We start from the raw sequence: 83,569 nt of genomic DNA on the forward strand, positions 1-83,569 counted from the left end.
GAAACGCCGTGAGGGATGGGCATCCTCACGGCGCAGCAACATGCTGAATTAAACAGGGCAGGCACGTCAGGCATGGGGCATCTCCGCGTCATGCGGACCACCGATGCAAGCTCAAGGCAATTCCAGGAAAAGTGCGAAGCGGTTTTCCGACCGGAATTGCGTAAGAACAAATGCGTTGCGGGCGATTACCCGCAGGAATTTCGTCAGGTCGCCGGCTTCGGCGTCGGCAGCGGGATCGCGCCGGTCACCACCGTCTCAGAGGAGGCGTCATCTTCGACCGGCGGACGGTAAGGCATCGGCTGGTTGAGCGCGGCTTTTGCCTCGCGCACCTTTTCCTGGATGGCAGGCGTGGTGAGGGAAGGCATGTTGAGCGCCACCGGCATCTGCGGTTCGGCAAGCTTTGCGGTTGCCGGCGCCTCGTCCTTGAACTGGCTGTCGAGAAGTTCATAGGCAACGCGGGCGCCTTCGCGAGCCCGGTAGCCGAGTGCGGTGAGGGTCTCCGTACCCTTGGCGCAGACTTCGGGCTTCTCCGAGCACATGCCGGTCAAATAGTCATAGGCGCCGCTTGCCGCCGTGAACGCGTCGGACAGCTGCAATTGCGGGCCGTTGGCGAGCTTGTCGGAACTCTCCGTGCTGAAGACGGAAAGAAGCACGAGCACGAGGCCAAACCAGAAGGATCCTTTGATCAGAAACCACATTGTCGTTGCCCATCCTGTTTCCCCGTCCGGTTCTTGTTGCCGAATCAGGCCGGTTGTCCGGTGTGTTTTCACCCTACCGCCAAGTTGCGAATGCCGCTTTTCGAAACTCACGCGCATTTGCGGCAAATTTAGTTCAAATTTTAGCGAACGGCATTTGAGGGACATTTTAGTCGAATGCGAGCGATCGCCGTTAAGCATCAGGGCAGCACCTGCTTGCAATTGCAGGACTTTTGCCGGCTCGCCTTGCCACAGGAGTTAACGCAATGCTGAAATATGAGGAAAATCCGTCGCTTACCCCCTATTAACCACAAAAGGCAAAGAGCCTTCCAGATGCTTCAAAACGAGAATTTCAGCCGTTTCAGGCTGTGAACAGCGCTTTTGCCTTATCCTTTCTTTAAGTCGCCAAGGCCTATTGTCCGGATCGATAGACAGCCTTTCGGGCGGGTATTGCGTGCGTGTATTGAGTAACATTGGCGGCTGGATGACGGCCCTCGTAGACCGGGCAGCGACAAGCTGGCTCTCCCGGACGGGCGGCGGTGAAGCCGTGCGCCAACGCGAGCTCGCGATCCTGCGCCGCCTCGTGCTGCTCTCGTCGGCTGCTCTCGTTGCCGCTCCTATCGGCCTTTCGGCGGTCACCAGTCCGGCCGTGGCGCTGCCGGCAGGTGTCGCCATGGTCTGCGCCGCCTTTCTCTTTTCCGCCGTCGGCAGCATCGCGCTCGCCCGCCAGGGTTCGTCCGCCGGTATCGCCACGCAGTCGGCCGAGGATTTCTTCCTTGCCGCCACCCCGGGCCTCGTCTTCTTCCTCGACCCGCATGGCAGTGTGGCGACCGTCGGTGGTCGCGACCGGCGCGATTTCCTCGCCTGGATGCGCGATCCGAAGGGCAGGGGCTTCCTCGAGCAGGTGCATGTCTCCGACCGCATTCTTTTCCTGCAGGCGCTCGATGGCCTGCGCCGAGGCGAGGATGCTCAGAGCGTCGACCTGCGCCTCGACCGGCCTTCGGTCTCGCGTGATCAGCGCCAGTTCGCCTATCTGAGAATGGACATGACGGCCCGGCGCGACGCCGACGGCGAACTCGCCGCCGTCATTGCCCAGCTGCGCGATGTCTCCGTCGAGCAGCAGCTGCGTGACGAAGCCCAGAACCGCGCGGCCGATGCCGAATCAGCAAATGACGCCAAATCGCGCTTCCTCGCGGCCGTCAGCCATGAGCTGCGCACGCCGCTGAACGCCATTCTCGGTTTTTCCGACATCCTGATCGGCGAATATTTCGGCAAGTTCGAAAACGACCGCCAGCGCGAATATGTCGGCCTGGTCCGCGAATCCGGGGCGCATCTGCTGTCTGTCGTCAACACTATGCTCGACATGAGCAAGATCGAAGCCGGCCGCTACGAGCTGATCCTCGAAGCCTTCGACATATCGAGCTCCGTCAAATCCTGCGAATCGATGCTGGCATTGCAGGCCAAGACCAAGGGCCTCACGCTGACCAGCCGTATCCAGCGCGGCCTCGGCGAGGTCGTCGCCGATCAGCGCGCCATCCAGCAGATCCTCATCAATCTCGTCGGCAATGCCATAAAGTTCACCGAGGCCGGCGGCGTCGTCTCGGTCGATGCGGCAGCGCGCGACGGCATCCTCAAGCTGACGGTCAGCGACACCGGCATCGGCATCCCGGCCGACAAGCTGGCATTGCTCGGCCAGCCCTTCGTCCAGATCCAGAACGATTATACCCGCCGCTTCGAAGGCTCCGGCCTCGGTCTCTCCCTGGTCAAGGGTCTGGTAGCGCTGCATGGCGGGTATTTCGCCATCGCCAGCCAGCCGGGCGAAGGCACGATTATCACCATCGAGATTGCGACGGACGGCTCGGGTGCACAGCACGCCGAAGACGCCGGTCATGGCGCGACTGTCGAGTTTCCGCCGCGGCTGAAGGGCGCGGTCAATAGTGGTGCAGGATTGGAAGAGGGGCGTTTCGATGGCCGCGCGCAAGCGAAAATCGCCTAAGGGAAAACGGCAGCAGCCGGGCCTTCTGATGTCAGGCGCTGCCGCCCTCGGCGGGCTCGGCCTGCAGGGCGCATCCGTGCTCGGCGGGGTCGGCCTGCAGGGCGCCTCGGTGCTCGGCGGCGTCATCGGCCGCAATCCGTCGGTCGCCGGCGGCGCGATCACCTTCGCCGTCATCTTCTCCTTCGTCGCCGCCAATGCGCTCTGGTATCAGCCGGGCCTGCATCCGCATCCGATCTTCCGCACCCGCGATCCGCAGTCTCCGACCGTGATCGGCGCCCGCCGCCCGGCCGAGGAGCAACAGGGCGACGTCACCACCTTCCGGATCGAACGGCCGCAGGATGCCGCCACCACCAACGCGACACCGGCGCCTGCCGCACCCGGCCAGCAGCCGAGCCAGCTCGTCATGGACATCCAGCAGCAGCTGGTGCGTCGCGGCCTCTATAACGGCATACCCGACGGCATTATCGGCCCCCGCACCAGTGCGGCCATTCTGTTCTTCGAGGAAACCGTCGGCATGACCCAGACCGGCGATCCGACACCAGAGGTGCTAGTGGCGCTGAAGACCGATGCTGCCGGCCCCTCGACCGTACCCGCCGAAAGGCCGCCCGAGGATGTGAGCTCGAAGGCGGCGGCGGAAGACCCGGTGGCCGCGGCGATCCGCAGCGCCGAGAAGACCGTCAAAACGGTTCCATCTGCGGCAAAGCAGGTTCCATCCAGCCAAATCACCAATGTCGACCTGGTGTTGAAGATCCAGAAGGGTCTTTCCAACATGGCCTATGCCAATGTCGGCGTCGACGGCGTTGCCGGCGAACAGACGCGCGCGGCCATCCGCCATTTTCAGAAGCACTACAACCTGCCCGAAGACGGCGAGCCGAACCAGGCTGTGCTGAAGAAACTTAAGGACATCGGGGCGATCTAGCTTCCGCGCCTCGCAAAACGGCGCCAGGTCAGTATGGCAAGGCCTTCCTGCACCGCATTGCCGGATGAATCGAAACTGCCGCACGTGACAAGCGTCCCTCGGGCCAATCCCAGCGTCTCGATCCTGAAGCAATGTCAGACGCGAAGGGGCCCTTAGATATTTTTCTGTCGACCTAAGCTTGCAAGCGGTCGAACCGTTAGTTCTACTAGCCTCGGAGCTCCAACCGGACGACTGAAGATGAGTAGGGCCGCCTATCCCGATTGCGGACCCGACAGCTGACGCCGGCCGCTCCAGCGCGCTGAGAGTCGATACACACGGAACTATTGTTGCAACGGCTCGTTGTGCCCGTCAGTATGTGCAAGCTGTGCCAATCTGGCGCGATGTCGTGAAGAATAGAGGGATTTTCCCGTTTTCTTCCTATGGCCAACGAAAAGGCAGACGAGCTTTTTACCCATCCGGTCTGCAACTGACCGACTTCCCGATCATATCAAAAACGCGAGAGGAAATAGCGATGAAACGTCGACCGGCTTCGTCAAGCCAAGTGCAATGTGAACGCAGGGAGGAATTTGACGACGGGCCGCGGCTTGGCCTCGGCAACAGACAAAACAAGGCTATCAGATTTCTCGACCAATATTATCCAGAACCGCAGCCGACTTCGGTGATCCCGGGGGTATCGGATATCACCATGGAAGAGCTGATAGCGCGAGACGTTGTCGCCGAGGTTCGAGCTCCCGATGGGAAAGAACGTGTTTTCATTCTCGCTGCGCGCGGGGAAGATGAAGTTCGCCGACTCAAACTTCAGGAGACATCGCTCCGAAACGGCATCGGCAAACGACGACCAGTCGCCGCATCACAAGCGTAACCAGTGTGGGCCAAATCCTCCTTCCAAAACAACGCCTAGGTGCAACTCTGTACGATTTCGTACAAAAGTTGTTGCGCAATGCAGTTTTTAAGCGCAACCTTATATATGACGTCAGCCACGTAAGGGCGCTGACGTTTGGAAGATCGTCGTGCTTTCGCCCCAGAGAGCACGATGACCAACCAAAATATGAGCACGTTCAAGAACCATTTGTTGTGTGCCCTTGCCCCTGAAGATCGGCGCCTGCTTGCCCCCAGTCTGGAGAGAATGCAGCTCAACCTTCGTCAGTCGCTCGAAAAGGCGCATCAGCCGATCAACTTCGTCTATTTTTTCGAGACGGGTCTTGGTTCGGTGGTGGCAAGCAAAGAGGGCGGTTCAACCGTCGAGGTCGGCCTTTTCGGCAGGGATGGCATGACTGGAACGTCGCTGGTCCAGGGCGATACAGAAAGCCCGTTCGACTGCTTCGTCCAGATGGGCGGCTCGGCGCTTCGTATTTCTGCCGGCAATCTTCAAGACGCGATGTCTCAGAGCGCCGCGTTAACAGAACTCTTGATGCATTATGCCCGTACGCTCGGTATCCAGACCACCTACACCGCTCTTGCAAACGGTCAGATCAAACTGGAAGAGCGGCTGGCGCGATGGATCCTCATGGTTCACGACCGCGTCAGTGGCGACAGCTTCTATGTGACCCATGAATTTCTTGCGATGATGCTTGGCGTGCGTAGGCCGGGTGTAACAGTGGCCCTGCAAATTCTAGAAGCGAAGCACTTCATCAAATCGCAACGTGGGGCAGTTCTCGTGCAGGATCGCACCGGGCTGATGCACCTCTGCCAAGGCACCTATGGCCCGGCTGAGATAGAATACGAACGGCTGACCGGCATTCCTCTTGGTAAATCGAAGCCGGTTCCGAATGACGCCGCGCCGTTGATACGGCCTGCCTGATCGACAACTGAACGCATTTGACGTCGGCAACCCTTAAGGATGATGCGTGACTTCATTTTACAATCAACATGTAGACGAGACCGCTTCGACAGTGCTCCTGATCGCCTTCCAAGAGGCCTGCGCCCGGCATGACATCTCGCCCGATAGCGAAGACGGCTCGGATCTCTTAACCGTTCTTTTGTATGCCTTTCAAAAGGGGACGACGACCAAGGATGCGCTGGTCGGCCTCGCGTTAAATCTCATTGGCAAATGAAAGGGAAAATCCCGTCCGTCTCGTCCCGGTTGGTAGATCACCTTTTGAGACGATGCGCGGCGCGATCGGAGGCATCTCGATCAGATCGGTGCAGATTGAGAATCCGGATCGCGTCCATTCTGGCGATGGCGTGTTTCTGCACAAAATAGTCAAGTTCATAAGCATCGGACACTTTTTTCCGATCCTGTGCGGGTTTGATCACGGTGACAGTCATCATTTTCTCCTTCTATACCAAATCAGTTGATTCAACTTATCAGGGTCGTGACTCGACCGGTGGAATGGTACGGAATGAGACAATGTCATGGAGGGGGAGCTGCAATTCATCTTCCGCGGACAGGCGTCGACCCTGAGCGCATCTTCGCTGGCCAACATTCCAGCCAATGGGCCGCATGTCTTCAAAAATACGTCCGGACAAATGCTACACAGGCGACGGCCATCTTTAATCCACTTCATCACGGAATGCGGGCGACAGCATTGAGAGCATGATGCTGCTGGGCCGATCGGGCCTAAAATCATGCGGATCTCGCGCCGCTACGATGCCGCCTTCAAAAGCCTGTAATGCGTCGTCATCGCCTGCCCCTCGACATCCACCACCTCTTCGATCGGCCCGGCCTTGCGGGCCATCGCCACGCGGTAGCGCCTGGGCGCCATACCCGTCATTCGTTTGAAGGCGTTGCTGAAGGCGCTTTCGGATGTGTAGCCGAGCGAAAGCGCCAGTGCTGAAACCGGCATGCTGCCCTCCCGCAGCTCGCGTTCGGCAAGGCGCATGCGCCAGCCGATCAGATAGGTGAGCGGCGCAACCCCCGCCACGGTCTTGAACCGCAGGGCAAAGCTCGTGCGCGACATGCCGGCCGCCTTTGCCAGTTCGCCAAGCTGCCAGGACCGGCCGGGATCGCCATGCATCAGCCGCAGCGCCGGCGCAATGCGATCGTCGCCGAAGGCTCGGAGCCACCCGACCGTCAATGGCGCCGAGCTCATGATGTGCGCCCTCAGCACCTGCACGAACATCAACTGCGCAAGCTGGGTCGAGGCGAGCAGGGCGCCTGGCCGCTTTGCCGCCATCTCCCGCACCAACTGGTCGAGCAGCCAGCGCAGCACGCCGGCTTCGGCAAGGGCGGCGCGCACATGAATGATCGGCGGCAATACGTCGGACAGCAGCTCCATGCCCTGCGGCCCGAGCGCGATGTGGCCGCCGAGATAGTGAAAATCCTCGCCAACGCCGTGGCGTGCCATGCCATCGACCTTTTCCTTGAAGGCGCCGACCGCGTCAGTGGGCGCAACGGCAAGGTCGCTCGCCAGGATGAAGGAGTGCTGGCCGTTCAGAAGCGCAACGTCGCCTGACTCCAGCAGAATGGGTTCTCTGCCATTGTCGAGGCAGAGCCAGCAGCGCCCCTTGGCGACCGCGCTGATCTTGATCCGGTTCGGCCGGGGGAAGCGCAGCGCCCAGGCGCCGCCGGCGATCAGCCCACCCGACACAAGGCAGCGCGCATCGAGCAGATTGAGCATTTCGGAGAGCGGGTCACTGATCATTTTTGAACGATGCAGCAGGAAATCGGGATTTGCAAGCATTCAGAATCCCGTTTTCCGGGCGTACATAAGGCCATCATGCAACAACGGAGGGCACGTCATGTCCACCCCACAAGCTCCCATCGGTTCCGGCTTCGGTGCGGCCTCAACCGCCGCCGACGTCATTGCCGGGCACGATCTTTCAGGCAAGGTCGCGATCGTCACCGGCGGTTATTCCGGTCTTGGCCTCGAGACGGCTCGTGTGCTCGCCGAAGCCGGCGCCAGGGTTGTCGTCCCCGCCCGCAATCTTGGAAAAGCCAAGGCGGCCGTGCAAAGCGTTCCCGGCCTCGCGGTGGAAAAGCTCGACCTGATGGACCCCGGGTCGATCGACGATTTTGCCGATCGCTTCCTCGCTAGCGGCGAGCCCCTGCATCTGCTCATCAACAATGCTGCCGTCATGGCGAACCCGTTGACGCGTGACGCCCGCGGTTACGAATCGCAGTTCTCCACCAATCATCTCGGCCATTTCCAGCTCACTGCCCGTCTCTGGCCGGCGCTGGTAAAGGCCGAGGGCGCGCGCGTTGTCGCCGTCTCCTCGCGCGGCCACGTCTTCTCCGGCGTCGATTTCGACGATCCGAATTTCGAGAACCGCGAATACGCGCCCTATCTCGCCTATGGCCAGTCGAAGACGGCAAATGCTCTCTTTGCGATCTCACTGGACGCTTTGGGTGCGAAGCACGGTATCCGGGCCTTCTCGCTGCATCCCGGCGGGATCGTCACCACCAATCTGGTCCGCCATCAGTCGAGCGACTTCCTCAAGGCGAGCGGCTATGTCGACGAGGGCGGCAAGCCGGTCATCGATCCGGAAAACAACAAGAAGACGATTGAGCAAGGGGCGTCGACCACCGTCTGGTGCGCCGTCAGCGAGAAGCTCGAGGGTCTCGGCGGCGTCTATTGCGAGAACTGCGATATCGCCACCGCCGTCCCCGGCGATTCGACCGAGATGCTCGGTGTCCGTCCTTGGGCAACCGATCCGGAATTTGCCGAACGCCTCTGGCAGCTGAGCGTGCGGCTGACGGGCTTCATCGCCAGCTGATGGGGCGCCACACGGCCGGCCTACAGTCACGGAGTCCTCTTTCCCTACAACCTAAGTCTAAGGTTCTGCCGCTGTTTGCAACTTATTAACCATGTTGCCTGAAGCTTTTCTGATTGGGCGGGGGGGGGCGTCGGTCATGCATGCGCTGAAGGCGATAGACGATCTGGCCGGAGAACCGGCGGTCGAAGCGGGAGGGCCTGATCGCGAGGCGCTGCGCCACATCCTGCTGCGTCTTGCCGAAGAAGCCTCCACCCTTGGCATCGATCTCGTGGATATCGCCGGCGCCATCCAGGACATGGCGGGAATGTCGGCCCGGCATGCCTCCGCCTTCGATCACGTCACCCGCACCGCGCTTTCGATTGCCGAGACCAACCGCTCGGTCGCCGTGTCGCTGCGCGAGACCGATCGCACGGCGGCCGAGGCCCGTCACATGCTGAAGGAGTCGGCTGATCGCCTGACGGGCTCCGTCGCCGAGATCGGCCACATGGTTCAGTCCTCCAACGAGATCGGCGCTGAGATCGCCGGCTTCTCGAAGTCGCTTGCCGATGTCGACAATATCGCCGAGGAGATCAGCACCATCGCCCGCCAGACCAACCTGCTGGCGCTGAATGCCGCGATCGAGGCGGCGCGCGCCGGCGATGCGGGCAAGGGTTTTGCGGTCGTCGCCGCTGAGGTCCGGGCGCTTTCGCTGCAGACCTCGAAGGCGACCGGCTCCATCCAGCAGACGCTGGACGAACTGCGCGTGAAGATCGACCGGCTGTCGGCCGTCGGCAGCGATGCGCGCGACAGTGCCGCCGGCGTGCGTGACAAGTCGGAGGCGATGCGCGGCGCCTTCGAAAGCATGGAACATGTCATCACCCGCATCCTCGACAGTTCGACTGTCATGGCCAACACCACCGAGGCGGTCGACCAGCAATGCGCCGGCTTCGTCCAGAAGCTCGGCGAGATGTCGGCCGAGGTCGCCGGCTCGAATGTCCGGCTGCAGCAGGCGGCAAAACGCGTCGACAGCGTCGTCGGCCTCTCGGAAACCCTGATCCAGCTGACGGCGAGTGCCGGCGTCAAGACCGCCGACAGCCGTTGGATCGAGGAAGCGCAGTCGGTGGCAAGACAGATTTCCGGCGCCTTCGAACGCGCCGTCGCGGAAGGTCAGATCGGGCTCGATGCTCTTTTCGAGCGACGGTATCGGCCGATACCGGGCTCTGATCCTGCACAGATGATGGCGGCCTTCACCGAACTCACCGACCGCCTGCTGCCGCCGATCCAGGAACCCGTCACAACCTTGGACGAGCGCATCGCCTTCTGCGCGGCGATCGACGAGAATGGCTATCTGCCGACCCACAACCGAAAATTCTCGCAAGCCCAGCGGCCTGGCGACAGCGTCTGGAACACTGCCAATTGCCGCAACCGCCGCATCTTTGCCGATCGCGTTGGCCTTGCAGCCGGTCGCAGCACCGCGCCCTTCCTCGTCCAGACCTACAGGCGCGACATGGGCGGCGGCAATTTCGTGATGATGAAAGATATCTCCGCTCCGATCACGGTGCGCGGACGGCATTGGGGAGGATTACGGCTGGCAGTCAAGGTCTGACCCCTGGGGTCAAACTCTGGCCCCGCATTGCCGCCACCGACGCGCCGGTCTATACCGCACCGATGAGATTACGCGCCGACATCTTCATTTCAGCCCTCCTGCGCCGCGTCTTCGCCAGCGGCGATTTCGCCGCCGTCGAGAAGAAGGGTGCGGAGGAGGCGGGTGCGATCTTCATCCGCCAGCACTTCCGCGACGGCCTGGAAACGCTCTACGCGCCGGCACCGCAGACAGCCTTCGGCGAAGGTCAGGCCGGCGACCGGCTGTTCGAGATCCGCCTGTCGCGCGGCGATCCGGAGGCGGTCCGCGCGATGCTGGAGCGTGAACGCAAATTCGACCCCGATCTCTGGATCGTCGAGCTGGAGGCGGAGGAACTGGGGGACATGATCCCGCTTGCGAAGGGCGGCTGAGCCAAGGCGCTCGTCAGCTCAGCGTCATTTTGAACCGCTGTAGGTGGTAAGGTCATCAACCGCAGTTCAGCGAGACCGCCGCCCCATGACGCGCATGTCGCGCTGCGGCGGCGCCTGGCGGATGAAGCGATAGTCGGGCGTTGCTGCCGGCGCGGGTGCATCGGTCGCTTCCGGCTTATAGGTGTAGCGATCGGCGCGCCGCCAGGCTTCGACGCGTTCGTGGCATTCTTCCGGGTCGAGCGCATCGAGCACCATCCAGCCGCGCGTAACGTTATGCTGCTGTTCGGCAAGGTGCGGATAGAGCCTTTCGAGCACGAAGACGGCATCGAGAAAGCCCATGCCGAGGCTGGTCAGGGTCGTGGCGAGCTGCTGGCCGGAAAGATCGAGCATGATGCGCTCGGCAAGCCAGCGGCTGGCGGAAAGCGCATCGGCAAGCGCGGTTGCGAAATGCGTCGCTTCACGCGAGCGGGCAAAGCGCACCAGCAGCGCCTCTTGAATGTCGGTGAGCGTGCGCAGACCGAGCCTGTCCTCGTCGGCACGGCCGAGATGGCCGGCAAGGCCGAGGATACGCTCGCGCAACGCCTCTTCATTGGCAATCCGCTGTTCCGCCAGCGCATCTGCCTCGTTGGTCTCGGTCGGCGCTGGCGAAAGCGGCACCGCCGGCGATTCCATGACCGGCGCCGATGTGGCCGCCGACCGCGGCTGGCTCTGGCGCAGCGCCACCAAAGCATCGATGACCTTCGGCGAGAGTGAATCGCGGCTGACGATCGCCTTGACATGCGTTGCACCCTGCATGCGCGCGATGGTGATCAGCGTATCGTCGGCGATTGCCTTCGAGGCGGCAAGAAAGGGGGCTGCGATATCGATCGGCTGGTTGCCGATGAACAGCGCCACGGCGGCCGGCATGTTCTCGCATTGGGACAGCGCCGCGACCGCCTGGCGCTTGGCCTCGTCGGAGGAGGCCTGGAACAGCGGCATGAAAAGTTCGGCGAATTGGCGCAGTTCGGACCGTGTCGGATGAGACAGGTTCTCGAAACTGCTGACAGTCGCCATTAGTACCACGTCCTTTTTCCTGACGGCCAAGGGGCCTTCTAGGTCTCGAAACCGGTCACGCACAAAAACACCCCGAAAACGCAGAACAAGGGGACCAAGGCCGATATGCGCTGGCGGAACGCATGTCAGGCCATACGGTTATGAACAAATCCTACACCGGTACGGTTAATGCATGCTGAAGATTTTATTAAAATGCAACAGAAATATACACGCGGAACGTGTTGCGACATGGTTGGCCGGCAATATAAAAATGCATGGTTTGGAAGGCGTGCTGCGACGATTGCAGCATCGCTGCCGCGGTGGTGGAAAAACTCAGGCGGCCCTGTGATCGCGCAGCGCGTGCAGCAGTTTTTCGCGGCTGTCGTAACCGGCCTGATAAAGGTCGAGTGCTGTGGATGCCGCGAATTGCGCGTCGACGCTTTTGATGTCGATCCGCCGTTCTGAGCACCAGGCATCAAGCGCACTGCGCAGCACGTCGAGATCTTCAGGCGAGAAAGATGAATTGACCAGCAAAGACACCGCTTGCCCTCCGCATTCCGGCAAGAACGTGGAAAATCCCGATCGATCGGAGCCCGGAAACGTGTGACCGACATGAGCGAACATACGCGCATCTCAGCGCCTCGCAATTAAATATTTTCATGATGTATTTTTGCAACATCGCCTTTTTCCCGGCCGGCGGATTGCAGCGCCGATGTCAACTATATGAATTGGTTCTAATTTTATCCGTTGATCTCCAGCCGGCCGTTTGTGTAGGCGGCGTGAAACCAAATCAACTCTTCGCGCGTTAAAGGGGAAGTAACGTGAACTGTGTTTGGCCTCGGCTGAACATTAGTAAACTGTTAACTGTCATCTGTCTCAATTCGGATAGGAACGACGCGATTTGAGTATTTGGATCGTTGAAACTCCGCATCACGGTATTTCAATCAGGTGCCGTGGGAAAGGCGCGAATGCCCTCGGGCCGGTCATCCCGGTACTGCAGGACGCGCCGGCCCGCACATTGGCGGGCAGGGTGAAATCCATCGCAACTTCATCCGTCTCGGGCAGTGCATGGAGACGAGAATGGCAATAGTAGTCGCATTGGCGGATCGGCGGCCGCGGGCGCCGCGTCGCCCGGACAAAGAGCCCCGCGAAGCCAAGATCCTTTGGTTCACCGGCGTCCGCTACGAGCGGTTGACCGAGAGCCCGAAACATCGTCCGGCGCCCGCGCCGCGCGTCAACAAGAAGTAACCGCTCTTCAACCTCAGCGAGCGGCGAATTGCTCGCAGCCGGCTTCCGTCAGGAAGTTGCGCGCAGCCTCATCGAAGCTCGCCTGCGGCGCCAGCGTCCGCAGCACGGCATAGCCGTCCGGCCGTGCCATTTCCACCAGGATCGCCTGCTGCAGCTCCTGCGGCAAGTTCTTGCGCAGGTCGGTCAGCTGGATCGGACTGCCGGCCAGCACATCGAGCGCGCCGCCGACCGATGTCCTGTCATTCATGCTGAAGACCTCGTTGGAGGCGCTGTCATAGATCGCGATCGACCAGAAGGGCACATTGCCCTTGGCGGTGAAATGTACCGGCGCATCCTCGACGTCGAAGGAGCAGACGGCGGTGCGCAGGAAGGGGTCGCCATTGGCAAGGCCGGCCTCGTCATATTGGTCGCCGAGCAGGTAGAAATTATTGAGGTCGCCCTCTGCCTCCACGCGGGTCGCCGCATCCCTGCCGGTGAAATGCGGCAGCGACAGGATGATGACGAGATGCAGCAGGGCTGCGCCGAAAAGACCGGTCAGGACCGCGAAGAATATCCTAAGCATTGCCGCATCCGGTCTTGGTGAGCTTCGGCATGGCGAGGTCGATCACGCCGGAACTGCCGGCTGTCGGTGTGTCGAACAGCGTCAGCACCAGCCGGAAGGTGCCGGCCTCTGGCAAGGCCAGCCAGTTGCCCGGCTGCGCGACGGCGGAGATCTCAACCGAGAAACTGCTGTCTTGATTGCGCAGCACGGTCCAGGAATTGAGCGCTGAGGGATGCCCGGTCTTCACCGCTGCCGGATTGCCGCCATTGTCGGCGGTAAAGAGGGTCCAGAGCCGGGCAGGCGGCGTCTGCCCGCTGATGCGGTAGCGGCAGCCGGCATTCAGCCGCGCGCCTTCGTCGTCGACACTCGCCGTGAAGGTCAGACCCTCGGCGCTGCCATAGAGCAGCTTGCCGGCGCGCGCCCGGTGCGACTTGGCATAAGGATCGGCCTCGACCGTCTGCAACGCTGGAAAGGCCTCCCAGGCGCCGAGCTTGATCGCCCCGAAACCCTGTGTCGCATCCAGCGCATAAAGCGAAATCATGATCCCGCCGCCGAAGGCGACGATCAGCGTGATCGCGATAAAGAGGGGGAATCGAAACACGTCATGACCTTGAAAACCATATCGGATGAAAGGGTTACCACTGATTCTGGCAGGGTGGAATGCCGGGCAGTGACATGGGCGATTGATCCCCGGTTATGTCCAAGCGGCAAAGCAGTCTGCCAACTGCGGCAATACGGACTTTCACCCAGAGATGCCGGCAGGCGGATGGGGGGCAGCTACCGGCAATCTCCTGGGCCGGCTACTCCGCGCTCGCCACCTTCGCCGGCGCGAGTGGGGCGGCATCCTTCAGCTTTTCGCCGAGCTTCTTGAGGATGCCAGTCGATTGAACCGAGAGCATGCGCGGCCGGATGAGCTGCGGCAATCCGTCCTGCGGCTTGGCGGCGGCGGTCTTGGCGAGGTCCTTTTCCGAGGGCAGGGGATTTTCGACGCCGGGGATGGCGCGCAGCGTCACACCCTGATGGGCGTAATCCATGGCGCGCTTGAAAGTCATCGCCGGCAGCGAACCGCCGGTCATCTCGTTGGTCGAGGTGTAGTCGTCATTGCCGAACCAGACGGCGCAGGTGTAATTGCCGGTGAACCCAACGAACCAGGCGTCGCGATAGGCCTGGGTCGTGCCGGTCTTGCCGGCCGTCAGGATGCCGTTGTCGAGAGCCGCCTTGCGCGCCGTGCCGACATAGGGGACGCGCGACAGCATCTGGTTCATATAGGCGTCGGCCTGTTCGGAGAGCACACGTTTCGGCGCCGGTTCGTCACGGTCGAAATCGTAGAGCACGTCACCGTCGTAATCGAGGATCTGGGTGATGCCGTGGCGGCGCGACTGGTAGCCGCCGGCCGGGAAGGTGGCATAGGCCGTCGCCTGGTCGAGGACCGTCACCTCGGAGGTGCCGATCGGGATGGTGACGTCGTCGCGGATCGGCGTTTCGACGCCGAGGTTCTTCGCCATCGCCCGGATCGGCTGAATGCCGAGTTTTTCCTTGGCGAGCCGCACCGGCACGGTGTTGATCGACTGGGCGATCGCGGTCTCAAGCGTGATGCGGCCGGCATAGCGGTTTGCGTAATTGTGAGGGCTCCAGTTGCCCCAGTAGATCGGCGCATCGACGATCGTCGTCTGCGGCGTCATGCCGCTCTCCATCGCCACCGCATAAGTGTAGACCTTGAAGGACGAGCCTGGCTGGCGCAGCGCCCTGCTGGCGCGGTTGAACTGGCTCTCGCCGTAATCCCGGCCGCCGACCATGGCGCGCACGGCCCCGCCGTTTTCGATCATCACCATCGCGCCCTGCTTGGCGTGATAGGCCTCGCCATATTCGCGCAGCGACGTCTCGACCGAATCCTCGGCCGCCTTCTGGATGCCCATGTCGATCGTCGTGCGCACGATCAGCGAATGCTGGTGGAAGCGCGACGAAAGCCGCTGGACCTCGTCGAAAGCCCAATCGAGGAAGAAATCGGGCGATTCCACCTCGTTGCGGTCGACGACGGTAGCTGGATTGCGCCTGGCGGCGATCACCTGGCCCTCGGTCATCAGCCCGCTCTGCACCAGATTGGTCAGCACTTCGTTGGCGCGGGCACGCGCCGCCGGCAGGTTGACATGCGGCGCGTATTTCGCCGGCGCCTTGAACAGGCCGGCAAGCATGGCGGATTCGGCAAGGTTCACATCGGTGATGTTCTTGCCGAAATAGAACTGCGCCGCCGCCGCTGCGCCAAAAGTGCCGCCGCCCATATAGGCGCGGTCGAGATAGGTGGAGAGGATTTCCTTCTTGGAAAGGTTCGCCTCGAGCCAAAGCGCCAGGAACGCCTCGGTGACCTTGCGGTCGATCGAGCGTTCGTTCGACAGGAACAGGTTCTTGGCGAGCTGCTGCGTCAGTGTCGAGCCGCCTTGGACGACTTCGCCGGCGCGCGCATTCTCGCTCATGGCGCGGAAGAGGCCGATGAAATCGATGCCGAAATGGTCGAAGAAGCGCCGGTCCTCGGTGGCGATCACCGATTTGATCAGCGAATCCGGCAGCTCGTCGATCGGTACGGAATTCTGGTGGATGACGCCGCGATGGCCGATGACATTGCCGTAGCGGTCGGTGAAGGTGACGGCGAAATCGCCGCGGTTGCGCCAGTCTTCCTTGGTCGCCTCGAAGGCAGGCTGGGCAAGCAGCAGCATCAGCACCGAGCCGGCCGCTCCGAGCGTCAGTCCCTCGCCGGCAAGTTCGAAGACCATGCGCTTCCAGCCGCGCACGCGGAAACGGCGGAAAAAGATGGTAATGTCTTCCCAGATCTCGGCGGCGCGGAAGCCGGCGTTCCAGACGGTCGAATCGATCCAGGAATCGATACGCAGCAGAATGTGACGGCTCTTCGCCGGCCGCTTTTCCGCCGCCTCGTTCGCCGCTTTTCCGGGCCTTTTTTCTGGCCCATTTCCTGGGTTGTCCGGATCCTGCACGTCCTGTATTCCCGCCTGATTGCGCTTCGATCATATCCGACAAAAGCGCGAGGCCCGCATATGGCCGCAAAGCTCTCCGATACGAGGAGAGAATTCTCCGAGTACCAGGAGTATACTGAAGGATTGATTGATTTTGCGGCTGATAACAAGAGAGATGCATCAGGGTCACGCGAATTTGCGGGTCGCTGTTGCAAGAAACGAACGATGAACGATCTGCCCTTCTGGAAGAGCAAGACGCTTGCCGAAATGAGCGTCGCCGAGTGGGAAAGCCTCTGCGACGGCTGCGGCCTCTGTTGTCTCAACAAGATCGAGGAATGGGATAGTGGCGATATCTATTTCACCTCGGTCAGCTGCAAGCTGCTCGACGGCGAAAGCTGTCGCTGCTCCAGCTATGAGAACCGCTGGGATTTCGTGCCGGACTGCGTGCAGCTGACCAAGGAAAATGTGCCTGATATCGCCTGGTTGCCGCCCACCTGCGGCTACCGGCTGGTCAATGAAGGCCGCGACCTCTACTGGTGGCACCCGCTCGTCTCCGGCGACCCGGAGACCGTCCATGCCGCCGGCATTTCCGCGCGAGGCCGCGCGATCAACGAAAATGAGATCGATCTCGACGATCTCGAGGATTACGTCGTCGACTGGCCGCTGACCGTGGGCGAGGAGAAGGACGATGAGGACGCCTAACATTACAGTTGCCCACCTTGCACGACGGCGAATTGAACCTTCATCCGTCATCGCATGGTCGCTTTGGCGACGGGCGCATCAAGCCGCAGCAAGGCAAGTCCACCGCAAATCAAAAATGCAACTGTAATGTTAGACGACAGGCATTCGGAGACCGATTTCGATTCACCGGTGGGGAATTCGTCGAAGCAGTTCCTTGCGACGTTATCCGCGAATACGACGACCGTTGCCAGGTCTTCGGACGTAAGCCGGGTTTCTTGTAGATGATCGTAGGCATGTTCAATCCTCCTTGATTGGGTTCGGATTTCGGATTTGCCGTACGGATGTCTTCTTTTGATGACCGCCAAGGCCGCATCGAGATCTGCATTAGAGGCCATGATGCATTAGAAGCGGTTAGTGGCCGATAATCGCTCCCGCGAATCTCAGATTAAATGCCATAGGTAGCGTGAAACGGCGCATTCTCACGGTTAACTGCCAAACGACACGAGCCCATTCTGCGAACGAGCATGAAGTGGCGCGAACGTTTCAGTGTGCGACGCCTGGTCCCTCGTGTGCCCTCACGATGGCGTCCGCTTCCTTGCCGTATAACTCCTCGAAGTGATCGAAGGTCTTGGAAAAGTAACCAATGCCCTGCGTCGCCGAGCGCAGCGCCCGCGCCAGATCGTCAAGTGCGCCGCCCGGAATGAGTGCCCGGAAGATGTCCCATCCCTTAGCGGTTTCATCCCGGTCGAAGCCGAGAACCTGACCCTTGAGAGCGGAGACGATCTGGACGAGGCTGCCGGAATAGATCGACGGAATGTGAATTTCGCTGCGGAAGACCGGTTGCATTAAAACGGCCGACCCTTCGGAAAGCGCCTGTCGCACTCCCATTTTCGACGCAGTCCGGAAGGCGTGTTCCGAACTGTCGACGGCATGGTGCTGACCATCGTACAGCGTTACGCCGACATCGATGACCTGGAAGCCTAGCGGCCCTTTCTCCATCGCTTCGCGCGCGCCTGCTTCGACAGCAGGGATGTAGTTGCGCGGAACGACGCCACCCTTGACGGTTTCGCTAAAGGTGAAGCCCCGGCCGCGCTCATTGGGGCGAATGCTCAGCTTCACATCCGCGAACTGTCCGGCACCGCCGGTCTGTTTGCGGTGACGGTAATGAACCTCAGATGGTTTCGCAATTGTCTCGCGGTAGATCGGGCTGGGCGTTCGATCGGTTACGGCGATGTGAAACACGTCGGACAGGGTTCGGCAGAGATCGCGCAGATGCACCGGCCCCTGGGCGCAGACGAGCTGGGCGCCGGTGCTTTCCTCCTGCAAGACCGTTAGGCCGCGATCCGTCGCGGAAAGTTTTGCCAGCGTTTCGGAGAGCTTGTTTTCATCGCGCTCGCTGCCTGGGATTAGGATCCTTTCAAGCATCGGCGTGGGTGGCTCCGTCCATTCAGGCGGGGCGACCACCGCGTCTGATGTCAACAGCGAAGGGACGGGCAAGTGGTCGGACTTGACCGTCGCAAACACATCCCCCGACGCAGGCACAACCGCCGAATTGGACCGCCCGTTTGCGAGATGCTGTACGGCGCCGAGGCTGGAGCCGCCCAGTGATGCGCCCTGCCGCAGTCCCACGCCAAGCGCGCGCACGAGCACTGTCTTACCGACATTCTGGCGATGATAGGCATGGAAGCTCACGGCGGTCAGCTTGTTTTCATCGACATTGCCCGCACGAGCCAGGCGCTGTCGAAGAACCCCCACCGGCGGCGCCTCGTGGCGCAGCGCCTTCATCAGCCTCATCATGCCGTTGCCGTGACTTGCGGCACCGATCAGGACTGGAATAATCCTGTTTTCCCTGAGAACCCGCGATGAAATGGCATAGAGCGCGTCGCTGGGCGGCTCGCGATCTTCGATCAGTTCCTCGAGAAGCCAGTCATCGAATTCGGACAGGTGTTCCAGGAGCTCGCTGCGCGCTTCGTGCTCGCGCTCGGCGGCGCTTTCGGGGATTGCGATCAGCGCCGAAGTCTGGCCTTCCCGGTAGCGCCACGCCCGTTCGGAAATCAGATCGCAACTGCCTATGATCCTGTCCCCCTCGCGGATCGGGATCTGGCGAAGCAAAAGCGTGTGGTTGGCGTAGTCTTGAAGCGCGGCGATCACGTCCCTCAGCCGCCCTCTCGGTTCGTCCATCCGGTTGACGAAGAGGATGCACGGCGTCTCCGAGGCCTCGATTACGCGCAGATAGGGCGCGGCGAGCACAGCCTCCTCGGGTGCCGATGAAACGCACAGGATGCAGGCGTCGCTGGCGAGAAGCGCGTGCTGTGCATGCGCCAACGCTTCATTGGGTCCTGGCGCATCCAGCGCACACCACGACTCATTTCCAAAGGTGAATTCTGTGAGGTTCAATCCATAAGGGGAGCTGGATTTTCTCGCCGCCCCTTCCAGGGAGCCGAGCTTTTCCACGACTGTTGATTTTCCGGTCTGCGAAGGTCCAAGCACGGTAAAGCAGCGCATCGGCATTCCTCCAACTGCCATAAACACAACTTTCAGCCATCATAGGATGCCCTGAACCGCTGCAAGGCGCCAGAGGTGCATTCGCGCTTTCACATCACGCAACGAAGACGCCCAAAGCTCCAGCGTCGCCTCAATCGATACGCCTGTCATCCATGACCTACGGATCACGGAAACCCATGGATTCAGATATTCCAACTATATGCAGCTGTAATGCTAGTCTAAGCGGGGATCAGGGCTTCACTGCTGTCAGGAAGCGCTTCAATTCCGTCTCCACATAGGCAGCCACCGGGCCGTCTGCGCCAAATCCCCACCAGGTGAGCGAACCCTGCCATTGCGCCAGCATCAGCCGGGCGATCGTCTCCGGATCGCTCGCCGAGCTGAAGCAGCGTGCGATCGCTTTCGTCAGCGCCGTTCCCCAGGCTGCACCCCGGGCCTGCAGCACCGGATCGCGGAAGTCCTCGCGAAGCACCAGCAGTCCCTCGCCATAGGCGGCGGCATTGTCGCCGTAATCCTGCGACAGGCCGACGAGCAGCGCGACGGCGCCTTCCGGGGTTTTCGCCACGCTCCCGGCAAGCCGCGCCGTTTCCGCATCCAGCCGGTCCCAGGCGTGAAGCAGCGCAGCGCGCAGCATCGCCGCTTTCGTCGCGAAACGCTGCACCAGCGTCGAGCCGGAAAGACCGCTGGCTTTCGCCACCGCCGCAAAGGTCGCCGCATCCGGCCCCTCGGCGTGGATCAGCGCCAGCACCATGGCGAGAAGCTGTTCATCGGAAACTGTGCGGCGACGCGGCATGAAATTCCTCTTGCATTCGCTTCGAATGTAAACGATCATTCGTTTATATACAAGCAGTGCCAGCTGGAGCAATTCCGGGAAAAGTGTGAAGCGGTTTTCCGTCCGGAATTGCGTAAAAACAAGAGCTAAACCCGGGTGCTTACGGCATGAAGGCCGTTCTAGCGTGGAGGATGGAGAAGTGACAGCGAACTTGCGGGAGAAAGTGGCCTTGGTGGCGGGTGCTACGCGCGGCGCCGGCCGAGGCATCGCGGTGGAACTTGGTGCCGCCGGCGCCACCGTCTACGTGACCGGGCGCACGACGCGCGCCCAGCAATCCGAGTATGCCAGGCCGGAGACGATCGAGGAGACGGCCGAGCTGGTGACATCAGCCGGCGGCAAGGGCATTGCCGTGCAGGTGGACCATCTCGTCCAGCAACAGGTCGAGGCGTTGGTCGCCCGCATCCGCGGCGAAGCTGGCCGGCTCGATATTCTGGTCAACGACATCTGGGGCTGTGAGAAGCTGTTCGAATGGGACAAGGCCGTCTGGGAGCATTCGCTGGACAAGGGCCTGCGCATGCTGCAGCTCGGCATCGAGACGCATCTGATCACCGCCCATTACGCCCTGCCGCTGATGATCGAGCGGCCCGGCGGGCTGCTGGTGGAGATGACCGACGGCACGGCCGAATACAATGCCACCCATTACCGGCTCTCGCCCTTTTACGACCTGGTCAAGACAGGCGTCACCCGCATGGCCTGGGCACATGCGCAAGATTTGGAAAAACACGGCGCCACCGCCGTTTCGATCACGCCCGGCTGGCTGCGTTCTGAAATGATGCTGGATGCTTATGGTGTTCGCGAGGAGAACTGGCGCGAGGCGACGAAGGTGCAGCCGCATTTCGCCATTTCCGAAACCCCGCGCTTCGTCGGCCGGGCCGTTGCGGCCATAGCCGCCGACCCCGACCGCGCCCGCTGGAACGGCCAGTCGCTGTCGAGCGGCGGAGTGGCCAAGACCTATGGCTTCGACGATATCGACGGTTCGCGGCCGGATTGCTGGCGCTACATGGTGGAAGTGCAGGATCCGGGCAGGCCGGCGGATGTGACAGGCTACCGCTAAACAATTCCAGGGAAGGAGGCGGCTTTCCCTGGAATTGGATGCAGGCAAAAGGTCAGAGCGGCTCTGCGCTTCCGTGAAAGCTAAACCGCTCTAACGCCCCGTCATCATGCTGCGGCAAGCCGCGCCGCCTCACGAAACGAGACCAGTCGTTTCGTCTGTTCGTCCCACAGCACCAGCTTGACGCAACGCAGGCTTTCCATGAGCGTGATGCGGCCCAGATCGGCAAGCTCAGGATGATCTCGCAGCACCTCCGGCAGCCGGTAATACGGCACCCGGCTCGACAGATGATGTACGTGGTGGATGCCGATATTGCCGGTGATCCAGCGCAGCACCGGCGGCAGGTCGTAATGCGAGGCGCCGTGCAGGGCCGCATGCTGGAACTGCCAGTCCGGCTCCTTCGACCAATGTGTTTCCTCGAATTGATGCTGGACGTAGAACAACCAGACGCCGGCAGCACCTGCCAGAAGCACGGTCGGAAGATGCACCAGTAAAAAGGGGACGATCCCGACCGCCCAGATCAGCAGCGCGGCGACCACTGCGATGGCAAGATTGGTCGCCATGGTCGAGATCCAGGGCAGGGCGCCGGAGCGCATCATGCCGAAAGGCAGGCGCTGCTTGAAGAGGAACAGCCATGCCGGTCCGATCCCGAACATCACGATCGGGTGCCGGTAGAGCCGATAGCCGAGCCGGCCCCAGCGCGACAGCGCGTTATATTCGGCGATCGTCAGCGTTTCGATGTCGCCAACGCCGCGCTCGTCCAGGTTCCCGGCCGAGGCGTGGTGTTCCGCATGCGCGCGGCGCCAATAGTCGTAAGGTGTCAGCGTCAGGATGCCGATCGTGCGTCCAACCCAGTCATCGACGCGGCGACGGGCGAAAAACGAGCCGTGGCCGCAATCATGCTGGATCATGAACAGCCGGAGCAGGAAAGCGGCGGCGGGAAGGACGAGGATCAGGCCTGGCCAGAAGCTGTAATGAACCGCTGCCCATGCGGCAGCCCAGAACAGCGCGAAGGGGACGACGGTGACGGCAAGCTCGAAGGCGCTGCGTCCGGCCCGCGGCTGGCGATATCCGGCAAGGATCTTCAGCCAGCGCTTTTCAGCGAAAAGCGCCGCTTGCTCCGCGGATCGATCCGGGTTTTCGGATCGCTCCGGGTTGTCGTCGGGCTCACCCATAGGGGCCACTTGGATTTCCTCGCACTCGCTGCGGCGCGCAGATTCGATCACAGAGTGACGCCGTGAAAGGCGGCGATCGCCGAAAAGCCGAGTGCAATCACCACGGCCGAACGAATGAGGAAGAGCGGATAGTCGAAGTGGTACATCGTATGAAGAGTGGTCATGGTTACAGCAATTCCTGTTTTTCTGAAAACATGTCAATGGGTGATGGTGTCACGCCGGAGCGCGGCGCGTCCGACAAGACGCGCTATCACTTGCGCTGTTATGCGCACGGGGGCGGAGCGGGGGCTCGATAAGAGGTTCTATTTCTTTGGAGCACTGCCCTGCGGAGCGGTTTTGGTCGCCGTCTTCATCTGATTGGCGAATGTGCTTTCCACCTTCGCTGCCTGCTTGTCCTTCTTCGGCTTCCGGACCTCGCGATTGCTTCTTACCTGTCCTTTTGCCATCGATAAAATCTCCCTTTAGATCGAAATTGAAAGCCGCAGCCTGCGTGGTATTCGCCCCGCTTGTCGGTCGCGATCGGAGATCGCGGGATCGTCATGAGGGGCAACCCGACAACACCGGGCCGCAGGGATGGAATGAAAATGATGCCTGCTGAAACCGCATCGCTGTCTGGAGGCGGATGACCGGAGAGGTCACCGAAAGCCAAACCCGACGTTGAGACGGGACGTCACCATGCTTTCGCGATCGGGAAAATGGCGGGGCCGGAAACCCGGTCACCGCAAATGCCGCATCGGCCAAATCAGCGAGCCCTCCTTATAGAGTAAAATTGAGGTGCCATTAAGGCCACCGCCGCAGGAAAGCCATATTTCCACAGGGGATAAAGTGAGCCGCGCAAAACTGGGCAGCGGTTTAGCGATAACGGCGTGCGAAACAACAGGGCTAAAGCGCGAGGGATGAATCTTGCGACGCGCTTAGTCATTCACGGGAAACAGGCGGATCAGCTTCGTTCTTTCCATCTCCGCGCGGCCTGATGCAGACACGATGCCGCGGGCCAAACAGAGTTCGATGTCCCTTCCGATATCGAGCGGCACCAGCATGCCGCCGGCCTTGAGCAGTCGGTCTGTCATCGACAGAAGCAGATCCACTTTTGCCCGGCAGCCATCGATTTCCAGGAGCGCCACCCGGCGCTCCCTGTCGATGTCGGCAAGATCTCTAGCCTGCTCGCGTTGTTGGTAAGCCCCGAATTGCACCCATCCGAAATAACCGGCCGCTGCGACGCAGATACAAAGCAAGAGGGTTTTTCGCACGATATTCCTTCGGAGCCGGGCGGCTCGTTTGCCGCTAGAACATCAGTGAGAGCATGATGTCGTCCGAAAACCGCTCACACTTTTCGGCATCATGCTCTAGCCGGCGGCGCGTCTTTCGCGGGGCAATCCCTGTATTGCATATCGGTTAAAGACGGGGGTTACCGGTTTCGGCGGCGTCTTCAGCTTGCCGAAATGGTGTTCCAGCGCTTGTGAGAGCATGGCCGGCGAGGTGACGCCCTCTTCGAACAGTCTGATCAATAGTATGGCGGCGACGTTGAAGACACGTTCGTTGCCGATCAGGATTTTGGCGTCGTAGCCGGCATCGTCGAGCACGCCTTGCAGCATGTCGAGATCGGACGAAGTCAGATGCGACTTTTCGAAAGTGGAAGACATCGGTCCTCCTTTCATCGGGGCAAGGGTATAAAAACCCTCAGTCGGCAGCGCCCTTACACTGGCTGCCGAAGTTGCGACCATGCGCCTTTCACCCAGGCAACGCAACGGGATTCTTTGCAGCTGTCGCTCCGGTTCATGAGCAGCCCGCACCTGTCAGGGTGCGGGCCGATAATGGTCATTCCGCCGCCTGATAGCTGGGTCTCCGGGCGGCCGACGTCCGCGGACCGGCGGCTGCAAGCAGGGTAATCGCCACCGCAAGCAGCGCCACGAAAGCGATGCCGGCGACATAGGGGTTCCAGCCGAAATGCGGTGCGGCGCCGAAGACTGCCGAGGCCGCCGCAAGCACGATGCCGCCGCCGATCTGGAAGGAGGCGAAGAGCAGTCCGGAGGCGAGCCCCGACTTGTCGTCCTCCACGTCGGAAAGGGCCGCGACCTGTACCGAGGGGTAGGTCATGGCGTAGCCGAGGCCGAGCGGGATCTGCGAGAACAGCACGAGCAGGATCGGGTCGACATGTCCGAGTGCGGTCACCCAGAAGATATAGCTGAACGCCTGCAGGCCGACACCCGCCGCCATCAGCCCGGTGGCGCCGCGATTTTGCGCGAGCGTCGCAAAACGTGGCGCCAGGAACATCACGAAGACGCCGCCAAGCGCAAAGCAGAAGCCGGTGGTGAAGGCCGACCAGCCGAGGACGTTCTGATAATAGAGCGTCGCCAGGAACTGGAAGCCGACATAGGCGCCCTGGAAGAGGGCGGCAATGGCATTGGCATGCCGGAGCTTGGCCCGGCGGAACATGCCGAGCGGCACCATTGGATCGGCATGGCGCGCTTCGACCACGAGGAAGAGCAGGATCAGCGTCAGCGACGCGACGAGCGAACCCCAGGTCGCAAAAGCCTGCCAGCCGGCGGCCGCGGCATTGGTGATGCCGAAGACGAAGAGCAGCAGCCCGGGGGTGATTGTTAGCGCGCCGGCCCAGTCGAAGGCCGGCCGCGGTCCTGTCCTTTTCGGGTCGGCGGGCAGCACCAGTGGCGCAACAAAAAGCGTCAGGATGGCGACGGGCGCGCCCATGACCAGTGTCGCCCTCCAGCTGATAATCGTCGCAGCACCACCGAGCACCATGCCGAGCACAAAGCCGGCGGCGCCGGTGGAGGAGAAGACCCCGAGCGCCCTTGCCCGTGCCGTTCCCTCGCCGAAGACGGAGAGCAGCAGCGCAAGCGCCGCAGGCGCGGTGAAGGCGGCGGCAATGCCCTTGACCAATCGGGCGGCGATCAGCGTCGGGCCGCTGTTGACGAAGCCGCCGGCGATGCTGGCGGCGGCAAAGATCGCCAGCGACCAGAGGAAGACGCGGCGATGGCCGAAGACATCGGCGACCCGGCCGCCGAGCAGCAGGAAGCCGCCATAACCGAGCACATAGGCGCTGACGGCCCATTGCAGCGATGTCGCCTCCATGCCGAGTTCGGCCTGGATGGCAGGTAAGGCAACGCCGATGGTGGAGACGTCCATGGCGTCGAGGAAATTGGCGGCGCAGAGCAGCAGCAATGCCAGCCCCGCTCCGCTTGGCGATTTGGAAAGAGTCATCGAAATCGTTCCTTTTTTGCTGCCGCCTCATCGGGGGAGGTTGCCGGGCGGCAGGGAACGAGAAAATGTACAGCTTCCATTCCTATTGCAAATTGATAGTAGCCATGCCAGGTATTACTGACGATGATGAATGATGTCACCCTTCGCAAGATCGACCTCAATCTCCTGCTGGCCTTTTCGGTGCTGATGCAGGAGCGCAATGTCAGTCGCGCCGCCGAGCGGCTGCTGCTCGGCCAACCGGGTCTGTCGGCTGCCTTGCGGCGCCTGCGCGAGGCGCTGGACGATGAACTATTCGTACGTGTCGGCCGCGGCCTGCAGCCGACGCCGCGCGCCCTGTCCATCGCCCCGGCGATCGAGGATGCGCTGTCGGGCATCGAGCGCGCCATCCGCCCGCAGGCCGAGTTCGATCCGGCAAGCTGGCAGGGCGAGTTCCGCATCGGCATGTGCGACAATCTGGAATCGGCCTTCTTCGGCCCGCTTGCCGCCCGTCTTCTCCAGCTTTCACCCGGCGCCCGGCTGATCGGTATCGCTTCCGAAAAGCGCGATGCCGCACGCCGGCTGGATGAAGGCGTCTTCGATTTCAGCGTTGCGATGCACGACGAGCCCGCCTCCTGGCACATTCGCGCGCCGCTGTTCGACCAAGTCTCGATCTGCATCTACGATGAAGCTCAGCTCGGGCTGAAGGCGCCGTTGAGCCTCAAGGATTTCGCCAATGTCGCGCATGTCACCGTCTCGTTCGAAGGCAACACCTCGACCGGTATCGATATGGCGCTGAACCGCACCGGCGATGTGAGACAGGTGGTGGCGACCGTCCCGCGCTTTTCCGCTCTGCCGATGGTGCTGAAGGCGATGCCCGCCATTGCCACCGTGCCGGAATCGATCGGTCGCTGCATGGCGCAGTTACATGGGCTGATGCTTTGCGAGCCGCCGCTTTCGCTGCCGGCCGATCCCGTGACGATGCTTTATCGCCGAGTCGACCAGACGGACGGCCGGGCGCGCTGGTTCCGTCGCCTGTTCATCGATGTAGCCAATAGAGCGCTCGAAGCCTCCGGCTGCTGCGTATCCATTCCGAGAGCCGCTGCCTGACGGTCCGTTATAGCTCGCCTTTGTGAAAGTACGCTTCGAGGCGGTAGCCGTCCGGGTCGATGATGAAGGCGGCGTAATAGAAGCGCCCATAATCCGGCCGCACACCCGGTTCACCATTATCCGTGCCGCCGGATGCGACGGCCGCCGCGTGAAAGGCATCGACCGCCGCCTCATCAGGCGCGACGAAGCAGAAATGCAGCCCCGATCGCATGTCGGCAACAACAGGCTGTTCGACCTGCATCACCCAGAGCCCGACCGTGTCCGGGCCGTAGCCGATCGTGGTGTCGGAATTGGACAGGCGCTCATATCCGAGCGGCGCCAGCGCCGCATCGTAGAAACGGCGGGCTCTTTCCAGGTCTTTTACGCCGATGGAAATATGATCGAACATGGACTGCGAAACTCCTTATCTTCCGCTAATGACTGCTCACACCCAAGATGGCACGACGCCGACATCTTTCAACCGCCGTTCTAAAGCACGTCGCGCCAAAGTGTGTGGGAGAGGCAATCCTGCGACAGCTGGCGCCTGCGGCAAAGCCTGAGGCCGGACATTGCCGCATCCGTCCAGGTCTCGTTCTAAACAGCGCCTTCGGCGACGCTTTGCATCTGCTCCAGGTTCGTCACCTCATAGGTCCAGACTCGAAACGCCTTCAGCACATGCGGTCCGAAGGAATTGATGAGCGGTATGTCGGCGGCGTCGCGCCCGCGTGCGACGATGATACGACCGATCCGCGGCGTGTTGTTGCGCGGATCGAATGCATGCCATGCACCGTCGAGGAAGACCTCGATCCAGGCGCTGAAGTCCATCGGATCGACGACGGGAATACCGATGTCGCCGAGATGGCCATTGATATATCGGGCAGGAATGTTGAGGCACCGGCACAACGCCACCGCGAGATGCGCAAAGTCGCGACAAACGCCGACACGTTCGTGAAACGCCTCGAAGGCTGTCCGCGTCGATCGCGCCTGCAGATAGTCGAATTGGATATGGCCGTGAACGAAGTCGCAGATCGCCTGAACGCGGCCCCAGCCGGGTGAGACGGTGCCGAACATATCCCAAGCAATTTGACTGAGACGATCCGTCTCGCAATAGCGACTGCCCATCAGGTAGACGAGGCAATCATCCGGCAACTCCGAAACCGGGAGTTCCCTGGCGCCTGGCAGCGACCTGTCCGGTTCGCCGTCGTCTTCGATCGTCGCATCGCCCCATATGGTCAGGTCGCCCGCCGGGGCAACCAGCCGAAGACACCGGTTACCGAAGAGGTCGCGATAAGTCGAAGTTGGAACATCAGGGGTGGTGAAGACCGTTTCCGGAATTCTGATGTCGGCCGCACGATCATCATGTACCGACAACAGGCATACCAATGCGGTCGGCTGCGGGCAGGTCAGCGTGATTTCATAGCCGTAACGGATCAACATGGAGCGTTCCCGCGCGTCCGGATCCGCTTAGCGGAAATCCGCCGCAGTTAGAGTATAGAAGGCGCGGCGGCGGTAGGAATAGGCTTTGTGTGCCACGTCCTGAATGGAGTTGCGCAGGGCGTCGAACGCCGAAAGCCACCTCGTTTCCGAGGGTTCGGTTCTTTGCAATGTCATGTCGGATTTCGCCAGCGCGCCAACCTCGATGAAGAACAACACCTGGAACATGCCGTCATGGCCGACGAAGCGCACAGCATTTCTCGCCGCATCGAAGCTGCGGCTTTGGTTCAGAAAGGCTAGCGCCATGGTTGAACCGGCGGGGTCTCACTCCGGGCGGCGTCCGACAGCCTCAGCCATTCCTTCCGGTATCCTATGTTGAGAAGATTGAAGGACATCATGTCTTTCCCGGCCTGCGAACGGCTCTTGCCGATCACGGCATGGTCGGCATGCACTGGAACGTTTGCTGAGACACGATAGACGGTCGACGAACGGGCGGATTCGATCCGGCGGTCGTGTTCGATCTCCATGGAGTAGCGGCCGGAAGCGCCACATTTGTTTTCCCATGTGCCGACGGCAAAGGCATTCCGTCTTCGTTCGGCTTCGTCTTCATGGCTGTTCACGATGTCAACCTTTCGTCATTCGGGCCGTGGCCATGGCCAAACGTCCTCTCGATCAGTGTTGCGCCGCTGCCGGCGGGCGATAGGTTTACCAGTTCCAGACTGTCTTCCGTCGCGACGCGCTCATGACGTTCATCGTCGCTGCGGATGCGGTATTGCAGCACATTTCCTCTCGGAGGAAGCGTGGCGGTAATGCGGTATGTGTCGGGGAGCTTCGAGGGAACGACCAGGAACCCGTCCTTCACTCGGACAGTCTGCCCCACTTTGAAGATATGCGTTGCTGCCTCGCGCCGGATCGAGCGTCCATTGCGTTGCGGGATGCGCGTAGCGGTCATGACGGTTTGTGGTCCTTTTCGAGCGCGGTTTCGAGAGCTGACAGGGGGATAGGCATCATCTGCTGCGTCGAACTCTGCGTGGCGATCGCCGGCAGGTGGATGAAGGCGCCGACCCGTCGCCAGGCAAGCCTGGAAACGCTGTCGATCAATTCCTCGTCATAATCGACGCGGTATTCTCCGGCTGGCTGCGCCCCGTCGAAACCGGGCAGCCGGAACGGGGATGAAAAGCGGACGACGGTTTGTGTGGTGCGACTGGTCACGGCTGAGGCCTCTGCAGGAAGACACCGATGCGTTTCCTGTATCGTTGAGATCCGAACCGGACGAACTCGATGCTGCCGGTACATCCGCGGTCAGCGCCAAGCTCATTCCGGATCGGAATAGGCGAAATCAACGCCGGAACGACGTCATAGATTGCTATCGAAAATTCAGTGGTGATGGCGGGTCGTAGGTCTCTGACACCGCGAAGCCAAGTCGGCCAAATCGACGAGACCTATCATTGCGCCTCGATTGAGTTTAAATCAAGATAATTCGGATTTATCTATGAAAAACGCTAAATTAACTCAACGACACGTTAAATAAAATTGAGCGCGATGGCGTGAAAATTCTATTCATTTCCTGATTATTACAAAATATCCGCTCAAATTGATTTCCTGAATTTTTAAAGAAATTCCCCGCGTGAACAATATTTCTTGGCACTCCTATCAATCGAGTGCCACGAGTGCTATTTATGAATTGCAGCCGCCCTACGCGCCGGCAGCAGAAAGACCTCTATGAAATTCCGTTCACTTCACGACCGCGTCGTCATTCGACGTGCGGAAGGCGATGTCAAATCCAAGGGCGGGATCATCATTCCAGACACCGCCAAGGAGAAGCCGCAGCAAGGCGAAGTGGTCGCAGTCGGCCCGGGCCTGCGCGACAAAGGCGGTAATCTCGTCCCGCTCGATGTCGAGGTCGGCGATCTCATTCTGTTTGGAAAATGGTCGGGGAGCGAGGTCACGATCGATGGCGAAACCCTTTTGATCATGAAGGAGACCGACATCATGGGCATCGTCGAAAAGACCGAAGCGGCCGCCGGCAAAGCCGCCTGAGGGTCGAATTTGTGACCCGCAACTCAAGACCGAACTGGGAAGAAATATCATGTCTGCCAAGGAAATCAGGTTCTCCACCGACGCGCGCGACCGCCTGCTGCGCGGCGTCGAATTGCTCAACAATGCCGTCAAGGTGACGCTTGGCCCGAAGGGTCGCAACGTCGTCATCGACAAGGCCTATGGCGCACCGCGCATTACCAAGGACGGCGTCAGCGTCGCCAAGGAGATCGAGCTCGAAGACAAGTTCGAAAACATGGGCGCGCAAATGGTGCGCGAGGTGGCTTCGAAGACCAATGACCTTGCCGGCGACGGCACGACGACGGCAACGGTGCTCGCCGCCTCCATCTTCCGCGAAGGCGCAAAGCTCGTCGCTGCCGGCATGAACCCGATGGATCTGAGGCGCGGCATCGATCTCGCCGTTATCGCCGTCGTCAAGGAAATCAAGGCGAGGGCGATGAAGGTCAAGTCATCAGGCGAGATCGCGCAGGTCGGCACCATTGCCGCCAATGGCGACGCCGCCATCGGCGAGATGATCGCCAGTGCGATGGACAAGGTCGGCAATGAGGGCGTCATAACAGTCGAAGAGGCGCGAACCGCCGAGACCGAACTCGATGTCGTCGAGGGCATGCAGTTCGATCGTGGCTATCTCTCGCCCTATTTCGTCACCAATGCCGAGAAGATGCGCGTGGAACTGGAGGAACCCTATATCCTCGTTCACGAGAAGAAACTCGGCAGCCTGCAGGCGATGCTGCCGATCCTGGAAGCCGTCGTACAGACCGGCAAACCGCTGCTCCTCATCTCGGAGGACGTCGAAGGCGAGGCGCTGGCGACGCTTGTCGTCAACAAGCTGCGCGGCGGCCTGAAGGTCGCCGCCGTCAAGGCACCGGGCTTCGGCGATCGCCGCAAGGCGATGCTCGAAGACATTGCCGTGCTGACCGCCGGCCAGATGATTTCCGAGGATCTCGGCATCAAGCTCGAGAACGTCACGCTCGATATGCTCGGCCACGCCAAGCGCGTGCTGATCGACAAGGAAAGCACCACGATCATCGACGGCTCCGGCGACAAAGCGGCCATCCAGGCGCGCATCCAGCAGATCAAGGCGCAGATCGAGGACACCACCTCCGACTACGACAAGGAAAAACTGCAGGAACGCCTGGCGAAACTCGCCGGCGGCGTCGCGGTCATCCGCGTCGGTGGCGCGACCGAGACGGAGGTCAAGGAAAAGAAGGACCGCATCGACGATGCGCTGAATGCCACCCGTGCGGCGGTCGAAGAGGGCATCGTGCCCGGCGGCGGCGTGGCACTGTTGCGCGCCAAGTCGGCGCTCATGGGCCTGACCGGGGAGAACGCCGACGTGACGGCGGGCATCTCGATCGTGCTGAGGGCGCTCGAAGCCCCGATCCGGCAGATCGCCGACAATGCCGGGTTCGAAGGCTCCATCGTCGTCGGCAAACTCGCCGACAGCAATGATCACAATCAGGGCTTCGACGCACAGACGGAGACCTATGTCGATATGATCGAGGCCGGCATCGTCGATCCTGCCAAGGTCGTGCGCACCGCTCTGCAGGACGCTGGTTCGATCGCGGCGCTGCTGATCACCGCCGAGGTGATGATCGCCGACATTCCCGCGAAAGATTCTGCGCCTGCTGCCGGAAATGGCGGCATGGGCGCTATGGGATACTGAGGCCAGCGTGACCGTTCCGGCGTCGCCGGACGGCACAACCCGAATAACAGACAGGGAGAATTCCAATGTCCGTACAGAGCAGCAGCAAGACATCGATTACCCAGCGTTTCGACAGTTACCAGCCGTCCAAGACGCTTCTCGCCTGGGCCTGCGTCGTCACGGCGATCGCCACGATGATCATCGGCTTCAGCTGGGGAGGTTGGGTCACAGGCGGCACATCAGGCAAAGCGGCAGCCGCCGCCAGCGAAACCGCACGCGGAGAACTGGCGTCGGCCATCTGCGTCGAGCGATTCAAGGCGGCGCCGGATGCGAGCGCTAAACTGATCGAGTTCAAGGCGATTACCGAAGGCTACAAGCAGCGTCAGTTCGTTGAAGCCGGCGGTTGGGCGACCATGCCCGGCCAGACTTCAGCCGATAGCCGAAGTGTCCAAGGCTGCGCCACTGCGCTTGCCGTCTGACACCGTTTTTCCAGAGCGCTCCGATGTATGTGCGGAGCGCGCCCACTGTTGAAGTAGGAAATGACCCATGATCCGTTTCGTGAAAAAGAACGACCCGCAGCCAGCCGCAGAAGACGCCGGCGAAAGCGTCAAGAAAATCCGCGAGGCAGCCGCCGAGGGGCCTAAGAAAGCCGCCAACGACAGCACGCGTCGCCGCGCGCCGCAGGCGGCGGAAGATGACGACCCGCTTATCTGAGCACAGCGCCGCACCGCAGTTCACGACTTAGCGATAGTCCAGCCAGATCCCGCCGGCGTCGGCGGACCGTACGCAGTTTTCGACCCAGCGCACGCCTTCCAGTCCGGCATCGACATCGGGAAAGACGAGCTCTTCGATCCCCGCAGGGGCGAGGCCGCGCTCTCTGTTGATGGCAAAGCCGAAGCGGCGATAGAGGTTCGCCCAGGCTTCGAAGAGACCTTCCGGGTGGCCGCCGCCGATCCGGTCGTCGATCCTGGCCTCGGGATAGAGATAGTCCATGCCACGCTCGAGAATACGGGCCGGTTCGCCCTGGATCTCGTAGGAGAGCTGGTTCGGCCGCTCGTCCCACCATTCGATGCTGGCCTTCGAGCCGACGATGCGGATCTTCTGGCCGTGCATGGAGCCGGCATTGACGGCGCTCGACCAGATGGTGGCGATCGCGCCATTATCATATTCCATCAGGGTCACCGCATTGTCTTCGAGCGGCGCGCGGCTTTTGACGAAGCTCTGGCGGGTGCAGAGCAGACGCCTGATCTTCAGGTGCGGCAGGATGACCTTGGCGATATAAAGCGGGTGGGTCCCGACATCGCCGAGCACATAGCTGGGGCCTGCGAATTTCGGATCGACGCGCCAGCGCGTCGAGGGGTTCTGCTCCTCCACCGCAGCGCTATGGAAGCCATGGGCGAATTGCAGGTTGACGATGCGGATCTCGCCGAGATCGCCATTCCTGACCATGGCGCGCGCCTGCTCGATCATCTGGTGGCCGGCATAGCCATAGGTCACGCCGACGATCCGGCCGCGCGCCTGGGACAGCGTCTTCAGTTCTTCGGCCTCGGCGATCGTGAAGCAGAGCGGCTTTTCGCAGATCACATGCAGATCATGTTCGAGTGCTGCCTTGCAGATCGCGAAATGGGTGTTGTTGGGTGTTGCGATCGACACGGCCTCGATGCCGTCAGCCCGCCTGGCCTCAGTCGCAAACATCGCCGCATAGTCCCGGTAGCTCCTGGCTTCGTCGAGCCCGAGATCGACGCCGAAGGCGCGGCCGCGTTCCGGATCGATATCGAAGGCGCCCGCCGCAAGGGCAAAAACGTCGTCGCGATGCGCCGCCGAGCGATGAATGTAGCCGATCTGGCTGCCTTTGCCGCCGCCGACCATGCCCCAACGGATCGGCTTTCGCCTGTCATTCGTCATCATCTTTTCCCTAAAAACCAACCGACCTGAGGTAATCGCGGCTTTGCTTCACATCTTCGAGGCTGCCGGCGACATTCCTCGGATCACGCTCCTGCTCGACGGTGATGAAGCCGTGATAGCCGATCTCCTCGAGCGTTCGCTTGACGGCGGGATAATCGATGACGCCGCGGCCGATCGGGCACATCACGCCCTGTCCGCAGGCATCGAAGAAGCGGATCTTCTCGCCAAGCACACGGTCGAAGACTGTCTGGTCGATGTCCTTGAAGTGGACGTAGTCGAGCCTGTCAGCATAGCGGCGAAGCATCTCGACGGGATCCATGCCGGCATAATAGCTATGGCCGGTGTCGAGGCAGAAGCCGGCGACCTCCTGCGGAATGTCACCTGCCACCCGCTCGATCTCATCAGCAAATTCGATATAGCCACCCGCATGCGGGTGGATGACGGCGCGCACGCCGTATTTGCGCTGAGCGAGTTCGGCGATCGCCGTGATATTGGCGATCATCCCGGCCCAAGCCTTGTCGTCGAGACGCGGCGCACGATCGGAATGGCCGGCGGCATAGTCGCGCTCGTCGTGCCCCCAGTCCATGACCGTGAGATAGGGCGTCCTGAACCGCTGGCCCGCCAGCTGTTCCGGCTGCGGCAGCCGGGTGATGACGGCGCAGATTTCGTCCGTCTGCCGCAGCAATGTCTCGCGATTTTCAGGAGAGACCAGATCGTCGAAGATCGTGCCGGCGACGATGAAGAGATTGCGCTCGGTGAGCGCTTTTGCGACGAGCCCATCATCGAGCGGCACGTAACCATAGGGCCCGAGTTCGAGACCGCCATAGCCGGCCGCTGCCGCCTCGTCGAAGACGCGCTGCCAGGCGGGAAGGTTTGGATTGTTGACGTCGTCCACGCCCCAGCAGCAGGGGGCTGTCGTAATCGTGATGGTCACGGTTTTATTCCTGATAATGCGGTGCCGGGGCAGATGTTGACGATCAGCCAAGTTTCCCGGGCCAGTATTTGTCGACATATTTCTGGATTTCGGAGCGCATGAAGCGGCCGGAATCGTCGGCGCGCTCCTCCCAGCCGAAGACGCAGGCGGTGATGATGCCGTCGAACCCGACCGCGGCGAGCGAGGAGAAGAAGACATCCCAATTGATCTCGCCCTGGTACATATCCATGTGCTGATGGATGGTGACCTTCGCGCCCGGCGGATTGGTGATGTAGCGCAGCCCCGATGACGCCTTGTGATTATAGGTATCGGCCACATGCACATGGGCGATCAGCGGGCCGGCATCGCGGATCATCCGCGCCATGTCGTCACCGAAATAGAAGGTATGCGGCGCGCAGTAGAGGAACTTGACGTTCTTCGAGCCGATGGTCTTCAGCATGTCGATCGCCGGATGCAGCGTTTCGCACCAGTCTTCCGGATGCGGTTCCATGTTGAGCGTGACGCCCTCGCGCTCGAACACCGGAACGAGCTCTTCTATCGAGCGCCACCAGGCAGCCTCGCTATGCTCATGGGTGTGCATGCCGCCGCAGCAGCTGGCGCGGTGGCTGCGATCCGGCGACGGCCCCCGGCCGAATTCCGAGTTCATCGTATCGCAGCCCATCTCTGCGGCGATCCCGATCGCTTCTTTCCAGTAGCGCACCGCGGCCTGCCGCTCGTCCTCATGCGGGCTTGCCCAGCGATACATCGGCAGGATCGAGGCGAGCTGGACGCCGTGATCCTTCAGGGCCGCCTTGAATTCCGCGATGCGTTCCTTGTGTGCCCGCGGGCGCACCCACCAGGGCAGAAAATCGTCGCGCGGTGAAAGCTCGATATGCTCGTAGCGGAGCTCCGCCGCCTTGCGGCAGAGGTCGCGCAGGTTGAGGTGACGGTGCATATGCGGGTCGAGTGCGATCTTCATCTGGCTCCTCCGTCATCCCCCGGCCGCTTCGCGCCGGCGGATGATCCTTGATCTCGGTTGTTTCGGACGTCCGGTGCTCCTCCCGGATTGCTGGCACGATACTGCCGCGGCGCCCCCATGCTCCAATGCTTCCTTGATCAAATTTGATCATTGACCTCACAGCGTGCCGATGCTCTGCTGTGTCAGCTTTGAGAGTGAGTGAGCCCTGATGAAGGTGACTTTGAAGGATGTCGCAAGCCAAGCCGGCGTTGGCACCGCGACCGTCGAGCGCGTCCTTAACGGCCGCGGCGGCGTGCGGCCGGAGACGGTGGAGAAGGTCCTCCTGGCGGCAAGACGGCTTGAATACCGGAAGAGCCTGCCGGTCGCCCATCGCGGCCTGATCCGGATAGAGGTGATCCTCGTTCGCCCGGAGACCAGCTTCTATTCGCGTCTGAACCGGGCGTTCGAGCGCATCGCTGCTTCGCTCGGCGACAGCATCACCGTTCACCGCACCTTCGTCCGCGAGAACGAGCCAGCGCAATTTGCCCGTTACATCACCAATCCGACGGCACGCCGGTCGGCGCTGATCGTGGTTGCGCCCGACCATGCCGATGTCGTCACCAGCGTGCGGAAAGCGGCCGGTCTCGGCATTCCCGTCGTTCAGATCATGACCCGTCCGGCCCCCGAACTGCCCTATGTCGGCATCGACAACTATGCTGCCGGACGCACCGCGGCTCACTACATGTCGGGCATGCTGGCGCAGCGCCCCGGTTCGTTCGTCGCTCTCTGCCACAGCGGCGCCTATGAGAACCATAAGGAGCGGATCCGCGGCTTCTCCAGCTATCTCTCGGAGAAGGGTTCAAACGACCATCGTTTCATCGAGGTCATGTTCGACCTCGATGACGAACACAATGCCATGGAACTGCTGCACGCGGCCCTCCGGCGCGAGCCCGGCATCATCGGCGTCTATAGTGCGGGCGGCGATAACAAGGGTGTGGCCAGGGTGCTTGCGGCAAACAAGGCTGGGCGGCCGTTCTGGGTCGGCCACGAATTGACGGGAGAGACGCAGGACTATCTCCGCCGCGGCATCATGTCGATTGTGCTCGACCAGGCGCCGGAGGTGCAGGCGAGGCGATCGATAGACCTTGCCCTGAACAGGCTCGGTCTCATGGAGGTGGAGGTCAGCGCCGAACCAGTGCGCTTCCTGACAATCACACCCGAAAATCTTTGAGGTGGGATAAGGATGCCCGGACAATCCGCTCGAATGAACGCCAGCGGCTTTCACGATGCTGGCGCGACCTTACTGCAACTGCGGCTTTCTGAGAAAGCTGTTGCGGTCGGCGGACTTGATGCGCAGCCAGGCTTCCCGGCCGTTCCTGAGAATCCGCATGGGGATTTCGGCACCGGCCGGGCCACTGCTCCAGAGCTTGCGGTAGAAATCGGCCAGGCCATCGACCTCTTCGTCGCGGATCTCCGAAATGATATCGCCCTGACGCAGGCCCGCCTGGGCGGCCGGACCGCCTTCGGCCACGCTCATGACCACCACGCCGCCATTGCTCTCGGCGGAGAAGGCGCCGAGCCAGGGCCGCGGCGGCTTGTTGACCTGGCCGCGGTTCAAGAGATCGTCAAGGATCGGCGGCAAAAGGTCGATCGGCACGACCATGTTGATATCGGCAACCTCGTCGCCATCGCTCATCTGCAGGCGAAGCGAACCGATGCCGAGAAGCTTGCCGTCCGAACCGATCAGCGCCGCACCGCCCCATGAGGGATGGGCAGGTGCCGTAAAAATCGCCTCGTCGAGCAGATATTCCCAATAGCCGGCAAACTCCTGCCGGGCGACGATATTTGCCTCGACGAATTCTCCGATGCCATCGGCCAGCACGACGGGATCGCCCGCCTTGGCTGTCGCCGCGTCGCCGAGATCCACCGCAGGCGCATTCAGGGGCCCAAGCGCCTGGACCAGGCCGAAGCCGCTTTCCTGATCATAGGCAAGCGCGTGCGCGGGAACCACACGCCCGTCATGGGTCGTCAGCCAGACCTCTTCGGCCTCGGTGATGAGATAACCGATGGTCAGCACCAGCCCGTTGTCGCGAATGACCACGCCGCTGCCTTCCCGGACAGTGCCCAGCGTCTCCGCTGTGAAGGCATCTTCCGGAATGGAGGAACGGACGGCCACGACTGACCGCAAAATCGGATCGATATTCATGCTTTCATCCCGATGGGTGCCGGCGCGAAAGGCCGAAAGCCGGCGCATTCTTCCTTGAATAGGTAAGAGAATGGACGGCGGGTGCAAGACCGTATCGGAGGGAATTTCGGCAGGCCAACGCGCGACCGCCCTCCGATGCCTGCACCAATCAAGGTTTCACTGAGCCCCGAGCCTATCTCGCATGGCACCGGCGGGCGGCTGAGCGCGACCATATTGCCGCGGCGAGCATCCCATCACTCTCTTGAAAGCGGTGCTGAATGCGCTTTCGGATTCATAACCGAGCGACAGGGCGACACCGGCAATTGCCTCGGCCGAGTTTGTCAATCGGTCACCTGCGAGAAGCATGCGCCAGCGCGTCAGATAATCCATCGGCGCAAGCCCGACCTTTTCCTTGAAGTGGAGAGCAAAACTGGACCGGGACATCGAGGCCCGTTCAGCCAGCGACTGCAAGGTCCACTTGCGGGCTGGATCGGCATGCAGGGCACCGATAGCCGCGCCGATCCGCCGGTCGGTAAGCGCGAAAAGCCAGCCGACGCCGCGCGCATTCGGCGATGCGATATGGAGGCGCAACACCTGCATGAGCATGACGTGAGCAAAATGCTCCGCCATCAGAAAGCCGCCCGGCTGCTGGTCGCGCAATTCGCGCGTCATCCGATCGAGACACCAGCGCAGCACGGCGGCGTGATCGGAATCCCTCTTCACATGGACGATCGGTGGGAGGATTCCGAGAAGGATGTCCGAATTTCCTCCCGAAAAGGAAAAACGGCTGCCGATCAGGAAGAAATCGCCGCCGCCATTGCAAGTCGCAATGCCGTCGCGGGCGATCGAATAGATCGCATCGGACGGGATCGCTTCGAGCGCCGGATCGCTGGCGAGACGAAAGGCTCGGCGGCGCGTCAGCAGAAAGCAGTCGCTTTCCTCCAGGCGGACAGCTTCGGCAACGCCATCGACGCTCAGCCAGCACGCGCCTGAAATCACCGCGTTGAACTTGATGCCATCCGGGGGCGGAAAATCGATCGCCCAAGCGCCGCCAGCGTCAAGCCCTGCGGAAACATAGCTGCGCGGTTTGAGCAATGCGAGAACATCGGATAACGGGTCCATGTAAAATCCGGACGATGGCGAAGAGATGTCGGACTTTAGCGCATGGATCGTCTGGAGGCCACGCCTTATTCTCGCGACCGTCATCCCGAGCGACGGCAACGTCGCAGAACAAAGGTATTTATCATGAATGACAAACAAGTCCCCATCGGCTCCGGATTTGGAGCCCACACGACGGCCGACGAGGTTTTGGCCGGTCTCGATCTTTCCGGCAAGCGCGCCATCGTCACCGGCGGCCATTCCGGCCTCGGGCTCGAGACCACGCGCGCTCTGGCGGGCGCCGGCGCGAAGGTGACCATCGGCGCAAGGAGCATCGAGGCGGCGCGTAGCGCGGTCGCCGGTATCGATGGCGTAGAAATTGATCGGCTCGACCTTTCCGACCTCGAAAGCGTTCGCGCCTTTGCCGAGCGGTTCGTCGCGTCTGGCCGCAGCATCGACATCCTGATCAACAGCGCCGGCATCATGGCGTGCCCGGAAACGCGTGTCGGCGACGGATGGGAGGCACAGTTCGCGACCAATCATCTCGGCCATTTCGCCTTGGTCAACCGCCTTTGGCCGACGATCTCGCCCGGCGCTCGCATCGTTTCGGTTTCCTCCGGTGGCCATCACAACTCGGCCATACGATGGAAGGATGTGCAATTCGAGACCGGTTACGACAAATGGCGGGCCTACGGTCAGTCGAAGACCGCCAACGCACTTTTCGCCGTGCATCTGGACAGGCTCGGGCGCGACACCGGCATCCGCGCCTTCTCGCTGCACCCGGGCAAGATCCTTACCCCCTTGCAGCGCCATCTCTCAAAGGAGGAAATGGTCAGTGCCGGCTGGATCGATGCGGACGGCAATCCGATTGATCCGACATTCAAGACGCCATCCCAGGGGGCCGCCACGCAGGTTTGGGCGGCGACCTCGCCGCAACTCGACGGTATGGGAAGCCTCTATTGTGAGGACTGCGATATCGCCATCCGCGCAACGGCTGGAGAACCGGGCGGCGTCAGCGACCATGCAGCCGATCCCGAGGAGGCGGCACGCCTGTGGATCTTGTCGGCAAGGCTGACCGGCATTGACGCTTTCGCGGCGTACGCCTGAAGCCATAGCGCGCGGCAAACCCTCATCAAGGCGCGCTGAAGACGCTGCCGATTGTCTTGCCGTCCTCGCGCCTCACCCGGGCCTTCCCGGGTGAAAGCCCGATCGGCAAGCCGAGCGGATCGTCAGCACGTCATTGGCGCACACGCTGTCGAAATCGGCCTGCGACAGCGCGGTCGCCGTGCCAGATTGTATTTGCGCAGATAGCAGTCAAATCCGGCGACAATCCGTCATTAAAACGTATCAAGGCGTACGCAAAAGCTGCGCCATTCCGTCCTGCGTCGTTCGCCGGACTTGGCGCGCGACATTTTTCGTGACAGCGGCATTGTGCAACAATATACGGTCAATCTCATCAGGAATCAGACCGACACGGATCACGACATGAAAGACTGGCATCCCGATCTCAGCCGCAGCAGCAGCCCACGTTATATGGCGATCGCCGATGTGATCGAAATGGATCTGCGCAGCGGGCATCTGGTGGTTGGGGACCGGCTGCCGCCGCAACGCGAACTCGCCAAGCGGCTGAACGTCGATTTCACGACGGTGGCGAGAGGTTATGTCGAGGCGCAGAAGCGCGGGCTTGTGGATTCGCATGTCGGCCGAGGCACCTTCGTTACCGGTGGCGCGGACAAGGAGCGCCAGGGATTCGCGCCCGACGCTGCGCCCGATCCCCGCCGCGCCTCGATCGTCGATTTCTCGATGAACATGCCGCCGGAAACGGACGACCCCGAGCTGATCGCCCGCATGCGCGAGGGCATGTCGGCGGTGACGGCGAACCTCATTCCGCTCCTGCGCTACCAGGGTTTCGGCGGCTCCAGCATGGACAAGGAGGCTGCCGCCTCCTGGCTCAGCCGTCGCGGGCTGGTGCCCTCGCAGGAGCGCATCTTCGTCACACCCGGCGCCCATCCGGCCCTGCTGGCGATCTTCGGCTTGCTGGCAAAACCGGGCGAAACCGTGCTTTCGGAAATCATCACCTATCCCGGCATGCGTTCGATCGCCGCCCAGCTGCGGCTCAATCTGGCCGGTCTGCCGATGGACGAGGACGGTATCCTGCCGGACGCCTTTGCCGAGGCCTGCGAAAGATTGAAGCCGAAGGCGCTCTATCTCAATCCGACGCTGCAGAACCCGACGACGCTGACCATCCCGGCCAGGCGCCGCGAGGAGATCTGCGCCGTTGCCCGCAAATATCATGTGCCGATCGTCGAGGACGATGCCTATGGCTTCATTCCGCAGCACGGCCCGGCGCCGCTCGCCGCAACAGCGCCGGATCTCACCTGGCATATCGGCGGACTGGCGAAATGCATCGGCGCGGGTCTGCGCCTTGCCTATGTCGTGGCGCCGGACAGCAAGGCCGTGTGGCCCTTCGTCAGCGCCATGCGCGCCAACAATGTCATGGCCTCGCCACTGACCGTGGCGCTCGCCACCCGCTGGGTCGAGGACGGCACTGCCGATACGATCCTGCGTTTCATTCGCGCCGAGGCCGCCGCCCGCCAGCAAATGGTAGCTGCCATCCTGCCGGCTGGCAGCTACCGCGCCGATCCGATCAGCTTCAACATCTGGCTGCCGCTCTCCAACGGCTGGACCCGCTCCACCTTCGGCAGCCATACCCGTTCTTCCGGCATCGGCGTCGTCGCAAGCGATGCCTTCACGGTCGAGGGCACGGCGCCCGAGGCCGTGCGCGTCTGCCTTGGCGGACCGATCACCCGGGAGAAACTGCAGAGCGCACTGGAATTCATGGCCCATGCGCTGGAAGGCCCGCCCGAAATGGCGGCGTCGTTCTTCTGACGCAGAACCCCGCCTCGAGCTGATCAGGCACGGACGAAATCCGGAAGCGGTCGGGAATCAGATCGGTCGCACCCTAAGCTGTTCGGGCATGGCGAAGCATATCCGTCACGCTCACGTTTGATCCGCCCAGGCTGCCAGGCCTGGCTGCGCCCCAAATGCTTTTTCAGAAATCTGCAGTCAGCTTGCCGCCAGCCTGCGCTGTGAGATCTGCGGCATTCTGACGAATTGACTGGTAACGGTCTTTGAAATGTAATTATATTGCATGCATACATTAAAGGCATTGAATGCATCAATGTTCGCGGTACAGGAAAGCGAAATCGTCATGGACACGGAATATCCCCCACTTCCTCCGATACAGACCGGCATCAGGGGGCGCTGCCCGCGTTGCGGCCAGGGCCATATGTTCAAGGGCTTCCTGACGCTGCAGCTGGAATGCGAGGTCTGCGGTCTCGATTATTCCTTCGCCGATCCGGCTGACGGTCCGGCCTTCTTCGTCATCTGCTTCGCCTGCGTCCCGAGCGTACTGCTCGGCGTCTGGCTGGAGGTGGCCTTTTCGGCGCCGATCTGGGTACAGCTTCTGGTCACCGGTCCCTTCATGCTCGCCACCTGCATTCCGCCGCTGCGGCCGCTGAAGGGCTGGCTGGTCGCCAGCCAGTATTTCTACAAGGCGGAAGAGGGTAAGCTTGCCTAAAGCATGTCGCGCAATCGCGACGCGCTTTAGTGCCTATTTCAGCGTCGCGCGCAGGCGCGGCGTCGCGAAATCGAGCAGCGCCCGCAGTTTCAGCGGCACCAGTCCCTGCGCGGGATAGACGAGATGCACCGGGGCCGGCGGCGGTTCGAAATCTTGGAGCAGCGGCACCAGCAGGCCGGCCATCTCGGCGCCTGCGGCCTGGTAGGAGAGCACGCGGGTGATGCCGAGGCCGGCGACAGCCGCATCGACCGCGGCCTCGGCGGTGTTGACCGCAAGCCGTGAGCGGATCGGCACGGCGAGATCATGTTTCCCCTCGGTGAATGTCCAGCTCAGCATCGAGGCCATACCCTCGAAGCTGACGCAGTCATGCCGAGCGAGATCGCCTGGATGCCGGGGGTGGGCGTGCCGCGTCAGATAATCCGGGCTGGCATAGACCGTACGGCGGATCGCGCCGAGCCTTGTGGCGATCAGGTTGCTGTCCGGCAGGTTGCCGATCCTCAGCGCCACGTCGATATGATCCTCGACGAAGTTCGACAGCCGGTCGCCAAGCATCAGCCGCAGATTGATATCGGGATAGGCTTTCAGGAAATCCACCACCACAGGCAGGACATGCAGCCGCCCGAAGACGATCGGCGCGGTCATCGTCAACTCGCCCTTCGGGGCGCTGTATTCGCCGGCCGCCGTCCGCTCCGCCTCTTCCACCCGATCGAGAATTTCCCGCGCCGCCTCGACATAGGAGCGGCCGGCTTCCGTCAGCGTAATCTTCCGGTTGCTCCGCTGCAGCAGCTGGGCGTTGAGATGTGTTTCCAGTTCCGAAACCTTGCGGCTGACGGTTGCGAGCGGCGATCGAAGATGCCGTGAGGCGGCCGACAGGCTGCCCTGTTCGACAACGGCAAGAAGCACGGTCATGGCGTCGAGGCGGTCCATGTTATCCTTCCATGAATTGGTAAGATGCCTTCCAGATTAGCATTCTACTGCAGCCAGGTGGAAGGCAGTAAATTGCACCGCAGATGGTTCGAAGCGGCCATCGCCAACCGCATCCCGTCGATTAGAAGACCAGAGGAACCATCATGAAACTCTACCATCACCCGCTTTCCGGCCATGCGCACCGGGCTCACCTGTTCCTGTCGCTGCTTGGCGTGCCCTATGAACTGGTCGAGGTCGACCTGGCGGCTGGCGCTCACAAGGCGCCGGACTTTCTGAAGCTCAATCCCTTTGGCCAGGTGCCGGTGCTCGACGACAACGGCACGGTCATTGCCGATTCCTCCGCCATCCTCGTCTATCTCGCGCGCAAATACGGCCGCACCGACTGGCTGCCGGAAGAGGCGGTGGCCGCGGCGCGGATACAGAAATGGCTCTCGGTTGCATCAGGCGAGATCGCCTACGGACCCTGTGCCGCGCGCCTGGTCACCGTCTTCGGCGCCGATTTCCGCACCGACGAGGTGATCGCCCGGGCGCACCGCATTCTGGCGCTGATCGAGGCGGAGCTCCACGGCCGCAGCTTCCTGCTCGGCGACAATCCTGTGATCGCCGACATCGCGCTCTACAGCTACATCGCCAATGCGCCGGAAGGCAATGTCGATATCTCGGCCTATCCAAGCGTTCGTGCCTGGCTTGCGCGCATCGAGGCGCTGCCGGGTTTCGTCGGTTTTCGCAAGACCAAGATCGGCCTTGCCGCGTGAGAAACCGCCAGGGCAGGGACGCTGCCCCGGTTCCCCCAAATGTTGCCCTGAAGGAGGCCGTGATGCTGGAACAGACAAGACAGGACGCCACATCGCCCTGGCATGCGGGCGAACTCGCCATGCAGCGCAGCGTCGGTGTCGCCGAACGCATGGACGGGCCGGGCCGGAATTTCGTCCGCAAGGCCATGCCGGAGCAGCATCGCGCCTTCTTTCCGATGCTGCCTTTCGTCGTGCTCGGCGCGGTCGATGCCAAGGGCGATGTCTGGGCAACGGTCAGGGCCGAGCGCCCTGGTTTTATGGCCTCGCCGGAGCCGGAGATTCTCGATGTGCGCCTGCCGCGCGACGCAGCCGATCCTGCCGATGCCGGCATGGAGGATGGCGACGCGATTGGAATGCTCGGCATCCAGCTCGAGACCCGGCGGCGCAACCGGCTGAACGGCGTGATCCACAGGACGGATGCTGGAGCTTTCCAGGTACGCGTCGGCCAGAGCTTCGGCAATTGCCCGCAATATATCCAGCTTCGCTCCTCCGCCTTCGTCCGCGATCCCGATGTGCCCACAGCGATGCTGCCGCTTCACTCCGCCCAGCTCGACGATCGGGCGCTAGGGATGATCGAGGGTGCGGATACCTTCTTTGTTGCCTCCTATGTCGACCGGGAGAATGGCGAGCGGCAGGTGGACGTGTCCCACCGCGGCGGCAATGCCGGCTTCGTGCGTGTCGGCGTCGACGGCGTGCTGACCGTTCCCGATTTTCCCGGCAATCGGTTCTTCAACACGCTGGGTAATTTCCTCGTCAACCCGAAGGCGGGGCTGGTCTTCATCGATTTCGAAACCGGCGACATGCTGCAGATGACGGGCAGGGTCGAGGTGCTGCTGGATTCGCCCGAGGTCGTCACCTTTCAACGGGCGGAAAGGCTGTGGCGTTTCACGCCGGAAGAGATCGTGCTTCGCCCGGATGCCCTGCCGCTGCGGTGGAATCTGCCGCCCGGCCTTTGAGAAATACCGCCTCGAAGCGGGTTGCCAATCATTGTACCGATCAGTACAATGATAACCGCTTAGTACAGGAGCGCCTCGGAGAACCTATGTCCAGCCTCGTCCCGCCTTTCACCCTTGAGACCGCCACCCAGAAAGTCCGTCTTGCCGAGGACGGCTGGAACAGCCGTGATCCCGAGCGCGTCTCGCTCGTCTATACGCCGGACAGCCGCTGGCGGAACCGCGCCGAATTCATCACCGGCCGTGCCGAGATCGTCGCCTTCCTCACCCGCAAATGGGCAAAGGAGCTGGATTACCGGCTGATCAAGGAGATCTGGGCCTTCGCCGATCATCGCATCGCCGTGCGCTTCGCCTATGAATGGCACGATGACAGCGGCAACTGGTTCCGCTCCTATGGCAACGAGAACTGGGAATTCGACGCCGCCGGTTTGATGCAGCGCCGCTTCGCCTGCATCAACGACCTGCCGATCCGGGAGTCGGAGCGCAACTACCATTGGCCGCTCGGCCGGCGGCCGGACGAGCATCCCGGTCTGACCGAACTCGGCCTCTAAACAAGCCAAGGAAGCCGTGGGTGAAGACCATCTACGAACGCGCCGACATCGTGCCGCTGCTCGCCGAAATCTTCCGCGAACTCGGCTATGAGGGCACGTCGCTCAGCCGCATCACCGAACGCACCGGCATCGGCAAGGGCAGCCTTTACCACTTCTTCCCCGGCGGCAAGGAGGAGATGGCGGGCGCAGTGCTCGCCGACGTCGATGCCTGGTTCGAACATGCGATCTATCAGCCGTTGAGAGAGGGCGACGCCCATCAGGCGATCGCGGCGATGTGGACTGATGTGAACGATTATTTCCGCTCCGGGGGCCGCATCTGCCTCGTCGGTGCCTTCGCGGTTGACGAGACCCGGGAACGGTTTTCGGCAGCGATCGGCGACTATTTCGTCCGCTGGATCGACGCCTTGCGTTCGGCGCTGATGCGGGCAGGCTGCCCTGAGGGGGAGGCTCAAGCGCTCGCCGAGGAGGGCGTCTCCGGTATTCAGGGCGCGCTGGTGCTGTCGCGTGCGCTTGATGATAAGATGGTTTTCACCCGATCATTGGACACGCTGGCGAAACGGCTGGATGCTGTAATGCGATGAGGGGCGTTCAAACCGCTGGGACGTTTATTGCACCTGTGAAAAATTCACCCGGCCACGATTGACTGGCCGGGGCATTGATCGGGCGCTGGGCGGCGCTCGAGCTTACTTCGGTACCGCTTTGCGTCTATTTCAGCGTTGTTGTAGAGGCTGCTGGGCCGGGCGCGTATTTTCCCGTTCAGGGCGAACCTGGCGCCATTCGTTTTCCATCTGGTCGACAACATGCTGGGGAATGGTGGTCTGGGTATTGGCGGGCGTCTGCATCGGAAGTCTCCTCTTTTCGTGGTAAGGCTTCAGGGCAGTAAGATGCATTGCACAAGACAAAAGACGTGTAAATCAGTGGCTTAAACACTTTAAACGATTAAATTGAATTTAATCGATTAAGATAGTTTTAACCTTGATATTTGAGGGAAGCGCGGAATGGTTGTCCACATGGACCGGGCATTCTTTTTCGATACGGTACGGCACGGACTCTTCAAGGGAAACCTGACTCAGCCTCAGGTAGTGGGCATCACGGCGATCCTCGACGCCTGGGAAGAACGGTTTGCCGATGCCGACCGGCGGTGGCTCGCCTATATCCTTGCAACCGCTTACCACGAGACCGCCTATACGATGCAGCCGGTGCGTGAGACATTGGCGGAAAGCGATGCGCGCGCGGTCGAGATCCTGGAGACGGCCTTTGCCGCAGGCCGGCTCTCCTGGGTGAAGACGCCCTACTGGCGGCCGGACGAGGATGGCTGCAGCTGGCTCGGCCGCGGCCTGGTGCAGCTCACCCATAAGCGGAACTATGAGGCGATGAGCGTGCTGACGGGGATCGACCTCGTTGCCTATCCCGACCGGGCGATGGAGATGGATGCGGCGGTGACGATCCTGATCGAAGGCATGCTGCAGGGCAGCTTTACCGGCCACAAGCTCGCCGATCATCTGAACGCGACGACCGCGGACTGGGTGAATGCGCGCCGCATCGTCAACGGCACCGACCGGGCGGAAAAGCTGGCAAGCTATGCCATGGTCTTCGATGCGGCGATACGTCCCGATGCGGCCCGTGGCATGCTCGCGCGGTTGAAGGCCTGGGGCGCGCATGTTATCGCCCGGCTGATAGCTGGAGCACGGCGCGTCCGATAGGATGCGCCAGGGGCGCTCCATCATTTTGATAAATCTGACAGGAGCTTCAGCGTGATCCGTCATATCGTCTTCTTCACCGTGCAGGAGGAACATCTGCAGGAGGTGAGGGCCGGGCTTTCTATACTGACCGGCATTCCGCATGCGCGGCTGCTGGAAATCGGCACCAATGTGAAGACCGATCAGCTGGGCACCGAGATCGATCTCGTGGTCTATGGCGAATTCGACGATGAGGCGGCCCTTGCCGCCTACAAGGCGCATCCCGATTATCAGCTCTCGATCGATCGCGTGCGGCCGCTCCGGGAAAAGCGCATCGCCGCCGACTACGATAACCGCACGGCAGTGACGCGGCCGCTCTGACTGGCGCAAGCGTTCGGCCACGCTGTATTCCATTAAAATTTCAAATGGATGAATGATTTTCCGGATTCGGATCGCTGCGAAGCTGACTCGGCTTCTGAGCCACCGGGTTCAACTTTCGAAAAAGCGGCGGCAAGCGATTCAAAAGATTCGTCAAAAGGTGCTGCTGGTTCATGGTCTGGCTGCCGCAGCGGTTGCGGCGCGCGGGCGAAAAGCCGCTCTCGTCCATGCGTGGATGATAATCAGGAGACATTAAGAATGGCTGATTCCGATGCGTGGGCGCCGCGCACCAGCGCCATCAGCATCAGCACGAAGATGAGCGACAATGCCGCCAGAACGGCGCAGGCGGCGAGCGCCGGGCCGGTGCCGGCGCGGTCGAGGATGGCGGTGAAGATGACGGGGGCGATGGCGTTGGCGAGATTCTGCGGCAGCGACAGCCGGGCCGATTGCAGTCCGAATTCGCGCGGTGAGAACAGCGCCAGCGGCAGCAGCGCGCGGGCGACGGTCATGACGCCGGTGCCGAACCCGTAGAACAGGACGAAGGTGACGAGCAGCGGTGTCGACGGGCTGGCAACCAGCATAATAACGAAGCTGATCATCATCAGGCTGATGCCCATCGCCGCGCTGAGCATGGGGTTGCCGCGCCGGCCGAGCAGCATGTCGAGGAAACGTGCCGAGATGCCGAGGATGCCGCGTGCCGAGCCGAGCTGTAGCGCAAAGACCGGCGAAGCGCCGGACTGGCGGAAGATTTCGAGCAGCGATGGCGAGATGCCGAAAGTGACGAAGGTCGAGATCGTCGTTGCCGCGGCGATCAGCAGGAAGGCTTTGCGCTGCTTGGCCTTCGACAGCGGCACCGGAGCGATTTCGGCTGTGCCGCCATCGACATGTGTTGCAATCGGCTTCGGCAGGGCGAAAAGATGCAGCGGCAGGCAGATGAAGAATTGTAGCGCCGCACAGACCAGGAAGGTGAGGCGCCAGCCGACCGCCTCGTTGAGCAGGCTGAGGATCGGCCAGAAGATGGCGCTCGAAAGCCCGGTGAACAGCATCAGGATGGCGATGACGCGTTTGCCGTTCGTTCCTTCGCGCTCGACGACGGCGGTATAGGCCGGCGCCGACAGGCCAAATGCGCCGCCGATGCCGATGATGATCCAGGCGCTGGCATAAAGCACGATGCCGTTTGCGGCGGCAAGCAGAAGCAGGCCAAGCGCAAAGGTCAGCGAGGCGGCCGAAAGCACCCGGGCAGCACCATAGCGGCCGAGCCATCGGCCGGTCGCCGGACTGACAATGGCGCTGACCACCATCATGATCGTCAGGCCGGCAAACACCACTTCGTTCGCCAGGCCGAGATCCGGCGCCACGACGCGGCCCATGACCCCGAGCATGTCGAACGTCGTGCCCCAGCCGATCAGCTGGGTAACGGCAAGGACGGAGACCGTCTGCGCCGAGCGGAAGCGGGAGGATTCTGGCATTGGTGCTGAAACGGTCTGAAATGGGGGCAGCAAGGACATAACAGGTTCAACCGGCCGGTGAAAGCTGCGGTCGGCGGAAAACGGAACGCGCGGCCGATTCGCAGACAAAGACTGTGGTGTCGGTCCCGCGGCTTCCCGCCTTCATGAGAGGTGATGAAGAACGCATGGATCCCAAGCCTGGAGGGCATCGTTTTTAGACGCGACGGCGGCCGCCGGAGCTTGCCGTGGCGGCGGTTGCCAGGCGTTGAAACAGGCTGTCCCGAACAGTCGAGAACAGTTCTAAACACCCTGCATTACAGCGCATTCATTTGCCATTCAGGTCGCGTGAGTACATATTCGGGGCAAGTTGGCATTACCTTGAAAGCATAACACATGGCCTTTCCTCTGAGCGTCGCAGCATTGGCCGCCGGACTGGTGGTATCGGCGCCCTCACCGGACGCCACGAGCACTTTTGTCGTGCGTATCGGAGGCGATTGCAGCGCCGCCGCAGCCCAGGTCGTCGAGCAGACCGGCGGCCAGCTGCTGTCCGTGCAACCGGTGGGCGATACCTGCATCATCACCGTTCTTGTGCAGGGCAATGGACAGCGCCCACGCAAAGTCACGGTAAAGGTTCCGATGTAGGCGGAATCGGCTTATTCAGGACATTGATTGATTTGAAGCGGACGAAGGCGGACCGATGCGCATCCTGGTAGTCGAAGACGACGTTAATCTGAACCGGCAGCTGGCCGACACGCTGAAGGAGGCGGGCTATGTCGTCGACCAGGCGTTCGATGGCGAGGAAGGCCATTTCCTCGGCGACACCGAACCCTATGACGCCATCATCCTCGATATCGGCCTGCCGGAGTTGGACGGGGTCACCGTTCTAGAAAAATGGCGTGGCGCCGGCCGCGGCGTGCCGGTGCTGATCCTGACGGCCCGCGACCGCTGGAGCGACAAGGTCGCTGGCATCGACGCCGGTGCCGACGACTACGTCACCAAGCCCTTCCATGTCGAGGAAGTGCTGGCCCGCATTCGGGCGCTGATCCGGCGTGCGGCCGGGCATTCCTCATCCGAGATCATCTGCGGACCGGTGCGGCTCGATACCAAATCCTCGAAGGCGACGGTCAACGGCGCGACGCTGAAGCTGACCTCGCACGAATATCGCCTGCTTTCCTATCTCATGCACCACATGGGCGAGGTCGTTTCGCGCACGGAACTGGTCGAGCATATGTACGACCAGGATTTCGACCGTGATTCCAACACGATCGAGGTCTTCGTCGGCCGCCTGCGCAAGAAAATGGGGGTCGATCTGATCGAAACGGTGCGCGGTCTCGGTTATCGTATCCAAGCCCCGAAACATGCGAATTAAGTCGCTCACCGCACGTGTGTTGCTGTTGACCACGGTCTGGTCGACGGTGGCGCTGGTGGTGATCGGCCTCTTGATCTCCACCCTCTACCGCAAGAGCGCCGAACGCGGTTTCCAGGATCTGTTGCGGGCGCAGCTCTATAACGTCATCAATTCGGTGACGATCGGCGATCAGGGCGCGCTGAGCGGCAGCCCGCAGCTCGGCGACCTGCGTTTTGCCCAGCCGAAGACCGGCTGGTACTGGGTGGTGGAGCCGCTCGGCACCTATACGACCGCACCGCTGGTCTCGCCTTCGCTCGGCTCGGCGCTCATTCCGGTTCCCTCGGTCGTCGAGGCGCCCTTCGACAAGAATTACGAGCGCTACTATCAGGTGACGGATGCTTCCGGAAACCGCGTGCAGGTGGCCGAGACCGAAGTGGTGCTCGATACCGACGGCCGCGCGGCGCGCGTCCGCGTCACCGGCAATGTCGATGTCGTCGAAGACGACGTGCGCACCTTTTCCCACAGCCTCTATCTGGCGCTCGCCGGTTTCGGCGTCGGCAGCCTGATCGTCAACGCGCTGGCGATTCTCTACGGCCTGAAGCCGCTCGACAAGGCACGCGCCGCGCTGGAGCGCATCCGCGCCGGTGAAAGCGAACAGTTGAAAGGCGACTTCCCGCGTGAAATCCTGCCGCTCGCCAACGAGGTGAACGCGCTGATCGACAGCAACCGGCGCATCGTCGAGCGGGCCCGCATGCAGGTCGGCAATCTCGCGCATTCGCTGAAGACGCCGATCGCCGTGCTTCTCAACGAGGCGCGCGTCCTGGAGAAATCCCATGGTGAGCTGGTGCGCAGCCAGGCGGAAGCGATGCAGGGGCAGGTGCAGTCCTATCTCAATCGGGCGCGTATCGCCGCGCAGCGCGAATCCGTGCTTGCCCGCACCGATGCCGAGCCGGCGCTGGAGCGGCTGGTGCGCGTCATGCGCCGGCTGAACGTCGATACCGAATTCGATCTCGTCGTCTCGCCGCCGCATCTGGCCGTTGCCATGGAGCAGCAGGATCTCGAGGAGACCGTCGGCAATCTCCTGGAAAATGCGGCGCGTTTTGCCAAAAGCCGGGTGCGGCTTTCGGCCATCGAGGCCGGCGAGGATGTGAAGGGGGTGGAGGCGAGCGGGCGCCGCCACTGGGTGGAACTCGCCGTCGAGGATGACGGGCCGGGCCTGGAGCCGGATCAGATCCGCGAGGCGTTGAAGCGCGGCCGCAGGCTCGACGAAAGCAAGCCCGGAACCGGGCTCGGCCTTTCGATCGTCACCGAGATTTCCAATGAGTACCAGGGACGGCTCGAGCTTTCCCGTGGTGAATGGGGCGGGCTGAAGGCGAAGCTTATCCTGCCTGGCGTCACAAAGGATGTTGCATGAGCAACTGCTTGATGTCACAAAGATACTGGCAAATGTATAGCATGCTTTGCCTTAATGCTGACACGGGGACGCTGCACTTCGATCGGCTGAAATTGACCCCTGATCGTGGTTCGACGCAATGATTTTACGCTCGCAAGGCATGATCGCTTCCGCTCTTCTCGTCGCCGTCGCGCTATCCGGCTGCACGACGACGAAGAGTGCTGCTTCGCGCGGCGTATTTTCGAGCAAGCCCTCGGCATCGGCCGCCTTCATCACCGCGCTGCAGGGCGGCATCGTCGGCCGCAGCGGCGTGAGCTTGAACGACAGCGACAAGCAGCGGGCGCTCGAGGCGGAATATCGGGCGCTGGAAGGCGCCGCCGTCGGCCAGCCGGTGCTCTGGACCGGCAAGGACGTGACCGGCAAGGTGGTGGCGGCGGCACCCTATCAGGTCGGTTCGCAGAACTGCCGGCAATATACCCACACGCTGACCGTCGACGGCAAGGACACGGTGGCGCGCGGCGCTGCCTGCCGCAACGACGACGGCAGCTGGTCGCCGCTCTGAATTGCGGCCAATAGAGCGCCGCGCGTCCGACAGGACGCGCTAAGGACGCTCTATCACTTTAAATGGCGCATAATGCTTTCCGAAAATCGATTCCGATTCTCGGGGTTATGCGCTAGCCTCAAATCTTCGTCATTCCGGCTTTGGCAGTTGGAATGACGGCGCGCTTCACGTATTTGGGCGACATGCTGTTCTGGATTCTCGTTGCCGCTTTGACGGCAGCCCTCGCCGTCATCCTGCTCTACCCCCTTCTGCGCGGAGCGAAGGCGGCGGATAATATCCGTGCGGGGGAGGCGGCGGTCTATCGCGACCAGTTGCGCGAACTCGACCGCGATCTCAATGGCGGGCTGATCACCCCGGAGGAGGCTGATTACGCCAGGGCGGAAATCGGCCGGCGGCTGATCGCCGTCTCTGCCGACGAGCCGGAGCAAACGCCGAAACCCGCCCGGCATCACCGTTTCACCGAAGCCTTCGTTCTCCTGGTCCTGCCGGTTCTCGGGCTCTGTCTTTATTTGACGACGGGCAGGCCGGACCTGCCCTCGCAGCCGCTCGAAGCGCGGCTGGAAAATCCTGGCAACGACGTGGCGGTGCTGATCGCCAAGGCGGAACGGCACTTGGCTGAGAAGCCCGATGACGGCAAGGGCTGGGACGTGCTGGCGCCGATCTATTTCCGCACGATGCGCGTCAACGATGCGCAACTGGCCTATCGCAATGCCATCCGGCTTCTCGGCCCGAGCCCCGTCCGGCTCGACGGCCTTGCCGAGACGCTGATGGCGGTCTCCGACGGCGTGGTGACGGAAGAGGCGCGGCAGGTGCTGGAACAATCGCTGACGCTCGAACCTGACAATCCGCGCGCCCGCTTCTATATCGCCCTCAGCATGGAGCAGGCGGGACTGCCGAACGAGGCGCGCCAGGCCTTCGAGGCGCTGGCAAAACAATCGCCATCAGATGCGCCCTGGCTGCCGCTGGTTAACCAGCATATCGCCATGAACGGCGGCGCGCCGGCCGGCACTGATCCGGCTGCCCCGGGCGCCAATCCTGCTGCCCCGGGCGCGAATCCGGCGACCCCCGGCAATCCGACGCAGCAAGACGTGGCGGCGGCGGAGAATATGAGCGCCGGCGACCGGCAGCTGATGATCCGCGGCATGGTCGAGAGCCTCGACGCCAAGCTCAGCGAGGATCCGAACAATTTCGAGGGCTGGATACGGCTCGTCCGCTCTTACGCCGTATTGAACGACAAGGATCGCGCCGCCGGCGCCTTGAAGCGTGGGCTTGCGGCCTTTCCGCCGCCCGGCGAACAGGGCAGGCAATTGCTGGCGCTTGCCAGGGAACTCGGCATAGCCACGGAGGGAGCGACGCAATGACGCGCAAGCAGAAGCGCCTCGCGGTGATTGCGGGCGGCATGGGCTTCATCCTCGCCGCCGTGCTGCTGGTGATGTTCGCCTTCAGCCAGTCGGTCGCCTACTTCTACATGCCGGCCGATCTCGCCAAGACGCCGGTGGCGCCGGAAACCCGCATCCGCCTCGGCGGGCTGGTCGGTGAGGGCAGTGTCGTGCGCGGCACCGGCTCGACGGTGGAGTTTGCCGTCACCGACGGCAGCACCAATGCCGTGAAGGTCAAATATACCGGCATCCTTCCCGATCTCTTCCGCGAGGGGCAGGGTGTCGTCACCGAAGGCATGTTCGCCGCTGGAACGAACGTCTTCGTCGCCGACACCGTACTTGCCAAGCATGATGAGACCTATATGCCGAAGGATGTGGCCGACAGGCTGAAATCCCAGGGGCTGTGGAAGGAAGGCCAAGGCCAGGAAAACCCGGGGAAGGAAGCTCAGGGCCAGGAAGTAAAGGGACAGCAAGTGAAGGCAACGCCATGATCATCGAGATCGGCCATTACGCGCTGGTGCTGGCGCTGGCAACGGCGCTCATCCTCTCCATCGTGCCGGTGATCGGAGCCCGTCGTCATGACCGGGCGATGATGGATGTGGCGACGGTCGGCTCGCTGGCGATGTTTGCGCTCGTGGCCTTCTCCTTCGGTGTGCTGACCTATGCCCATGTCGTCTCGGATTTCTCGGTCGAGAACGTCTGGGAGAATTCGCATTCGCTGGTGCCGCTGCTCTACAAATATTCCGGCGTCTGGGGCAATCACGAGGGATCGATGATGCTCTGGCTGTTGATCCTGACGCTGTTCAGCGCGCTGGTCGCCATCTTCGGCCGCAATCTGCCGGAGACGCTGAAAGCCAACGTATTGGCCGTGCAAGCCTGGATTTCGGTCGCCTTCACGCTGTTCATCCTTTTGACCTCCAATCCCTTCCTCCGACTCGATCCGGCGCCGGCCGAGGGCCGCGATCTCAACCCGGTTCTTCAGGATGTCGGCCTCGCGATCCATCCGCCGCTGCTCTATCTCGGTTATGTCGGCTTCTCCGTCTGCTTCTCCTTTGCCGTTGCGGCCCTCCTGGAAGGACGCATCGACGCCGCCTGGGCACGCTGGGTGCGGCCCTGGACGCTGGCTGCCTGGACCTTTCTGACACTCGGCATCGCCATGGGCTCCTACTGGGCCTATTACGAACTCGGCTGGGGCGGCTGGTGGTTCTGGGACCCGGTGGAAAACGCCTCCTTCATGCCGTGGCTCGCCGGCACCGCACTGCTGCATTCGGCGCTTGTCATGGAAAAGCGCGAGGCGCTGAAAATCTGGACGGTGCTGCTCGCGATTCTCACCTTCTCGCTGTCGCTGATGGGCACCTTCCTGGTGCGCTCCGGCGTGCTGACCTCGGTGCATGCCTTTGCCAGCGATCCCTCCCGCGGCGTCTTCATTCTCTGCATCCTGCTGATCTTCATCGGCGGGGCGCTGTCGCTCTTCGCCTTCCGCGCGCCGAAGCTGTCGACCGGCGGGCTGTTTGCGCCGATTTCACGCGAGGGCGCACTCGTCGTCAACAATCTGATCCTGACCGTCGCCTGCGGCACGGTGCTCACAGGCACGCTCTATCCGCTGCTGCTGGAAACGCTGACCGGCGACAAGATTTCCGTCGGAGCGCCCTTCTTCAACCTGACCTTCGGCCTGCTGATGGCGCCGCTGATCGTCATCGTGCCCTTCGGGCCGATGCTTGCCTGGAAGCGCGGCGATCTGCTCGGCGCCCTGCAGCGGCTCTATGTCGTCGCAGGTCTGGCCTTCCTTGCCGCGGTGGTCTTCTTCTACATCCAACATGGCGGGCCGGTGCTTTCGGTGCTCGGCCTCGCTGCCGGGCTGTTCCTGATCCTCGGTGCGGTCGCCGATCTCTGGTACCGCGCCGGCATCGGCAAGGTCGCAGGCCGTCTCGCCTGGCGCCGGCTGTCCGGCCTGCCGCGTTCGGCCTTTGGCACGGCTCTTGCCCATGCCGGGCTCGGCGTCACCGTGCTCGGCATCGTTGCGGTGACGACGTTCGAGAGCGAGTATGTCATCGAGATGAAGCCCGGTGAGGTGACCGAGGCCGGCGGTTACAGCCTGCATTTCGACGGCATGCAGCCGGCGACCGGGCCGAATTATACCGAGGACCGCGGCCACTTCACCATCCGGCGTGCCGGCGTCGCGGTTGCCGATACTTGGTCGGCCAAGCGCCTCTATACCGCTCGGCAGATGCCGACGACGGAGGCGGGCATCCTGACCTTCGGGCTCAGCCAGCTCTATGTGTCGCTCGGTGACGCCACCAAGGACGGCGGCATTGTCGTGCGCATCTGGTGGAAGCCGTTTATTCTCTGCATCTGGGGCGGAGCGGTATTCATGGCCTTCGGCGGCCTGGTCTCGCTCAGCGACCGGCGCCTGCGTGTCGGCGCCCCGCGCCGCAAGGCGAAGCCGGCAAGGCCGGCAGCTCCCGCAATGGAGCCGGCGGAATGATGCGGCGTCTGCTCCTGGCTCTTGCTTTGCTGCTGATGGCGGCCCCCGCCTTCGCCGTCAATCCGGACGAGGTGCTGGCCGATCCGGCGCTCGAGGCGCGCGCCCGCGCCCTTTCGGCGGAACTGCGCTGCATGGTCTGCCAGAACCAGTCGATCGACGATTCCAATGCCGATCTGGCCAAGGACCTGCGCCTGCTGGTGCGCGAGCGCATCACCGATGGCGACAGCGACGAGGCGGTGCTGAACTATATCGTCTCGCGCTACGGCGAGTTCGTGCTCTTGAAGCCGCGTGTCAGCATGAAGACGGTGCTGCTCTGGGGTGCGCCGGTGCTGCTGGTGCTGGCCGGCGGGCTGTCACTGCTGGTCTTTGCGCGCAAGAGGGCCGGCAAGCCGACCGGCAGCAAGCTGACGGCAGACGAGCAGGCGAAGCTGAGCGAGCTTCTGAAGAAATAATCGACCCAGGCAGCCGGCAGCGGGCATTTCTGGCCGCCAGAGAAGCCGTCGGCACGTTTGGCCGAAAGCAAACCTTGCAAACATTACCAACTTTTCATTGGCCGGACAGTTCGCAGTAAGGTGCGGCGTCCTATATCTTTACTCATCGACTGATCCGGCGCCGCCGGTATGAAGATTTAAGAACAAGAGAAGGTGCTCCAATGCTCAAGAATTTCAACGGACGTCCGTCCCTCGCTACTGTGCTCAAGGCTTCTACCGTCGCCGGTATCGCAGCCGCTGTGCTTGCAACCGGCGTTCCGCTCGAAATCACCCGGTCTTATGCCGAAGCTGTCAAGGTTCAGGCGCCTGCCGTTCCGAGCTTCGCCAACGTCGTCGACGCCGTTTCACCGGCTGTCGTTTCCGTCCGGGTCGAAAACCGCGTCAATCCCGTCTCCGACAACAACAATGACGGCTTCTCCTTCGATTTCAACGGCCGCGGCTTCGACGACCTTCCCGATGATCATCCGCTGAAGCGGTTCTTCAAGCAGTTCGGCCAGGATCCGAACGATCAGCAGGGCCATTCCCGGCGCTTCGGCCAGAACGGGCCGAATGGCGGCCCGAATGGTCCGGGCGGCAAGGGTCGCCTCCGCCCCGTCGCTCAGGGCTCCGGCTTCTTCATCTCCGAGGATGGTTACATCGTCACCAACAATCACGTCGTTTCCGATGGCCAGGCCTTCGTCGCGGTCATGAATGACGGCACCGAGCTTGATGCCAAGCTGATCGGCAAGGATCCGCGCACCGACCTCGCCGTGCTGAAGGTCGACGGCAAGGGCAAGAAGTTCACCTACGTCAACTGGGCCGACGACAATAACGTCCGCGTCGGCGACTGGGTCGTTGCCGTCGGCAACCCCTTCGGCCTCGGCGGCACGGTCACGGCCGGCATCGTCTCGGCTCGCGGCCGCGATATCGGCTCCGGTCCCTATGACGATTACCTGCAGGTGGATGCCGCCGTGAACCGCGGCAACTCCGGCGGCCCGACCTTCAACCTCAGCGGCGAAGTCGTCGGCATCAATACCGCGATCTTCTCGCCGTCGGGCGGCAGCGTCGGCATCGCCTTCGCCATTCCCGCCTCGACTGCCAAGGACGTCGTCGCCGATCTGATGAAGGACGGCCAGGTCTCGCGCGGCTGGCTGGGTGTCCAGATCCAGCCGGTGACCAAGGACATCGCCGAATCCATCGGCCTTTCCGAGCCGAGCGGCGCCCTCGTCGTCGCCCCGCAGGCCGGATCGCCGGGTGACAAGGCCGGCATGAAGGCCGGCGACGTCGTCACCGCGCTGAACGGTGAGACGATCAAGGATGCCCGTGATCTCAGCCGCCGCATCGGCGCGATGCAGCCGGGCAGCAAGGTCGAGCTTTCGGTCTGGCGCGCCGGCAAGGCCCAGCCTCTCACCGTCGAACTCGGCACGCTGCCGATCGACCAGAAGGATGCGTCCGCCGATGACAACAACCAGCCGCAGCAGCAGCCTGAGGCACCGGCTTCCGAGAAGGCGCTTGCCGATCTCGGCCTGACGGTCGGACCCTCCGATGACGGCAAGGGTCTGGCGATAACAGGCATCGACCCGAACTCCGATGCCGCCGACAAGGGCATCAAGGAAGGCGAGACGATCACCTCGGTCAACAACCAGGAGGTCTCCAGCGCCGACGATATCGTCAAGGTGCTGAACCAGGCGAAGAAGGACGGGCGCACCCGCGCGCTCTTCCAGATCCAGTCCAGTGAGGGGAGCCGTTTCGTAGCGCTTCCGATCAACGGCCAGGGCTGATCCTTAAGAAAACGAGAGCCGTGCGGACGAAACTCCGCACGGCTCTATTCTTCTGACTTTTGAAGGATGATCGCGATGAGCGCCACCCCGCAGGAAGATGCTTTGAGCCTTGCCGAAACGCAGCCGGCGGGTAATGTCGGCCGCATGAAGATTCTCATCATCGAAGATGATCTCGAAGCCGCGGTCTACCTCACGAAAGCCTTTCGCGAGGCGGGCATCGTCGCCGATCACGCCAGCGACGGCGAGAGCGGCCTGTTCATGGGGTCGGAAAATGCCTACGACGTCATCGTCATCGACCGCATGCTGCCGCGACGCGATGGGCTTTCCGTCATCAGCGAGCTGCGCCGCAAGGCCATCCATACGCCGGTCCTCATCCTCTCCGCGCTCGGCCAGGTCGACGACCGCGTGACCGGTCTTCGTGCCGGCGGCGATGATTACCTGCCGAAGCCTTATGCCTTCAGCGAGTTGCTGGCGCGCGTCGAGGTGCTCGGCCGCCGCAAGGGCACGCCGGATCAGGACGTCGTCTATCGCGTCGGCGATCTCGAACTCGACCGGCTCTCCCATGAGGTGCGCCGCGGCGGCAAGGAGATCCCGCTGCAGCCGCGCGAATTCCGCCTGCTCGAATATCTGATGAAGAATGCCGGCCAGGTGGTGACCCGCACCATGCTGCTCGAAAACGTCTGGGACTATCACTTCGACCCGCAGACCAACGTCATCGACGTCCATGTCTCGCGCCTGCGCTCGAAGATCGAGAAGGACTACAGCCAGCCGCTCCTGAAGACCATTCGCGGCGCGGGGTATATGATCAAGGATGAGGGATGAGCCGTTTCAAGGTTCTCTTCAAGTCCACCGCAGTCCGCCTTTCGGCACTCTATATCCTGCTTTTCGCCATCTGCGCCGCGACGCTCGTCTTCTATGTGACGGCAATGTCGGAGCGGCTGCTGACGGGCCAGATCCGCGACGCCGTCAGGCAGGAGGTGGAGCAGGTGCAACGCGCCTATGACTCCGGTGGCATGAACCTTCTCCTGCGCACGATGGAGCGGCGTGCCCGCCAGCCGGGCGCCAACCTCTACATCATTGCCGGTCCCTCGGGCGATATTCTCGCCGGCAACGTCGCGTCGGTGCAGCCGGGTGTCTTCGAGGAGATCGGCTGGACCTCCGCGCCCTTCGGCTACCAGCGTTATACCGACAGCGGCGTCGAGCGCCGCCACAAGGCGATTGCCAATATCTTCGTACTCGACAATGGCCTCAGAATCCTGATCGGCCGCGACCTCGGCGACCCCGAGCGTTTCCGTCTGCTGGTGCGCCAGGCGCTGATGGTGGCCTTGGCGATCATGGGGCTTGGCGCCATCATCATCTGGTTCGGCATCGGCCGCAACGCGCTGAAACGCATCGACCGCATGTCGGATGCGAGCAAGAAGATCATGGCCGGCGACCTGTCGCAGCGCCTGCCGGTGGGCGGATCCGGCGATGAATTTGACCGCTTGTCGATGTCTTTGAATACCATGCTGGAGCGCATCGAGAAGCTGAACGAAGGCCTGCGGCAGGTCTCCGACAACATCGCCCACGATCTCAAGACGCCGTTGACGCGGCTGCGCAACAAGGCGGCCGATGCGCTCGATATCGCCGATGGCGAGACGCGGCGCACCGCGCTCGAAGGCATCATTTCCGAATCGGACCAGCTGATCCGCACCTTCAACGCGCTGTTGATGATCTCCCGCGTCGAGGCCGGATCGGTCGCCGCCGAGATGTCGCCGGTGGAGCTTTCGGCCATCGTCTCCGATAGCGCCGAGCTTTACGAACCGGCGGCGGAGGAGGCGGGGCTTGGCTTGAGCTCCAGCATCGAACCCGATGTCGAGGTGCAGGGCAATCGCGAACTGATCGGCCAGGCGATCTTCAACCTGCTCGACAATGCCATCAAATATTCTTCCGATACGGAAGGGGCGGGCAAGGTAACACTGAAGCTCGCCCGCCGCCCGGATGGCATCTGCCTTTCGGTGGCCGACCATGGGCCGGGCGTTCCGGCCGACAGGCGCGACGACGTGGTGAAGCGCTTCGTCCGCCTCGACGAAAGCCGGTCGAAGCCGGGAACGGGGCTCGGGCTTTCACTGGTGGAAGCGGTGATGGAACTGCACAACGGTCGGTTGGAACTCTCCGATACCGATCCCGACAAGCCCGAAAAGCGCGGATTGACCGTCAGCATGATCTTCCCCGCCAAGGCTGCCTGATTGCCGAGACCGATGATCGGCTGAATCGCGTATTGGCGGTTTTCCACCTAGACCCTAGTTTAATGCCGATCGAAGGAGGCGTTCCCGCGATTCTGCGTGGTCGTTTCCCTCGAGCATGTCGCGCCAAAGTGTGCAGCGGTTTTGCGATAACGGCATGCGTAAAACAAAGGCCTAAAGCGCAAGGAGCGAATCTGAAAGATCGCGATGCGCTTTAGGCGCTAAGGCAGGGAGAGCGCATGCTGACGAAATCGACGCATGGTCTGAAGGATGTGGCCGAAGGGCTGCTGCGTCCGCTGAACCAGACGGAGTTGAAGCTGGCGCTGGCCGACCTTCAGGAGGCCGGCAGACACGAGCCGTCGGTGGCTGCGATGCTGAAGACGGAGAGCCCGCTTCGCGATTTCATTGCGGCCGTGCTGACGCTGTCGCCTTATCTGCGCGAAATGGTCAATCTCGACCCGGTCGTCCTCGCTGGCGCCATCACTGAACCGCTGGAGCCGCAGATCGAGGCGCTGGTTGCCGAGGCGCGGCGCTGCTGGCAACCGGACGGCGAGGGGGCAGCTCCCTCGGAATCCGTGGTGATGAGCAGGTTGCGCGTCATCAAGCGCAAGGTGGCCTTCCTCGTTGCGCTCGCCGATCTCGCGCGTATCTTCGACGGCCGGGCGACGACGGCTTGGCTGAGCGAGCTTGCCGAAGCTTCGGTTGCCGCCGCGATCGACCATCTGCTGCTGGCGGCGCATGAGGGTGGAAAGCTGCGGCTGCCGGATATGGCGGCGCCGAGCGACGGCTCCGGGCTGATCGTGCTCGGCATGGGCAAACTCGGCGCATCCGAACTCAACTATTCCTCCGATATCGACCTCGTCGTCGTCTTCGACGAACAGGCAGGAATCGTGCCCGACCCGGATGACGCGATCGAGATTTTCCCCAGGATGATGCGGCGGCTGGTGCGCATCCTGCAGGAGCGGACAGCGGACGGCTACGTCTTCCGCACCGATCTCAGACTGCGCCCCGATCCCGGCTCGACACCGCTGGCGATCCCGGTCGATGCGGCGATGATCTACTATGAGGGCAGGGGCCAGAACTGGGAGCGGGCGGCCTTCATCAAGGCGCGCGCGGTTGCCGGCGACTTGACCGCGGGCGGCGAATTCCTGCGCGGGCTAGCCCCGTTCGTCTTCCGCAAATATCTCGATTACGCGGCGATTGCCGATATCCATTCGATCAAGCGGCAGATTCATGCGCATAAGGGCCACGGCGCCATTGCGGTCAAGGGTCATAACGTCAAGCTCGGCCGCGGCGGCATTCGCGAGATCGAATTCTTCGTCCAGACGCAGCAGCTGATCGCCGGCGGCCGCATGCCGGCATTGCGTGGCCGGGCGACGGAGGAGACGCTCGGTGAACTCACCAAGGCGAAATGGATCGACGCGGAAACCCGTGACGAACTGACGGAGGCCTACTGGTTCCTGCGCGATGTCGAGCATCGCATCCAGATGGTGCGCGACGAGCAGACCCACCTGCTGCCGGAGACAGATGCCGACCTGAAGCGCATCGCCTTCATGATGGGATTCAGCGACACGCCGAGCTTCACCGAACGGCTGGTCGGCGTGCTGAAGACCGTGGAGCGGCGTTATGCCCACCTCTTCGAGCAGGAGAGCAAGCTCTCGACCGACACCGGCAACCTCGTCTTCACCGGCCAGGGCGACGACCCGGATACGCTGGAGACGCTGAAGAAGCTCGGCTTCACCAGACCGTCCGACATTTCGCGCATCATCCGCACCTGGCACTACGGCCGCTACCGGGCGACGCAATCAGTCGAGGCGCGCGAAAGGCTGACGGAGCTGGCGCCGCAGCTCCTGCGGGTCTTCGGCGAAAGCAAGCGCGCCGACGAGGCGCTGCTGCGCTTCGACAGCTTCATCTCCGGCCTTCCCTCCGGCATCCAGCTGTTTTCGCTGCTCGGCAGCAACCCGGCGCTGCTGTCGCTGATCGTCAACATCATGTCCTCGGCGCCCCGGCTTGCCGAGGTGATTGCCGCCAGGCCGCATGTCTTCGACGGCATGCTCGATCCCGGCCTGATGGCCGAGCTGCCGACGCGCGACTATCTCGGCGAACGGCTGAAGGGCTCGCTTGCCCAGGCCCGCCACTATGAAGAGGTGCTCGACCGGCTGCGCATCTTCGCCGCCGAGCAGCGCTTTCTGATCGGCATCCGCCTGCTCACCGGTGCGATCAACGGCGGGATGGCCGCACGTGCCTTCACCCATCTCGCCGACCTCATCATTGCGGCGGCACTCGATGCCGTGGTCGGCGAGATGCGGGCAGCACACGGCGACTATCCCGGCGGGCGCATCGCGGTCGCCGGCATGGGCAAGCTCGGCAGCTTCGAGCTGACGGCCGGTTCCGACATCGATCTGATCCTGCTCTATGATTATGACGATGCGGCTTCCGAATCCGACGGGCCGAAGCCGCTCGATGCGACGCGTTACTTCACCCGCATCACCCAGAGACTGATGGCCGCCTTGTCGGCGCCGACCGCCGAAGGCGTGCTCTATGAGGTCGACATGCGGCTGCGCCCATCCGGCAACAAGGGGCCGGTCGCCACCCGCATCAATGCCTTCGGCAAATATCAGCGTGAAGAGGCATGGACCTGGGAGCATATGGCGCTCAGCCGCGCCCGGCTGATTTGCGGCGATGAGAGCCTGATCGCCGAGGCGGAACATATCGTCCGCGAGGTGCTGTCGGCCGATCGCGACATCGCCAAGGTGGCGCATGATGTCGCCGAAATGCGCGAACTGATCGACAAGGAAAAGCCGCCCTCCGGCCCGTGGGACCTGAAGCTCATTCCCGGCGGCGTCATCGATCTCGAATTCATCGCCCAGTATCTGGCGCTGATCGCGCCGACCAAGGGCGTCGGCATTGCCGTCAATGGGGTGAGCACCGGCGAAGCCCTGAAGGTGCTTGGCGAGCCGCTGATGACAACAGTCGATCTCGACATATGCCTCGAGGCCTTCACGCTTTATACCGGCCTTTCGCAACTGATCCGCCTCTCCATCGACGGCCTGTTCGATCCGAAGGAGGCGCCCGCGGGTCTCGTCGAACTCGTCTGCCGCGCCGGCGACTGCCCTGACATCAAGACGCTGGAAGCGGAGGTGAAGCGGCTGTCGAAAGCGGTTCGGAAAATATTCCTGAATGTCGTGAAAGCCTGATCTCACATCAGATGGAACGACCGCGAGGATTACCTCGAGCGTCGCCTGTCGGATTCTCGTTTAGCCAGTCGTCTTCAGGACAAAGCTATGGAGAACACCAATGACGATTACCATTACCGCTTTTGAACGGTCGCCCGATCGCGGCAGGGGTCTGGCGCGTGACATGCGCGTTCGCTGGGCGCTCGAAGAAGTGGGCCAGCCTTACGACGTTCGTCTTGTTTCGTTCAAGACGATGAGAGAACCCGCGCATCTCGCACTTCAGCCTTTCGGGCAGATCCCGACCTATGAGGAAGGCGATCTCGCTTTATTCGAGTCCGGCGCGATCGTCTTCCATATCGGCGAGCACCAAGCGGGCCTCCTGCCGAACGATGCGAATGCCCGGGCGCGCGCGCTCACATGGATGTTTGCCGCGCTCAACACGGTGGAACCGCCGATCTTCGACCGCGCTCTCGTCATGATCCTCGAGCGCGACAAGCCTTGGTACGACCATCGCCTTTCCGCCCTTGAGGACAGCATCCGAAAACGGCTGGCCGACCTCTCCCACCGTCTTGGCGATGCCGACTGGCTCGATGGTGCGTTCAGCGCCGGTGACCTGCTGATGGTGTCGGTGCTGCTCAGGTTGAAGGGATCTGCTATACTGGGGGAATATCCGAACCTCTCCGCCTATGTCGCCCGCGGCGAAACGCGGCCGGCATACAAGCGTGCTTTCGCCGCTCAGCTGGCGGTTTTCACCGCCGCATCGGCCGGTTGAAAAAGACCGGCTCTGGCCTGAGTTTAGATATCGTCAGGAATGCGCAGCGAGATCACGGTGCCGACCGCTTCGCGTGAGCGGATCTTCATGCGGCCGCCATGCAGCGAGGTCAGCGAGCGGGAGATGGCGAGCCCGAGGCCGGAGCCCCCCTTGCTCTTGGCATATTGGCTCTGCACCTGCTCAAAGGGCTGGCCGATCTTCGACAGCGCCGAGCGTGGAATACCGATGCCGGTGTCGGCGATGGTGACGACGACGGCGCCGTCGACGCGGCGGGTGCGCACCGCGATGCGGCCGCCATTGTCGGTGAACTTCACCGCATTGGAGAGCAGGTTGAGCAGCACCTGTTTCATCGCCCGGCGGTCGGCCATCAGCGTTAGGCCGGAGCAGATGCGCTGTTCGATGACGATGTTCTTTTCAGCCGCGGGCATGGCGGTGAAGCGCAGGCTTTCCTCGATCAGCGGCACAAGATCGATGCGCTCGCAATGCAGCCTGACATGGCCGGCTTCGATCTTCGACATGTCGAGAATGTCGTTGATGACGTTGAGCAGATGTTTGCCGCTGTCATGAATATCGCGGGCATATTCGTCGTATTTCAGCGAGCCGAGCGGACCGAACATCTGGTTCTGCAGGATTTCCGAGAAGCCGAGGATGGCGTTGAGCGGCGTGCGCAGCTCATGCGACATGTTGGCGAGGAATTCCGATTTCGCCTTGTTGGCGGCCTCGGCGCGTTCCTTCTCCGCCTGGTAGTTGGCGTTGGCCGTCGAAAGCTCGGATTTCTGGATCTCCAGCGTCTGGCGCGAGGCGGAAAGATCGCCGATCGTCGCCATCAGCCGGCGCTCGGATTCGCGCAGCCGCTCCTGATGGCGTTTCATCAGCGTGATGTCGGTGCCGACCGAGACCCTGCCGCCGTCGCGGGTGCGCCGCTCGTTGATCTGCAGCCAGCGCTCGTCGGCAAGCTGCACCTCCGTCGTACGCGAATAACCGGAGCCGTCGGCATCGGAAATCCGCCGTTCGATGACAGGCCGGGCGGCGGCGGCATTGACGGTCGAGCGCTCGGTGCCGGGCACGAGCACGCTGTCCGGCAGGCCATAGGCCTGCTGGAAATGCGTGTTGCACATGACCAGCCGATCGTTCTTGTCCCAGAGCACGAAGGCTTCCGAGGTGCATTCGATGGCGTCGGCCAGGCGCTGGTCGGCTTCTGCGTAGCGCTGGGCGAGCCGATGCTGTTCGGTCACGTCCATCGCGATACCGATCAGGTGCATCCGGCCGGAATTGCTGCGGATCACCTGGGCGCGCGCCCGCATCCAGACATAGTGGCCGCCGGCATGGCGCATGCGGAAGATCTGATCGACCTGGCCGGAAGCGCCCTTGCCGATGGCGCGCGCGATCTCGTAGAGCCCGCCGTCATCGGGATGCATCAGGCGGGCGGCTTCGCCGAAACCCATCGTCTTGTCGGAGCCCGGCAGACCGAGCATGTCGTACATCGAGCGCGACCAGAAGAATTCGCGGTTCTCGAAATCGAAGTCCCAGAGGCCGCAGCGGCCGCGCGACAGCGCCGTCTCGACGCGCAGGTTCGATTCCAGGAAGATGTCGTCGGCGTCGCGGGCGCGCTTTACCTGCGTGTAATAGGCATAGAGGATGACGAGCAGGATGGAGGAGATGCCGGCAAACAGCGTGACGTTGAGCGCCAGTTCCTCGCGCCAGAGCCGGTCGATCTCGTCAAGCGAGGTGGCGGCGACGATATAACCGCCGGCATTGCCCATCAGCGTGATCTCGGCATAGTGCGGCACGCCGCCGATCGTCGTTTCGATGACGCCGGCGCGATCGCCGAAGCGGCGGATCGCCGAGACCTCGGGGAAGAAATCGCCGACATTGCTGCCAACATGCGAAAGCCCGGCGGTGGTCGCGGCAAAAACCTTGCCGCTTGCCTGCACGAGCAGCACGAAAGCGCCGCTGTCCAGCCGGTCCTGCGGCAGGTATTTGGCGAGGCGGGCCTGCGCCCCGGTGATATCGCCGCTGTCGAAGATGTCGGCCGCATCTGCAAACACCGCAGAGGCGGTCGCCGCCGAAAGTGCGGTGGCATGGCGCGCCGAGGCCTCCAGACGCCCATATTCGCTCATCATGCCGAAGAAATGCGAGGCGGCGACGACGGAGAGGAAGGCGACGATCAGCGCCGGGATGGCCCGCTTCAAGACCAGCTCGGCCTTCGGCAGATAACGGAGAAGTGGTTCCGATGTCGCATGGCCCGAAAGGCTGTCGCGCCAGGCTTTGAGCCCGTCAAAATCGACACGCAGCCGTCCTCCGGCCACGGTTGCCCGCCGCACGTCCATCATCTCTTCGCCTGTCCCTCATGTGATTCGCGCGCCGCTCGCTCGAACCTGACCTAGAGAATCATGGGTGATTCGCCTTGTCCAGAGGCAAAGGTAAAAATCCGTTAACTATTTATAATTTCGGGTTTTTCGAGGTGCTGGGCGACCGGCCGCCGATTTTCTCCTGATGGCCGGTCGAAGCAAATTACCCTTTAAGCGTGCGCTCGACGATATCGCGCACGTCGGTCGAAAGATCGGCGGCTCGCTCGATCTCGATCAGCGCCGAGCGGGCGTGATCGGCACGCACGGGTTCGAGCGAGCGCCAGGAGCGCATCGAGGTGAGGATGCGGGCGGCAAGCTGCGGGTTGCGCCTGTCGATATCGAGAATCTGATCTGCGAGGAAGCGATAGCCTTCGCCATCGGCGCGGCCGAATCCGGTCGGGTTGGCAAAGGCGAAGGTGCCGACCAGCGACCGCATCCGGTTCGGATTGGTGCGCTTGAAGAGCGGATCGTCCATCAGGGCGCGGACCCGTCCCAGGGTTTTTACGCCCGGAATGCCGGCCTGGATCGCGAACCATTTGTCGATGACGAGCGCATTTTCCGCGAAGCGGTCACGGAAGGTGGCGAGCGCCTCGCTCGTCTCCGCGCTGTCGGGAAAACGATGCGCGAGGATCGTCAGCGCATGACTGAGATCGGTCATATTGTTGGCCGCATCGAAGGCGGCCTTGGCGCGGGCCGGCGTCTCTTCGGCATGCGAGAGGTAGGTGAGGGCGCTATTGCGCAGCGCCCGCAGGCCGGCGCTTTTCGCATCCGGGTTGAAATCGCCTGATGTCGTCATCGCTGCGTAGAGGCCGGCAAAGACATCCTTTCCGGCATCGGCGATCTGTTTCAGGACCGCCTGCCGGCCGGCATGGATGGCATCGGGATCGTTGTTGCCGCCAAGTTCACGGGCGATATCGGATTCGCTCGGCAGAGCCAGCGCCTGGGCGCGGAAGGCGGGCTCGAGGCTCTCGTCGGCGGCGGCGGCAATCAGCGTCTCGACGAAGGTCGCCTCGCAGATGACAGGCTTGCCCTCGCGGGCGTCGCGTGCCGCTTTCAGCAGGTTCGGCAGCGCCAGATCGGTCAATGCCTGCCAGCGGGCGAAGTGATCGGTCTCATGGCGGGCGAGACGGGCAAGATCGGCCGGGCTCTGATCGAAATGCAGGTTGATCGGCGCCGAGAAGCTGCGGTTGATCGAAACGACCGGCCGCGAGCCAACGCCATGGAACACGGCCGTCTGCGTGCGGCCTGTGAGATGCAGCACCTCGCCGGCATATTCCGCGCCGTCGACCGAGGTCGGCTCGATCTTGCCGCCGTTTTCGCCAAACAGCGCGAGGCTGAGCGGAATATGCATCGGCTCCTTGCTCGGCTGGCCGGGCGTTGCCGGGATCATCTGTTCGAGCGACAGGGTGAAGCTGCCGGCCGCCGCATCATAGCTGCCCGATGCGGTGACGAGCGGCGTGCCGGCCTGATGGTACCAGAGCGAAAATTGCGTGAGGTCGCGCCCGCTTGCATCCTCGAAGCATTTGACGAAATCCTCGATCGTCACGGCCTCACCGTCATGGCGGTCGAAATAGAGGTCCATGCCTTTCTTGAAGCCGTCCTTGCCGAGCAGCGTCGCGATCATCCGCGTGACTTCGCTGCCCTTTTCATAGACGGTCGTCGTGTAGAAATTATTGATCTCACGATATGTCGTCGGCCGCACCGGATGGGCGAGCGGGCCGCCGTCCTCCGGGAACTGCTCCGATTTCAGGTGGCGCACTTCGGCGATGCGCTTGACGGCGCGCGAGCGTTGGTCGGAAGAGAATTCGTGGTCGCGATAGACCGTCAGGCCTTCCTTGAGGCACAGCTGGAACCAGTCGCGGCAGGTGATACGGTTGCCGGTCCAGTTGTGGAAATATTCATGCGCGATGATCGTTTCGATATTGGCATAATCGGCATCGGTGGCGATCTCGGGATCGGCAAGCACGTATTTGTCGTTGAAGACGTTGAGGCCCTTGTTCTCCATCGCGCCCATGTTGAAATCGGAGACGGCGACGATCATGAAGATGTCGAGATCGTATTCGCGGCCGAACCTCTCTTCGTCCCACTTCATCGAGCGTTTCAGCGCGTCCATGGCATAGGCTGCGCGCGGCTCCTTGCCGTGCTCGACATAGATCTTCAGCACCACCTCACGGCCGGACATGGTCGTGAACGTGTCTTCGACGACGCCGAGATCGCCGGCGACGAGCGCAAAGAGATAGCTCGGCTTCGGATGCGGGTCGAACCAGGCGGCGAAATGTTTGCCGGGGCCATAGCCGGCGCCGCCGAGGAAGTTACCGTTCGACAAAAGCAGCGGGTTGGCGTCCTTGTCGGCGATGATGTTGACCGTGAACGGCGCAAGCACGTCGGGCCGGTCGGGGAAATAGGTGATGCGGCGGAAACCCTCCGCCTCGCACTGCGTGCAGTAGATGCCGCCGGTGCGGTAAAGGCCCATCAGCTTGGTGTTGGCCTCAGGGTTGATGACGGTGGTGATCGTCAGTTCGAAGGGCGCGCTCTCCGGCAGGTCGCGCACCGTCAGGCTTTCCGGTGTTGCGTCGTAACGCGAAGGGTCCAGTTCCACCTGGTCTAACAGCAGCCCCGACAGCGTCAGTTCGTCGCCGTCGAGAACGATCGGCGCTGCCGGATCGGTGCCCGGGCGACGATGAAAGATCAGACGCGCCTCGACCTTTGTCTCCGTCGGGTCGAGTTCGAAGGTCAGGTCCACACGTTCCAGCACGAAGTCGGTGGGACGGTAATCTGCCAGATGAATGACCTGGCCGGTATCTGTTCGCATGGTGTTTCCTGAAGACCGTTATTTGATAACCGCGGAATACAGAGGCGGGCGCACTCTGCCATAAATTTTGCCGGGGATGATTACATTAAAGTCTGAACTAAACTTAAAGCAAATTGCCCGCGAACACCAAGTTCGCGGGCAAAATATCTTATTGGAAACGGATGAACGCCACTGTGGGGCGATGGGTGCTACTTAAGGTTGAGCGCAGCCTTGATCGTCGCGTCGTTTTCCGTCTGCTGCACGACGACGCCGTACCAGCCGAGCCCGTCGTAATCCTCATAGCCGAGAGTGCGCGCGAAGGCGACGATCGAGCCGTTATTGTCGTAGTAGCTGCCTTTTGCCCGGCCGGACGGATTGGCGAGCGCGAAATGCGAAAAGAGCAAGGCGGGATTGGTGGTGGCGATCACCCGGCTCTTGCCGTCGAGCAGCATGACCGTCGTTTTTTCTGCCAGCTGCGGCGGCAGGTTTGCCTCTTTCTCGACGATCGCCTGGCCCTGGTTCTGCCAGTCGAAATAGACGCCGAGCGTGCCGATCAGCCGCCCGTCGAGCTTGCCCTCCTCGCGGATGCCTGTGGCATAAACGAGCGCATGCCTGGCGTCGTGGAGCGGGCTCGATTTGACGTCGTCGACGATATAAGCGTCGCCGGAGGAGCAGGCCGACGCTGCGCGGAACCACGGATCGCCGGCAAGGCTCGTGCCGACGATCTTGCGCTGAAACTTGGGATTGGCGGATGCGATCACCTTGCCCGAGAGATCGGACATGACGAGATCGAGGTAGACGGTGTAGAAGCGGTTGATGGCGCCGAGACGCTCCGCCGCAAAGGCGACGGTTTCCCGGCCCGGGTTCTGCAGCGCCTGCCAGAGCGCCGGATCCGTCGCCCACCAGCGCACATCGGCCGTACGCTCGAAAAGATTGCGGACGATGAGCTGCACCAGCGTCTGCGCCAGATCGGTGAGGCGAACGCCCTCCATCTCCTCGACCAGCGAATCGGCCATGGCGCGGCTAAGGCCGATGCGGCCAAGCACGTTGCTTTCGAACCTGCCGGTGATATCGGTCGCGATCTGCGCCAGCCGCTGCACCTCGTTGGCAACGACCGCAAAGCCCTTTCCGGTCTCGCCGGCTCTGGCTGCTTCGATCAGCGCATTGATCGCCAGGAGCTTGATCTGCTTGACGATATGGGTGTTGTCGGCGCTGAAGCGCTCGAGGTCGGTGCTGATGCCGTCGGTGACGACGCGCATGGAGCGCGGTGTCGCATTCTGCGACTGGGCAATGGTTTCGGCGCTAAGCGGCTTCATCAAATATGATCCTGGAAGGAGCGGGCAATTGTTTGTGTGGTGAAGAAAATTTCGAGATCAGCGATAAAAACGATGCTTGCCTATGGTTTTCAATTGGTTAACAGCTAGCCCCGCGAGATGAACATTTTCGGGGTGAATGGCTCAAAACGAGAAATTTCAGAGCGGTGGCGCATAAGCAGCACGGTTGGGCCTGCCGCTGACGGCGTTTCTGTGATTCTCTCACGTTGCTTGCGGTTTTTTCGCCAATCGGTTTTTTCTTTCGCTACGATGGAAGACGTCACCCGCTGCGTTCCCGAGTCGAACGCGTCCCCCCGTTCCGCTTGAGCAGTATTAAGAGCCAGGATCATGCACTCGGTTCTCAGAAACCCGATGAGAGGCATTGCGCTGAAAGTCTCGTCGGTCGTGGTCTTCCTGGCCATGCAGACCTTCATCAAGCTGGCGGGCTCAGACATCCCGCCGGGGCAGGTCACCTTCTGCAGGTCGTTCTTCGCGCTTTTCCCGATTATGGCCTATCTGGCCTATAACAGGCAGCTGCGCGCCGCCTTCTACACGGCCAATCCAGTCGGTCACCTGAAGCGCGGCACGATTGGCATCATGTCGATGGCTTTCGGTTTCTACGGCCTGCTGCATCTGCCGCTGCCCGAGGCGATTGCGCTCGGCTATGCGTTGCCACTCGTCGCCGTCATCTTCGCTGCCGTTTTTCTCGGCGAGACCGTACGCATCTATCGCTGGAGCGCCGTCCTGGTCGGCATCGTCGGAGTCGCCATCGTTTCCTGGCCGAAACTCACGCTGTTTCGCGACGGCGGCATGGAAGCAGAACAGGCCGTCGGCGCGCTCTGCGTGTTGCTCTCGGCCGTTCTCGGCGGCGTGGCGATGATCCAGGTGCGCCGCCTCGTCGAGGAAGAGAAGACGGCGACGATCGTGCTGTATTTCTCGATCACCGCCTCGGTCTTCTCGCTGGCTTCTCTTCCCTTCGGCTGGCTCATCCTGGCATGGCCGACGGCGCTCTATCTGATCGCCGCCGGTTTTTGCGGCGGCGTCGCACAGATCCTGCTGACGGAAAGTTACCGCCATGCCGACGTTTCCACCATCGCGCCGTTCGAATATACGTCGATCCTGCTCGGCGGCATTGTCGCCTACTTCGTCTTCGGCGACGTGCCGAGCGTGACCATGCTGATCGGCACCGTCATCGTCGTCGCCGCCGGCATCTTCATCATCTATCGCGAGCATCAGCTGGGCATCGAGCAGAGAGAGGCGCGCAAGGCCACGACGCCGCAAGCCTGACGCCTGCAAGCGCATATTTATCAAGGTTTTAACGCGGGGATTGCGGCGGCTTGAAACTTGCGCTCAAAGAGCGAAAAGAATGGTGAATTCTTGGGATACCGCCGGCCTGTGGAATATGATTGTTGAACATGAGAGAGTATCATTTATTCCAAGCTGTGCATGTCTGAATGGCCGCTGATGCCGGAGGAGCTCTCGGTGTCGTTGCTCCGAACGCTGGCCGGCGAGCGGGGGTGGAGAAAAGCATAATGGCATTCACAGCGGAGCAATTGGTGGGGAACTCTTCCTTCCTGATGAGCATTCGCTTTTTGGCCGGGCAGATGCGCGGCATGTTCGATGCCGGCCCACGATTGGCACGATTGCTCGCCTCGCATCAGCGCTGGCTTCTGACCCAGACTGCCTATGCCCTCAACCTGGAATATGACCCGCGCGACCCGACATCGGGTTTCACCGCCGTGCGGCTGACCGGGCGCATCACCGCGCACAAGGTGGCGAGCCGCAACACAGTGCTCGCCTTCATCGAAGAACTCTTTACCTACCGCTTCATAACCCACACGCCCGGCGACGAGCGGCGGCGGCCACGTCATTTCGAGCCGGCCGATGTCAGCCATCAGGCGATGTTTGCCTGGATTCTCGGCAATCTCGGTGCGCTCGACCTGCTCGACGGCGGTCAAAGGGCAGCATTTTTCCAGGCAAATCCATCCTTGATGCGGCTCGTTCAGCCGCGCATTGCCCGCCATTGCCTGGAAGATGCCGCCTGGCGCGAGCCGCCGGAGCAGGTGGCGTTGTTCCTCTGGACGGAAGCTGGCGGCCTCGTCGTCGACAATTTCATCGCCCGGATGGATATGGACAGCAGCGAGCCGGACAGGTTTTCCGTCGGCCGGGTCGAAACCCGTGCGCTCGCAGCCGATTTCATGATGTCGCGCACCCATCTGCAGCGGGTGCTGGCAAAGGCGGCGCAGCGCGGCTGCGTCGGCTGGCATGACGAGCCGCGCAAGACGCACCTTTGGATATCGCGGAATTTCGTCGAGGAATATTGCGCCTGGCAGGCGGTCAAGTTCGCCTATGTTGACGAAGCCTTCGAATGGGCAAAGGCCCAGATCGAGGAGATGGCGATCTGACCAGAGCACTTCCAGCAAAAGTGCGCAGCGGTTTTGCGTCCGGAATGCGCAAAAACAAAGAGATAGAACATTTGCATGACTCGGAAATGTTCTAGAGAACGATCGCCGCAGTGCCTGCGCCAATGCGGGATCCAGCATCGGCTGGCTTGACCGAAAGCTCGCGCTCATATTCCCGCGCGGCGCAGACGGCAACGCGGATATGCTCGAATGTTTCGATGTTGCGCAGAAGCGATATCAGGATCGTCGACATGTTGGGGTACTCTTGACACGAAAGGGCAGGCGAAGCGCTTGCAGCGCCGCGCGTCTTTTCAGACGCGCAAAGGACGCTGCAACACTTTGAGTCCCTGCTCAATATTGCTGGAAGTCCGAAAAAATGGCGTTCGGGCGCGCCGTACGGCTGTTGATGCCGGTGCCGCGGGCAATCATCTGTTCGTTCGTGACAAAGCCGAAACGGCTGTAGCCTTGAGTGGAACGAACCTGGTCGCCGGCGAGGCGAAGGGTTTCAAACCCGCTATGGATAGGACGAAAACGCTTGTTCATGGCCTTGGTTCCTGTGATTCCTCCCAAGACACAGCTGATATTGCGATGCAGCATAGATTCCGCAATGCATCACGGCGGGATGCAGCCATGCGAAAATCGCATAGGTTGATTCACAAATTATTCAACTTTGGCTAATTTCTAAGCAAAGATAGGGACTTAAGCTTCGCTTGAAAGGCGAGCAGGTCGTTCCAGGCCAGCCGCTTGTTTACGGGTGCGGTTAACAGATCCTGCGGATGCAGGCTGGCTATGGCAGGAATGACACAGTCCGCAGCCGCAATCTCCTTCCAACGGCCACGTAACCCGTGAATCGTATCGTTTTCGCCGAAGAAGAAACGCGCCGAAAAATTGCCGAGCAGCAGGATCGCCTTCGGTTCGGCAAGCGCGATCTGCCGCTCGATGAAGGGGCGGCAGATGTCCATTTCCGCGGCCGAGGGCGCACGATTGCCAGGTGGTCGCCAGGGGATGACCTGCGTCAACAGAATGGCTGAGCGCGTCAGCCCGATCGCCGCCAGCATCTTGTCGAACAGCTGGCCGGATTTTCCCGAGAAGGGCATGCCCTCGCGATCGTCTTCGGCGCTCGGCGCCGAGCCGATCACCATGATCCCGCTTTCGGCATCGCCGCTGGCAAAGATGGTCGAGCGGGCGCTGTGCTTGAGGTTGCAGCCGTTGAAGGCTTCGATCGCGGTCTTGAGCTCGACGAGCGATCGCGCGGTTTCGGCGACGAAGCGCGCCTGCTGCACCGCCTCGCCATCCGGGATTGCCGGTTGCGGGCCGGACGCTGCGCGTTCGGCAGGCGCTGGGCGTGCCGCTGCATTCGGGCGCAGCTGTGCCTGGCCTGGGGCAGAGCGTTCCCCAGCGGCGGGACGTTGCTGCTGCGCCTGTGCCGCCGCCGGGCGGCGGGCGGCCTTCATCGCCTCGAACTCGGCGAAGCGGTCGATCGCCTCTTCCTCCAAGAGCCATTCCACGCCGGCATCCGCATGGAAATGCAGAAGCGCTGCGAGCTCGGCTGGGGAAAGGTCGTTGGCGGAGATCATGCGGGCAAGCTTAGCGGAGTGACAGTGGCATTGAAAGGGCGGGCGACCGATTGCCCGCCCTTGCCGGCTCTATTGCACAGTCCATTGTGCGATGTCGTCGCGTTCGCCGATCAGCGCCAGGCCATGGGCAATCGACAGCAGCTCGCCGCCGCTTTCGATCCGGTCGCGCTCGAAGCGTTCGGTAAAGATGCGGCGCACCGCCGGCACGAAGGAGGTGCCGCCGGTCAGGAACACCTTGTCGATCTCCGATGGTTTCGTCTCGGTCTTGTCGAGCACGTCGTCGAGCGCACCTTCGATGCGGGCGAGATCATCGGCGATCCAGCCTTCGAAGTCGCTGCGCTTGATGCTGCGATGTCCGCTGCGGCCAAGCGGCGCGAAATCGAAAGCCGCTTCCTCGGAGGCCGAGAGCGCCATCTTCGTCGCCGACACCGCCTGATAGAGCGGGTAGCCCTCGTCATGATCGATCAGGTCGATGAAGATTTCGAGCTTTTCCGGTTCCAGGCTGGTGCGCACCAGCTTCTTCAGATCCTCGAATTCGCGCGTCGTCTTGAAGATCGACAGCTGGTTCCAGCGGCCGAAGCTGGAATAGTAGTTGGACGGCACTTCAAGGATCTTGTCGAAGCTTTTGAAATGGCTGCCCTTGCCGATCAGCGGCGCGACGATGTTGTCGATCATCCTGTAGTCGAAATGGTCGCCGGCGACACCGACGCCGGAATGGCCGATCGGCGTTGCCGTCAGCTTGCCGGCGACGGTCTCGAAGCGGATCAGCGAATAGTCGGTGGTGCCGCCGCCGAAATCGGCGACCAGCACGGTGGCATCCTGCTTCAGGTTCTGCGCGAAATAGAAGGCGGCGGCGACCGGCTCGTAGACATAGTGGATTTCGGGAAAGCCGAAGCGCGACAGCGCTTCATTGTAGCGCTCGGTCGCCAGCGCCGGATCGGGGCTGGCGCCGGCAAAATGCACCGGCCGGCCGGTGACGATGCGGCTGACATCCGAAGGCCAGTGGTCGCCGGCATAGTTGCGCAGGCGCCGCACGAAGATCTCCATCAAATCTTCGAAATTATGCCGCTTGGCAAAGATCAGCGTGCCCTGGAACAGCGCGCTGGCGGCAAAGGTCTTGATCGACTGCAGGAAGCGACATTCGCCGGGATTGTCGATGAATTGGCGGATCGCCGCATGGCCCGCTTCCACCTTTAGCGCCGAAGCGCCGAGCTGGGCATCCTTCATGAAGGAAAGCGCCGTGCGCATGCTGTCTGCCGTACCCTCCGTGCTCGTGAACGCCATCGAGCGTGTCGCCCCGCCATCCGCCATGGCGAGAACCGTATTCGTCGTGCCGAAGTCGAAACCCAGCGCCTGAGCCATGCCCGCACCTCTTCATGCCGATTGTTATTGGAGACGGAGCGTTGCTCCGCAAGGGCGTGCGAACGCCCGGATCAAGGAGGGCGGGTGATGCCACAGAGGCGTGACACATTCAAGAGGAGCGGAAGTTGATGTGATCACGGGCGCACTTCTTCTCCCGGTTGGAAGAAGAAGTGCGCCGCAAGGGTCAATCGGCAATGCCGAACTCAGAGGGCCGTCATCACTCGGCAGCCATTGCCCTTGCCTCCTGCACCTCCGGCTCCTCGACCTTCTTGTGGCCGATGAGGCGGCCGAGGAAATTGCCGAAGCGGTCCATCTCGACGAAGATGACCGGGGTGATGAACAGCGTCAGCATCTGCGAGACGATCAGGCCGCCGACGACGGCAATGCCGAGCGGCTGGCGCAGTTCCGAGCTTGCGCCGGTGCCGAGCGCGATCGGCAGGGCGCCGAGCAGGGCGCAGAAGGTCGTCATCATGATCGGCCGGAATCGTCGCACGCAGGCCTCGTGGATCGCCACCGTCGCCTTTTCGCCCGTCGTGCGCATGGTCTCCACCGCCACGTCGATCATCATGATCGCGTTCTTCTTGACGATGCCGATCAGCATCAGCAGGCCGATCAGGGCGATGATCGACAGATCGAAGCCCATAATATCAAGCGCCAGCAGCGCACCGAATGCCGCCGCAGGCAGGCCGGAGAGAATGGTGAGCGGATGGATGAAGCTTTCATAGAGCACGCCGAGCACGACATAGATGGTCAGCACCGCCGCCAGGATGAGGTATGGCGTATTGCCCTGAGACTGCTCGAAGATCTGCGCTGTACCGCCATAGGAGGTGAAGACGTCAGCCGGCATGCTCATTTCCGTCTTGATCTGGTCGATTGCCGCGGTCGCGTCGCTGAGCGAGACGCCTTCCGGCAGGTTGAAGGAAACGGTGGTCGAGACCAACTGGCCCGTCTGGTTGATTGTCACAGGGCCGACCGTGCGCTCGACATGCGCGAAGTTCGACAGCGGCACCAGGCTGCCATTGGAGGAGGCGACGCGGATCTCCGACAGCTTCTGGTCGTCCCAGGGTTTGCTGGTGTCGTATTCGACGATGACGTCGTAGCTGTCGCCGGTCGACTGGATTTCCGCCGCCGCATATCCGCTGAAGGATTCCTGCAGTGTCGTGCGTAGCGTGTCGTTGTCGATACCGTAGGCGGAGGCCCGCTCGGTATCGATGACGATATTGGCCTGCAGGGCGTTGTTCTGCGCGTCCGACGTCACGTCCGTGAAGAGGCGATCCTTGCGCATCGCCGCCTGGATCTTGCCGGCCCACAGGTTGGTCTGGTCGGCGTTCAGTGCCTGCACGACCAACTGATATTGGCTGGCAGTCTGGCGGCCGCCGAAGCGCAGGCTCTGGTTCGGCGTCACGAAGGCCTGCAAGCCGGGGATCTTGTTGATCGCCGTGCGCAGTTCGCGCAACGTCTGGTCAAGCGGCACACGCTGCTTCTTGTCCTTGAGTTCGACGAACATAGAGCCGTTGTTCTGCGGCTTGTTGGGATTGCCGCCGATCGTCGACATCACGTGGTTGACCGCCGGGTTCGCTTTCACGGCGGCTGCCGCCTGCTGCTGCAGCGCCGACATCGCGGAATAGGAAATGTCCTGCCGGGCCTGCGTGCTGATCGTCAGGCGGCCTATATCCTCCTGTGGGAAGAAGCTCGTCGGCAGCGTCATGAAGAAATAGATCGTCAGCGCGACCGAGGCGAGGAAAACGCCGAGGATCGTGGGGCGGTGGCGAAGGCACCAGCCGACAGCCCTGTCATAGCCGCGCAGCGTCCGTTCGAAGCCGGCATCGAAGATGCGGATGATGAGCGGCGGGCGGCTCTGGTGGTTGGACAGACGCGAGGCGAGCATCGGCGTCACGGTCAACGAGACGATTGCCGAGGAGATGATCGCAATCGCAACCACCATGCCGAATTCGTTGAACACGCGGCCGACAACGCCGCCCATCAGCAGGATCGGGATGAAGACCGCGATCAACGAAACCGACATGGAAATGATGGTGTAGCTGACTTCGCCCGCACCCTTGATCGCCGCTTCCCGCACCGGCATGCCTTCCTCGACATGGCGCAGGATGTTCTCGAGCATGACGATGGCGTCATCCACCACGAGCCCCACCGCGAGCGTTAGCCCGAGCAGCGAGATGTTGTCGATACTGTAGCCCAGCACATACATCATGCCGAAAGTCGAGATCAGCGACAGTGGAACGGCAAGCCCGGGAATGATCGTTGCGGTCGCATGGCCGGTAAAGAGGTAGATGACGAGAACGACGAGGCCGATCGTCAGGAGCAGCGTGAACTTCACGTCGGAGATGGCATCGCGAATCGGCTTTGCGGCGTCATTCATGACGACCGTGTTGACGGAGGGCGGGATTTCGGCGTGAAGCTGCGGCAGCTTGGCGTTGATCGCATCGACGACATCGACCGTATTAGCATCCGGCTGGCGCTGGATGGCAAGGATGATGCCGCGCTGGCCGTCGTACCAGCTGCCGGTATATTGGTTCTCAACACTGTCTTGCACATCGGCAATATCGCCGAGGTGGATCGGCGCGCCGTTCGGATTGGCAATGACGAGCGAACGGAATTGTTCGGCGCTGGTGCGCTGCGTATTCGCCGTGATGGTCATGCTCTGCGAATTGTTCTGCAGCGTTCCCACAGGCTGCTGGCTGTTGGCGGCAGCAAGCGCCTTGTTGACGGTGTCGATGCCGATGCCGCGGGTCAAAAGCTTGTTGGGATCGACCTCGACGCGCACGGCATAGGTCTGCGCACCGTAGACGCTGACCTGGGCAACGCCGGGAAGCGTCGAAAGCGACGGCGAGATGATGTTCTCGGCGATGTCGTCAAGCTTGCTGCGCGGCATGGTGTTGCTCTGCACCGAGAGCAGCATGACAGGCGCATCGGCCGGGTTCGTCTTGCGATAACTGGGCGGCGTCGTCAGATTGTCGGGCAGTTGCCGGGTGGCATGCGAAATCGCGGCCTGCACGTCGGCTGCGGCCGCATCGATATTACGACTGAGGTCGAACTGCAGCACGATGCTGGTGCTGCCGAGCGAACTGGAGGCGCTGATTTCGGTGATCCCGGGAATGGTCTCGAACTGCTTGATCAGCGGCGTCGAAACCGAGGTCGCCATCGTCTGAGGCGAGGCGCCGCTCAACTGCGCCGAAACGTTGATGGTGGGAAAGTCGACCTGCGGTAGCGCTGCGACGGGTACCAGCTGATAACCGGCAAGACCGGCCAGAATGACGCCGATCGCAAGCAGCGTCGTCGCGACGGGGCGCTGGATACAGAAATTCGGGATCATTGCTGAGCTCCCACCGCGATTGTCTCGGAGGGCTGCTGTTGCCGAGGCTCTTCGGCGGAGGCGACATCAAGCGCCTTTTCGTCGAACTGCTCGTTGATCGCCTGCTGGTCGCTGAGCTGGCCCTGACCCTCGACGACGACGTGATCGCCTGCCTGAAGACCTGATTCTATGGCGGTGAAGCCGCCATTTGCGCGGGCAATGGTGACGGGCGTCAGATGCGATTTGCCGTCCTTGGCGACGAAGGCGAAGAAACCCTCCGGGCCGGGGCTGACGGCGACCGTCGGCACCACCACCTGCTGTTCGTCATTGTTGAAATGCACGACGATGTTGACCGACTGGCCGGGCCAGAGCGCACCGGAGGCATTCTCGAATTTCGCCTTGGCGAGGATCGTGCCCGAGGCGGTGTCGACCGTGTTGTCGTAGAAGCTGATCTCACCCTTCCGCACTTGCCCCTTGGTGGAATTGGGAGCGGTGCTGACTTCGACCGGACCGCCTGCCAGAGCGCTCTTCAGCTCCCGCAGGTAGCGCTCCTGCAGGTGGAATTTCACATAGATCGGATCGTATTTCGCGATGGTGACGATTGCCGCCCCGGCGCTGAGGAAAGCGCCCTTGCTGACAACAATATCGCCGAGCCGGCCGTCGAAGGGAGCGCGGATGTCAGTGTGCTCGAGCAAGATCTGATCGGAGGCCAGCGAAGCCTTGTCGGCGTCAACAGTGGCTGCAGCGGTATCGCGGGCGGCGACCGCCTGGTCGAGGCTCTGCTGGGTGCCGGCCTTCTGGTTGAAGAGGTCCTGCGCGCGCGTCAATGCGGTCTCGGCTTCCGAAAGGGTTGCCGCGTCGCGCACGATCATCGCATTGTCCTTGTCGACGGTCGCCTTCGCCGTCCGGTCGTCCAGCTTGGCGATCAGGTCGCCGGCTTTAACGGTCGCCCCATCCTGCGCATCGATGCTGACGATCAGGCCCTGTTCCTGTGCGGCAATCGTCGTATTGTCATCGGCATCGGCCCAGCCGGTCGCCGTCACATCCATCGGCAGCGTCGTTTTCACGGCTGCAACGGTTTTGACGACGGTCGGGCCGCCGCCGCCGCGTCTGCGCCCGCCGCCCTGATGTTGGCCACCGTCTTGTGCCTGATTGGCCTGCTGATCGGCCTGTGCCTGCTGCCCGCCGCCATTGCCGCCGGCCGGCTGTTTGATGACCTGCGAAAGGTAGGGAATTCGCGAGGCATAAGGGATCAGATTCCCGAATTGCCAGACGCCGATGGCGGCAATTGCGATAACGCTGACGGTGATCCAAAATTTCTTCATGGGCGAGAACCGGTCTTGAGCAAGGTTGCAAAATTTATGCTCTGATTGAGCTGCTTATATTGCGGCGCAAAAAAGACATAATTCCCGGCGCGCGATCACTAAGTGGTTATAACGGCTTAAAATTTTGTAATGAATATTCCGTAATATTCAAACTATACTAATATAGAGCCAGTGTAACCCGATGCCGTTCGGCGGCGGCGGCGAAGGCGGTTCGCAAGGCGACGATGCCGACCCGTATGCCGTCCATTGCGCGGGAAGAACACGGAAAAACTAGAGAAGGCAGGTCGTCATGACTGAGTTGGACGCCAGCGAGTTTCGCTCTCTCATAACAAGCATATTTCCTGAACTCACGGCCTCCGTCTTCAAGCTGGCGGCGAAGGGCTGGGATTCGCTTGCCGTCGACGTCGATGACACGCTGATCTTCAAGTTTCCGCGCTATTCAAGTGCGGAAAGAGCGCTTGTGAAGGAAGCTGCCTTGCTCGACATCGTTCGGCCGTCGCTGTCGATGGCGGTTCCCGACATGCGCATTCACGACGGGCCGCCGATCTTCTCCAGTCATGCCAAGCTCGACGGCGAACATCTCATTGCCGAAGATTACGATGCGCTTGGCGAAGGCGATCGTCAGCACCTCGCGGAAGATCTCGCGCGTTTTTACGCCGAGCTGCATGTGCTCGACGCCGATCGCATACGGTCGGCGGGTGCCGGGGCTATCCAGCCATGGCAATCGCCCGAGACGGTGCGAATAAAGGCTTTACCGCTGCTGCCGCCTGACATCAGGAACTTTGCGCAGGCCATTATTTCCGATTTCGAAGCCTTGCCGCCCGACCCCTACGGCAACATCTACGGCTTCTTCGACGGTCATGGCTGGAACATGGCCTTCGATCATGCGCAAAAGAGGCTGAACGGCATCTATGATTTCGCCGATTCCGGCTTTGGCCCGCTGCACCAGGAGTTCATCTACTCGAACTTCATCTCGCCCGACCTGACCGCACGCATCGTATCGGCCTATGAAATGCTGACCGGACGCAGGCTCGACCGGCGGCGCATTGCGATCCTGACCGGCTTCCATCGTCTGTCCGAGCTCGCCGAACTTGCTGACTATCCGGCTAACGTCGAACAGATGATCCGAAGTGTGGCGACATGGGCGGCGGCAGCCCGCGTTGGCTGAGAGGGAATCTCAGACGGATCGTGCCGCGCCGCCGTCGCAGCGGATGAGCGAGCCGGTGATGTAGCTTGCCGGTTGGCTGCACAGGAAGGCCGCGGTTGCGGCAAATTCCTCGACCCTGCCGTAACGGCCGACCGGAATGCGCGCTTCCTTGTCGGTACGGATCTCCTCGAGGCTCTTGCCGGTCCGCTTTGCCGCAGCCCCGTCGAGATCGTCGAGCCGTGCCGTCAGGATACTGCCCGGCAGGAGCAGGTTGGTGGTGACGCCGAAGCCCGCCACTTCGGAGGCAAGCGTCTTGCTCCAGCCGGCAAGGGCCGGGCGCAGCGTATTCGACAGCGCCAGATTGGCGATTGGTTCGATCACGCCGGATGAGGCAACCGTCAGGATGCGGCCCCAGCCCTGCGCCTTCATGCCGGGCAGCAGCGCATTGGTGAGCGTGATCACGCGCGCGACCATGGAGAGGAAATAGCTTTCGAGCTTTTCGCCCGTCATGTCCTCGGTCGTGCCGGGCGTCGGTCCGCCGGTATTGTTGACGAGGATATCGAGCCCGCCGAACTTCTCCTTCACCGCCGTCGTCACCATCTCGACGAAGCGTTCGTCCCCGAGATCGGCCCAGATCCAGTCGGCCCGGCCGTTGCCTTCGCCATTGATCGCCTGGCAATTGGCCTCCAGCTGTTCGCCACTGCGCCCGCAGAGCAGCACCTTTGCGCCCTCCCGCGCCAGCGCCACGGCGATGCCGAGGCCGAGACCACGCGAGGAGGCGAGGACGAGTGCCCTTTTGCCCTTGATGCCGAGATCCATGATTATCCTCCGATAGCTTTGAGCGATGTATAAGGCGCAAGCGGCGGAAAAGGAAAGGGCATGTGACCAGTCCGGCAACGTTTGATAATTGACGTTAACGTAAGCGTTATGTAATTCTGTCTCGCGAGGCCTCATCATTGTGCGAATTGGAAGATTGGCTGTCGTATCCCGGCTCGACAAGGCTTTCTCGTTTTGACAAGAAAGTGCCGTGACGGGATGACGGCCGCGTGCCGCCAAGCGGAGACGAGTAAATGACCGAGACGACTGAGCTGCCCGAACGCGAGAGCATGGAATTCGACGTTGTGATCGTCGGCGCCGGTCCTGCCGGTCTTGCGGCGGCGATCCGGTTGAAACAAGTCAATCCGGAACTGTCGGTCGTCGTGTTGGAGAAGGGCGCGGAAGTCGGCGCGCATATCCTCTCTGGCGCCGTCGTCGATCCGATCGGCATCGACCGGCTATTGCCCGGCTGGCGCGACGAGGCCGAGCATCCGTTCAAGACCAA

The 83,569-nt window shown here is 62.0% G+C and carries 83 protein-coding genes; 43 read left to right on the forward strand and 40 right to left on the reverse strand.

Features of this window, described 5'->3' with window-relative positions; all coding sequences use genetic code 11:
- Positions 1-203: 203 nt before the first annotated feature.
- Complete coding sequence (locus tag HX898_RS22290; RefSeq protein ID WP_029875299.1) at positions 204-698, reverse strand: DUF5330 domain-containing protein; 495 nt, start codon at positions 696-698, stop codon at positions 204-206.
- 412 nt (positions 699-1,110) lie between these two features.
- On the opposite strand from HX898_RS22290, the gene HX898_RS22295 reads away from it, so the two are divergent.
- From HX898_RS22295 to HX898_RS22315, 5 genes are all read left to right on the forward strand, one after another.
- Entirely contained in the window at positions 1,111-2,691 is a 1,581-nt protein-coding gene (locus HX898_RS22295) for a HAMP domain-containing sensor histidine kinase (protein ID WP_210273202.1), read from the forward strand.
- Positions 2,663-3,610: a peptidoglycan-binding domain-containing protein gene (locus tag HX898_RS22300; RefSeq protein ID WP_180195766.1), complete on the forward strand. Its 948-nt coding sequence runs from the start codon at positions 2,663-2,665 to the stop codon at positions 3,608-3,610. The genes HX898_RS22295 and HX898_RS22300 overlap by 29 nt, the downstream gene beginning before the upstream one ends.
- Before the next feature lie 511 nt (positions 3,611-4,121).
- Positions 4,122-4,472: a hypothetical protein gene (locus HX898_RS22305; protein WP_138328506.1), complete on the forward strand. Its 351-nt coding sequence runs from the start codon at positions 4,122-4,124 to the stop codon at positions 4,470-4,472.
- 171 nt (positions 4,473-4,643) lie between these two features.
- Positions 4,644-5,411 (forward strand): Crp/Fnr family transcriptional regulator, encoded by a 768-nt coding sequence (locus tag HX898_RS22310; RefSeq protein WP_180195767.1) that lies wholly within the window; start codon positions 4,644-4,646, stop codon positions 5,409-5,411.
- A 46-nt stretch (positions 5,412-5,457) separates the two neighbouring features.
- Positions 5,458-5,664, forward strand: a complete 207-nt coding sequence (locus HX898_RS22315) for a hypothetical protein (protein WP_180195768.1) — start codon at positions 5,458-5,460, stop codon at positions 5,662-5,664.
- A 37-nt stretch (positions 5,665-5,701) separates the two neighbouring features.
- Here HX898_RS22315 and HX898_RS22320 read toward each other — a convergent pair whose 3' ends face one another.
- On the reverse strand, positions 5,702-5,881 hold the full coding sequence (locus tag HX898_RS22320) for a hypothetical protein (protein ID WP_033180556.1): 180 nt from the start codon (positions 5,879-5,881) through the stop codon (positions 5,702-5,704).
- A 314-nt stretch (positions 5,882-6,195) separates the two neighbouring features.
- Positions 6,196-7,233, reverse strand: a complete 1,038-nt coding sequence (locus tag HX898_RS22325) for an AraC family transcriptional regulator (protein WP_180195769.1) — start codon at positions 7,231-7,233, stop codon at positions 6,196-6,198.
- 58 nt (positions 7,234-7,291) lie between these two features.
- On the opposite strand from HX898_RS22325, the gene HX898_RS22330 reads away from it, so the two are divergent.
- The 3 genes from HX898_RS22330 (at position 7,292) to HX898_RS22340 (ending at position 10,258) form a co-directional block, all read left to right on the forward strand.
- Entirely contained in the window at positions 7,292-8,266 is a 975-nt protein-coding gene (locus HX898_RS22330) for an oxidoreductase (RefSeq protein WP_180195770.1), read from the forward strand.
- A gap of 136 nt (positions 8,267-8,402) precedes the next feature.
- Positions 8,403-9,851 carry a methyl-accepting chemotaxis protein gene (locus HX898_RS22335; RefSeq protein ID WP_180195771.1) on the forward strand — a complete coding sequence of 483 codons (1,449 nt, stop codon included), beginning with the start codon at positions 8,403-8,405 and terminating at the stop codon, positions 9,849-9,851.
- 62 nt (positions 9,852-9,913) lie between these two features.
- Complete coding sequence (locus HX898_RS22340; protein WP_171599359.1) at positions 9,914-10,258, forward strand: DUF1491 family protein; 345 nt, start codon at positions 9,914-9,916, stop codon at positions 10,256-10,258.
- A 66-nt stretch (positions 10,259-10,324) separates the two neighbouring features.
- On the opposite strand, the gene HX898_RS22345 is transcribed toward HX898_RS22340, so the two are convergent.
- Both HX898_RS22345 and HX898_RS22350 read right to left on the reverse strand, forming a co-directional pair.
- Entirely contained in the window at positions 10,325-11,374 is a 1,050-nt protein-coding gene (locus HX898_RS22345; protein WP_138387722.1) for a DUF2336 domain-containing protein, read from the reverse strand.
- A 249-nt stretch (positions 11,375-11,623) separates the two neighbouring features.
- Positions 11,624-11,830, reverse strand: a complete 207-nt coding sequence (locus HX898_RS22350) for a hypothetical protein (protein WP_138387721.1) — start codon at positions 11,828-11,830, stop codon at positions 11,624-11,626.
- Positions 11,831-12,370: 540 nt separating this feature from the next.
- On the opposite strand from HX898_RS22350, the gene HX898_RS22355 reads away from it, so the two are divergent.
- The gene (locus HX898_RS22355; RefSeq protein ID WP_167334090.1) at positions 12,371-12,538 is read left to right on the forward strand and encodes a hypothetical protein; all 168 of its coding nucleotides are present in this window, start codon (positions 12,371-12,373) and stop codon (positions 12,536-12,538) included.
- A gap of 13 nt (positions 12,539-12,551) precedes the next feature.
- Here the strand turns inward: HX898_RS22355 and HX898_RS22360 are convergent, their stop codons facing one another.
- The 3 genes from HX898_RS22360 to HX898_RS22370 form a co-directional block, all read right to left on the reverse strand.
- The gene (locus HX898_RS22360) at positions 12,552-13,100 is read right to left on the reverse strand and encodes a membrane protein (protein WP_017963550.1); all 549 of its coding nucleotides are present in this window, start codon (positions 13,098-13,100) and stop codon (positions 12,552-12,554) included.
- Positions 13,093-13,680 carry a DUF1214 domain-containing protein gene (locus tag HX898_RS22365; RefSeq protein WP_029875289.1) on the reverse strand — a complete coding sequence of 196 codons (588 nt, stop codon included), beginning with the start codon at positions 13,678-13,680 and terminating at the stop codon, positions 13,093-13,095. Before HX898_RS22365 ends, HX898_RS22360 begins: the two co-directional genes overlap by 8 nt.
- 199 nt (positions 13,681-13,879) lie before the next feature.
- Positions 13,880-16,066, reverse strand: coding sequence for a PBP1A family penicillin-binding protein (locus HX898_RS22370; RefSeq protein WP_171599361.1), 2,187 nt, complete (start codon positions 16,064-16,066; stop codon positions 13,880-13,882).
- 204 nt (positions 16,067-16,270) lie between these two features.
- Between HX898_RS22370 and HX898_RS22375 the strand changes: the two genes are divergently transcribed.
- Positions 16,271-16,747 carry a YcgN family cysteine cluster protein gene (locus tag HX898_RS22375; protein WP_017990827.1) on the forward strand — a complete coding sequence of 159 codons (477 nt, stop codon included), beginning with the start codon at positions 16,271-16,273 and terminating at the stop codon, positions 16,745-16,747.
- Positions 16,748-16,794: 47 nt separating this feature from the next.
- On the opposite strand, the gene HX898_RS22380 is transcribed toward HX898_RS22375, so the two are convergent.
- The 3 genes from HX898_RS22380 to HX898_RS22390 form a co-directional block, all read right to left on the reverse strand.
- Positions 16,795-17,091 carry a hypothetical protein gene (locus tag HX898_RS22380; RefSeq protein ID WP_210273203.1) on the reverse strand — a complete coding sequence of 99 codons (297 nt, stop codon included), beginning with the start codon at positions 17,089-17,091 and terminating at the stop codon, positions 16,795-16,797.
- Positions 17,092-17,269: 178 nt separating this feature from the next.
- Complete coding sequence (locus HX898_RS22385; RefSeq protein ID WP_138328499.1) at positions 17,270-19,231, reverse strand: elongation factor G; 1,962 nt, start codon at positions 19,229-19,231, stop codon at positions 17,270-17,272.
- A 229-nt stretch (positions 19,232-19,460) separates the two neighbouring features.
- On the reverse strand, positions 19,461-20,021 hold the full coding sequence (locus tag HX898_RS22390; RefSeq protein WP_138387718.1) for a TetR family transcriptional regulator: 561 nt from the start codon (positions 20,019-20,021) through the stop codon (positions 19,461-19,463).
- Positions 20,022-20,199: 178 nt separating this feature from the next.
- On the opposite strand from HX898_RS22390, the gene HX898_RS22395 reads away from it, so the two are divergent.
- Positions 20,200-21,114 (forward strand): SDR family oxidoreductase, encoded by a 915-nt coding sequence (locus HX898_RS22395; RefSeq protein WP_171599363.1) that lies wholly within the window; start codon positions 20,200-20,202, stop codon positions 21,112-21,114.
- A 104-nt stretch (positions 21,115-21,218) separates the two neighbouring features.
- Here HX898_RS22395 and HX898_RS22400 read toward each other — a convergent pair whose 3' ends face one another.
- The 4 genes from HX898_RS22400 to HX898_RS22415 all read right to left on the reverse strand — a co-directional run bounded on the left by HX898_RS22400 (position 21,219) and on the right by HX898_RS22415 (position 25,505).
- Complete coding sequence (locus HX898_RS22400; RefSeq protein ID WP_138328972.1) at positions 21,219-22,286, reverse strand: fatty acid desaturase; 1,068 nt, start codon at positions 22,284-22,286, stop codon at positions 21,219-21,221.
- A 914-nt stretch (positions 22,287-23,200) separates the two neighbouring features.
- On the reverse strand, positions 23,201-23,536 hold the full coding sequence (locus HX898_RS33550) for a hypothetical protein (RefSeq protein WP_180195773.1): 336 nt from the start codon (positions 23,534-23,536) through the stop codon (positions 23,201-23,203).
- Positions 23,537-23,632: 96 nt separating this feature from the next.
- Complete coding sequence (locus HX898_RS22410; protein ID WP_017993428.1) at positions 23,633-24,010, reverse strand: hypothetical protein; 378 nt, start codon at positions 24,008-24,010, stop codon at positions 23,633-23,635.
- 94 nt (positions 24,011-24,104) lie between these two features.
- Positions 24,105-25,505 (reverse strand): MFS transporter, encoded by a 1,401-nt coding sequence (locus HX898_RS22415; protein ID WP_180195774.1) that lies wholly within the window; start codon positions 25,503-25,505, stop codon positions 24,105-24,107.
- A 123-nt stretch (positions 25,506-25,628) separates the two neighbouring features.
- On the opposite strand from HX898_RS22415, the gene HX898_RS22420 reads away from it, so the two are divergent.
- The gene (locus HX898_RS22420; RefSeq protein WP_138328495.1) at positions 25,629-26,591 is read left to right on the forward strand and encodes a LysR family transcriptional regulator; all 963 of its coding nucleotides are present in this window, start codon (positions 25,629-25,631) and stop codon (positions 26,589-26,591) included.
- 7 nt (positions 26,592-26,598) lie between these two features.
- Here the strand turns inward: HX898_RS22420 and HX898_RS22425 are convergent, their stop codons facing one another.
- The 6 genes from HX898_RS22425 to HX898_RS33285 form a co-directional block, all read right to left on the reverse strand.
- Positions 26,599-26,979, reverse strand: coding sequence for a VOC family protein (locus tag HX898_RS22425; protein ID WP_029875279.1), 381 nt, complete (start codon positions 26,977-26,979; stop codon positions 26,599-26,601).
- A 185-nt stretch (positions 26,980-27,164) separates the two neighbouring features.
- The gene (locus HX898_RS22430) at positions 27,165-28,007 is read right to left on the reverse strand and encodes a transglutaminase family protein (RefSeq protein WP_138328494.1); all 843 of its coding nucleotides are present in this window, start codon (positions 28,005-28,007) and stop codon (positions 27,165-27,167) included.
- A gap of 27 nt (positions 28,008-28,034) precedes the next feature.
- On the reverse strand, positions 28,035-28,310 hold the full coding sequence (locus HX898_RS22435) for a DUF1488 domain-containing protein (RefSeq protein ID WP_017959660.1): 276 nt from the start codon (positions 28,308-28,310) through the stop codon (positions 28,035-28,037).
- Positions 28,301-28,624 carry a hypothetical protein gene (locus HX898_RS22440; RefSeq protein ID WP_062944214.1) on the reverse strand — a complete coding sequence of 108 codons (324 nt, stop codon included), beginning with the start codon at positions 28,622-28,624 and terminating at the stop codon, positions 28,301-28,303. Before HX898_RS22440 ends, HX898_RS22435 begins: the two co-directional genes overlap by 10 nt.
- Positions 28,621-28,956, reverse strand: a complete 336-nt coding sequence (locus HX898_RS22445; protein WP_138328491.1) for a hypothetical protein — start codon at positions 28,954-28,956, stop codon at positions 28,621-28,623. Before HX898_RS22445 ends, HX898_RS22440 begins: the two co-directional genes overlap by 4 nt.
- On the reverse strand, positions 28,953-29,216 hold the full coding sequence (locus tag HX898_RS33285) for a hypothetical protein (RefSeq protein ID WP_138328490.1): 264 nt from the start codon (positions 29,214-29,216) through the stop codon (positions 28,953-28,955). The genes HX898_RS22445 and HX898_RS33285 overlap by 4 nt, the downstream gene beginning before the upstream one ends.
- Positions 29,217-29,726: 510 nt before the next feature.
- Between HX898_RS33285 and HX898_RS22455 the strand changes: the two genes are divergently transcribed.
- From HX898_RS22455 to HX898_RS22470, 4 genes are all read left to right on the forward strand, one after another.
- Positions 29,727-30,044, forward strand: a complete 318-nt coding sequence (locus tag HX898_RS22455; protein WP_138387716.1) for a co-chaperone GroES — start codon at positions 29,727-29,729, stop codon at positions 30,042-30,044.
- Positions 30,045-30,093: 49 nt separating this feature from the next.
- Positions 30,094-31,728 carry a chaperonin GroEL gene (groL, locus tag HX898_RS22460; protein WP_138328488.1) on the forward strand — a complete coding sequence of 545 codons (1,635 nt, stop codon included), beginning with the start codon at positions 30,094-30,096 and terminating at the stop codon, positions 31,726-31,728.
- 65 nt (positions 31,729-31,793) lie between these two features.
- A complete protein-coding gene (locus HX898_RS22465; protein WP_138387715.1) occupies positions 31,794-32,186 on the forward strand; it encodes a hypothetical protein in 393 nt (130 codons plus the stop codon).
- 67 nt (positions 32,187-32,253) lie between these two features.
- Positions 32,254-32,421, forward strand: a complete 168-nt coding sequence (locus HX898_RS22470; protein ID WP_017959667.1) for a hypothetical protein — start codon at positions 32,254-32,256, stop codon at positions 32,419-32,421.
- Positions 32,422-32,448: 27 nt separating this feature from the next.
- On the opposite strand, the gene HX898_RS22475 is transcribed toward HX898_RS22470, so the two are convergent.
- From HX898_RS22475 to HX898_RS22485, 3 genes are read right to left on the reverse strand one after another with little or no spacing between them, the layout of a single operon-like run.
- Positions 32,449-33,615: a Gfo/Idh/MocA family oxidoreductase gene (locus HX898_RS22475; RefSeq protein ID WP_173862915.1), complete on the reverse strand. Its 1,167-nt coding sequence runs from the start codon at positions 33,613-33,615 to the stop codon at positions 32,449-32,451.
- A 7-nt stretch (positions 33,616-33,622) separates the two neighbouring features.
- On the reverse strand, positions 33,623-34,546 hold the full coding sequence (locus HX898_RS22480; protein WP_180195775.1) for a sugar phosphate isomerase/epimerase: 924 nt from the start codon (positions 34,544-34,546) through the stop codon (positions 33,623-33,625).
- A gap of 43 nt (positions 34,547-34,589) precedes the next feature.
- Positions 34,590-35,504 carry a sugar phosphate isomerase/epimerase gene (locus HX898_RS22485; RefSeq protein ID WP_180195776.1) on the reverse strand — a complete coding sequence of 305 codons (915 nt, stop codon included), beginning with the start codon at positions 35,502-35,504 and terminating at the stop codon, positions 34,590-34,592.
- Positions 35,505-35,712: 208 nt separating this feature from the next.
- Between HX898_RS22485 and HX898_RS22490 the strand changes: the two genes are divergently transcribed.
- Positions 35,713-36,714, forward strand: coding sequence for a LacI family DNA-binding transcriptional regulator (locus HX898_RS22490; protein WP_180195777.1), 1,002 nt, complete (start codon positions 35,713-35,715; stop codon positions 36,712-36,714).
- Between the two features lie 69 nt (positions 36,715-36,783).
- On the opposite strand, the gene HX898_RS22495 is transcribed toward HX898_RS22490, so the two are convergent.
- Together HX898_RS22495 and HX898_RS22500 are read right to left on the reverse strand one after the other, a co-directional pair.
- Positions 36,784-37,689 (reverse strand): S1C family serine protease, encoded by a 906-nt coding sequence (locus HX898_RS22495; protein WP_138328483.1) that lies wholly within the window; start codon positions 37,687-37,689, stop codon positions 36,784-36,786.
- A 156-nt stretch (positions 37,690-37,845) separates the two neighbouring features.
- Positions 37,846-38,790: an AraC family transcriptional regulator gene (locus tag HX898_RS22500; RefSeq protein ID WP_180195778.1), complete on the reverse strand. Its 945-nt coding sequence runs from the start codon at positions 38,788-38,790 to the stop codon at positions 37,846-37,848.
- A 123-nt stretch (positions 38,791-38,913) separates the two neighbouring features.
- On the opposite strand from HX898_RS22500, the gene HX898_RS22505 reads away from it, so the two are divergent.
- The 3 genes from HX898_RS22505 to HX898_RS22515 all read left to right on the forward strand — a co-directional run bounded on the left by HX898_RS22505 (position 38,914) and on the right by HX898_RS22515 (position 42,346).
- Positions 38,914-39,873, forward strand: coding sequence for an SDR family NAD(P)-dependent oxidoreductase (locus HX898_RS22505; protein WP_180195779.1), 960 nt, complete (start codon positions 38,914-38,916; stop codon positions 39,871-39,873).
- 378 nt (positions 39,874-40,251) lie between these two features.
- Positions 40,252-41,655: a PLP-dependent aminotransferase family protein gene (locus HX898_RS22510; RefSeq protein ID WP_138328480.1), complete on the forward strand. Its 1,404-nt coding sequence runs from the start codon at positions 40,252-40,254 to the stop codon at positions 41,653-41,655.
- A 322-nt stretch (positions 41,656-41,977) separates the two neighbouring features.
- Positions 41,978-42,346, forward strand: coding sequence for a DUF983 domain-containing protein (locus HX898_RS22515; protein WP_180195808.1), 369 nt, complete (start codon positions 41,978-41,980; stop codon positions 42,344-42,346).
- A gap of 33 nt (positions 42,347-42,379) precedes the next feature.
- Here the strand turns inward: HX898_RS22515 and HX898_RS22520 are convergent, their stop codons facing one another.
- Positions 42,380-43,273, reverse strand: a complete 894-nt coding sequence (locus HX898_RS22520) for a LysR family transcriptional regulator (RefSeq protein ID WP_180195780.1) — start codon at positions 43,271-43,273, stop codon at positions 42,380-42,382.
- A gap of 143 nt (positions 43,274-43,416) precedes the next feature.
- Between HX898_RS22520 and HX898_RS22525 the strand changes: the two genes are divergently transcribed.
- The 4 genes from HX898_RS22525 (at position 43,417) to HX898_RS22540 (ending at position 46,152) form a co-directional block, all read left to right on the forward strand.
- A complete protein-coding gene (locus HX898_RS22525; protein WP_138387707.1) occupies positions 43,417-44,028 on the forward strand; it encodes a glutathione S-transferase family protein in 612 nt (203 codons plus the stop codon).
- A 62-nt stretch (positions 44,029-44,090) separates the two neighbouring features.
- A complete protein-coding gene (locus HX898_RS22530) occupies positions 44,091-45,023 on the forward strand; it encodes a pyridoxamine 5'-phosphate oxidase family protein (RefSeq protein ID WP_180195781.1) in 933 nt (310 codons plus the stop codon).
- 86 nt (positions 45,024-45,109) lie between these two features.
- On the forward strand, positions 45,110-45,571 hold the full coding sequence (locus HX898_RS22535; RefSeq protein ID WP_180195782.1) for a nuclear transport factor 2 family protein: 462 nt from the start codon (positions 45,110-45,112) through the stop codon (positions 45,569-45,571).
- 20 nt (positions 45,572-45,591) lie between these two features.
- Positions 45,592-46,152 carry a TetR/AcrR family transcriptional regulator gene (locus HX898_RS22540; protein WP_180195783.1) on the forward strand — a complete coding sequence of 187 codons (561 nt, stop codon included), beginning with the start codon at positions 45,592-45,594 and terminating at the stop codon, positions 46,150-46,152.
- Positions 46,153-46,281: 129 nt separating this feature from the next.
- On the opposite strand, the gene HX898_RS33455 is transcribed toward HX898_RS22540, so the two are convergent.
- Positions 46,282-46,413 (reverse strand): hypothetical protein, encoded by a 132-nt coding sequence (locus tag HX898_RS33455; RefSeq protein WP_281411957.1) that lies wholly within the window; start codon positions 46,411-46,413, stop codon positions 46,282-46,284.
- A 156-nt stretch (positions 46,414-46,569) separates the two neighbouring features.
- Here HX898_RS33455 and HX898_RS22545 point away from each other — a divergent pair, with 156 nt between their 5' ends.
- Together HX898_RS22545 and HX898_RS22550 are read left to right on the forward strand one after the other, a co-directional pair.
- The gene (locus tag HX898_RS22545; protein ID WP_180195784.1) at positions 46,570-47,274 is read left to right on the forward strand and encodes a hypothetical protein; all 705 of its coding nucleotides are present in this window, start codon (positions 46,570-46,572) and stop codon (positions 47,272-47,274) included.
- A 51-nt stretch (positions 47,275-47,325) separates the two neighbouring features.
- On the forward strand, positions 47,326-47,631 hold the full coding sequence (locus HX898_RS22550; RefSeq protein ID WP_012756708.1) for a Dabb family protein: 306 nt from the start codon (positions 47,326-47,328) through the stop codon (positions 47,629-47,631).
- 40 nt (positions 47,632-47,671) lie between these two features.
- On the opposite strand, the gene HX898_RS22555 is transcribed toward HX898_RS22550, so the two are convergent.
- Both HX898_RS22555 and HX898_RS22560 read right to left on the reverse strand, forming a co-directional pair.
- Positions 47,672-47,881 (reverse strand): hypothetical protein, encoded by a 210-nt coding sequence (locus tag HX898_RS22555; RefSeq protein ID WP_246697963.1) that lies wholly within the window; start codon positions 47,879-47,881, stop codon positions 47,672-47,674.
- The gene (locus HX898_RS22560) at positions 47,871-49,097 is read right to left on the reverse strand and encodes an MFS transporter (RefSeq protein ID WP_180195785.1); all 1,227 of its coding nucleotides are present in this window, start codon (positions 49,095-49,097) and stop codon (positions 47,871-47,873) included. The genes HX898_RS22555 and HX898_RS22560 overlap by 11 nt, the downstream gene beginning before the upstream one ends.
- Positions 49,098-49,469: 372 nt before the next feature.
- Here HX898_RS22560 and HX898_RS22565 point away from each other — a divergent pair, with 372 nt between their 5' ends.
- The 13 genes from HX898_RS22565 to HX898_RS22625 all read left to right on the forward strand — a co-directional run bounded on the left by HX898_RS22565 (position 49,470) and on the right by HX898_RS22625 (position 64,667).
- Complete coding sequence (locus HX898_RS22565) at positions 49,470-49,718, forward strand: hypothetical protein (RefSeq protein ID WP_003557930.1); 249 nt, start codon at positions 49,470-49,472, stop codon at positions 49,716-49,718.
- A 55-nt stretch (positions 49,719-49,773) separates the two neighbouring features.
- Entirely contained in the window at positions 49,774-50,445 is a 672-nt protein-coding gene (locus HX898_RS22570) for a response regulator transcription factor (protein WP_011651134.1), read from the forward strand.
- On the forward strand, positions 50,435-51,838 hold the full coding sequence (locus HX898_RS22575; protein WP_138328472.1) for a HAMP domain-containing sensor histidine kinase: 1,404 nt from the start codon (positions 50,435-50,437) through the stop codon (positions 51,836-51,838). Before HX898_RS22570 ends, HX898_RS22575 begins: the two co-directional genes overlap by 11 nt.
- A gap of 118 nt (positions 51,839-51,956) precedes the next feature.
- The gene (locus HX898_RS22580; protein ID WP_138387703.1) at positions 51,957-52,379 is read left to right on the forward strand and encodes a hypothetical protein; all 423 of its coding nucleotides are present in this window, start codon (positions 51,957-51,959) and stop codon (positions 52,377-52,379) included.
- Positions 52,380-52,531: 152 nt separating this feature from the next.
- Positions 52,532-53,740 carry a c-type cytochrome biogenesis protein CcmI gene (ccmI, locus tag HX898_RS22585; protein WP_180195786.1) on the forward strand — a complete coding sequence of 403 codons (1,209 nt, stop codon included), beginning with the start codon at positions 52,532-52,534 and terminating at the stop codon, positions 53,738-53,740.
- Complete coding sequence (gene ccmE, locus HX898_RS22590) at positions 53,737-54,249, forward strand: cytochrome c maturation protein CcmE (RefSeq protein WP_138387701.1); 513 nt, start codon at positions 53,737-53,739, stop codon at positions 54,247-54,249. The genes ccmI and ccmE overlap by 4 nt, the downstream gene beginning before the upstream one ends.
- Positions 54,246-56,243 carry a heme lyase CcmF/NrfE family subunit gene (locus HX898_RS22595; RefSeq protein ID WP_180195787.1) on the forward strand — a complete coding sequence of 666 codons (1,998 nt, stop codon included), beginning with the start codon at positions 54,246-54,248 and terminating at the stop codon, positions 56,241-56,243. Before ccmE ends, HX898_RS22595 begins: the two co-directional genes overlap by 4 nt.
- On the forward strand, positions 56,240-56,695 hold the full coding sequence (locus HX898_RS22600; protein WP_138328467.1) for a cytochrome c-type biogenesis protein: 456 nt from the start codon (positions 56,240-56,242) through the stop codon (positions 56,693-56,695). The genes HX898_RS22595 and HX898_RS22600 overlap by 4 nt, the downstream gene beginning before the upstream one ends.
- 200 nt (positions 56,696-56,895) lie before the next feature.
- Positions 56,896-58,494 (forward strand): Do family serine endopeptidase, encoded by a 1,599-nt coding sequence (locus HX898_RS22605; RefSeq protein WP_138328466.1) that lies wholly within the window; start codon positions 56,896-56,898, stop codon positions 58,492-58,494.
- Between the two features lie 75 nt (positions 58,495-58,569).
- Positions 58,570-59,316 (forward strand): response regulator transcription factor, encoded by a 747-nt coding sequence (locus HX898_RS22610; RefSeq protein WP_138328465.1) that lies wholly within the window; start codon positions 58,570-58,572, stop codon positions 59,314-59,316.
- Positions 59,313-60,722, forward strand: a complete 1,410-nt coding sequence (locus HX898_RS22615; protein WP_138328464.1) for a HAMP domain-containing sensor histidine kinase — start codon at positions 59,313-59,315, stop codon at positions 60,720-60,722. The genes HX898_RS22610 and HX898_RS22615 overlap by 4 nt, the downstream gene beginning before the upstream one ends.
- A 236-nt stretch (positions 60,723-60,958) precedes the next feature.
- Positions 60,959-63,916 (forward strand): bifunctional [glutamine synthetase] adenylyltransferase/[glutamine synthetase]-adenylyl-L-tyrosine phosphorylase, encoded by a 2,958-nt coding sequence (locus HX898_RS22620; RefSeq protein ID WP_180195788.1) that lies wholly within the window; start codon positions 60,959-60,961, stop codon positions 63,914-63,916.
- A 100-nt stretch (positions 63,917-64,016) separates the two neighbouring features.
- The gene (locus tag HX898_RS22625) at positions 64,017-64,667 is read left to right on the forward strand and encodes a glutathione S-transferase family protein (RefSeq protein WP_138328462.1); all 651 of its coding nucleotides are present in this window, start codon (positions 64,017-64,019) and stop codon (positions 64,665-64,667) included.
- Between the two features lie 23 nt (positions 64,668-64,690).
- On the opposite strand, the gene HX898_RS22630 is transcribed toward HX898_RS22625, so the two are convergent.
- The 3 genes from HX898_RS22630 to HX898_RS33460 form a co-directional block, all read right to left on the reverse strand.
- The gene (locus tag HX898_RS22630) at positions 64,691-67,000 is read right to left on the reverse strand and encodes an ATP-binding protein (RefSeq protein ID WP_138328461.1); all 2,310 of its coding nucleotides are present in this window, start codon (positions 66,998-67,000) and stop codon (positions 64,691-64,693) included.
- Between the two features lie 181 nt (positions 67,001-67,181).
- Positions 67,182-69,830 carry an aminopeptidase N gene (gene pepN / locus HX898_RS22635; protein WP_138387697.1) on the reverse strand — a complete coding sequence of 883 codons (2,649 nt, stop codon included), beginning with the start codon at positions 69,828-69,830 and terminating at the stop codon, positions 67,182-67,184.
- A gap of 188 nt (positions 69,831-70,018) precedes the next feature.
- Complete coding sequence (locus HX898_RS33460) at positions 70,019-71,125, reverse strand: methyl-accepting chemotaxis protein (RefSeq protein ID WP_180195789.1); 1,107 nt, start codon at positions 71,123-71,125, stop codon at positions 70,019-70,021.
- Positions 71,126-71,470: 345 nt separating this feature from the next.
- Between HX898_RS33460 and HX898_RS22645 the strand changes: the two genes are divergently transcribed.
- Together HX898_RS22645 and HX898_RS22650 are read left to right on the forward strand one after the other, a co-directional pair.
- Positions 71,471-72,409: a DMT family transporter gene (locus HX898_RS22645; RefSeq protein ID WP_138328458.1), complete on the forward strand. Its 939-nt coding sequence runs from the start codon at positions 71,471-71,473 to the stop codon at positions 72,407-72,409.
- Between the two features lie 245 nt (positions 72,410-72,654).
- Positions 72,655-73,527, forward strand: coding sequence for a hypothetical protein (locus HX898_RS22650; RefSeq protein ID WP_180195790.1), 873 nt, complete (start codon positions 72,655-72,657; stop codon positions 73,525-73,527).
- A 91-nt stretch (positions 73,528-73,618) separates the two neighbouring features.
- Here the strand turns inward: HX898_RS22650 and HX898_RS22655 are convergent, their stop codons facing one another.
- From HX898_RS22655 to HX898_RS22680, 6 genes are all read right to left on the reverse strand, one after another.
- Positions 73,619-73,777, reverse strand: coding sequence for a hypothetical protein (locus HX898_RS22655; protein ID WP_164902133.1), 159 nt, complete (start codon positions 73,775-73,777; stop codon positions 73,619-73,621).
- Positions 73,778-73,875: 98 nt separating this feature from the next.
- A complete protein-coding gene (locus tag HX898_RS22660; RefSeq protein ID WP_138328456.1) occupies positions 73,876-74,067 on the reverse strand; it encodes a hypothetical protein in 192 nt (63 codons plus the stop codon).
- Between the two features lie 131 nt (positions 74,068-74,198).
- Entirely contained in the window at positions 74,199-75,101 is a 903-nt protein-coding gene (locus HX898_RS22665; protein ID WP_138328455.1) for a uracil-DNA glycosylase, read from the reverse strand.
- 69 nt (positions 75,102-75,170) lie between these two features.
- Positions 75,171-76,463: an Hsp70 family protein gene (locus HX898_RS22670; RefSeq protein WP_138328454.1), complete on the reverse strand. Its 1,293-nt coding sequence runs from the start codon at positions 76,461-76,463 to the stop codon at positions 75,171-75,173.
- A gap of 217 nt (positions 76,464-76,680) precedes the next feature.
- The gene (locus HX898_RS22675; protein WP_180195791.1) at positions 76,681-79,797 is read right to left on the reverse strand and encodes an efflux RND transporter permease subunit; all 3,117 of its coding nucleotides are present in this window, start codon (positions 79,795-79,797) and stop codon (positions 76,681-76,683) included.
- On the reverse strand, positions 79,794-81,101 hold the full coding sequence (locus tag HX898_RS22680; protein ID WP_180195792.1) for an efflux RND transporter periplasmic adaptor subunit: 1,308 nt from the start codon (positions 81,099-81,101) through the stop codon (positions 79,794-79,796). Before HX898_RS22680 ends, HX898_RS22675 begins: the two co-directional genes overlap by 4 nt.
- A gap of 289 nt (positions 81,102-81,390) precedes the next feature.
- Between HX898_RS22680 and HX898_RS22685 the strand changes: the two genes are divergently transcribed.
- Positions 81,391-82,269, forward strand: coding sequence for an aminoglycoside phosphotransferase family protein (locus HX898_RS22685; protein ID WP_180195793.1), 879 nt, complete (start codon positions 81,391-81,393; stop codon positions 82,267-82,269).
- 9 nt (positions 82,270-82,278) lie between these two features.
- Here HX898_RS22685 and HX898_RS22690 read toward each other — a convergent pair whose 3' ends face one another.
- Positions 82,279-83,067, reverse strand: coding sequence for an SDR family oxidoreductase (locus HX898_RS22690; protein ID WP_180195794.1), 789 nt, complete (start codon positions 83,065-83,067; stop codon positions 82,279-82,281).
- Positions 83,068-83,318: 251 nt separating this feature from the next.
- Between HX898_RS22690 and HX898_RS22695 the strand changes: the two genes are divergently transcribed.
- A partial coding sequence (locus HX898_RS22695) for an FAD-dependent oxidoreductase (protein WP_180195795.1) occupies positions 83,319-83,569 on the forward strand: 251 nt, incomplete at its 3' end.

This window comes from Rhizobium sp. WYCCWR 11128 (assembly GCF_013416305.1).
GTDB lineage: Bacteria > Pseudomonadota > Alphaproteobacteria > Rhizobiales > Rhizobiaceae > Rhizobium > Rhizobium indicum.

Bases quoted from the DNA above. Each gene is read 5' to 3' on its own strand.
- HX898_RS22310 (WP_180195767.1), top strand. From the start codon at position 4,644: ATGACCAACCAAAATATGAGCACGTTCAAGAACCATTTGTTGTGTGCC.
- HX898_RS22340 (WP_171599359.1), top strand. From the start codon at position 9,914: ATGAGATTACGCGCCGACATCTTCATTTCAGCCCTCCTGCGCCGCGTC.
- HX898_RS22530 (WP_180195781.1), top strand. From the start codon at position 44,091: ATGCTGGAACAGACAAGACAGGACGCCACATCGCCCTGGCATGCGGGC.
- HX898_RS22300 (WP_180195766.1), top strand. From the start codon at position 2,663: ATGGCCGCGCGCAAGCGAAAATCGCCTAAGGGAAAACGGCAGCAGCCG.
- HX898_RS22660 (WP_138328456.1), bottom strand. From the start codon at position 74,067: ATGAACAAGCGTTTTCGTCCTATCCATAGCGGGTTTGAAACCCTTCGC.
- HX898_RS22485 (WP_180195776.1), bottom strand. From the start codon at position 35,504: ATGAAGATCGCACTCGACCCGCATATGCACCGTCACCTCAACCTGCGC.
- HX898_RS22390 (WP_138387718.1), bottom strand. From the start codon at position 20,021: ATGCCGCGTCGCCGCACAGTTTCCGATGAACAGCTTCTCGCCATGGTG.
- HX898_RS22330 (WP_180195770.1), top strand. From the start codon at position 7,292: ATGTCCACCCCACAAGCTCCCATCGGTTCCGGCTTCGGTGCGGCCTCA.
- HX898_RS22400 (WP_138328972.1), bottom strand. From the start codon at position 22,286: ATGGGTGAGCCCGACGACAACCCGGAGCGATCCGAAAACCCGGATCGA.
- HX898_RS22475 (WP_173862915.1), bottom strand. From the start codon at position 33,615: ATGATGACGAATGACAGGCGAAAGCCGATCCGTTGGGGCATGGTCGGC.
- HX898_RS22465 (WP_138387715.1), top strand. From the start codon at position 31,794: ATGTCCGTACAGAGCAGCAGCAAGACATCGATTACCCAGCGTTTCGAC.
- groL (WP_138328488.1), top strand. From the start codon at position 30,094: ATGTCTGCCAAGGAAATCAGGTTCTCCACCGACGCGCGCGACCGCCTG.
- HX898_RS22305 (WP_138328506.1), top strand. From the start codon at position 4,122: ATGAAACGTCGACCGGCTTCGTCAAGCCAAGTGCAATGTGAACGCAGG.
- HX898_RS22535 (WP_180195782.1), top strand. From the start codon at position 45,110: ATGTCCAGCCTCGTCCCGCCTTTCACCCTTGAGACCGCCACCCAGAAA.
- HX898_RS22580 (WP_138387703.1), top strand. From the start codon at position 51,957: ATGATTTTACGCTCGCAAGGCATGATCGCTTCCGCTCTTCTCGTCGCC.
- HX898_RS22360 (WP_017963550.1), bottom strand. From the start codon at position 13,100: ATGCTTAGGATATTCTTCGCGGTCCTGACCGGTCTTTTCGGCGCAGCC.
- HX898_RS22420 (WP_138328495.1), top strand. From the start codon at position 25,629: ATGATGAATGATGTCACCCTTCGCAAGATCGACCTCAATCTCCTGCTG.
- HX898_RS22675 (WP_180195791.1), bottom strand. From the start codon at position 79,797: ATGATCCCGAATTTCTGTATCCAGCGCCCCGTCGCGACGACGCTGCTT.
- HX898_RS22505 (WP_180195779.1), top strand. From the start codon at position 38,914: ATGAATGACAAACAAGTCCCCATCGGCTCCGGATTTGGAGCCCACACG.
- HX898_RS22625 (WP_138328462.1), top strand. From the start codon at position 64,017: ATGACGATTACCATTACCGCTTTTGAACGGTCGCCCGATCGCGGCAGG.
- ccmE (WP_138387701.1), top strand. From the start codon at position 53,737: ATGACGCGCAAGCAGAAGCGCCTCGCGGTGATTGCGGGCGGCATGGGC.
- HX898_RS22320 (WP_033180556.1), bottom strand. From the start codon at position 5,881: ATGATGACTGTCACCGTGATCAAACCCGCACAGGATCGGAAAAAAGTG.
- ccmI (WP_180195786.1), top strand. From the start codon at position 52,532: ATGACGGCGCGCTTCACGTATTTGGGCGACATGCTGTTCTGGATTCTC.
- HX898_RS22615 (WP_138328464.1), top strand. From the start codon at position 59,313: ATGAGCCGTTTCAAGGTTCTCTTCAAGTCCACCGCAGTCCGCCTTTCG.
- HX898_RS22685 (WP_180195793.1), top strand. From the start codon at position 81,391: ATGACTGAGTTGGACGCCAGCGAGTTTCGCTCTCTCATAACAAGCATA.
- pepN (WP_138387697.1), bottom strand. From the start codon at position 69,830: ATGCGAACAGATACCGGCCAGGTCATTCATCTGGCAGATTACCGTCCC.
- HX898_RS22610 (WP_138328465.1), top strand. From the start codon at position 58,570: ATGAGCGCCACCCCGCAGGAAGATGCTTTGAGCCTTGCCGAAACGCAG.
- HX898_RS22570 (WP_011651134.1), top strand. From the start codon at position 49,774: ATGCGCATCCTGGTAGTCGAAGACGACGTTAATCTGAACCGGCAGCTG.
- HX898_RS22565 (WP_003557930.1), top strand. From the start codon at position 49,470: ATGGCCTTTCCTCTGAGCGTCGCAGCATTGGCCGCCGGACTGGTGGTA.
- HX898_RS22520 (WP_180195780.1), bottom strand. From the start codon at position 43,273: ATGGACCGCCTCGACGCCATGACCGTGCTTCTTGCCGTTGTCGAACAG.
- HX898_RS22515 (WP_180195808.1), top strand. From the start codon at position 41,978: ATGGACACGGAATATCCCCCACTTCCTCCGATACAGACCGGCATCAGG.
- HX898_RS22595 (WP_180195787.1), top strand. From the start codon at position 54,246: ATGATCATCGAGATCGGCCATTACGCGCTGGTGCTGGCGCTGGCAACG.
- HX898_RS22575 (WP_138328472.1), top strand. From the start codon at position 50,435: ATGCGAATTAAGTCGCTCACCGCACGTGTGTTGCTGTTGACCACGGTC.
- HX898_RS22690 (WP_180195794.1), bottom strand. From the start codon at position 83,067: ATGGATCTCGGCATCAAGGGCAAAAGGGCACTCGTCCTCGCCTCCTCG.
- HX898_RS22630 (WP_138328461.1), bottom strand. From the start codon at position 67,000: ATGATGGACGTGCGGCGGGCAACCGTGGCCGGAGGACGGCTGCGTGTC.
- HX898_RS22490 (WP_180195777.1), top strand. From the start codon at position 35,713: ATGAAGGTGACTTTGAAGGATGTCGCAAGCCAAGCCGGCGTTGGCACC.
- HX898_RS22605 (WP_138328466.1), top strand. From the start codon at position 56,896: ATGCTCAAGAATTTCAACGGACGTCCGTCCCTCGCTACTGTGCTCAAG.
- HX898_RS22560 (WP_180195785.1), bottom strand. From the start codon at position 49,097: ATGCCAGAATCCTCCCGCTTCCGCTCGGCGCAGACGGTCTCCGTCCTT.
- HX898_RS22495 (WP_138328483.1), bottom strand. From the start codon at position 37,689: ATGAATATCGATCCGATTTTGCGGTCAGTCGTGGCCGTCCGTTCCTCC.
- HX898_RS22600 (WP_138328467.1), top strand. From the start codon at position 56,240: ATGATGCGGCGTCTGCTCCTGGCTCTTGCTTTGCTGCTGATGGCGGCC.
- HX898_RS22455 (WP_138387716.1), top strand. From the start codon at position 29,727: ATGAAATTCCGTTCACTTCACGACCGCGTCGTCATTCGACGTGCGGAA.
- HX898_RS22415 (WP_180195774.1), bottom strand. From the start codon at position 25,505: ATGACTCTTTCCAAATCGCCAAGCGGAGCGGGGCTGGCATTGCTGCTG.
- HX898_RS22545 (WP_180195784.1), top strand. From the start codon at position 46,570: ATGGTTGTCCACATGGACCGGGCATTCTTTTTCGATACGGTACGGCAC.
- HX898_RS22385 (WP_138328499.1), bottom strand. From the start codon at position 19,231: ATGCGCTGCTTTACCGTGCTTGGACCTTCGCAGACCGGAAAATCAACA.
- HX898_RS22335 (WP_180195771.1), top strand. From the start codon at position 8,403: ATGCATGCGCTGAAGGCGATAGACGATCTGGCCGGAGAACCGGCGGTC.
- HX898_RS22645 (WP_138328458.1), top strand. From the start codon at position 71,471: ATGCACTCGGTTCTCAGAAACCCGATGAGAGGCATTGCGCTGAAAGTC.
- HX898_RS22665 (WP_138328455.1), bottom strand. From the start codon at position 75,101: ATGATCTCCGCCAACGACCTTTCCCCAGCCGAGCTCGCAGCGCTTCTG.
- HX898_RS22655 (WP_164902133.1), bottom strand. From the start codon at position 73,777: ATGTCGACGATCCTGATATCGCTTCTGCGCAACATCGAAACATTCGAG.
- HX898_RS22410 (WP_017993428.1), bottom strand. From the start codon at position 24,010: ATGGTCGCAACTTCGGCAGCCAGTGTAAGGGCGCTGCCGACTGAGGGT.
- HX898_RS22445 (WP_138328491.1), bottom strand. From the start codon at position 28,956: ATGACCGCTACGCGCATCCCGCAACGCAATGGACGCTCGATCCGGCGC.
- HX898_RS22500 (WP_180195778.1), bottom strand. From the start codon at position 38,790: ATGGACCCGTTATCCGATGTTCTCGCATTGCTCAAACCGCGCAGCTAT.
- HX898_RS22525 (WP_138387707.1), top strand. From the start codon at position 43,417: ATGAAACTCTACCATCACCCGCTTTCCGGCCATGCGCACCGGGCTCAC.
- HX898_RS22435 (WP_017959660.1), bottom strand. From the start codon at position 28,310: ATGGCGCTAGCCTTTCTGAACCAAAGCCGCAGCTTCGATGCGGCGAGA.
- HX898_RS22670 (WP_138328454.1), bottom strand. From the start codon at position 76,463: ATGGCTCAGGCGCTGGGTTTCGACTTCGGCACGACGAATACGGTTCTC.
- HX898_RS22470 (WP_017959667.1), top strand. From the start codon at position 32,254: ATGATCCGTTTCGTGAAAAAGAACGACCCGCAGCCAGCCGCAGAAGAC.
- HX898_RS22680 (WP_180195792.1), bottom strand. From the start codon at position 81,101: ATGAAGAAATTTTGGATCACCGTCAGCGTTATCGCAATTGCCGCCATC.
- HX898_RS22620 (WP_180195788.1), top strand. From the start codon at position 60,959: ATGCTGACGAAATCGACGCATGGTCTGAAGGATGTGGCCGAAGGGCTG.
- HX898_RS22555 (WP_246697963.1), bottom strand. From the start codon at position 47,881: ATGTCTCCTGATTATCATCCACGCATGGACGAGAGCGGCTTTTCGCCC.
- HX898_RS22355 (WP_167334090.1), top strand. From the start codon at position 12,371: ATGGCAATAGTAGTCGCATTGGCGGATCGGCGGCCGCGGGCGCCGCGT.
- HX898_RS22650 (WP_180195790.1), top strand. From the start codon at position 72,655: ATGGCATTCACAGCGGAGCAATTGGTGGGGAACTCTTCCTTCCTGATG.
- HX898_RS22375 (WP_017990827.1), top strand. From the start codon at position 16,271: ATGAACGATCTGCCCTTCTGGAAGAGCAAGACGCTTGCCGAAATGAGC.
- HX898_RS22430 (WP_138328494.1), bottom strand. From the start codon at position 28,007: ATGTTGATCCGTTACGGCTATGAAATCACGCTGACCTGCCCGCAGCCG.
- HX898_RS22325 (WP_180195769.1), bottom strand. From the start codon at position 7,233: ATGCTTGCAAATCCCGATTTCCTGCTGCATCGTTCAAAAATGATCAGT.
- HX898_RS22425 (WP_029875279.1), bottom strand. From the start codon at position 26,979: ATGTTCGATCATATTTCCATCGGCGTAAAAGACCTGGAAAGAGCCCGC.
- HX898_RS22290 (WP_029875299.1), bottom strand. From the start codon at position 698: ATGTGGTTTCTGATCAAAGGATCCTTCTGGTTTGGCCTCGTGCTCGTG.
- HX898_RS33460 (WP_180195789.1), bottom strand. From the start codon at position 71,125: ATGAAGCCGCTTAGCGCCGAAACCATTGCCCAGTCGCAGAATGCGACA.
- HX898_RS33455 (WP_281411957.1), bottom strand. From the start codon at position 46,413: ATGCAGACGCCCGCCAATACCCAGACCACCATTCCCCAGCATGTTGTC.
- HX898_RS22510 (WP_138328480.1), top strand. From the start codon at position 40,252: ATGAAAGACTGGCATCCCGATCTCAGCCGCAGCAGCAGCCCACGTTAT.